This is a genomic window from Maribacter aquimarinus (assembly GCF_047345505.1).
Lineage (GTDB): Bacteria > Bacteroidota > Bacteroidia > Flavobacteriales > Flavobacteriaceae > Maribacter.
The window spans coordinates 1-105,149 of record NZ_JBLFEO010000018.1; the positions used below are offsets into that span (position 1 = coordinate 1).

Sequence of the window (105,149 nt, forward strand, 5' to 3'; positions counted from 1 at the left end):
AGCAAGGTGGTATCGATACTGCTGATGCCGGTAAGGATCAGATGGAAAATAGAAATTGCGGTGCCCGATCCGTTCCCAGGGCAACTGAATTTAAAGCTCAACTAAAAAACGGGGGATGGCTAATTTGTAGAAGATATTGCAGGTATGAAAACCATCTGGGGACTGCGAAATGATGATACGTATTATTTTCGTTGGGGGGCTCCAGACTTTGTTCGGGAATTTATATACAATATTCCACATGATGTGGCCAGTGGAATTTATTACGGTTCCGATCAGTGGATATGGGGTCGCGAATTTCTAACCAAACATCCAGCAACTAAAAATCAACTGGAGATTGAAAAACATTGGTACAATTGGATGCTTTGGGGAAGGTTGAGTTACAACCCGCAGATGTCTAACGAAAGGTTCAAAAACCTTTTGCAGCATACATTTGCCGATATTGACGCCGCAGCACTTTTTGATGCTTGGCAGCAAGCTTCAATGGTTTACCCCACAACCACAGCTTTTCATTGGGGCGAGGTAGATTTTAAGTGGTACATCGAAGGATGTCGTAGTCGGCCTGGGCCAGCCAACAATGCTACAGGTTTCCATGATGTGAATCGTTTCATCAGCTTACCTCCACACCCAAAATCAGGCTTTCAATCCATTCCAGATTTTGTGCAGACCATGAACAAGAATGAAGCTTCCCAAGAGTTGAATCCTCTTGAGGTCTCCAAAAAATTACATCAACATGCGGACAAGGCCTTGGCATTTTTGGAAGATGAGGTTGTGACACAACATAAAGAATTGCGGCACACCCTCAACGATATAAGAACAATGGCCTATTTGGGCAAATATTATGCACACAAGATTGCGGGAGCAACCTATTTGGAATTATTTCGTCAAAAAAAGAACAAAGAGGATCAACACAAAGCTGTTATGGAACTGGAAGAAGCGCTTACTTTTTGGAAACAATTTAGACATACGGCAATGGAACAGAATAAAAATCCGCTATGGACCAATAGGGTGGGATATGTAGATTGGGTAAAAACTGAGGCCTTTGTTGCAGAGGACATTGCCATTGCAAAAACTTCGATTGATGCAATGGAATAGGATGTGTCCAAAAGAAAAGTTCAAAGGCGATGCAGAAGCCAATAAAATGCGGAAAAGAAAAAAAAGGAAATACAGTTGATCGCCATAACCAAACAGAAATGACAAGATGAAACGAGCCTTAAACATTTTTAAAAATTACTTCGCCAAAGGCGATGTTCAACATTTTTAATACGAGAGCGCAAAGGTTATCCCGAACGTGCGGGACTCTCAATTTTCAATTGGCTTTTTTTTAGATAACTAAAAAGATTTAGACGCATGAAAAGACTTGCTTTTAAAATGAAACTGAACCCGGGCCAAAAGGAAACCTACATAAAAAGACACAATGAACTATGGCCAGAATTAAAAAAACTTTTGAAACAAGCAGGAATACGCGACTATTCCATCTTTTTTGATGAAGAGACCCATACCCTCTTTGCTTACCAAAGATTAACCGGCGATGGGGGGTCCCAAGACCTGGCCCACCAACCCGTTGTACAAAAATGGTGGCAGCATATGGCCGATATCATGGAGACCAATCCAGATAATTCCCCAGTGTCCAAACCCCTTGAAGAAGTGTTCTTTTTAGAATGATTATGAGAGGGTTAAAACACTCCAACGCGCCTTTCACTTTAACGGGGAATATTGTTTTCCAAGGAGATTTCCCAAAGGAAACCGGCCTACACAGGAACCAGATATCCCCAAGACTTCAACAGGTGCACGGACGTAAAGCGATCGGTCTTGGATGAGGGGGTTCTACCGGAACGCTTTAAAGGTAAACCCATCATCCTTGTCCAGGGAAATCCGGAAATCGGGCCAAAAAAGTGGTACGAAACAAGACGGTACAGGACATCATTGTTCCCAAGGCTCACTATACTTGGAACCAAGTAAACAACACTTTTACCTATGATGGAAAGACGAAGTTTTGCGCAGCTTTCGGTTTTGGGAGGACTGGGCCTCTTTATGCCCCTCCATGCCTGTGGGGGCCAGAACGGAAGTGCCAAGGAACCAAGCCCCGCGCCCTTCAAGGTGTTAACGGCCTCCCTGCTCAGGACATGGTGCGATGCCATGTTGGCCACCCAGATCAACGAGCCGGAAAATGCAGCCCTTCACGGAGCCCTGTACTGCGATGCCTGCAACAGGATCCACGGCCGTTGTATGGATGCCGTTTATCCTTTCCTGTACATGGCCGATACCACTGGAGAGCAAAAATACCTGAACGCTGCCATTGATGTAATGAAATGGTCTGAAAATGTTTCCAAAGCCGATGGCAGTTGGACGGTGGTGCCAAACCCAAAATCATGGTCCGGAATCACGGTTTTTGGCGCCATTGCCCTGGCCGAGGCCTTGCACCATCACGGCCATATCTTGGACGAAAAACTTAGAAAACAATGGGCCCAGCGCTTGGAAAAAGCTGCTGATTTTGTGCACAGGAACTTTACCATTGACTACAGCCACATCAATTACCCCATGACGGCGGTATATGGCCTTCATCTATGGGGCCAGATGTTCAGCAATGAGGCCTATCTGGAACATGCAAAGGAGCTGGCATCACAGTTTCACACGCGGCTCACCAAGCCCAACAACTTCATCTTTGGAGAGAACAATCCCTCAGACAAACCAAGTGAAAAGGGGTTGTACCCCGTGGATTTGGGGTACAACGTGGAAGAGACCCTGAACGGGGTGGTACAGTATGCCGTGACCACAAAAGAAGAGGAACTGCTGCGCCTAGTTCAAAAATCCATGGAAAGCCATCTGGAATTCATGTTGCCCGATGGCGCTTGGGACAACAGCTGGGGCACGCGGCAAAACAAATGGAGCTATTGGGGCAGCCGCACCACGGATGGCTGCCAACCTGCCTTTGCCCTTATGGCAAACAGGAACAAGGCATTTGGAACAGCGGCCTACCTGAGCACGGAACTCTTGGAGCGGTGCACCGTAAACGGGCTCCTGGCAGGAGGGCTGCACTACGGCCACCACAATGTCCTGCCCTGTCTTCACCATAGTTTTGCCCATGCCAAATCGCTGGCCTTTGTCTTGGACAATTACGAGGACCTGCCCACCGTAACCAAAGAGGAACCCCTACCCAGAACAGGGACCTACGGAATAAAGGAATTTACCGATCTTGCCGTGTGGCTGGTGTCCAAGGGCCCGTGGAGGGCCACGGTATCCGCAAATGACGTGGTGTTCAAAAAACCAGATTCACAGACCGCGACCGGAGGTTCTTTGGCCATTTTGTGGCACCAGGACATAGGACCGGTCTTCACCGCCAGCATGGCGGAATATTTGATGGTGGAGCCCTTTAACCAGCAACAGCAGCCAGATGAAGAGGACATACCGCTTACCCCAAGGGTGGAAGTGTTTAAGGACAACCAATGGTTTACCAATCTCTATGACCGCAATGCCCAGGTGGAAACAAAGGAAGAAGATGTGGCATCCGTAGTGCTCGCCAAAACCCTTCTCACCAACAAAGAACAGCAGGTGCTGGACCATGGCCAATATCTCCTTACCTACCGCTTTGAAGATGCCATGACCACCATTACCGCTCAAAATACGGGAACTGCCGGGCTAAAGACCAAAGCTTCCCTAATACTGCCCGTGATATTGTCCATGAAGGAAAAAGTGAAGCGTATCTCGCCCCAAGAACTGGAATTGCACAAGGAAGGCGGTATGCTAAAAATAGTTGCCAGTGGGCCCATCACCATTATGGAAACCAAAAGGGACAGGACGTTCAACATGGTGCCGGGCATGCAGGCCCTTCCCTTGAGAATAGACTTTGGGCCGGCCAGCCCATCCGTGCAATGCACCCTAACCGTGGCCTAATTTTACCGCTTGCCAGAAAGTGCAGGACGGTTGCAAAGGCGAATAGTCGTAAACTTGGGAATGGTTAGTGGGTACCGAGCATTGATGTATGTTCGCGTTTTACTTTGGTCTCGCTTGGATGGGTCAGCATCAGCCCAAAAAAAGATTGCCTTGCAACATTGATTTTTTAGCCATGGAACGATGGCATCCAAACGGTGCGGCCACCATCCCGACCATAACTTTGCGCACATCCTAGAAAATGGGTGGCCCGCCAAAAATTTGCCGGGCACCACAAAGAAATTTAAAAAAACATGATTTGGCCCACCGAGCCGCACATTGAAAACAGTTTGGAACAGTTGGGCACAAATGGAGCGTGAATGTAATCAGGAAGCAACAATGAGAACCTAAAACAATTTATTAAGCAATAGAACATGAGCAAAAAATACAAGATAGCCGTGGTAAACGGAGATGGCATTGGCAAGGAAATAGTGCCCACAGGGGTTTCGGTTCTGAGGGCCGTGGCCAAAAAGTTCAATTTTGATTTGGAGACCCAAGATTTTACTTGGGGCGCAGGGCACTTTGTGGAGCACGGGGAGTTTATGCCCCAAAACGGCATTGAGACCTTAAAATCATTTGATGCCATTTATTTTGGCGCAGTGGGGCTCCCAGAGGTGGATGACACCTTACCGGCAAAAGATTATACCTTTAAAGTGAGGACCCAACTGGAACAGTACGTAAACTACAGGCCGGTAAAACTGTTCCGTGGCCTACAGAGCCCACTGCGGGACAAAACCGAAAAGGACATTGATTTTGTCATTTTAAGGGAGAACAACGAAGGGGAGTTTGTACAGAACGGAAAGGTATTCTATCCGGACACCCCAAACGGTTGTGCCGTGGATACCAGTATGGTGACCCGCTTGGGGGTAGAGCGCATTGCGCACTATGCCTTTAAACTGGCACGAAAAAGAAGAAAAAAGGTGACCAACGTAACCAAGTCCAACACCCTAATTTATACGCTCGGTTTTTGGGACAAGGTGATTGCCGAAGTGGCTGCACAGTATCCCGATGTGGAATACGGCAAAATGTACATTGACAATGCCTCGGCCAGCTTTGTACTGAAACCTGAATTTTTCGATGTGATCGTGACCACGAACATGATGGGCGATATCCTATCTGACCTTGGAGGTGCCATCATGGGAAGTTTAGGCTTGGGAGGCAGTGGAAACATAAACCCCGAACACGATTTCCCGTCCATGTTCGAGCCCATTCACGGTTCCGCGCCGGATATTGCAGGGCAGAACATTGCAAACCCCATTGGCCAAATTTGGTCGGCCGCCATAATGTTGGAACATTTGGGGGAGCAGGAAGCTGCCGATGCCATAGTCGCGGGCATTGAACACGCCACCGCACAAGGCAACCTGACCAAAGACCTAAAAGGAAACGCATCTACCTCCGAGATTGCGGAACGCATTGTTGGTTTCATTGATTCATAACTAGTGTTGCCATCTAAAAACAGTAAAATAACAGACCTTACCCACTCCCTCTCCAATAGGATGGAGGGAGTGGGCATTGTACCCGCCAAAACCATGGCAAAAGACGGTTGGAACGCCACCAACCTAAGCTTGTATTCCCACGTGGGCACCCATATGGACGCACCCATACATTTTGGCGTTAACCATGGCACCATTGATCACATTCCCCTAGAGCGCCTCATAACGGAAGCCTGGGTGGTGAACCTTGCCCATGTGCCCCCCAGCGCATTGATCACCGTTGCAGATATGGAGCCCATAGCCCATAAGATAAAAAAAGGCCAGGGAGTTTTACTGCATACGGACTGGAGCAAGAAATTGTACACGGACGACTATAGGAACAAATTGCCCAGAATTAGCAGGGAACTTGCCCATTGGTTGGGCAAAAAGGGAGTGGGGCTATTGGGTGTGGAGCCACCTTCCGTGGCAGATGTGAACAACATTGGGGAGGTCACGGAAATTCATACCATATTGATGAAGAACGATATCATCATCATCGAGGGCCTCAAAAATTTGGAGCAATTGACCAAGGAAAAGGTGACCCTGATCGCCCTGCCCTTAAAAGTGGAAGGTGGGGACGGTGCTCCCGCCAGGGTGCTGGCATTGGAATGACTATGGAAAAACTGGACCAACTGATCTTAAGATCCATTGCGGATGGCAATGCCCTAAAGGGCCACCGGGACGAGGTACGGCTTCTTTTGGCCAAGAAACCCAAGTCCATTGTCATTCTGGATGACGACCCTACCGGCACCCAGACCTTGCAGCAGGTGCCCGTCCTTACCAGCTGGGCCCTTCCCGAACTTGAAAAAGAACTACAGCACAGCCCGGTGTTCTTTATACTTACCAATTCCCGAAGCCTACAGGCCAAGGAAGCACAGCAACTGGCCAAGACCCTGGGGCAACGTTTAAAGATGCTCTCCGAAAAGCACAAAAAAGAGGTGGTGGTCATAAGCCGGAGCGACTCTACCCTGCGCGGCCATTACCCCATTGAGGTCAATGCCCTGGCCCAGGGTCTGGGAAGTCCCCGAGCAAAGCACTTTTTCATTCCCGCCTTCTTTGAGGGCGGCAGGTACACCTGTGGAGACGTGCACTATGTGGCGGACAACGGAAGCTTTGTACCCGCGGCCAAGACCCCATTCGCCAAGGACAGTACCTTTGGCTATGCGTCTTCCAACCTTAAGGATTACCTGGTGGAAAAGCACGGGGCATCCCTTACCAAAGAGCAGGTGCGCAGCGTCTCCATAGGAGAGCTCAGAAATGATTCCCCGGCAGAACTTGCAAAAAAAATAGGGGCAAATGACAACAGCCACGTCATTGTAAATGCCACGGCCCTGGCAGACCTTGAAAAATTTGTTGTGGCCACGTGGGAGTTGAATGTGCCCGTGATCTACAGAACGGCAGCCTCCTTTCTAAACGCCATTACCGCCCAACGACCCGCCCCCTTGTTGCAAAAAGAGGATATTGGCGGCCCACGGAACACCAATGGAATTTTATCCGTTATAGGATCTTATGTGCCCAAGACCACCTCTCAACTTCACTATTTAAAGGCCCATTATAACGCCACTTTCTTAGAGTTCGATGTTCAAGGCCTGTTTGACAAAACGGAATGGGAAGCGGACTTACAAGAAAAGGCCAAAATGGTGGACAATATGCTTTCACAAGGCACAAATGTGGTGGTCTATACCAGCAGGGAAGTTAAAACGGGCAGCACAAAGGAAGAGAGCCTGAAGATAGTGAACAGGGTTTCCATGGCCTTGACCGCACTCATTGGCCGCCTTGTGGTGCAGCCCAGGGCCATTCTGGCCAAAGGTGGCATCACCTCCAGCGATATTGCGGTAAAGTCATTGGCCATTGGCAGGGCCACCGTACTGGGCCAAATAGCCAAGGGCGTACCGGTATGGCGCGCGGACCAACAGTCAAAATTCCCTGGATTGCCCTATGTCGTTTTCCCGGGCAACGTGGGCAATGATGCCCTTTTACATACGGTTTTAAAATCAATGGAATGAATAAAAAGCCCTTTTTCCCAAGACGCTATCTAATGGTAGTGGGCACGTTTCTTTTGGCGCTCTTGCTCTACATAGACAGGATCTGCATCTCTGTGGCAAAGGACCCCATCTCATCCAGTTTGGACCTCAACGACAAACAAATGGGCTGGGTATTGGCCGCCTTCTCCTTGGGCTATGCATTTTTCCAAACCCCATCAGGGCTTATGGCAGACCGCTATGGGCCCAGAAAGACACTGGCTGCCATAGTTACCATTTGGTCTGCTTTTACGGCCTTGACGGGGGCTGCCTGGAACTTCATTTCCCTTTTGGTAATGCGCTTTCTGTTCGGTGCGGGCGAGGCAGGTGCCTTTCCAGGCATGTCCAGGGCCATTTACAATTGGTTTCCGTTGAAGGAACGGGGCCTGGTCACGGGCATCAATTTTTCTGGATCAAGATTGGGTGCGGCATTTGCCCTGCCCTTGGTGGCCTGGATGGTCAACGATTTTGGCTGGCGGGCCACCTTCTTTGTGCTGGGTGGCATTGGAGTTGTTTGGGCCCTGGCCTGGTATTTTATGTTTACGGACAACCCAGAGGAGCACAAGGGCATTTCCGATGCGGAAAAAGAGTACATTCTTGCCACCAGACAAGATAAAAAAGTGGAGTTGACCAAAGAAAAAGTCGATTTTGGAAAGTTGCTGGGGTCCAAAAACATGTGGCTGGCCATGGGGCAGTATTTCTGCAGCAACTTCACCTTTTTCTTTGCCCTTACATGGCTGTTCCCGCACATTAAGGAAGAATATGCCCTTGAAACGGTGGAAGCCGGTATTTATACCGCCATACCGCTGGTGTTCGGTGCCTTTGGCAATTGGTTTGCAGGTTGGCTCATAGACCGTATCTTTTCCAAGGGCAACTGGGACGGTTCCAGGCTATGGCCGGCCGCCATAGGATTTGCCCTGGCAGCCTTGGGCCTTGTGGGAAGTATTTATATGGATAGTGCCGTGGGTGCCATTTTGATGCTGAGCATAGCCATTTTTGGCGCGGACATGACCCTGCCGCCCTCTTGGGCCTTTTGTGTGGACATTGGCAAAAAAAATACGGGGGCCATTTCTGGCACCATGAACATGGCCGGCAATATTGGCGCCTTTATCACCGCCCTCATGTTCCCGTATTTATTGGCCTGGACGGGAACAACCACCCTGTTCTTCATTGTGGGGGCCGTACTCAACATCCTGGCCATAGGATTATGGGTAAGGATGAAACCACAACTGCACTATACCCAATATTGATATGAAAAAACTAAAAGGTGTGGCCGTGGGCCTGGGCTATTTCAGTCAGTTTCACTTAGAGGCCTGGGGTCGCCTGCCCGGGGTGGAAATAAGTGCGGTCTGTGACCTGGATAAAGACCTTGCCCACAAAACGGCATTGGAATATGGCATTCCCCATGCCCATGACCACCCGGAAAAGATGCTACTGACGGAAAAACCAGACTTTATAGACATCATAACCCCTCCGGAAACCCATTTGAACCTCTGCCAATTGGCCGCACAAAATGGCGTACACATCATTTGCCAGAAACCCTTGGCACCCAGCCTAAAAGAGGCTACCCACATTCAAAAGATCGTTAAAGATCACGGCATTAGAATGATGGTGCATGAAAACTTCAGATTTCAACCTTGGCACAGGGAAATAAAAAGGCTTTTGGAAGAAAAGCATGTGGGAACACAACTGCACTCCATTAATTGGCAGATGCGCATGGGAGACGGGTGGCAGGAAGATGCCTATATGAACAGACAGCCCTATTTTAGGGAAATGGAAAAACTGTTCATGTACGAGACCGGCATCCATCTCATAGATACCCTCCGGTATTTTGGCGGGGACATAGATCGGGTATTTGCCAAACTGAAACGTTTTAATGCCAATATTAAAGGGGAAGACAGCGCTTTGGTGCTATGTGATTTTAATAAAGGGGGCAGCGCCATCATAGACGCCAACCGCTACAATGAAAGCACCTGCAAGAACCCCAGGCTCACCTTTGGTAAAATTCTGTTGGAGGGTGACAAGGGCAGCATACGCTTGTATGAGGACGGAAGGATCGCGATACAGCCCTTGGGCCAAAAAGAAAGAACCCATACCTACTCTTTTGAGGACAAGAACTTTTCGGGAGACTGTGTTTACGCCACCCAGCAGCATTTTGTGGATCGGCTGCGTTCCGGGGCCCCTTTTGAGACGAACCTTACAGAATACCTAAAGAACATGAGGGTACTTGAAACCATCTACGCATCCAACGAAAAAGAACTTCCCTTGCCCATTTCCGGTTGAGGGCATGGCCCAAAGCTGTTTGCCCAAGCCTGGGGATTGTTCTCCCGGACTTGCTTACTTTTATCGAACAAAAAAACATCACCCGATCCTTGGACAATGAAAAGACGCTGCTTTGTTTTAATCGTCATTTTGTACTGTTGCCCCCATATGGTGCACACGCAGTCACGGCCCACCAACCCCTGGCAAAAGACCAAGACTTCTGAAGAAGCCGTGCCCAGGCACGAAAACGGATTTGTACGGGTAGGGAAACATTTTTATTTGTTGGGCGGTAGGGGGCTAAAACCGGTTGCCATTTATAACAGCAAAACAAAAACGTGGGCCAAGGGCCAAAAACCACCCCTGGAAATCCATCACTTCCAAGCTGTGGTGCACAAGGGAAAAATATATGTCTTGGGCGGCATGACCGGTAAATATCCCCATGAAACCCCGCTTGCCAACATTTTGGTCTATGACCCCAAGAAGGATGCCTGGGAGACGGGACCGAACATACCCCGGGAAAGGCGCAGGGGAGCCGCTGGTGCCGTGGTGCACAAAGGAAAGGCGTACTTGGTCAGTGGCATTGTCAATGGCCATTACGACCAACACGTGCCCTGGGTGGACCGTTACGATTTCAAAACCAAAAAATGGGAAGTATTGGCAGATGCGCCCCGATCTAGGGACCATTTCCATGCGGTGGTGGCACAAGGAAAGATCTATGCCGTTGGTGGGCGCAACTCGTCCTACAAGACCAAACAGACCTTTGAGCTCACCATACCCCAGGTAGATGTTTACGATGTTAAGAAAAACACTTGGCAGACCCTGCACGCTGTGAGCAATTTGCCCACGGAACGTGCCGGAACCACCTCCGTGATCTACAAAAACCACCTCATTGTCCTGGGGGGCGAAAGTGGCGCCATAGAAACAGCCCATGACGAAGTGGAAGCCTTGGATCTTGCCACAATGAAATGGAGAAAAATGCCTTCACTTCACCATGGTAGGCACGGCACACAGGCCATCTTGTATAAAAACCAGCTATACATTGCCACGGGCAGCGGTAACCGTGGGGGAAGGCCAGAACTGAATTCCATGGAAATCCTGGATCTAAATGCTTCGTTGTCAAAGAAGTGAGCCTCACCTATCTGCCACGTAACGCAGCATTTGCAAGGTAGAAGGGGCTTTGATCTCCAAATCTTCGGGTAATTTAGAGAGTTTTCCCGTCTGGCCATCCCTCTTAAAAACAACCACATTGTTGCTAAACTGATTGGCCACCAACAAAAACTGGCCAGATGGATCCAAACAAAAATTTCTGGGGTGTTTGCCATGGGTGGGTTCATGGCCCACCAAAGTTAGTTTACCGCTGTTTTGATCAATGGAAAAGATGCCAATGGAATCTTCTTTGGGACCGCGATTGGAGGTATATAGAAATTTCCCATCAGGAGAAATGTGGATATCAGCCGCTCGATAGATTTCTTGATTTGTTGCATAGGAGGAATGGTCTTCCAAAAAAATCAAATTATCATCTGTGTATTGGTAAACCCTAACTTTTCCGCTCAACTCAGAAATCCCATATCCAAATTTTCCATTGGGATGAAAGGTGAAGTGTCGTGGTCCACTGCCTGGTTTTACGGCAATTGCCGCTCTGGACTCCAATTCCAATTTGTTGTCGAGAACTACTTTAAAAACCCTTATTTTATCGGCACCCAAATCCTGTGCGAACAAGGAACCGCCATCTGGGGAAAAATGGGTTGAGTGCACGTGTGCCGCATCTTGTCTGCCCCTAACAATACTGCTGTCCTTAAAGGTGAGCATCTGTTGTTTTGGGAGCAAACTTCCCGCTTCATTTATGGGAAAGACCGCGATGCCGGCATCGGTATAATTGGAGACCACCAAATGGCCTCCGGAAGGATGGATGCTCAAATGGGCGGGATTCCTTCCGCCTGTATCCTGAAAGTTTATTGGCTCCAGAATACCGGTTTTAGCATCTATGCCGTAAGCGGCCACCTTGCCGTTGGAATCCATTTGACTTTCCAGCACCGAAAATAAAAAGCGGCCATTGGGAGATACCTTCAAAAACGATGGATTAATGACATTGGGCACCTCATGCAACAACCGCAGCGCGCCCGTACGGACATCAAATTCATGCACCTGGATGCCCTTTGCCGCCTTGCCCTCCGTGAAAGAGCCTATGAACAGCAAGGTTTTGGACGTATCCTTGGCACATCCGTGCAACAAGCAAACAAGGGCAAAAACAAGCACGAATCTTAAAGGCATGGCAAACGAAGTAATATGTTTACAATATAAGCATCAAACTAGTTGAGCCAAAGCAAAGGATGGCGAATGGGCATGTTACGGACCACCTCAGGGTTGTCAAAATCTGCTTCCAAGCCACCCCATAGTTCCAAATAATCCCGGTTGCCAAGTGCCAGCCCAACAAACAACAACGAAGGGTGGCGAACAGGCCACTCCTCCCAATACAGCACATCCTTGCCATAGGGCCAGCTATCCTTGTGCTTGATGTAGGGATATAAAAATTCCATGCCCTTTTCCAAACTCCTGCCCTTTACGGAATATTTGAACAACTGCTGCCTTTCATTGGAAAGTACTTGGGCAATCCCGGCCATGACATCCAAGTTAAAGAGGGAATATCCGTACGGTTTTGTGCGGTCCAGTTCTCTGGGGAAGGATCCATTACGGGCCATTTGCAAGGGCAAAAGCTCTTCTTTGAATTTTTGTGCCGCATAGTTGAGCATGACCTCGTTCTCCGTGAACTCGGCAAACACGGCCGCCTGGAGGGTCCAACAGGCGGCATGGTTGTTCTTGGTGGACCGTTCCGCAATGCCATAGGGATGCGTGTTTATCCACTTTAAATAATCCGAAAACCATTTTTTCAGTGCCACTATCTCGGCCGCTGAGAGTACTTTGGCATCTTCAATGGCCATTATGGCCTTGACCACTTCCAACAAATGAATGGTATCAATGATGCCAATGCCCCTTCCTGTGACCCTGCCCTTTATGGCCTGGGCGTACTTTAGACTGGGATTCATCATTGTTTCCCCATCAATGAACCAAGCTCTTAAATGCGGCACCAGCTTTTGGGCAAAGGCAACATCCTTGCTTACCTTGTATGCCGATCCAAGGGCCCCGGCTATCTGACTGAGTCTCACCATGGCGTGGCGGTGGGCCGTAAAATTATCCGGGTTGGTCATGCCATCCCTTCGGATGTAGGGACCCTCCGGATTATCTGGATCGGGCCACCAATAGTCACCCTCAGAGTAAAAATCGTTCTTACCGCCCGCACTCCGCTCACTGACCCATGCGGTAACGGTAACGGGCAACGCATCCAGATACGCCGTGGCCCGTTCAAGCACCCTTGCCTTCTCCTTCTCCAAGATCGCATTGTCTGCCATCTTGATCTGCGCCGACCCCATTACGGTAAACAACACTAAGAGCTTACATGCATTTTTCATTTTCTAAAAGTACAAAATAGCGCCACGACCGAGGTTTGCGGTCATGGCACTTCACAAACAACTCAACTCTATTTCTTTTTGATGGTGAGGTAGGTTCCCTTAAAATTTTGGTTCAGCACCATTACTTTTACAGCGGCATCCGTGTCATCGGGGATCACCTCAATGGACGCCTTTCCATTGGCCATGCCAATGACCTCACTCCCGGTGGGGGTGCCTTGGTGCTTAAGGCTCTTCCCTCCTTCCAAGGTTTGGAAATAGACCTTGTCCTCATAATCCAAACAGCGAAGCCCATTGGCATCCACGGCAATTGCAGTGACCAGGTACCTTCCGTTGTCCAGTGGTTCATACTCCAGTTCCAGGGCTTTTGCCGAACCGTTTCGTTGATGGCGATAGTTCACGCGCAGGGTATCTTGCACCACTCCCCGGTCCGTGTGGCCGGTTGCAATGAGTTCGTTTTCGCCCTCCTCAAAATCAAGGTCCCAAACCAATCCCGAAGCGGGGAATTTTGTAATGTCGCGCTTTCTCTTGCCCAAATCCGTCCCATTGAGGGTTAAGTGCACCTCATCACAATTGCTAAAGACATTGATGCTCCTTTGCTTGTCTTTTGGGCCTTGCCGCTCTGTCCAGGTCTTGGACTCTATGTACACAAATGGATCTTTGGACCAGTAGCTCTTAAAGACATAGTAGGCATCCTTTGGTTTTCCGTTACGGTCCACAAGACCCTTTTGGTTCATATAAGGTATATCATTTTCTGGCCTTAACGGGGTGCCAAAATCCTTGAAGGCCCATTGGGCATTGCCCACAAATGTGCTGTCCTGTTCGGATATGCGCAAGTACCAATCGAACAGATCTACAATGTAACTTTCGCTCCAGTCCCCTATTTGGGCAATATTGGCCACCTTGGTCTGCACTATGGCCTCTTCCCAGCCCTCGGACTTTATAATGCCCTCTCCGGTAATGGGGTTTTCAGAGTGCCTGCCCACGTGGCTACTGCCCCCGTACTCGGTGTGCAAAAAATGGTTGTACTTGGGTTTGTAGGTATCAATGGCCTTTTGATAGCTCTTGTAGCTACCACTGTACCAACCGGACCATATGGAGGGTGAAAAAACATCCACAATATCCGCTCCTTCGTAATACTTTCTGATGGCTGTTTTTCTGCTGGGATCCATCTCGTGTGCCAGGGCATTGAGCTCGGTTAAAAAAGCGTTCATTTTTGTGGTATCGTCTCCCCCCTCAAAATCGGGCAACCAATACATCTCGTTGCCCAAGGACCATATAATGATGCTGGGGTGGTTGTAGTTTTGGTCTATCATCTCGCCCAGCATTCTCTTGGTATTGGCCTGCCAAACCTCACCGCCCATGCCGCCGCGGCACCACGGCAGTTCATCCCATACCAAAATGCCCAGTTCGTCACAGGCCCTGTAAACCTCTGGATCTTGGGGGTAGTGCGCCAAGCGCAAAAAATTGGCCCCTATTTCCTTGATTTGCTCTATATCCTTTCTGTGCTGATCATTGCTCATGGCCGCCCCCACGCCGGCATGCTCCTCATGCCTGTGGGTGCCGCGCAACAAAACACGCTTTCCATTGAGGTAAAAGGGACCGTTCTTCTCAAACTTGAACCAACGGAAGCCCACCCGCTCCGAAACTTGGTCCACAGGAGTCCCTGATCGCAGCAAAGTGACCTTTACATCATAAAGATTGGGGTCTGCTGTGTCCCAAAGCTGCGGGTTGGCAATGCCCTTGATATCGATCACGTTCAATGTGCCCCGAACGCGTGTCGTTTTTGTGCGCACCACCTCTCCGGCGGAATCTATGAGTTCCACGCTAAGTTGATGGTCACGTCCCACCGCTTCCGTTAAAGGGACGGTTACCTGCAAAGATGCCCGTTCTTGGGATACACTGGGCGTGGCCAACTTCAAGTGGCCAATGGCCACTTTGGGTTTAATTTGCAACCAGACGTCTCGGACAATGCCCCCATAGATAAAAAAATCGCTCTTTTGTGAAGGGATGATATCAGGGTCGTACCCATTGTCCACACGGATATGGATAAGATTGCTGCCTTTTTTTAAATGTGGGGTCATGTCTATCTCAAAACCAATGTAACCCCCAATATGTGTACCGGCCAACTCTTGGTTCACATAGACCTCAGTGGTAATGTTGGCACCTTCAAAATAGAGTTGGTAGCGTTTGTTCCCATCCACTTTGTCCAAGAACAGTTCTTTTCTGTACCAACTGCCACTTCTGCGGTATCCGGTCTCATTGTCCGTGGCATCCAGGTTGTTCCAGGTATGCGGGAGCCCAATGGCCTCCCAACCCTGGGCACCGGAAACGATCTTCACGTCTTTGACGGCATCTTCCAGGTATTGCCATTCTGCATTAAAGTTGCTCTGTGTCCTGAGCCCGGTCTTCTGCGCAGACAATTTTTGGCCCATGAGGCAAAAGACAGCAATGGACAAGAATAAATGTGGTTTCATTTCTTGATGTATGGTATTGGGTTTAAAACTGGGCGGTGCAAAAATGGGATGCCACCATCTTCCGGTAATCCTGTTCCATCCTTGACCGAGCGGCCCAAGGAACCGCAACACTGGTTTCTTGGTACTTTGGCCCAGGGCCGTGTTTTACAAAATTTGCTTTAGCCCTCTATTGCCTTTGCCGTAGCAATGCTTCCAAGAAGTAGTAGTCCGCATAAACAATGGGCTCGTCCATTTCATCGTTCTTGGGCCAATTTCCGGTACTGTGGTCCAAAATAAAGGGTGCATCCACATGGGCCTCCAAAACATACTCCGGCGTCATTAGATTGTCCAGGACCTTGTTGGCATAGGCCAGGTATTTGGGGTCGTCATCATAGGTGGACAACTCAAAAAATGCAGAGGCCACAATGGTGGCCGCAGAAACGTCCCTGACCGCATCGGGAATTTTTGGATCATCAAAATCCCAGTAGGGAATGCCGTCTTCCCGTAGGTTGGGATGCTCCAAAAAGAAGGCTGCACTTGCTTTTGCCCGTTCAAGATAGGCTGGATCGCGGGTATATCTATACGTCATGGTATAGCCGTAAATGCCCCATGCCTGGCCCCTTGCCCAAGAACTATCATCATTGATGCCCTGGTGGGTAACCTTATCCTTGACGGCGCCCGTAATGGTGTCATAGACCACTACGTGATAGGTACTGCCGTCTTCCCTGTAATGGTTGGCCAGGGTGGTGTTGGCGTGGACAACGGCCATGTTGTGATAGGTGCTGTCCCCGGATATCCTGGTGGCTTCAAACAGCAGCTCCAAGTTCATCATATTGTCTATGATCACCGGGAATTCCCAGATATCCCTGTTAAAATCCCAGGATCGCAAGCTGCCCACGTTTTCATTGAAACGGGTGGCCAAGGTCTGTGCACTCTCCACGATCACTTTTTTGTACGCCTCGTTCTCCTGCACCTTTAAGCCTTCCCCAAAGCTACAGAACACCTTAAAGCCCATATCGTGGGTGCGATCGTTAAACTTTTCCTTCTCAAGAAAGGGCGTCCATTCTGCCGCCCGCTCCTTATAGGCATCCATTCCAGTGAGTTGGTAAAGGTGCCAAAGGTTGCCGGGAAAGAAACCGCTGGTCCAATCCTTGGAGGGGACTTTATTTATTTTGTTTGTTTCGGGGGTATAGCTCCTTGGGAAACCAACAGAGTCCAAAGGGTATTCCAGTAGTTTTTGATATCGCAGCTGTAACAGGGAATCAATGGAAATTGCCGCAGTATTGTCTTTTTCCTTTGGCTCTGTCTTGCAGGATACCAGGGCAAGTATGAACACAAGGTTCAAGGCCACTAGGCTCATTCTGGTCATTCAGATGTATTTAAAGAGTTTAAAAAAAAAAGCGGTCTTTGTAAGCTGGGCAGAAAAGACCGCTCTAAACAGGCCGTGCTTAGTAACCCGGGTTGTTCGGTGCCAAGTTGGGGTTCCTGTCCAACTCATCAAAGGGCAGCGGGAACAGATAGTCCCTACTGGGATCGAAATTGGCTTGGGGCTCCAGGCCATTCGGCCCAAAGACCTCGGGCCCCAGTTGTCTTCTTTTAATGTCGTACCACCTTTTAAACTCAAAGGCGAGCTCCCATTTTCTTTCCTCCAAAACAAGATCTCTAAAATCTGCTTGGGACACTCCCGCCTGCACATCCGCGGGGAAATCTGAACCGTTGCCGCCCCTGGCCCTTGCCCTGACCCTGTTTACATAACCGGCCGCCTCGGCAGAGCCCGGGCTTACCTCGTTAAGGGCCTCGGCCGCGATCAAGAGCACTTCGGCGTACCGCATGAGCCCGTAGTTTAAACTGGACGCACGACCGTTACCGGTTCCGGTGGGGCCAATGGCCCGGGTATATTTGGCAATGTAGGCGCTGGGTATGTTTCTGGAATCGAAATCCGGAAATCTGGTAAATGGCTCTACCACCCCATCAAAAATACCCGTGGTGTCCAAACTCACTTGTTTTCTGTAATCACGGCCGTCCCAAGTGTTGTACACTTCAATGGTGGGCACGGCCACGGACCAACCGCCACCGATGTTGCCACGTTCGTTGGCCCTGATTCCGGTCAGTGCCGGCATATAGTCCCTACCGGTGTCCCCCACACTGAACCCGTTGAAATCCAACGTGAGCAAGAACTCGTTGAGGCCGGTTTGGGCACTATGGTCAAAAAGGTCTTGAAAATCTGCCGCAAGCCCCAAATTAAAGGTGCCCTCGTTGTCTATGACAAACTTGGCCTCATCATAGGCCGCTTGGAAATTGCCCAAGGTAAGGTGCACGGACGCCAAAAAGCCGGCCGCAGTGGCTTTTGTGGGCAGTGCCGTAACGGGTTGGGTATCTGGCAAGGAGGCCTTGGCAAATTCCAGATCTGCTATGATATTGTCATAGACCTCGCTCACGGAGCTCTTGGCTATCTGGCTTGCCTCTTCCACGTTCACCACGGGGGCATCCAGGTAGGGAATTTCCCCAAAGAGACGCACCAAGTGGTAGTAGGTATATGCCCTAAAAAAATGGGCCTGTGCCTTTACGGGATCTAATTGGTTGGGCGGAAAATCCGTCAAGGCCTCCGCGGCCGCTATGGCCTCGTTGGTGCCGGCAATGACCTGGTAGGCCCTGGGCCACAAAGTGATCACCATTCCATTGTCCGATCCCATGGAGAAATTATCCACTTCTTGGCGCCTTCCCGGCGTGCCCACGTCCCCTATGGAGACCATATCGCTCCGGAGCATGATGGGAAGTGATAATTTACGGCCCCAATAGCGCTCGGTGGCCATATTTCCAATGGCCCCATTGATCAAGGTCTGCACATCTGCCGGGGACTGCACCAATCCATCTGGCGAAAGTCTGCCCACCGGCACTTCTTCTAAGTCAGAACATCCCACAAAAACGGAGACTGCCAACAAAATCCCTAAAGTCTTTAAATTTTTCATCGTTGTTTTTTTTTAGAATTTTAAGTTGATGGACATGGTGTACGACCTTATGTTGGGGTAACTGCCATAATCAAAACCCCTGTTCACGTTACTGTTCTGACCTCCAGAACTTCTGTACTGGGCCTCTGGGTCCGTACCTGGAAAATTGGTGAAGGTGAGCAGGTTCTGGCCGCTTAGGCTCAGCCTTACGCCCTTCATCCCTATACGCTCCACCATATCTACGGGCAGGTTATAGCCCAAAGAAAGGTTTTTTAGACGAACGTAGCTCCCGTCATACACAAAACGATCGGTGATCCGCTTTTCCCTGACCTTTGCAGACGGTACATTGGTATTGGTGTTGGCGGGGGTCCAAGCGTTCAATACTTCTGTTGTGGCGTTGGATTCCCCGGAGGCAAGCTCCAAAAAGGTGTAGCTAAACATATCCCCTCCCACCGAAGCTTGGAAAAAGAGGTTCATATCAAAATTCTTGTACCTAAAATTATTGTTTAGACCAGCGATCCAATCGGGATTGGGGTCACCGATGATCTTACGGTCGTCTCCGGTGATCACGCCATCCCCGTTCAAATCGGTGAACAGCTCATCGCCTGCCCCGGTGCCATCATAGCCTGCGGTTCCCGGGTCTGGCGTGCCTTGGTTAACCCCCCGGTACTCATAGCCCCAAAAGACACCAACGGCCTCACCTTCCCGTAAAAGGTGGGTCTGATCCTGTAGGAAGGATCCCGGTGCGGAATTGAGGAAGATATCCAAGCCATCCACCAATTTCAAGACCTCCACTTGGTTGGTGGACCAGTTAAAGTCCGTTGTCCAGGAAAAATTGTCCGTGAACATGTTCTTGGTGGATAGGGTAACCTCAAAACCGGTGTTGTTGATCTCCCCTACGTTCTGGAAGGGATTGCTCAAGAGTCCGGCATACTCCACCAGGCCGCTGTTGCGCAGGATTAGGTCTCGGGTGTCAATGGTATAGTAATCCAGGGAAGCACTGATGCGGTTGTCCCATAGGCCCACATCAAGACCAATGTTGGTCTGGTAGGAAGACTCCCATTTTAGGTCCGGGTTTTCCAAAAGATCGGGTACCACGGCACCCACTTGCTGATCGCCCACATTGGCGTAGATGGGCTGGAAATTGGCCAAGGACTGGTAGGGTGCAAGGGAAGGGTTTCCCGTGACCCCGTAACTGGCCCTTAGTTTAAGGTTGGTCAACGTTTCGTTCTCCTTCAGGAACTCTTCATTGGATATTCTCCAGCCCACCGCTCCGGAAGGGAAAAACGCATACTTGTTGTTTTTGGCAAAATTGGAGGCCCCATCCCTCCTGGCCGTGAAGGTAAGGAGGTACCTGTCATCGTATTCATAGTTAACCCTACCAAAGAGGGAAACGATCTCCCGTTCTGACAGTGATGAGGAAGGTGCCTGTATATCGGCTCCCGCGCCCAAGTTGAAATAGGAAAGGCTATTGCTCAAAAAGCCTTGGGAAGCGGCACTGTAACGCTCTGTCCGGTCCTTTTGATAGGAATAGCCGGCCAGGGCCGTGAGGTTGCCCTTGCCCAACTCTTTGGTGTAGGTAAGGTAGTTTTCTGAGATGATGTTGGTGTTCTTTGCAGATGCCACACTGGCAATGCCCCCTTGAATACTGGCCTGGCCGATCAGCGTGGAGGGTTGGAACCTGCCCCTGGTCTGGTTGTCCGTGCTGAAACCAAAGGTGGTCTTAAAGGACAGTCCCTTCAGGATTTCATAATCGGCATAAAAGTTGGCCCTGTACTCGTCCGTCGTGGTTTCGTCCACGGATTCCCTTGCAATGGCAAAGGGGTTGTCAAACTGATCGCCCACCGGGTTGGTGGTATTTACGCCGTCTGCATCCTGCGGGGGGGTGTCCGGTGCAAATCTGTAAGCGGTGGATATCACATCCCCGCCGCCACTGCCGCCGCTGCCGGCCTGGCTCTGGATCCCGTCCCTATTGCCTCGGTTGGCATAGGCGTTAAAGCCCAACTTTAAGCGTTTCGTGGCCTGTACGTCCACGTTGCTCAAAAAGGAAAACCGTTCAAAACCGGAATTGATCACCACGCCGTTCTGGTTAAAGTAGTTACCGGAAACGTAATAGTTGATGTTTTCGGTCCCACCGGAAAAGGAAAGTTGGTGGTTGGCTATATTTCCTGTTCTATAGATAAGGTCCTGCCAGTCTGTTTGGGCCGGCCCTTGCTGGTAAGAAGGGTTAATGGCTTGCCGGTAGGCCGCAAATTGATCGGCATTCAAAAGATCGAGGCGCTCGGATACCTCTTGGGAGGAGTAGGTGGAGTTCACCTCAACGACCATCCTGCCCTTGGTGCCTTTTTTGGTGGTGACCATAATGACCCCGTTGGCGCCCCGAGAACCATAGATGGCCGTGGCCGAGGCATCTTTCAATATTTCAATGGACTCAATATCTGCCGGTTGTGGAAGGGCACCCCCCACAAAGCCATCTACAACCACCAAGGCCGCACTACTGGCCCCAATGGAGGTATTTCCCCTGATGCTGATGGATATGGGCGCACCGGGCTCCCCACCGTTGTTGGACTGTACCGCAACACCGGCCGCGCGGCCTTGCAGGGCCTGCTCCGCACTGAGCACGGGAAAGGCGGCCAGCTCTTCTGCCTTCACGGAGGAAACCGAACCTGTGATGTCTGACTTCTTTGCCGTGCCATAGCCCACTACCACCACTTCATCCAGAGCGCTCACGTCTTCTTCAAGACCTATGTTGATGCTGCTGGTGCCGGCCACGGACCGCTCTTGGGTAACATACCCCAGATAACTGAAGACGAGCACGGCATTGTCCCCGGAAACGGCAATGGTGTAATTGCCGTCAAAATCGGTACTGACCCCATTGGTGGTGCCCTTTTCCACCACGTTCACTCCTGGAATTCCTATCCCGTCCGAACGGTCCGTGACCGTACCGGAAATACTTTTTTGCTGCCCTTGGGCAAGCATTGCACAAAGGAGAAAAACACCGATGACAGGTGCCTTTACCCACTTACTCAGTTTTTTTGTTACCATAGCTGTTGTTGTTTAGTTGATATTTTAACAGTTTGCGATACCAAGATGTGCCCATCCAAGCGTCTGGGAGAATAAAGTGCGGAGCCCTTCATTTCCTGATCCCAAAAATATGTTAACAAAATCTAAGTAAAGTCCAAAAATAGGGGGTCAAAAATACGGAATTGTTAAATTTTGACCTGTAAGACGCTAATTATCAGTTTAAATTGAACACGTCATCAGTAAACTTTTTAACGTAGCCAGAGGGACTGAGGCCATACTTTTTCTGAAAGCACTTGCTAAAGTATTTAGGATTTTTGAAGCCCACTTGGTAGCTCACCTCTGCAATGTTCATTTTGCCCTGCTCCAATAGGCGCATGGCCCGTTTCATCCGTATCTCTTGGATGAACTCATTGGGGGTAGCGTTGGTCCATGCCTTTATCTTGGTGAACAATAGGGTGCGGCTCACCCCGAGCTCCATACTAAAGGCCATAATATCAAATTGATTGTTGGCAATATTGTCCTCCACAATGTTTATGGCCTTTTTCAGGAGTTTCTCGTCCAGTGATGAAATGGCCATACCTTCCGTGGCAATCCCGTGGTTCTCAGAAAATTTAACCTTTAGCCTATTGGATGAATCAATGAGGTTCTTGATTCTCAGGGTAAATTCCTTGACATTGAAGGGTTTGCTGATGTAATCGTCCGCACCGTTTTCAAGTCCTTCAAACTTGTAGAGCAGGGAAGTTCTGGAGGTAAGGAGCACCACGGGGATGTGACTTGTACTGATGTGTTCCTTTATCTTTGCGCATAGTTCGGTGCCCACCATTTCTGGCATCATCACATCAGAAACGATCAAATTGGGCAGGTATTTCAGCGCCTTTTGCAGTGCTTCCTTTCCATTTCCGGCCTCAATGACATTGTACCGCTCCCTCAGGAGCTCTTTTATAAAGGTCCTTAAGGGTTCATTGTCCTCTACCACCAGGACCGTATCCCGCTCCTTGTCCAAAAGAAGCCCTTGGGATTCCTTGCCCTGCTCCGCAGATGGGGTTTCCGGCGCCCCGTAGAGCCCAAGATCGTCACTGAACTTAAAATCTTGAATGATCTCGTCCTCAGCTAAATGTTCGCGGCCCAACGGCAAACCCACTTTAAAGACACTGCCTCCTCCGGCGTTGTCTTCCACAACAATGCTCCCCTTGTGCAGATCAACAATGTTCTTGGCTATGGCCAGGCCGATCCCGGTACCTGAAACACCGATTTTTTCGGATGGGGCATCCCTTGGGATCTCAAAGAAACGCTCAAAGACCCTGGTCTTGTACTCCTCTGAAATGCCCGGGCCGGTATCCTTGACCGCAACGTACAGAAAGGTATTGTCCTGGCAGACTTCAACGGAAATGGCGCCACCCATTGGTGTGTATTTGAATGCATTGCTCAGCAGGTTGTAAAAAACCTGTTCCAATCGTATGCGATCGTAATAGACCAAGATCTCTTCCTGTTCCGATACAAACCTGTATTTGTGGCCACTGTTTTTGGCATACTCCGAAAAGGATAGGAAAATTTCTTCAAGGAACTTGACAATGTTGCCCTCGGCCGCTTCCAATTTATGGTTGCCGTGGTCCAGTTTTCTAAAGTCCATGAGCCTGTTGATCAATTGCAACAACTGTTTTGCGTTGCTTTCCATGACCAATAACTTTTGGTACACCCCCCGGCTTCCCTTGTAATTGAGAAGCAATTGCTGCAAGGGCCCCACAATGAGGGTCAACGGGGTTCTAAACTCATGGGAGATGTTGGTGAAGAACCTGAGCTTGGCATCGTTAATGTCCTGGTTCCTTTCCATTTCCATGTGCTCCAAGGCAAGTTTGTGCTTTAACCTGGTCCGTGACCTCACGGTACTGAAAAGGGTGTAGGCAATGCCCAGCGCCATGAGGCCGTACAGAAACAAGGCCCAGGGACTCAACCAAGGTGCGGGCTTCACGGTTATGGCCAGTGTGGTTGGCTCGTTGTGCCAGAGCCCGTCGTTGTTGGCACCCTTTACCTCAAAAACATAATCTCCCGGGTTCTGGATGGTGAAGCTCGCAGAGGCCTGATCGGTCAGGTTCCAGTTGTCGTCCAGGCCGATCATACGGTATTGGTACTGGTTGCTCTTGGAACTGATAAAATTGGGAATGCTGAAGGATATGGAAAAATTGGCCTTGTCATGTTCCAAACGTATTTGTTGGGTAAACGGCATACTGCTTGTTAGCACCCCCGTCCGGTCCGTTGGGGAAACGGTTTGGTTCTTAACGGTAAGTCCCGTCAATATTACCTTGGGCAAGTACGTATTTGTGGCAATGCGATCGGCGTTAAAGGAAGAGACCCCTTCGGGCCCCCCGAAAAAGAACCGGATTCCATCTGGTGTAAAGGCGGCTCCACTGTTAAACTCGTTGCCTATGAGTCCGTCTTTTTCAGTATATAGTGCAAATTGCTCCGACTGGGCATCGTATTTTAGGATGCCCTGGTTGCTACTGAGCCACAGCCCACCTTTTTTCCCTTCCAGGATCGCTTGCACCGAAGTTATTTTCTGGGTAGTGCCAATGTGCTTCTTCTCAAAGGATTTTCCATTGAAACGGTACAGGCCCTTGGCCCTTATGCCCACCCAAATGACACCGTTGGATCCTTGAAAGGTGGTCAGGATATCGTCCCCGGAACCGGTGTCGGGATCATAAAAGAAGCGTTTTACCTGATGGGGAGCGTACCCCCTGTCCGTGCGCTGCAGAAGGTTTAGTCCGCTTTGGGTACCCACCCAAACGTTGCCGGCCCTATCCACCATTAAGCTTCGGATACGGTTGCTGGACAGGGAAACCTCTGGGGCATCTGTTGTTTGGAATACGGTATGGGTCTTTAGCCGCTGGTCATAACGGATAAGGCCGGCGCCAAAGGTGCCGATCCAGATATCGTCCCCCAAGCCCTTTTTAATGGCATAGACCCCAAGCCCAGAGAGTTTACTTCTTAAAGGCTCTGGTAAGAACTGTGCTTCAAATCTTTGTTCTTTTACATTGTAGATCCTTACCCCGCCATTAAAAGTGGCCACCCAAAGCAATTCCTTGTCCAACAGCAGTGCCTTGACGTTGTTGGTGGGCAAAATGGGATTGTTTTCGGTGTTGAGAAACTTTGGAGGGGCGGCGTTGGCACCCAATATGGTGACGCCCCCACCTTCGGTGCCAAAATAAAGGGTTCCGTTGGTGTCTCCCACAATGGAGCTCACCACCTTATAGCCCAAGGGCCTTTCTACGGAAGACTCCTCATAATTGATGAAATTGGTGTTGGAGATGTCCCAGATATCAATGCCGCCGTAATAAGAACCGATCCAAATGGATCCTTTTTTGTCCCTAAAAATGGACTTGATGTAGTTTTGGCTCAGTCCATTTTTCTGTCCCGGTCTGTAAAACAATTTTTTCACCACCTTTTTTGCGTCCAAAACCAAGACCCCCTTGGACGTGCCCACCCAATACAGGCCTTCTTCGGTAGCTGCCACCGCTCGCACATCCGGATAGTCCTTGGGGTAAAAATTTGATAGGTACCGCTCGGAGATCAGATCGAACTTTAGCAAGCCCACGTTCTTTGTGCCAATGCAGACACTGTTCTCACCACATTCTGCAATGGTCTGCACAAAAGGAGGTTCTTGGGAAGATTGGAGCTCAAAGGAATGGAAGCGCAGGGTTCCGCCCGTTTCTGGAACAGCCTTGGAAAGACCCTTGGAGGTCCCCACCCAAACGGCACCGTTCTTGGTTTTCTTTATACTGAGCACATAACTGGAGGGCAACTTGCCCGCGGCGGCGGCATCATCGGTTCCGTAATGATTGGTAAAGGAATCCCTCTCCTTGTCGTAGATGGAGAGCCCATTGGACGTCCCGACCCAAATTTCCCCGTTGGACATCTCCTCAATGCTCCATACCGTGTTATTGCTCAGGGAGTTTACATCGTTGTAGTGATAAAATCGCTCAAAAACGTCCTTTACCGGATCATACCTGTTAAGGCCATTATAGGTACCTACCCAAACAAAGCCCTCACTGTCTTCCTTAATGGTCAGGATATCGCTGTTGCTTATGGAGCTACTGTCTCCCGGTACCGTCCTGTACACCTTAAAGGCCGTGCCGTCATAGACATTGAGCCCATCCCGGGTGCCCAACCACATTCTTCCCATACGATCTTGTTCCATTGCAATGACGGCACTTTGGGACAGCCCATCATTGGTTCCCAAATGTTTGAACAGAAAGCGATCGGGCTGCTGCGCGGCACAGTGCAAGGACAGGAAAAGTAAAACTAAAAACGGCTTGGTCTTCATGGGGATAATGGCATGGTGATGACGGACTTGGCAGCCCTAAGATAAAACATCTATTTTTAAACCTCACGGCCTGCGCCTTTGGGCTAATTGGTATTCGTAAAGAGAGGGCACGAGATGGTCAAAGGGCTCGTTCACAAGGGCAATATTGGCGTTGGGGCCGTCATTGGCCACAACGCCGTGATCCGTGGCCAAGACCATGGCATCCCTTACTTCGGGAATGGGTGCTTCGCCAAAGGCATACCCAGCATAACTAAAGTTGGGCACATAGTTCCCCGTTGGCATTTCGGGAACATCCAGAATTTTGGGAAGTACCTGGGCATAACCAATTGAAATGGAGAAACAGCAAATAATAATGTTGGCCGTAAGCTTGTAAAAGAAGGTCATGGTAATTAGATTTACACAAGGGGGATGTTCAACGGAAGGTCAAGATACCACAGGACGGCCCAACTTACATCCTATTGTACTTTTAGGGTTTGATAATTGAACGTTTTTACCCCTTTTGTGAACTATTGTTTGGGACAATGCCTCGGTGGTTCGGGTTAAATGCATGAAATTTGACGACAAGGGGCTTTTCCACGGCGATAGGCCCCGCAAAAAACAATCAAGACCAATGAACAAGAAAGTAGTGGTGGTTACCGGTGCCGGAGGTGTGCTTTGCAGCACCCTGGCACAAGCATTTGCAAAAGAGGGCCATCTGGTGGCCGTACTGGACCTGAACCAAGAAGCGGCCGTGAACGTGGCCAATGCCATTGTTGGGGCCGGCGGCACGGCCATGGGGGTCATGGCCAACGTGTTGGAAAAGGACTCCTTGGAAGCGGCAAGAAAAACAATTCACTCCACATTTGGGCCCTGTGACATTTTGGTGAACGGAGCCGGGGGCAACCACCCCTTGGGCACCACCAGCAAACCCTACCTGGAACCCCAGGACCTGAACAGCACCGTGGACGGTTTCAAGAGCTTCTTTGACTTGGACTCGGCGGGAATACAGTTCACCTTTAACCTCAATTTTATCGGTACCCTCCTGCCCACCCAGGTATTTGCCCGGGACATGGTGAACAGGGAGGGCTGCAGTATTTTAAACATTTCGTCCATGAACGCCTTTACGCCCCTGACCAAGATTCCGGCCTATAGCGGTGCCAAAGCGGCGGTATCCAACTTTACCCAGTGGCTTGCCGTGCATTTTTCAAAAGTGGGCATAAGGGTCAATGCCCTGGCGCCCGGTTTTTTCCTAACGGAACAGAACAGGGCCCTGCTTACCGAGCCGGACGGTTCCCTGACCCAAAGGGGGCAAACCATCATCGATCAAACCCCGATGGGAAAATTTGGAAGCCCCGAAGACCTTGTGAGCACCACCCTATGGCTCAGCGGCGAGGGCGCTTCTTTCATTACCGGCATAGTGGTGCCGGTGGACGGAGGTTTTAGCGCTTTCAGTGGAGTATGAACAAATTAGCGGAAAACAAATGGATGTAACACTAGAACAAACTTGGCGATGGTACGGTCCGGAAGACCCCGTGTCCCTGAACGATGTAAAACAGGCCGGCGCCACGGGAATCGTATCGGCGCTGCACCATATCCCCAATGGGGAACTTTGGCCCGTTTCCGAGATCGAAAAAAGAAAGAAGGACATTGAGGCCGCCGGACTACGTTGGTCCGTGGTGGAGAGCGTGCCCATACACGAAGCCATTAAAACGCAGGCAGAGGGGTATATGGCCCACGTGGAAAACTACAAGCAAACCTTGCTCAACCTGGGGGCCTGTGGCATTGACATTGTCTGTTACAACTTTATGCCCGTTCTGGACTGGACTCGGACCGACCTGGATTACAGGCTCCAAGACGGATCCACGGCCCTACGCTTCGAAACCGCGGCATTTGCCGCATTTGAGCTGTTCATGCTGCAACGCCCCGGGGCCGAGGAGAGCTATTCCGAAGCGCAGAAAAAAGAGGCCAAAAAATATTTTGACCAACTTTCGGACAAAGGAAAACAACAGCTTAGCAACAACATCATTGCCGGCCTTCCCGGAGCCGAAGAGGGCTACACGCTGGAGGATTTCAACACCGTATTGGCCACCTACGACCAAATTGATGCCAAACGACTAAAAAAACATTTGTACCAATTTTTGGAACACATCATTCCAACCGCGGAAAAGGCCGGGGTGCTCATGTGCATTCATCCAGATGACCCACCCTACCCCATTTTGGGACTTCCCAGGGTGGTGAGCACGGAACAGGACATCGTGGAGCTCTACCAGGCCGTGGACAGCCCCAACAACGGTCTTACCTTCTGTACCGGTTCCTTTGGCGTGCGAGCCGACAACGACTTGGCGGGAATGGTGGAGCGTTTGGGGCACCGAATCCATTTTATACACCTTAGGAGCACCAAAAGGGACGCCATGGGCAATTTTCACGAGGCCAACCACTTGGAGGGCGATGTGGACATGTACAGCGTCATGAAGGCCCTGGTAATGGAGCAGCGAAGACGTAGGGCCTCCGCAAGAAAAGACTTTAGAATGCCCATGCGCCCGGACCATGGGCACAAAATGTTGGACGACCTCACCAAAAAGACCAATCCCGGATATTCCGGCATTGGCAGGCTCAGGGGGCTCGCGGAACTGCGTGGCCTGGAGATGGGAATAAGAAAATCAGTAGCGAACACATAAACAAAAAGAAAAATGGCAACAACGTACCAAACAAGATATGCTTCCAATCCGGAAGCCGTTAAAAAATATGATACCACGGAGCTCCGCAAGGAGTTCTTGATAGACAACCTGATGCAAAAGGGCAAGATCAATCTTACCTACACCCACTATGACCGCTACATAGCCGGATCTGCCGTACCCGAGGATGAACTTACCCTGGACCCCATTGATCCGCTCAAGGCCTCCTATTTCTTGGAACGGCGTGAACTTGGCATCATAAACGTGGGGGCGCCCGGAACGGTTGAAGTGGACGGAACCTCCCATGCCCTGGGCCATAAAGATGCCCTGTATGTGGGGCAAGGGAACAAAAAGGTGGTTTTTAAGAGCGATGACAAGAAAAATCCGGCCATGTTCTATTTAAATTCGGCACCGGCGCATACGGCCCACCCCACCAAGAAAGTAAGTGTGGCAGAGGCCAACAAACTGGAACTTGGCTCTTTGGAGACCGCAAACCATAGAACGGTGAACCAAATGATCATTGGAGGCATTGTCACCACTTGCCAACTGCAAATGGGCATGACCGAACTGAAAACCGGAAGTGTCTGGAACACCATGCCCGCCCACGTCCATGACCGCAGGATGGAGGTCTATTTTTATCTGGATGTACCTAAAGACCAAGCGGTTTGCCATTTTATGGGGCAACCCCAGGAAACAAGACACATCTGGATGCACAACCACCAGGCCGTGATCTCGCCCCCGTGGTCCATTCACAGCGGCTCGGGAACATCAAACTACACCTTCATTTGGGGAATGGCCGGGGAAAACCTGGATTATGGGGATATGGATGTGGCCAAAATAACAGATTTAAAATAAGGATATGGGAACAACACTGTTTGATCTTCAGGGAAAAGTGGCCCTGGTTACGGGAAGCACCCATGGCCTGGGCATGGCCATGGCCAAAGGCTTGGGCCAAGCGGGGGCCACCATTATTGTAAACGGGAACTCGTCTCAAAAAAAAATAGACGATGCGGTCCGGGCCCACGAGAAAGAAGGCATCAAGGCCAAGGGCTACAAATTCAATGTGGCAGATGAGAATGAGGTCATGTTGGCCATTGCCAAAATTGAAAAAGAAGTGGGCCCCATAGACATCTTGGTGAACAATGCCGGCATCATTAAGCGCACCCCCTTGGAGGAAATGGAAGTGGCAGATTTCAAAGAGGTCATAGACATTGACTTGGTGAGTCCCTTTATCATGTCCAAACACGTGGTAAAGAACATGATCTCCCGCAGACAGGGAAAAATCATCAACATTTGCTCCATGATGAGCGAACTGGGGAGGAACACCGTTGGGGCATATGCCGCGGCAAAGGGCGGCCTTAAGATGCTGACCCAGAACATGGCCACGGAATGGGCCAAGCACAACATCCAGATCAACGGAATCGGCCCGGGGTATTTTGCCACTTCCCAAACGGCCCCGATCAGGGTGGATGGCCACCCCTTCAATGAATTCATCGTTAACCGTACCCCTGCGGCCAAATGGGGCGACCCCGATGATCTGGCCGGGGCCGCCATATTTTTGGCGTCCAGGGCCAGTGATTTTGTAAATGGCCATATCCTTTATGTGGATGGAGGTATTTTGGCCACCATAGGAAAACCATCCAACGAAAATTAAAGTATTGGGTTATGAAGAAAATAGGTTTTGCCCTCTTTGCCACCTCGGCACTTTTGGGCTTGTCATGCGAAGAAAAAAAGGAAGACCGCCAAACCGTTGTGGTAACGAACAGCACCGATATGGACCGGTCCAATGAGACCGTTTCCATTCCCTTGGACAAGCTGAAACCAATGGCCCATGGCCAGGGCATTGGGCTGCAGGATGCGGAGACCGGCACTGGGGTGGTAACCCAATTGTGGGACGAAGATGGAGATGGACAAATGGACGTACTCCTCTTTCAACCCCAATTGAGCGCCAACGCCAAAAAAACCTACGTGGTGACCAATACGCCCCATACCGGGGAGGGTGAAGCCCTTTGCTATTCCCGGTTTGTCCCAGAGCGGACGGACGACTACGCTTGGGAAAACGACCGTGTGGCCTTCCGAACCTATGGCCCAAGGGCACAACAAATGGTAGAGGAGGGAATTAAGGGAGGTACCCTTTCCAGCGGCATGGATGCCTGGCTAAAGCGGGTGGACTACCCCATTATAAACAAATGGTACAAGAAGGAACTTGAAACGGACGGCAGTTACCATACGGACGATGGAGAGGGCCTGGACAACTTTCACGTGGGCATTAGCCGGGGCGTTGGGGGCATTGCCAAAAAGGTGGATACCACTTACCACATTTCAAAAAATTTCACATCCTGGAAAACCTTGGGAACAGGACCCCTAAGAACAGGCGTCATTCTTACCTATGCCGATTGGGATGCCAATGGCCAGACCATCTCGGAAGAGAAAAAAATAACCCTGGACCTGGGCAGCAACCTGTCTAGATTTGAAGTGGCACTGGGCGGCACGGATACCATATCCGCGGGATTGACGCTGCACGACAAACTTGGAACGGTGACCACAAATGGAGAAAATGGCTGGGTCAGTTATTGGGAGCCCCACGCGGACTCCGAGCTGGGCACGGGCATTGTGGTGCCCAACGGACAAATGGTGGGCCATGACCATTATGAAACAGACCAAAAGGATGCCAGCAATCTCTTTGCCCAGATCAACGTGGACAATGGCAAGGCCGTGTACTATGCCGGATTTGGGTGGAAAAAAAGTGGGCAATTTACCGCCCAAGAACAATGGAACCAGTATTTGGACCAATTTGCCAAACGCCTGGCATCCCCACTGGAAGTCTCCATAAAGTAGATATCGTATGAAAGCAAAACGTCTTTTAATTGTTGCCTTCACCTACCTGATGGTCAGTGGTTGTGCCCAAACCGATGGGGTAAAAACCATCCGCCTGGGCCACGGACTGGATGTGGGGCACAGTGTGCACAAGGCCATGGTAAAGATGGGCGAGGACCTTTACCAATTGTCCAACGGCAAGTTGAACCTGGAAATTTACCCCAGCCAACAACTGGGAACGGAGCGGCAGTGCTTGGAACTATTGCAGATAGGCAGCTTGGACATGACCAAGGTGTCCGTGGGCGTTTTGGAGAACTTTGCGCCAAGGATGAAGGTGCTGGGCCTTCCTTTTCTCTTTCGGGACCGCGAACACTCCTTTAAGGTGCTGGACGGCCCCATTGGCCAACAACTCCTGAACGAAGGGGAACAATATTGGCTAAAGGGCTTGGGGTACTATGATGCCGGGAGCAGGAGTTTTTATACCAAGGACAAACCCGTGCACTCCCCCGAAGACCTTTTGGGACAAAAAATACGGGTAATGGAGAGTGTTACGGCCATGGAGATGGTGCGAAGCCTTGGGGGATCGCCCACCCCCATATCCTGGGGAGAACTCTATACGGCACTGCAACAGGGGGTAGTGGACGGTGCGGAAAACAATCCGCCCAGCTTTTACCTTTCCAGACATTACGAAGTGGCCAAGTACTACACCCTGGACGAGCACACCGTTCTTCCGGACGTTCTGCTGGCGGGCACCCATTTATGGGAAGGCCTTAATGAGCAAGAACAGCAGTGGTTAATGGAGGCGGTAAAGAATTCCGTGGTGTACCAGCGGAAGCTTTGGATGGAAGCGGAGAACGAAGCCCTGGAAGCGGTGGAAAAAGCGGGAGTACAGATCATACGCCCGGACAAGACCCTGTTCTCGGACAAGCTCAAGGATTCATTTGAACAGTATAAGGAAGATGAATCTTTCTATCAATTGATCAAGGAGATACAGGCCACCCATTAAAATCAAGAATCATGCAACTTCGAAAAACCATAGACAATGTCCTGGCCAAGGCCTTGGTCATTTTAATGAGCATAATGGTGCTCAACGTGCTCTGGCAGGTTGCCAGTCGTTTTTTATTGGGCTCCCCCAGTTCCTTTACGGATGAGCTGGCCCGTTATCTCATGATATGGGTGGGCATTCTGGGCGCCGCCTATGTTTCCGGGCGCAACATGCACGTGGCCATAGATGTGCTTCCCAATAGGCTCAGCGGTGGCGCCCAGAAAAAATTGATGCTGTTGGTGAGGCTGCTGATCATTTTGTTTTGCTTGGTGGCGCTGGTCATTGGTGGTTCCAGATTGGTCTATATTACCTACGTATTGGGCCAGAACTCCCCCGCCCTCCAGGTGCCCCTGGCGGTGGTGTACTCCGTTATTCCCATTAGCGGCATATTGATCATTTACTATAAGATTTCAGATATCCTTAAAAAAGCATAACAGATGGAATATATTCCCATACTCGTTTTAGTGTTGAGTTTTATAGGTCTTTTGGCCATAGGCACCCCGGTGGCCTGGAGCATTGCCATCTCTTCCCTTTTAACCTTATTGGTGAGCATTCCACTGGTTCCCGCGGCCACGACCGTATCCCAGCGCATAGGCACCGGACTGGACAGCTTTGCCCTGCTGGCCATACCCCTATTCATACTTTCGGGGGAATTAATGAACAAAGGGGGCATAGCCCATAGGCTCATTGCCTTTGCAAAAACCCTTGTGGGCGCCCTGCCGGGCGGCCTGGCCTTGATCAACATCATATCTGCCATGCTCATGGGGGCCATTGCCGGTTCTGCCATGGCGGCCGCCTCTGCCATGGGATCCATATTGGGGCCCGAAATGGAAAAAGAGGGCTATTCCAGGGAATTTGGGGCAGCGGTGAACATCACCGCGGCAACCACCGGTTTGATCATACCCCCGAGCAATGTGCTCATTGTCTATTCCTTGGCAAGCGGCGGCGCTTCCATTGCGGCCCTGTTCTTGGCCGGCTACATTCCCGGCATCCTTACAGGGCTCTTCTTAATGACCGTGGCCTCCATTTGGGCCAAGAAAAAAGGATACAAAGTAGGAAAACGCAGCACGTTAAAGCAAGTCTTTAAAACCTTTGTGGATGCCCTTCCCAGCCTTATGATGCTGGTGGTGGTCATTGGTGGCATTGTAACGGGCATTTTTACGGCCACCGAGGCATCTGCCATTGCGGTGCTGTACAGCTTTGTCCTAGGCCTGTTGTACCGGGAGATCACCTTTCCTAAAATGCCCCAGATTTTGTTGGATTCGGCCGCAACGACCGCCATTGTCATGTTGTTGATCGGGGCTTCCATGAGCATGTCCTGGGCCTTGAGCTATGAAAACATACCCCAAGAGATAAGTACTGGACTTTTGGCGTTGAGCGATAACCCCATTGTGATCCTTTTGATCATTAACCTCCTCCTTTTGTTTGTGGGCATCTTTATGGACATGACACCCGCAGTGCTGATCTTTACCCCCATCTTTTTGCCCGTGGTCACCGCCCTGGGCCTGGACCCTGTACATTTTGGGATCATTATGGTGCTAAATCTCTGTATAGGACTGTGTACGCCACCGGTGGGGTCCGTACTGTTCGTGGGCGTTGGCATTGCCAAGACCAGTATAGAAAAAGTGGTTAAACCGCTGTTACCGCTATTTTTGGCGATGATCTTGGCCCTGTTCCTGGTCACCTACTTTCCAGAACTGAGCCTTTGGCTGCCCAGACAATTTGGGTTGTAATACCATTTCCCAATTGAAAATAAGCCGATGCATGGTTTCTTTTTAGGCCCTACTTCAAAATAAAAATAAGCCGTAGCTCGGCTATGCCTGATTTTTCTTTTTCGCAGGCCAAAAAAATAATTCAATTTCTATGGCTGCATTTCAAACGAGAACTGGTGTAAAGTTGTTGGGCACGGGCTCCTTCCCACTGCCGCAAACAACACCCTTTAAACCCAGATTAAGCAATAGAAATTCTATTACGGCTGCAAATCCCTTCAAAATCAATCGTTGCACTGACTTTTGCTCACTCACCGTAGCGATGGCTACCCGCCCGTACCGAACGATACGTTCGGGCGGGCCTGCCCGACTGAGTCATTCAGGCGGGCGCCTCAATCGCAAAAGTCTTGATTTTATTGGGTTTTATACCCTTATGACGAAAGTCTAGTGCATAATCTGGATTAAACCGGTATGGTGCAATGCCCCCGTTTCTGAATACTTTTTTCCAATTTCGGTGCTGCGTGACAGACCACCACACGGGGCTACCGCCCTTGTGAACGGGGGTCACCACAACATCCCTTAGCTGTCAGGACCAAGCCCTGGCACCATCCAGGGACGTGCCCCTTTTGTGTAACCCAGATGGATATTGGAGGTTCGTATCAAGGGCGCAGCCTACCTTAAAAACGGGACGTTTGCCGTTAAGGCTTGGCTATGGCCACGGTCATCGGGCGAAAATCAGGGTTGTTGTTGATATTCCACGGATTTCAGCCGTAACAGCATGCATAATGCACCATCCGGATTTAGATGATGCGCCTACAGGCCAAAGTAAGCTTTGGCATTGTGGTAACAGATGTCTCCCACGATCTTGCCCAGCCATTCTTCATCTGCGGGAAGCTGACCGTTCTCCACGTCCTCCCCGATCAAATTGCACAGAATTCGCCTAAAGTACTCGTGTCTTGGGAAGGACAAAAAGCTTCTGGAATCGGTTAACATCCCCACAAAACAGCTCAACAGACCCATGTTGGAAAGGGTGTTCATTTGTTTTTCCATCCCATCTTTTTGATCTAAGAACCACCAAGCGGAACCAAACTGTACCTTGCCCTTGACCGTACCATCATTGAAATTTCCGGCCATGGTGGCAAAGACCTCATTGTCTGCGGGATTTAGGTTGTACAAAATGGTCTTGGTCAGTTCATTTGTGCTATCCAAATCGTTCAAGAATCCGCTCAGGGCGCGGGCCTGGGAAAAATCGCCCATGGAATCAAATCCCGTATCGGGGCCCAATGCGGTCAGTAGGCGCTTGTTGTTGTTCCTAATGGCACCCAGATGAAATTGTTGGGTCCACCCCCTTTTATGGTACGCCCTGCACAGAAAAAGAAGGGTTTCCGCCTTAAAAAAGGCAATTTCGTCCGCTCCCAGGTCCCTTCCGTCACGGATCTTTTGAAACAATTTTTCCGCTTTGAACGGTTTCTTTTTAAAATAGTGCAAACACTCCAGCCCATGATCGGCCAAACGGCAGCCCGTTTCATGAAAAAAAGCGATCCTATCTTCCAAGGCCTGCAAAAGATCGTCATACGTTCGTATGTCCGTTTTGGCCGCCGAGGAGAGGGCATCCAGGTAATGCATATAGGCATCCGGGTCTTCCACGGCAAAGGCCTTATCTGGTCTAAAAGTGGGATACACCCCAATGGACAGGCCCTGGGCGCCAATCTTCCTGTGATGCTGCAAAGGGTCCGTGGGATCGTCCGTGGTACATAGAAATTCCACCTTTTTACCTTCCAAAAGACCCAGGGTATGGTGAGACGGCTTTTGCAATTGGGCCGTGGTACGTTCGTAGATGTCTTCGGCATTTTTGGGGGTAAGCAGCTCCTCCACCCCAAAATAACGCTGCAATTCCAAATGTGTCCAATGGTAAAGGGGATTTCGTACGGTGTGTGGCACGGTCTCCGCCCACTTCAGAAATTTCTCTTTATCCGTTGCCTTCCCGGTAATGTAGTGCTCATTGACCCCGAGGGCCCGCATGGCCCGCCATTTGTAATGGTCTCCCGCCAACCAGACCTGCGAAATATTTTCAAAGACGCGGTTCTCCGCAATCTCCTTGGGCGGCAGGTGGTTGTGGTAATCCAATATGGGCAAATGGGCGGCATATTGATGATAGAGCCGCTGTGAAAAGGAATTTTGGAGCAAAAAATTATCCGTGACAAAGGTTTTCATGCTGCAATTTATGAACGTATGTTCTTTATGAGTTCCAGGGTACTGGCCACCTTTTGCCGCAGACCGGCATAGTCCCTATTTTCCAAGATGTCCTTACTGATCAATTTTGAGCCCATGCCCACACAGGTGACCCCGGCGCCGAACCAACCCCTAAGGTTTTCCTCGTCGGTACTGACCCCTCCGGTGGGCATGATGTTGGTCCATGGCTGGGGTCCCTTAATGGCCTTCACAAAACCTGGGCCATAGGTGGAACCCGGAAAAAGCTTGATAATCTCACAGCCCAGTTCCTCTGCCCTGTTTATTTCCGTAAGAGAACCACAACCCGGAGACCAGAGCACCTTTCTCCTGTTGCAGGCAAGGGCTATGTCTTCCCGCAAGGAGGGGGTCACGATGAAGTTGGCCCCCATCTGCATGAACAGGCTTGCCGCAGCGGCATCCGTAATGGAGCCCACGCCCATGATCATCCCGGGCAGTTCGCTCACCGCATACTTGTTCAGCTCCAGGAAAACCTCAAAGGCAAAATCGCCCCTGGCGGTAAATTCCATTAACCTGGAACCTCCGTCATAACAGGCCTTGAGCACTTTTTTTCCCAAATCTGTGTCTGGGTGATAAAAGAGCGGCACCATGCCCTCGTTCTTCATCACCGTTGCTACCTCCAATCTTGAATATTGCGCCATCTATCTTTTTTTATGAAATGTATTTGGTACCATTGCGCTCCCCATACGGGTGCCACCCAAAAGGCCACAATGGAAAAATCCTGTTGCATCATCCGGTATTGCCTGCGGGCCAAAGGCTACCGTTTCCCCGTACGGTCTATCTGGCCACCCTTCCAGAGGCATCGCCCCCCATCAGTTTTTCCACTTCGGCCACCGTCACCAAATTGGCATCGCCCTTAATGGTATGTTTTAAACAAGATGCGGCCACGGCAAAGTTAAGGGCATTTTGGTCATCTTCCGGATAGCGCAGCAAGCCATAGATGAGCCCTCCCATAAAGGAGTCCCCACCGCCCACGCGGTCTACAATATCCGTGATCTGATACTGGGGCGATTCATACATCTTCTCGCCATCATACAGCACTCCTGCCCACGTGTTGTGCGAAGCCGATATGGAGCCACGAAGGGTGGTGATCACCTTCTTGGCCCGGGGAAATTTCTTCATCATTTGCTGGCAGACCGATAGGAAGGCCTCCGCTTTTACATGTTCCCCTTGGGTGGTAATGTCCAGCCCTTCCGGTTTTATGCCAAAATGTTTCTCGGCATCCTCTTCGTTGCCCAGCACCACATCGCAATAGGCCGTGAGTTCCGTCATGATCTCCTCGCGCTTGGCGTCATCACAATAGTTCCATAATTTGGCCCTATAGTTCAGGTCCGTGGAAATGGTGACCCCCATGGCACTGGCCACTTGCAGGGCTTCCAAGCAGGCATCTGCCGCACCCTGGGAAATGGCGGGGGTAATGCCGGTCCAGTGAAACCACTCCACATCCTTGAAGACAGCTTTCCAGTCTATGGTTCCCGGGCCAATTTCGGCAATGGAAGAGTGGGCGCGGTCATAGACCACCTTACTGCCCCTGCTCACGGCCCCGGTCTCCAAGAAATAAATGCCCAAGCGCTCCCCTCCCCGGGCAATGTGCTGGGTGCCCACGTTTCGTTTGCGCATTTCCATCAGGGCGCACTCCCCAATGTCATTGTTGGGCAGGCGCGTCACAAATTCAACGGGCACGCCGTAATTGGCAAGGGACACCGCCACGTTGCTCTCCCCTCCCCCATACACCACATCAAAACTGTTGGCTTGGGAGAACCTTAAAAATCCCGGTGGGGATAAACGAAGCATGATCTCCCCGAAGGTCACTACTTTTTTCATCTGTTGCTATTTATTTGTTTTTTATGGTCAGGCCTGCCCGTTGCGGTTCAGGCGGGTGCAATTCGCCAATCAACATTTCGGTTGGCATCCAGTATGGTTATGGCTCATTTCATACCTTCACATAATTTTAATTATTTGAAACTAAGTTATTTAAAAAATTGAGCGTCCCGCAGGTGCGGGATAACCGCAACGCTCTCACATTAAAAATTGTGAACATCACCTTTGGCGAAGTAATTTTTAAAATTTCTTAATGCCCGTTTCATCCGTAGAAACCAATTTATGGTCTCTGGGCCCAAGATGGCCAAACTGCCTTCCCGGGGCCTTCTAAATTTGCGCTAAAATACAAAACAGCCGCACCAAATGAATTCACAATTGGTAGTGAAATCGTTTATTTTATCTGGAAACCGACTAATCCAAAAACTTCTCCTTTAGTTCCGTGATCTGTTTTTGGTTAATGGGCCTTAACTTTCCCAAGGCGGAACCCAACACCAAGGATTTGGCACTGAACTCGGCCACCTCCAACCGATCAAAGGTCTGCAGCAGCTCGTCTCCGGTGACCCAAACGGAATCGTTCTGTACTATGACCGCTGGCCTGGCCTCTTCCAACAATTCTTGGTTCATTGCCGTCATGAACTGGTTGCCAAACGGATAGGCCACCAAGTCCTGGAGAAAGATCCAGCTCTCCGGAATGGTGCGCACGTCCATATGGGTATTGGTGACCCCAAACGCCATTAAGTAGGGCGACTGGGTCATGATGATGGAATTGACCCCGGGATTTCTTTTGTAAATTTCGTGGTGAATTCGGGTGGCGCGGCTTGGTGTTTTGCCCGCTTCCCGTTTTCCATCGGTGATCTGTATGATATCGTCCAGTTCGATCTCCCATCTGGAAAAATCCCTGGGGGTGATCAGAAAGTCATTGTCCTTCCATCTCACCGAGACGGTGCCATAGGAACTGATCATAAGACCCTGACGGCACGCCCGTTTTACAATGTCCCTTATCAGTGCCCGTTTCTCCCTTTCCAATGGCGGATGCCGGGCGGTTGCAGATTGCTCCGGCAATTCCTCCACCTGATCGTAAAATGCGGCTATTTCTGCATCGGTAAGGTATTGGGGATGCCCCAACATTTTTCCGTACAGCAAGGTGCTGGCACAAAACTCCAGGGTTTCAAACCGTTGGTAGGCATCGTCCATATCCGTTCCGCCCAGCACAATGCCATGGTTTTCCATGATCACGGCCTTAAAGCCTTTTGCAAACTCCTTGGCAATGACCGCTCCAAGCTGTTCACTCCCGGGAAGCTCGTAGGTGGCGTACCCTATGGGACCGCAAGCGTTTTTGGCCTGTGGTATAACATTGGTATTGGGAATCTTGTGCACAATGCTAAAGGACACCAGTGCGGGCGGGTGGGCGTGTATGATCGCCTTGATATCTTCCCGGATTTCATAGATGGCCTTGTGGAAAGGAAATTCTGATGACGGCTTGTGGGGGCCGATCACCTCCCCATTTTCTTTTACGCAGATAATGTCCGATGTTCGGAGGGTTCCCTTGTCCACGGCCGATGGAGTGATCCAAATATTGCCTTCCTCGTCCTTTATGGAAACGTTGCCTCCGGACGTGGTGGTCATTCCCCGCTTATAAATGCGATCTATGATTTTTATGATCTGTTCCTTTGGGTGCAACAACTTGTGTAGTTTCATACCAACTGCATCAGTTTTTTTGAAATTTTTTGCTCAACACCAGAAAGAGGGCCCCGCAGAGCAACCAGGCGGGCAATGTCACAAAAGATAAAAAGACATCGAACTGGATTGATATAAAATAGAAGAGTCCAAAACTAATGGCCCATGCCAAGAAGACCGATTTATTGAATTGAATGTTGGCCGTTTCAGCGTAGTTTTTGACAATCCCCACTTTTGAATGGAAAAAATGCTCAAAAACGATGATGGCACCGAACGGGGCCAATATAAAACCATACAGGGCCACAAAGCCCAAGAGCTTCATGGCAAAGGCCGGAAAAAGCCCGGCCACCGTGGCTATGGTCCCGGCAATGATGGTGACCCAAAAAGTGGACACTTTGGGAATAATGGCCTGGAAAGCAAGTCCGGCCCTATATATGGTGGGGTTGGCCGTGGTCCAGCCCGCCAGCACCACGGCTATGATGCCAAAGATGCCAATGGCGTTGTTGGCCAAGGGGCCTGGGGCCACCGGAGGGGCCTCGCCATTGCTCAAAAATGCCTGTGCCTCGGGAGATTTTAGATATACGGCATACAGCAGGGCCGCCGCTATCCAAGCCATATAATGCCCCACGTACATGCCCGCAGCGGTGGTCCACCCCGCACTGGGCCTTTGGGCAAACCTAAAGACAGAAAGATCGGACATGCCTATGTGCATGGCGGCATTGGCAAACCATGACCAAATGACCACGTGCCAAAAGGTGTACTTTATCTGTCCGGGAAAAGGATCGGAACCTTCGCCCCAAATGTTCCAAAAATCGGTAAAACTACCCACCCCCAATTGGCCCAAGGCCACCGCACCACAGGCAATAAAGGCCAGGACGATCACGGGAGACATCCAATTGGCAGCCTTTGAGACGGTGTCGTAGCCTTTGGAGGCAATGAGCGAAATGACCGATCCAATGACAATGACAATGATCACCCAAGTGGCGCCATTGGGCATGGTATCGGTAAGTTTTGGCATTTCCATATCAAAGGGCACGCCCACGGCGGTGGCAGAAACGGTGATCATGGCGCCGGCCAAAAAACAGAACAGGATGCCATTGGCCAGGTTGTAGCCAATGACCAATTTTTTTCCACAGATCCTCTCTAACTGGTAATACAGGGTAAGGCGGTTTTCCACAGCGATCTGCGCCGTGAGGTAGCGCCAGCTGAGCACGGCCAACAAATTTCCCAACAACAGGCCAATGATAAGGTCAAATGCACTTACCCCGGCGGTTAGAAAGAGGGGGCCGATCATAAATTCGGTGCCCGCGGCATGCTCCCCGGCATACATCCCCAGAAAACTCTTCCAACTTTTTAGTTTGGATTTTGGTACGGGCTCCCTTTCAAACTCACCGCTGGGCGCCACCTTTTGTTCTTCGTTGTTGGCCTGGTCTATCATTTAGGTTGTTTTGGTTGGTTAATGGATCAATGGTCAATGAGGTGTTTTGGCAGATCTTCCACGCGCTCACAGCAAAGTTGGTCCATGACCTGCTTAAACTGCGTCTTTAACATGGTAATGGTATGTTCCCCTCCTTGTTTTCCCAGCGCGCCGCAACCGTAGAGAAAGGAGCGCCCCATAAAGGTGAACTTGGCACCCGTGGCCATTGCCCTGGCAATATCGGGTCCGGACCGCAGTCCACTGTCCATCATGATCTCAATTTGATCTCCATATTTTCCAGAGAGGCCGGCCAAGGAATTTATGGTGGATTCTGCGGCGTCCAATTGCCTACCGCCGTGATTGGAAACAATGATTCCGTCAAAGCCCAGTCTTATGGCGTCTTGGGTATCTTGTTCCGAAGCCACCCCTTTGAGCACCAATTTGCCCTTCCACTTTTCGCGGATGGGCTTTATGCGCTCCTCATTGAGCCTTCCGGAGAAGGTTTTGTCCATGAACTGCCCCAACTGTTTCAGGTTAAGGCCGCCGGGTGTATAGGGCCGTAAGGTCTCAAAGGTGGGCTGTCCGTATTTAAGGGTGTTCAGCGCCCAGGTGGGCTTTCCCAATATTTGCAAAATGTTGGCCAAGGACATTTTTGGGGGCAGGGCCAGACCGTTTCTAATGTCCCGTGGTCTGTAACCAAAGGTGGGCACATCACAAAGGAGCACCAGTACGGGGCACTGTGCGGCGGCGGCCCTGTTGAGGATGTCGTCCCGTAAACTGTCCTCCGCGGGGTTATAGAGTTGAAACCAGGCGTTTCCTTCCGTGAGCTCGCTTGCCCTTTCAATGTTCATCGTGGTCACGGTGCTCAAGATAAAGGGGATGTTGTGGGCAAAGGCGGCTTTGGCCAAGATCTCTGGGGAATTGGGCCACATAAGCCCTTGTAGGCCCACGGGGGCAATGCCAAAGGGAGCACTGAACTCCATGCCCATGACCTTGGTAACGGTGCTGCTCACCCCTTGGTTCCTCAAGTACCTGGGCTGTAATTGCACCTCCCTTATCTCTTTGGTATTTCTGGAGATGCTCACGTCCTCATTGCAACCCCCATCCAAATATTCAAACGCAAACTTGGGAATGCGTGATTTTGCCTTCTTTCTCAAATCGTCCATGGAAGGGTACCCGGTGTGGAAACTATTCGCCATAATGTCTTACTTTATAATGAACGGCACATGCTTTTTTAAGGAGTAGTTCTTTCTCAGGAACTTGGAGTTCAACTTGGTGTCCGATATCACAAGGGCCGCCCCAAGGGCAGATCCAAGGGCAGAATCCGTTGTTTTCAGCTCCATGTTCCTAAGATAATGGGACACCAAGCTTATGTACACGTCGTTTTCGGTGAAACCGCCATCAATATACAACTTTTCAATGTTGTCATTGCCCGTGGCCATCTTTATGCAAGCGATCTGCAACAATACCAGTTCTATCATTAACTGATGGTAGGCATGCTCCACTTTATTGAGCCTGAGTTGGGTCGTTTTCGGCATCTTGTCGTGGGCCGGAAGGCTCTCCCAAGCAAAACAAGGTTGGTAGTCTTTGATCAGGGCAAAAAAGGTGTCATGATCAAAAAACACCTCTTTATGGAAGTCCTCCGGTACCCCGTAGTGGGCTGCCAAGCGCTTTACCTGCAGGGCATACTCATTGCCCAAGAACATTCTGCTGGCCTTAACGGGTTTTCCGTTTATGCGCATGTAGTTGATGCAATCTGATTGCACCTCCTCTTCCGTGAGCAGGTTTTCCGTGAAGGGGTTCAGCGCAATGCTCCACGTGCCCGTGGACACCAGGATAAATTTTTGTTTTACGCTGCGCACGTAGGGAAGTAGGGCGGCAGAACTGTCATGTATGCCAACACCCACCTTTATGCGCTTGCCATTGTAGTTCATGTTAATGCTGGTTTCCGTGGAAACAATGGGTGGCAGCTTCCCGTCAATGCCCTCTTGGTACACCCACTGGTGATAGTCCCTCTTGGCATAATCCCACAACGCGGTATGGCAGCCAATGCTGGTGTACTCGGATAGCGGTACCCCGGTGAAAACATAACTCAGGTACTGGGGAAGGTGAATGCTGTGTTTTATGGTCTTGAAAAGCTCTGGCTTGGCATGTTTTAACCAATAGAGCTGAAGTCCGGAATTTAGAAACCCCTCATTGGAAGAACCTGTGGCCTTGACAAAAGATGCTGTGGGCCCATATTTTTCATAAAAACCGTCCAAGAGGGCCTGGTCCATGGGCTTGGTGTAGTTGTACAGGGGGGCAAGCACTTTTCCGTTACCGTCCAAATGCACAAAACTGGCCCCGTAGGTAGAAAAATTGATGGCCGTGATATCATAGTCCGCGGAACCCACCATACGCTCAAAAACCTCCTTGAGCCATGATTGCAATGCGTTTAAGTCTTCCGTTGGGTGCCCATCTTCATCCTCAATTAGATCGAAGCTGGTGTATTCCCTGTAAACTTCCTGAAAATCTTGATCGAACAAGAAGAATTTTTTATTGGTCTTACCAATATCAAATATGGCGGTCACCTCCATTTTCATTTCTAAAGGGTTATAGCCCGGATGCCACGGAATGGGCCCCACGTTCCTTGATCAATTGGGTTCTTACATTGAGGTTTCTGTAGGCCTCCAAGGGCTTTATGGCACCGCCCCCGTTCAGGCGGGCCTTTTCCAAAAGAGGCCTCACATCCGTTCGGGAGGCGTTTTGGAGGATCTCTTGGCATCCCGCAACGTCGTGCGCGGCTTGGGCCTGCTCCAGCAGTTTTTGGTCCACCAATAGGGATTTGGCGTAGGCTTCCTGAATGGCCTCCAAGGACTGAATCAAATCTTCCAGGGGATCTTTGATGTTGTGGCTGGCATCTATCATCCAGGCTGGGTAGGGGTTCTGGGCGTTGTGCCGCATTCCGTACACCAAGGCGTTGAAAATCAAAAACAGGGCATAAGGTTTTACGCTGCCCACGGTGAGGTCATCGTCCCCGTATTTGCTGTCGTTGAAGTGGAACCCTCCGAGCTTGCCCTTGAGCATAAGGGTAGATACGATCTGCTCAATATTGGTATTGGGCAGATGATGCCCCAGGTCCACCAGGGTGTAGGCCCTTTCCCCACAGGCGTTGGCCAGCATGAAGGAGGTGCCCCAATCCTGTATCACGGTACTGTAAAAATTGGGTTCGTAGGGTTTGTACTCTATAAAGAGCTTCCAATCTCCCGGCATTTGGCCATAAATTGTCTTTAGGCTGTCTTCCGTGTGTTGCAATGCTGTTTGGAAATTGTGCTGTCCCGGAAAGCTGGAGCCATCTGCCAGCCACACCGTAAGGCTTTTGCTGCCCAGTTTGTCCCCTATCTTTATCACTTCCAAATTATGGGCAATGGCTTGTTCCCGAACCGCCTTGTCAAGGTGGCAAAGGGAACCAAATTTATAGCTGTGTGCGGCATCTGCCTGGTCTTGGAAGGTATTGGAGTTTACGGCATCGAACACAATGCCCTTGGCCTGGGCCCGCTCCTTAATGGCGTTGTAATCACGGGGCACGTCCCACGGGATGTGCAGTGAAATGGCGCCCGCGGTCCGGGTCAATTGATGCAAAAGGCCCACATCATCCATCTTTTGCTCCAAATTACTGGGTTCGCCTTGAAAACCAAAACGGCCAAACCGGGTGCCTCCCGCGCCCAGCGCCCAACTGGGAATGGCCACCTGGAATTCCAGTAGGCGGTCAATTATGGCATTGACATCCTTGCCCTGCTTGGCCAGATGGGCAGTTAAAAAGTCAAAGTGTGATCGGTGCCCATCCAAATGTCCCTTATTGACCTCTGCAATATGTTGTTCCTTGATTTCCATATATGTTCTCCTATTAAAAAAATAAGCTCCTGCGGGCTTGTTGCGCGCAGAAGCCCATAAGAATTTTCCCTAAAATTACCTTACGAAGGCGTTGGCCATGCCCCCGTCCACGTTTATGATGTTGCCGGTGGTCTTGTCCAGCACGCCCACACAGGCAAAAACGCCATTGGCAATGTCTTCCGGGTAAATGATCTCGTTCAAGAGGTTTCTCTTGGCGTAGTGCGCTGGCAGTTCGTCCACGGTGATGCCGTAGGCTTTTGCCCTGCCCTCTGCCCAATCGCCTTCCCAAATCTTGCTGCCAACAATGACCCCGTCGGGGTTTACCACATTGACCCTGATCTTGTCCTTGCCCAGCTCCGCGGCCAATAACCTGGCCATATGCTGTTGCGCCGCCTTTGCCGTGCCGTAGCCCACATTGTTGGGACCGGACACCAGGCCGTTCTTACTGGCTATGCTCACCAAATTGCCCCCAAGGCCCTGGCTGCGCATCACGGCAACGCCCTGTTTGGCAAGCTCGAACTGGCCCTTGACCAGAACGTTCTGCAGCAGGTTCCAATCGGCCTCCGTGGTGTCTTCCAGTGCTTTGGATATGGCCAGCCCTGCGCTGTGCACCACAATGTCCACCCCGCCAAAATCAAGGCAGGCCTTGCGGAAGGCCTCCCCGATGGACGCCATGTCCGTTACATCGCATACCGCGTGGCTGGCCGTGTCCCTGCCGTAGGTTTCAAGGGCTTCGCGCAATCGGTCCTCCGCGATATCGGTGAGCACCACATTGGCGCCCTCGGCGGCCAATTTGTCTGCAATGGCCTTGCCTATGCCACCTCCGGCCCCGGTGACCAGCGCCACTTTTCGCGAGAGGGGTTTTTCCTTTGGCATGCGCTGCAACTTGGCCTCTTCCAGCAACCAGTACTCTATGTCAAAGGCCTCTTGCCTGGGGAGTGAGGTGTACTCGGTGATGGCTTCCGCGCCGCGCATTACGTTTATGGCATTGATGTAGAACTCACTGGCCACCCGGGTGGTCTGTTTGTTCTTGGCAAAGCTGAACATCCCCACCCCGGGGTAGATGATGATCACCGGGTTGGGGTCCCGCATCGCAGGGCTGTTCGCCCGCTTACAGGTCTCATAGTAGTCCTTGTACTCTTGCCGGTACCGCTCAAATGCGGGTCTCAGTTTCTCCAGAACGCCCTGGGTGCTGGAAAGGTCCTCATCCCTGTCCAGGTCCAGTACCAGCGGTTGTATCTTGGTCCTGAGAAAATGGTCCGGGCATGAGGTGCCCATCGGGGCCAGACGCTCCAGGTCCCTGCTGTTTATGTACTCCATGACCACATCACTGTCCGTGAAGTGCCCGATCATTGGCTTTTCCGAGGAACACAGCCCTCGGAGCAGGGGCATGAGCTGCGCCGCTTTCCGGGAGCGCTCCGCTGCCGGCAGGGAGGTAACCTTGGCTCCGCCAAAGACGTTTCCCTTTTCAGCGATTTTCTTTGCAATGTGCTCCGAGGCCATTTCAATGACCTCCAAGCTGTTGAGATAGCACTCATGGGAAGTGTCGCCCCAGGTGAACAGGCCATGGCTGCCCAATACAATGCCCCGTATGCCGGGGTTGTCGTTGAGGCATTTCTCCAGCTGTAGCCCAAGGTCGAACCCGGGCCGCTGCCAGGGCACCCATCCCATGGTGTCTCCCCAGATCTCCTTGGTGACCTTTTCGCTGTCCTTTGCCGCGGCCACCGCGATCAGGGCATCCGGGTGCAGATGATCAATGTGCTTAAAGGGCAGGAGTCCGTGCAAAGGGGTGTCTATGGAAGGGGCCCGGCTGTCCAGGTCATAGATGCAATGGTTAAAAAGGCCCACCATCCTGTCCTCATCATCCAGGCCGCCGTACACGTTCTTGAGGTTTCGGAGCCTGTCCGTGTAGAGCCCGGCAATGCCGGCGCGGTCCAGGGTACCGATATCGCCCCCCGACCCTTTTATCCACATCACCTCTACCTCCTCATTGGTCAAGGGATCTTTCTCAAGGGTCTTGCAACTGGTGTTGCCGCCCCCGTAATTGGTAATGCGCAGATCCGCCCCCAATATGTTGGAGCGGTACAAAAACAATTCAACTTGATCATTGCCCAACTTCTGGGCCACTGCCTCGTCCCAGAGGTAGTCAACATATTTATAGGTTTTGACCTGCATGCTTTTTAAATTTAATATCTTGCCAACGAAAATAGAGTCCGATCATAGAGCAGGCATCCTGTACTATGCTGTGATGCATGGCTTGGCAGGCCTACCAAAAATAGTGCTTGGGCCCTTCACAGCAGCACTGGAACCTCTAAAAAAAAAAGATTTTATTTTAAATCCAAGTACATTGAAAGCACTAGACAATATTGAGATAGACAATAATTCCAGAATCCCAAAATACAAACAGGTGATGGATTCCATTTTGAAGAACATTCATGATGGCACACTGCCCTTGGGCGAAAAAATACCTTCCATAAACAAATTGAGCGAAGAACACCTTTTGTCCCGGGACACTGTTGAAAAGGCCTACAGTCTGCTCAAGAAACAGAACATCATAGAATCCGTAAAGGGAAAAGGGTACTACATTGCCAAAACAGACCTGTCCATAAAGACCAATGTCCTTTTTCTGATCAATAAACTGAGTACTTACAAGATGCGCATTTTCAACGCCTTTGTAAATACTTTGGGCGCCAATGCCCATGTGGACCTGGACATTTACCACTGTGAGCCCTTGCTTTTTAGCAGAATATTGCAAAAAAAGAGAAAACAGTACGATCAGTTTGTGATCATGCCCCATTTCAAGGATGAGAACATGCAACATATGGGGTGCACGGACGAAATTCTAAAGGCCATCTTGAACATTCCCAGTGAAAAGCTCATTGTACTGGATAGGAACCTGCGGAGCCTATCGACCAAAACAGGGCGCGTTTACCAAGATTTTACCCAAGATATTTACGATGCCCTGACGTTGGGCTTTGACAAGCTCGCCAAATACAGCAAGATTGTCCTAGTGTACCCCAATAGGGCCGTTTACCCCTATCCAAAGGGCATTGTCACGGGCTTTAAACGCTTCTGCATTCACCATGACCTGGACTATGAGATACTGGATGAGATCTATGAAGGCATGGAACTGCAATCCAAAGATCTGTACATCATCATAGAGGAATCCGATCTGGTTAACCTTTTAAAGCAGGTCAGGGACAAAGACTACCAACTGGGCAAGGATGTTGGCGTCATCTCTTACAACGACACGCCCTTGAAGGAACTATTGGGTGTCACGGTCATAAGCACCAATTTCAAGAAAATGGGTGAAGACGCCGCCAAGATGATCATTGACAACAACAGAAGGGAAATAAAGAACGAGTTTAATTTCATTGATCGTTTCTCTATGTGACAGCACGTGGCGTTCCTTTCTTCCTTCCCTTGTCCATGGCACGGACCACCTAAAAAGTCCACATGATTCTTTATGTAAGGTGATGCCGTGGCCCCTTGCTGAAAGGGTATGGCCAGGTATTGGCCCATCCGTTCCCGTCTTTTTCCACAATGGTTTCCACAATTTGGAGTTTCAAGGAACAAATGGCATGATTTCCCAAGAACAAAAACCGTGCATCCCAGCCAACAAGGATGCTAAGCCACCCCAGAGCACATTGGAAAAACTACCAGAAAAACGCCCTCACCCCTTGATTTTACGGCCTATTCTTGGCACCCCACAGAACAGTACAGGATGCCACTACTTTAACAAGTCCTTAATATTGGGGTAAAATTGAGGATAGATAAGTTCCCATAAGTGCTCTGCAGAACGTATCCATTTTTGTTTTCAATTACCGAAAATCAAATTAACTAAATTCAAACTAACAAATGAAAAAAGAAGGTAACAAGCGATTGTATATCTCCTCTTTTTGTGCATTTGCCGCAATGGCCCTTTTCTTCATGGGGACGCATACGGCTCTGGCACAGACGCAGGCGGTATCGGGAACGGTGACCGACACCAATGGTGAACCCATTCCAGGGGCCAATGTGGTCCAAAAAGGAACTAACAACGGCACCTCTACGGATTTCGATGGCAACTATGCCATAACCATGCAGCCTGGCTCCCAGGTACTGATGTTCTCCTACATTGGTTTTAACACCCAAGAGGTCACGGTAACTTCCCCGAACATAAACATTGTTCTGGAAGAGGACACCCAAAATCTCGATGAGGTGGTGGTGATCGGTTACGCCCAAGTGGCGCGTGAAAAAGTACTGGGTGCCCTATCTTCCGTAAAGGAAGAGGAAATTGCACAGGTAACGCCCACCAATGCCTTTGAAGGCGTACAGGGCCGTTTGGCGGGGGTGCAGATCGCCACCAACGGTGGCCCGGGTGCAGGCTTTGATATCCGCGTTCGCGGTACCAGTACCTTCAGTGCGGGCGGCACGGGCCCACTATATGTTGTGGATGGCCAGCAATTGGACAATATTGACAATATTGACCCCAATGACATTGCTTCCCTGGAAGTGCTCAAAGATGGAGCCACCACTGCGATCTATGGTACCCGTGGGGCCAATGGGGTGGTGCTCATCACCACAAAATCTGGCCGGGCCGGGGATGTGACCGTGGATGTAAATGTGGTCACCGGTGTAAACTCCCTTAACGGAGCCATTCCCGTGGCCAATACCAGACAGCGCCTGTTCTACGAAGATGTGCGCCGGAACGATGCCCAGCGCCAAAACCCAACCGGTAATGACAGGGACTCGCTGAACCTACTGCTAAGAAATTCCTTTGACCTGCAGGACCTGGTGACCAGGGCAGGCTTCAGAAACCAAGTGAACGTGGCCGTGAGCGCTGGCAGCGACAAGGTAAGAACCTATTGGAACACTGGCTTTCTCAATGAGGAAGGCATTGTGGTGAACAGCAACTTTAGACGTATTAACACTCGTTTTAAGCTAGATTTCAGTCCCAGTAAAAAACTGGCCATCAGCTCCAGTTTCAACGCATCGTTTGAGGAGTTCAGCGGGCTTAGCGAAAACCAGGTGTTCCAACAATTGGTGGAACGTATTGCCTACTTCCCCATCTTTGAGCCCAATGGGGATTTTACCCCGGAAATTGCGGGAAGGCAGAACCCAGTGGCCGAAGCAAGATTGCGGCAGTTGAAATTGAGGACATGGCGTGGCCAGAGTTTCAATTCCATCCAATATAAAATTACCCCTTCCTTCTCCATAAAATCCACCCTGGGCATCAATTTTAGGCTAAGGAGAAACAACGACTTCCAGCCCCTGTTGGTACTTAACCCCAGAAACACAAATCCGTTGGCCAGTTTAAGGGATCGGATAGACTATGACATACAACAGGAAAACTTTGTCAATTACAACAAGGACTTTGGCAAGCACAGCGTTGCCGGTTTTGCGGGGATGCAGATCTTGAAAAGGTACCAAGAAGAATTTGGCATCAGCAACGCCCTTTTTGTCTCCGAGGACATCAGGACGTTCAACAACGTTGATCCAGAAGGTTTGGCCATAAACAACGGGCAGACCTTTAACACCCGCAGCAATCTGTTTTCGCTCTTTGCCGGTTTTAACTACGACTATGACAACAAGTACCTCTTTAGCGCCACACTGCGGCGCGACGGTTCTTCCAGATTTGGAGAGGACCGTGAATTTGGCTACTTCCCCTCAGGTTCCATAGGTTGGCGAATTAGCAACGAGTCTTTCTTGAAGGACAGCGGTAAGATCAACAACCTGCTCCTCAGGGCCAGTTACGGTGAAACAGGAAACGATAGGATCGGTGACTACGAATTCACCTCTGCCCTTGAGCCCGGTGCGGTGTATGACGGTATCAGTGGTGTGGCCCCAACCCGATTGGGAAACCCGCAGCTTAGCTGGGAAAGTACGGTAGCCACCAACGTGGGGCTTGACCTGGGCATGTTCAGAAACAGGTTGGTCTTTAATTTCGACGTTTGGAGGAAAGACACCGAAGACCTTTTGGCCAGTGTGCCCTTACCAGAGGAATCCGGTTTTGGCGGTATCAGACAAAATGTGGGCGCTGTTAGGAACCAGGGAATTGATATCAACATTGGTGGCACCTTGATCCGATCCAAGGATTTTAGCTGGAACTCCAATTTTAACATCAGCTTCCAAGAAAACGAAGTTACCCGTTTGTTTGGCGGCACACCGTTCCTTTCCGGCAATTATCGGATTGAAGAAGGAGAGCCCATTGGGAACATCTTCGGGTTCAAAAACCTGGGCGTCTTCCAATATGACGAATCAAATGCCTTTACGGACGAAGGGGTGCAGTTGACCCCCAACTTTGACGGCAGCGGTAATTTTACCAACTACACCTTGAACGGTGCGGAATTTACCGGAAACGTGAACCAGATCAGAAATGACGGCCGTATTGCCGAGGGCGGTGATATTATCTGGGACGATGTGGATGGCGATTTTGTCATTACCAACGAAGATCGCCAAACCATAGGCAATGGTCTTCCAAAGTCCTTTGGTGGTTTCTCCAATGATTTTAAGTACAAGGACCTTAGCCTTAGTTTCTTGTTCGATTTTACTTTGGGCAACGACACTTGGAGGCGTTGGGACGAACTAAGGAACGATTTAAACTCATCCAACGAGACCCCAGGCCCAGATCGTATCGAGGGGGCATGGCTAAACCAAGGTGATGTTACCGTTTATCCCAGACTCAATAGGGTTCCGCAGAACAGGGATCGGCCCAACAGTTTCTTTGTCACCGACGGGGGCTTCATAAGACTGCGGTTTGTAAGATTGGGGTACGACCTGCCCAAATCCGCACTGGACAAAGTTGGGTTCTTAAAGCAGTGTTCCTTCTTTGTCTCAGGAAACAATTTCTTAACTTGGACCAACTACCCTGGGTACAACCCAGAGCTGGGCACAAGGGGCAATCCACTTCAACCCGGTTTGGATAATCTCAGGTTCCCCAACGACCGTGAAGTCATTTTTGGCCTTAACATGAAATTTTAAAACTAAACAACGATGAAAACAATAAAAAAATACATCTATACCCTGCTGCCCCTCTTGGCACTGGTGGGCGGGGTGACCTCTTGTGAAGAGTTGGTTGACGAGTCGCCCATAAGCGAAATAGATCCCAGCAATTTCTTTAGAAGCAACGGGGATGCACAGGCCGCCGTCATTGGAATGTACGATGCCATGCAGCCTGCCATGCGGCTTAAACACTATTATTGGGGCGAGTTCCGGGCAGACAGTTACGTAAATGGCAATCCCAGTGCCAATGCCAACAATATTGAACTCACCATCAATAACATCACTTCTGGTAACCAGAACGTGCTGCGGTGGAACGATTTCTACGACATGATCAATAGGGCCAATCTGGTCATTGCAAACGTGCCCAACATAAGCGGTTTTGACCCCAACCTCTTGGCAGAGGCACAGGCCATGAGGGCGTATGCCTACTTTCAGGCCGTACGGGTCTGGGGCAGTGTGCCACTCTTTACGGAGCCCGTTGTAGAGGCAAGTCCGGACCTGCAAAGGCCCCGAACGGATGCAAATACCATCATGAACGAGGTCATTTTGCCGGACATGCTTGCCGCGGAGGAAAACATGCAGGTAAGGGCCCGGCCCTACCGCTTTTCCCTGACCAGTATCTGGGCGCTCCAAGCAGACGTGTACGGGTTTTTGGGAGACTACGAAAAGGCGCGTGAGGCCTTGAACAAAATTGTAAGCAGCAATCAATTTAGCCTTACCACAACGGCCAGGGACTGGCAGAACCTCTTTCTGAACGACAATGCAGACCCCTTTGACCCGGACTCCCAAAGTACGGGCCCCTTGAAAATTCAGGAAGGCCCTGAACTCATTATGTCCATTGGCTTCAGCTTAAATGAAACGGCAGGTGCAGGAAGTAGGAACAGGGCAGGAATCTTTAACCTGTTTTTTGCCGGGCTCCCCTCCTACAACTTTTCTCCTTTGTTGGAAGCCAAATGGCGCGAAAAATTCCCCATTGATTCCTTGGGCTGGGTCACCAAATACCCCGATACCGATCCCGTCCTTACCCAGGTGGTAAATTTCGTGGACGAAAACGGGGACCCCCAAGATTCCTTAGCACCGGTGTACGGGGACTACAGGTACTACCTAAGCCGTGAAGGCGGCATAAACCTTGCCGGGGCGGAAATAGGACAGGCGCGTTTGGCCAAGTACAACAAGACCAACTACAACCAAAGTTTGGATGACAGTGATATGGTGCTCTACCGCTATGCCCACATTGTACTCTACTTGGCCGAAGTGGAAAACCGTTTGGGCAATGATGCCGAAGCATTGAACATACTCAATGAATTTAGGTCGGCCAGACAATTGCCCCCGGTCACGGCAGAAGAGTTCGGTGCCACGATGGACGAGCGCGAACTGTTCATTTTGGATGAACGCCAATTGGAGCTCCTTGGTGAGGCACAACGCTGGTGGGACCTTAGGAGAACCAACAGGGCATTGGAAATCATGAACCCCATTTTAGACACCTTGGATGGTGGCGTTAGACTTACGGACGAGAGATTGCTCTTCCCCATATTCGACGAGCATATCATAGAAAACCCATTATTGGAACAAACACCAGGGTACTAAAATTTTCATCCTTTAAAATGTATATAATGAAAAAAATAAATCACTTAAAGATGCTTGCCATCTGCAGTTTGGCCCTATTATTGGCAAACTGCGACATTCCTTTGCAAGAGCGCTTTGTATTTGAGCCCGATGTTGATCTTACCGATCCTTTTGAGAATCTGACCGCTTGGGAGTTTTTTAATTCCGAGGCCGCCACCCGATTGAACGAAGAGGGAGAACTTATAGGCGACAATTTCAATTATATGGCCGCGGCAGTGGAAGCGGCAGGCTTGGTGGATCTGTACAATGGAAGCAACGACGGGCGCACCTTTCTAATGTTGAACAACAATGCCTTTACGGGCAGCAATGACGTCATTGACCTCATTACCGGAAGCGAAGAAGTTGCGGAAGGGGAAACCCCGGAAGAGGTCATGGCCAGGGCAGATATGGACGTTTTGAGGTTAATTCTGCAATACCATATCATTGACACTTACATAACACAAAACGACCCTTTGGTGGAGTTTGATGTGAATTATGAGTTCCAGACCCTGATTCCTGGTGAAGCCGGCCGTATTGTTCTAAGACGGGACAACAGACTCCGGATAGAGATCAACAGAAATCCCGCGCCCACCTTGCCGAGCACGGCCACCGGGGGCGGCAACAACGAACGGGTCCGGAACTATAACTACGTATTCAGCAACGGCATAGGGCACAGTTTGAACGATCCTGTGCGAAACCAGCCCTACCCAGCCCCCAATCCCTGAGAATGATTTTTAGTTGAGTTAGTTTTTCAGTTTGTTAGATTTCCTCCGTGAACTCCCTTTCTTGTTCACGGAGGATTTTTTTGTGCCAATGGAAAAACCTCACGTTAAGATACATTGGCAGCCCCAAAAGAGGTGAAAATGGCGGGTACGCCCCTTTTCCGCTTGCTTTGGAAAAACCTCAACCTTGTTTTGACCCAAAATATGCTTAGGAAAAACTTTTACAGCTCGTGGCTCCTGCGAAAACTACCGCTGCGTTACTTTTTTACGATGTAACCATAGCGGTGCCGTACAAAAATCGATGCACCCCGGTATGCATTGTGTCCGGAAGCTTTATAACGAAGTTGCAATACATGATTTGGGTTTAAAGGACCAAATCTCCGTGAAGAACCATAGCCAATGGGGATGATAGCGTGCCACAACCTACCTTTATGGAATTCCCTTTCCATTGCACCCAAACGCTGGGTAAACACAGGGGATCCAAGCCGGGGCAAGAACGTGTGGGGCCATCCCGTGGGCCGGGGAACAAAAGGGCAACGATAAGGAACCCGCATCCCAGCCCACAGGGAGTATGCCCTAGCTGGCCTTGGGCATCCTCACCTTGCCCTGCACTCCTTCAAAAAAAGCTTCATACCGTGCAAAGTCCGCAGCTATGTCTTCCGTGGGGTTTTGTGGCTCGGACACCTTGATCTCCTTCTTTCCAAAATCAAAGGCGATCAGCACAATGGGCACTTGGGCCGTCTTGGCAATGTAGTAGAACCCGGTCTTCCATCGCTCCACTTTTTTGCGCGTGCCCTCGGGGGCTATGGTGAGCCGGAACTTCTCCCGTTGTTTAAAGACCTTGGCCGTGGCGCCCACGGTATCGCTGCTCTTGCTCCGGTCAATGGGGGCACCGCCCATCCACCTAAAAAACCACCCAAAGGGGGAATCAAAAAGGCTCTTTTTGCCCACGTAGTTGATTTCCTCGTTCCATACCTTCCGTATGAGGAGTCCCAACAAAAAATCCCACCAACTGGTGTGGGGCACCACAATGATCACAAACTTTTTTAAATGTGACGGAAACTCACCATTTACGCGCCAGCCCATAACTTTGAAATAGATGAATTTTGCCAATCTTTGCATCACGGAGCTTTTGGATAATGTACCGTTTGGGGGCGTACGCCTAAATTTTTTGGTAAATGGCCCGGATTTCCTCCGGCCCTATTTTGGAGCGCCATTTGGGACCCAGGGCGTTTTCCCACAAGGGCGTCATGCCCATGGCCACCTGGATCATCGTATCCATTTCCTGGTCATTGAGGTGGGCACAGACGTTTTGTGGAAATTGAATGCCGTGCTTTTCCACCATCTGCTCAAAAAGGGCCACCCCTTCCGGATAAAATTGGGCCAAATGCCTAAATACGAGACAATTTCCCAAACCGTGGCGCACGCCCAGCAAGAAACCCAGTCCGTAGCTCAGGGCATGGGCCACGCCCACTTGGGAATAGGCAATGCTCATACCCCCGTGCCAAGAGGCCATCATTAACTTATCCCGCTTTTGATCTGGCGAACCATCGTGCATGAACACTTCCGTGCAAAGCTCAAGGGCCTTTTCCCCATAGCTTTGGCTAAAGGCATTTAAAAAGGTACCGTTGAGCGATTCCACACAATGGATGTAGCAGTCCATTCCGGTAAAGAACCACTGGTCCTTGGGCACGCCCCGGGTAAGTTCTGGATCCAGCACCACTTGATCAAAAGGGGTAAAATCCGAGTTAATGCCCAATTTCCGTTCCGGCCCCATGAGCACGGTGGTCCTGGACACCTCGGCCCCGGTACCACTTATCGTGGGTATGCCCACGTGATACACGGCCTTTTTGTGCACCAAGTCCCATCCCTGGTACTTGGCGGCACTACCGGCATTGTTGAGCATAATGGCCACGGCCTTGGCAAGATCCAACAAGGTGCCGCCCCCAATGCCCACAATGCCGGCGGGCGCTTCGGAAAACACCTCCCCGATATGGTGCACAAGGGCATCTACCTGCTCGGTGGTGGGCTCCTCCAGGGCGGAAATAAAAATAATGCGATCGCAAAAAATGCTGGGTATGCGCTGCACCAGGGGCGTTCCCTCAAATACATCGTCCACAAGAAAGATCACGGGAGCCTCGGAATGCCTTCGCTGCGGCAGCAGAATATCTCCAAGCTGATCAAAACTGCCGTGCCCAAAGACCACCCTGGGCACCATGGGAAAATTACGATATTCTTGCGAGGTTCCGTTCATCTGCTTCACTGCCTTTTCTTTTTTCAACTCCATGACTCATAAGTATTTCAACACGTCCCGCAAGGAGTTCATTGTGGCGTACCCGTTCAGGTCCTTGGGTGGGTCTGCCATTTCATGCTGCCAAGTGGTATGGAAGGGAACGTGCACAGCCCTGGCACCGAGGTTCACAATGGGCAGCACGTCTGACTTCAAGGAATTTCCGATCATTAAAAACTCCGATACATCAATGTTCAAGTGGGCCAAGAGGGCGGCATAGTTCTTCTCCTTTTTATCGCTGAGCACCTCCACATGGTGAAAGTAATCGGACAAGCCGGACTGCTCCAACTTGCGTTCTTGATCCAACAGGTCCCCTTTGGTGAGCACAATTAGGCGGTAGCGGCCCTGCAGTTCTTGCAACACTTCCTCCACCCCGTCCAAAAGCTCCACGGGACGCCGTATCATCTCTTTTCCAAGATGCAAGATCTTGGCAAGGGTTGCCTGGGAAACACGGTTATTGGAAAGGTCAAGGGCAGATTCCATCATGGAGAGCATGAAGCCCTTTACGCCGTACCCATAGATGTCCAAATTCTTCATTTCCATTTTAAAGAGCTCTTGGTCTATTTTGTTCTTTGTCTCAAAACCTTCCAACATCCCGGCGAACTCCTCCTCGGCCTCCCTGAAATAGGTTTCGTTTACCCAGAGGGTATCATCCGCATCAAAGGCCACTACCTTAATGTTGCCAAAGTTCATTTCCATGCGGCCTGTGCTCTTTTCAAGTCTTCCGGGGTATCTATTTCTATGCCCTGCACCTGGGTCTCCACCATTTTGATCTTCTTTCCGTATTCCAGGTACCGTATGGCCTCTATTTTTTCCGTGGCCTCCAGGGACCGCATGGGCAGGCGCTGAAAATCCATCAGGGCACTTTTCCTAAAGGCGTAGATACCCTTGTGCTTGTAAAAGACCGTACCGGGCACCTTGGCCCTGGTGTAGGGAATGGGAGAACGCGAGAAATACAGGGCAAAGTTGCGGTGGTCCACAATGACCTTGACGGTGTTGGGATCCCGGATCTCGTCTTCATCGGTAATTTTCACCATTAGCGAAGCCAGATCTATTTCCCGGGCTTCATCATCTTCAAAGACCTGCAGTACGGCGGCAAGGCTGTCCCTGTCGGTAAAGGGCTCGTCTCCCTGGACGTTCACGATGATGTCCACCGCCATTGGGGCCACGGCCTCGGCAATGCGGTCACTGCCACATTCGTGTTCCTTTGTGCTCATGATCGCTTGGCCACCGGCCTGGGTCACCGCATTGTAGATGATGTCATGGTCCGTGACCACGAACACTTCCCGAAACAGACCGGTGTTCTTGGCCGCCTCATAAGTGCGCACAATGACGGGTTTGCCATGGAGGTCTTGCATGAGTTTGGCCGGAAATCTGGATGCCGCGTAACGGGCGGGTATCATGGCTATGGTATTCACTATCCTTATCTTTTTGTTTTGGGTCGCATGCGCCTGTATATGCTGAAAATGACCGCTAAAATAATGATCACCAGGACAGCTCCCAGGATGGGGGCAAAAATGGAGGCCGTGCTCACCACTAGGGCGGTGCCGGTCTCCACCGTGGCCACAACGGGGTTGGCCAATCCACCCGTGGTGGCGGTGGAAGCGAGCCTTCCCGTGGCCCCCGCACCCTTTATGGCGGTTGCCGTGCCACCGCCGGCTATGATGGCCAGGGACCACGTTACCACGGGATCCAGATCGGCCACGGTACTTACCATGACCGCGGTGCCGGCAACGGCGGCCAAGGGTACGGCAATGGAATCCAGAAGGTTGTCCAGCCAGGGAATGAAATAGGCAAAGATCTCCACAAAGGTGGCCACGCCCAAGGTGATCACCGCGGCCAGACTACCGATCCACTGCCAACTCCCATTGAGCTCCCAAACCCCCATATAGGACGCAAGGCTCAGGGCAAAGAGGGGCAGAAATACACGGAAGCCCACAGAGGCGGCCAGACCCACGCCCAAAAAAATACTGATAATGGTCTCTGATGTCATTCCCTAAGGTTTATTTTGTTCAGGTCGGTCCAAAAATAAGGGAATATGTGCCAATGTGCACTCCTTTTTTGGGCCATGTTCCAAAAAAGCCATTTTTACGGATCCGTAAAAAAAGAGTCCTTGAAACCAATAAGGTACAATTTTTTCTTGGCCCGGGTAAGGGCGGTATAGAGCCACCTAAGATATTCCCTGTCCGGGCCGTTGGGCAGGTAGGGCTGCTCCACAAAAACAGTGTCCCATTGCCCCCCTTGTGATTTATGGCAGGTAATGGCATAGGAAAACTTTACCTGTAGCGCATTAAAATACCTGTTGTTCTTTACCCCCAAAAATTTCTTGTACTTGGAGCTTTCATGGGCATAGTCCTTCATGACCTCTTGATAGAGCTTGTTCCCGTCTTCGTAGGACAGTGAGGCAGATTCCGCAGCAATGGTATCCAAGAGCAAAACGGTCTCAAAGGGCTCCATCTTGGGGTAGTCCACCATCTGTACCTTTACCTCGGCAAACGTAAAGCCGTACAGTTCCTTGAAGTTGAAGATCTCCAATACCTCAATGATGTCCCCATTGGCAATGAAGCCGGCCTCGGAACTGGGCTTTATCCAAAAGTAATTGTTCTTTACCACCATCATGAAATCCCCCACGGCCAGCTCGTTCTCCAGGAAAAGAATGCGTTCCCTGATATTAAGGTTGTAAAGATTGGCCCGTTTGTTGGAACGGACAATGAAGGCGGTCTCCTCCTTGCCGTGCTCGGAGTAGGCCGTGTCAATGGCCTCCTGTATCTCGTGGCCGTCCGTGAGCCTCACCATATCGGTGAAACCGTCCAGCTGAAATTTAAATGCTTCAAAAAAACTGCCCTGCAACTGTTCGCGGAGCAGGGTGGCGTTCACCAAGATACCTGAATCCTGCGCCTGTCTCACCACCTCGTCCATTTCAAGGCACACCACCTCCTTGTTGTACTGCAGTGCCAATTTGTTGGCATCCAGCGCAGGGCTCAAAGTCAAGTGCACGGGAGGCAGCTGGGCCGTATCTCCAATGAGCATCAATTTGCAGTTGTGGCCAGAGTACACGAACATCATCAAATCGTCCAAAAGGGAACCATTCTCGAACAGCTTGGAGTCTGTCGGGGCATCTGGGATCATGGAGGCCTCGTCCACCACAAACAGGGTGTCCCTGTGCTTGTTGGGCGCCAGCACAAACTGAATGCCTCCGCCACGCTGCTTTTTGGGGAAATAAATCTTTCGGTGTATGGTAAAGGCTTGGGTCTTGCTGTAGTTCCCCATGACCTTGGCGGCCCTCCCGGTGGGGGCCATGAGCACCGCCTTGGTGCGTATGTTCCAGAGGGAATGCACCAAGGTGCCCACCAATGTGGTCTTGCCCGTGCCGGCAAAGCCCTTCAACAAAAAAACACCTTCCTTGTCCGGGCTCAGGGCAAAGGCCGCCAACTGCTGCATCGCAGCTTCCTGTTTCAACGTGGGCGTGTGGGGAAACTTGTCCAGGAGCGTACGAAAAAATTGTTGGGGCGTGGGTGCTTTCATGTACCTCCAAAGATAAAGCCCTTTTTTTGGCCAAAAACTTTTACGATTAAAAAAAAATTGTAGATTTGTGAGCACCGCTAAATTTAAACACACTTACAAAATGAAGACCATCATACAAATTGTACTTTGGATCGCTTGCATTGTTTTGGGATATCTCATCTACGATTCCGTAACCGGGCCCATTGAGTTTAAAAAGGTAAAACAGGAGCGTTTTCAAAAAGTGGTCTCCAAATTGAAGGACATCCGAAATGCCCAAGAAGCCTATAAGACCGTGAACGGCAAGTACGCCAATGATTTTAACAGCCTGGTAAAATTTGTGGACACCGGCAAGTACGTCATCACCCAACAACGGGATTCCTCTTTTATGCAGTTCGATGAAACCTACCAGATAGACATGCTACAGGAGGTCAAGATCATTGATACCCTCGGATTTGTGTCCGTCAGGGATTCCCTCTTTAAAAACGATACCCGCTACAAGAGTTTGATGGATGTGCCCGGTGCGCCCGGCGAAACCTTTGAAATGAAGGCCGATTTCGTTGAGAAAAGTGGTTACAGGGCTCCCGTTTTCGAGGTAAAGGTGGCCAAGGAAAAAATATTGACCGACCAACCCGCCGACCTTGTGGCCAGGGAAAATGCCCAAATCAGCGTGGAAGAGGTCAATGGCAAATATATCAAGGTAGGGTCTTTGGAGAATGTGAGCACCAGTGGTAATTGGCCACCGATATATGACAAGAAAAAAGTTAACTGAACAACCCGGACTGACGGACAAGAACTTTAAGAAACTGTCCATTCAAGTGAGCTTGGATGGACTTTCTTTTTGTGTGGCCGATCGTGTGGACCATACCCTTTTGCTGGCGGACAGCACCACTTTTGGGCAGGAACACAACCCCGTGACCCTCTTGAGGGAGACCAAAAAACTCTTTGAAGCCCACGGGCTGGCCCACCAAGATTTTGAGGAAGTGGTGCTGGTGCACCAAAACACCCTTTTTGGACTGGTCCCCAAAGCACTTTTTGACCCCGACCATTTAACCGGCTATCTTGCCCTGAACACAAAGGTGCTCTCCAATGATGTTTTGGCCTTTGATGAGATAAAGAACCAGGAGATGATCAATGTCTATGTTCCCTATATGAACATAAACAACTATCTCTACGAACAGTTTGGTACCTTTACCTACATGCACTGCGGCACCGTCCTGGTGCAGGCAATTCTACAAAACCACGGAGCGCACCAACAGCCGGCATGTTATGTGCACGTGGGCAAAAGACAAATGGATGTCTTGGTGGTGAAACAGAAACGATTACTGCTCTACAACAGCTTTAAATGGAACACCCCGGAAGAATTCACCTACTACCTGCTCTTTGTCCTGGAACAGCTGGAACTGGACACGGAAACCACCGCAACCCATCTCTTTGGCGCCGTTTCCAAGGACAATGATGCATTTCTCATGTGCCACACCTACATCAGGGACGTTCAGGTATTTGAGCCCAAGGTTCCGGACCACATTGTTTTGGGGAGCACGCCGGCCAAATCATTGGACTTTGCCGTTTTAAACACACTTTAATGCGCATCATCTCTGGAAAATTCAAGGGAAGGAGGCTCACGGCCCCAAAACACCTACCGGTACGCCCCACCAAGGACATGGCAAAAGAAGGACTATTCAATATCCTGAACCACCAGGTCTATTTTCCTGACATAAGCGTATTGGACCTCTTTGCCGGTACCGGAAACATCAGTTTTGAATTTGTGTCCAGAGGGGTACGGGACGTTACGGCGGTAGATTCCCACAAAGGGTGCATACGGTTTATGGTAAAGGTGTCCACGGATTTGGAGATGGGCCTCAAGACCATGACCATGGACGTGTTCCACTTTTTGGGACAGCACCACAAAGCCCACGACATCATTTTTGCCGATCCCTTCTACGATATGGCACCCCAATTGTTTGAAAAATTGGTAGCGGAGGTGTTTGCCAATAAACTGCTGTTGCCCCAAGGCATGTTGATCGTGGAGCACCCCAAGGAACTATCCCTGAACCACCTGCATCATTTTGAACACGAGCGCAAATATGGGGGCAGTGTTTTCAGTTTTTTCAGGCAACCACAAAAAGAAGCTGGAACGCTTTAAAACCCAAGGTATGCTCACCTATAGGCCTCCGGCATTTTACGCATGGGAAACTGCTGTTCAAACCCAGCTCCAAGCCGCAAGAGTTCCGCTTCGGAAAATGGCTTTCCAATAAAGGTGAGGCTCACCGGCTCTCCCGTTTTCCTATAGCCCATGGGTACCGTCAATGCAGGATACTTGGCCACGGCGGCATAACCGGCATGGCGGTTGTTCATGGAGAGTACGGCATCCAGGTCATGGCCATCCAAGGCTTCATTGAAATACCGGCGGCCGTTCCTTTCCAAGGTTTCCTTTATTCGCCCCAAATCAGCCGCGGAAGTGGTATCGGCCAAGATGCCCTCAAAAACCGCCTGCCCGTAGGGAATGCGCACCAAGGAATCGGCCTTGTTGAAGGCAAAGGCATCTTCCACCCCAGCGATCCGCACCAGGGCAGTGTCCGTGTGTTGCCGCAGGTAGGCCGGGAGATCGGTCTTCATGTCCAAATTTAGAATGCTTATAAATCCGTCCATTGAAACCTCGGGCGGTGTAAAGGAAACGATGGTGGCTCCGGCCCCCCTTAACTTTTCCACTGTGGCCGCATAGCTACTGTCGCGCTCCATCAACCCAATGAAGACACCCAGGCGCATTTCCGAAACCGGCGTGGGTACCAAGGTGCTGGTCAAGACCTCCGAAAGCGGGGCCACGGAACTGGCATCGTCATCATCCTTGCCCATCATGGCAGAGAGCAATATGGCATTGTCCGCAACCGTCTTGGTCATGGGGCCGGGTGTGTCCAGCGTGCTGGAAATGGGAACAATACCTCCACGGCTCAACACCCCAATGGTAGGCTTTAGCCCCACCACCGAATTCTGTGAACTGGGCGATAAAATGGACCCTGAGGTTTCGGTGCCCACGGCAGCCACGGCATAATTGGCCGCTACCGCCGTACCGCTCCCTGAGCTAGACCCTCCCGTTTCAAAAATACGACGACCATAGGGATTCAAGGTCTGCCCGCCCATGGCACTGTACCCCACGGGACAACCGGAGCACATGAAATAGGCCCATTCACTAAGGTTCACCTTTCCCAAGATGAGCGCTCCGTGCTCCTTTAAACGCTTTACGATAAAGGCATCTTCCGTCTCATTGTTTCGCAGCGCAATGCTACCGGCGGTGGTGGGCATGCCCTCGGTATTGATGTTGTCCTTCAATAAAATGGGCATGCCGTAAATGGGGTGCTTTCCCTTGGGCTCCTTCCCTGCTGCCTTGACCTGGTCCAAGGCCCTGGCCTGGGCCACCACTTGGCCATTTAAGGCCATAATGGTATTCAGGGTGGCGGCATTGTCCAGCTCATAGGTATAGATGCGCTTCAAATAAAACAGCACCAACTGTTCATAAGAAAGGGCACCGGCATCAAGATGACCCCTCAGGGTCTGTATGTCCTGTTCCAGAACCAAGGGCGCAAGGGTTTTATAGTCCGCTTCCGAAAGGGACAGCACCTCTTCGTACAAGGGCAAGAACACCTTGTTTTTATCCATTACCTTGGACTGGATGAGCTTGTACCGCATCCTCTCCGTGGGGTGGTCTGCGTTCTGGGCCACCTCGGTGGCATCGTCATAGGGTTCCCAGATCCTTATGGTGTCCTGTTTCGTACTTGCCGCATCACGGCAGCTACCGGCCAGGGCCAACAAACACAGGACGAACAGCAGTCTTGTAAATGGGCCAACCCGCTCCTTACTATTTTTTAGTCTCATAACCGTGTTTTTTTTTGCGGTACTCATACCCGTAATGTACAAAAGGTTTTAAACCGGGTAAAGGATGGCAACAAAAGAAATGATCCAGATGATGCCTTAAAAATTCCATTCCCAAAGGCCCATATAATCCGGGTTTAAAAACATACCCCCTCGGGGAATGGATGGCAACCCCTTACCGCATGTGGGTCAAGACCTGTCATGGCCCTTTTTAAACCATACAAAAAATACGGCCTTAAAAGACACAGGGACCCCGCGCAGCATCAGTGCCCCAATTTAAAAAAAGAATCCACAAACTCCATTTTGTTGAACACCTGTAGGTCATTGATGCCCTCTCCCACCCCTATGTACTTCACGGGAATCTGGAACTGATCGGATATCCCAATGACCACCCCGCCCTTGGCGGTACCGTCCAATTTGGTTACCGCAAGAGCGGTTACCTCGGTGGCTTTGGTAAACTGCTTGGCCTGCTCAAAGGCATTCTGCCCCGTGGAACCGTCCAGGACCAAGAGCACCTCGTGCGGGGTACCTTCCACCACCTTTTGCATGACCCTTTTTATCTTGGTGAGCTCGTTCATCAGATTGACCTTGTTGTGCAATCTGCCGGCAGTGTCAATGATGACCACGTCTGCCTGCTGTTTCACGGCAGAGCTCAGGGTATCAAAAGCCACGGAGGCCGGATCGCTCCCCATCTTTTGCTTTACAATGGGCACGTTTACCCGATCGGCCCAGACCTGAAGTTGATCAATGGCCGCCGCACGGAAGGTGTCCGCGGCACCCAGTACCACTTTGAGGCCCTGCGATTTGAACTGCTGTGCCAGCTTTCCTATGGTGGTGGTCTTGCCCACCCCATTTACGCCCACCACCATGATCACATAAGGTCTTTTGTCCTCTGGCAACACTACCTCTGCCGTGTCATCCCCATTATGGGTCTCGGCGAGCAAGCCCGCTATTTCTTCCCTTAAAATGCCGTTGAGCTCTTCCGTGCCCATGTACTTGTCCCTGGCCACCCGAGCCTCAATGCGCTCTATGATCTTCAGGGTGGTGTCCACGCCCACATCGGAAGAGACCAGCACCTCTTCAAGATTGTCCAGGACATCATCATCTACCTTGGACTTCCCGGCCACCGCCTTGCCCAATTTGGAGAAAAAACTGGTCTTGCTCTTTTCGAGCCCTTTGTCCAGGGTCTCTTTCTTTTCCTTGGAAAATATCTTCTTAAACAAACTCATACCAAATGCTATAGCACCTCAAATATAGAAATTAAAAAGCCCCTTTCTAAAGAAAGGGGCCCATTTACTTTTGTTGTGACAACCAATTATTTCTTGGCGATCCAATCGTTCACCATTTCGGGCGGCATCACGGATTCCACAAAAACGTAGGCTCCCGATTTTGGGGATTTGACCATCTTGATGGCCTTGGTTAATCTTTTGGAACTTGATTGTAAACTTGCAACGGTCTTCTTTGCCATAACTCAATGTTTTATGCTGCCCTTTGTCCTGTACAAAAGACTATTTGATTTCTTTGTGAACGGTCATCTTTTTAAGGATGGGGTTGAACTTTTTCAACTCTATGCGCTCTGGGGTGTTCTTTTTGTTCTTGGTGGTGATGTACCTGGAGGTACCTGGCTTGCCAGACTCCTTGTGCTCGGTACACTCCAAAATGACCTGTATTCTATTTCCTTTCTTTGCCATTGTATTCTTGTATTACCGATTACTTGATGTATCCGTTGCCCTTTGCCTCCTTGAGAACGGCTGAAATCCCTTTCTTGTTGATTCGCTTCAAAGCTTTCATGGACACCTTTAGGGTGATCCAACGATCTTCCTCTGGGATGTAAAAGCGCTTTTTGGAAAGATTGACGTCGAATCTCCTTCTGGTCTTGTTAATGGAAAAGGAAACATTGTTTCCGAACATTGCCCTCTTTCCGGTAATTTCACAGACTTTTGACATGGTGTCTCTTATTTTCTTTAAACAGGATGCAAATTTATATCATTTTTATCTTACGGCCAACTATAGGCTTGAGATTTTTACCAATTCTTTCTGGAGCATCTCAAGTGCCTTGTGCACAGACTTTTGCACAATTCGCTCCCTATGGTTTCCCATGCTGAATTCTTCCGAAAAAACACCTGTTGGCGTAGCGATCGCAAGATGTACGGTGCCCACGTCCGCGTTGGAGTCTCCCTTGGTGGGGCCTGCATTTCCGGTGGTGGCAATGGCCATATCGGCCTGCATTAAGCGCTGTGCCCCCAGCGCCATGGCCTGGGCCACCTGGGCACTTACCACGGAATGTTTCTCCACCAGGTCACTTGGCACCCCCAACACCTTGATCTTGGTTTCGGTGGCATAGCTTACCACACTGCCCCTAAAGTAAGCAGAGGCCCCGGGAATCCCGGTCAGGGTCTTGGCGATGGCCCCACCCGTAAAGCTCTCCGCGGTGGCCAGGGAAAGTCCTTTTTTGGTGAGCAAGGCCGCCACCGTTTCCTCAATGTCCTCTTCGCCCTCCGTACCGTAAATGATGTCCCCGATCAGCGGGTACAACTTGTCCACAGCCTCGGAAACAGCCTTTTCCAGCAGCTCACGGTCCGGTCCCTTTGCGGTTAACCGCAGGCGCACCTTGCCCAGGTTGGGCAAATAGGCCAGTTTCACAAATTTGGGCAAATGCGTTTCCCAGTCCTCAATTTTCTGGGCTATGGCACTCTCGCCCAGGCCGTAGGTAATGATGGTTCTGTGCACAATGTGCGGACGGCGGTAATGGGCCACCAACTGTGGCACCACCTGATCGCGCAGCAAGGCCTTCATCTCAAAAGGAACGCCGGGAAGGGAGACAAAAACCGTGTTGCCATCCTCAATCCACATTCCGGGGGCCGTACCATAGGCATTGTGCAAGACCTTTGCCCTGCTGGGCACCATGGCCTGTTGGCGGTTGGTATCCGAGATGGGCGTGGAAATGTACTTTTCAAAAAGGGCTTCCACGTGGGCCAACACGGCTTCATTGCGCACCAGATGGTCCTTAAAAAATTCGCAGAAGGTATGCTTGGTAATGTCGTCTTTGGTGGGCCCCAGACCCCCTGTCACAATGACGAGGTCCACTTTTTCGCTGGCTTCCCCCAAGGCGGCCAAAATATGCTCGCGCTCATCCTGAACAGAGGTGATCTGATGGACCGAGACACCAATTTTATTGAGCTCCTTGGCTATGAAGGCAGAATTGGTGTCCACGATTTGGCCAATGAGAATCTCATCGCCAATGGTAATGATCTCTGCCAGCATCAGTGGTCAAAATCTTTCCTTAATTGGGCCACCACTTGGTCAATATCCGTTTTCAGCAGTGGAAAAAGAGCCTCAAGCTCTGCCATACTGGCCTCTTTTTTGCCCAGGGTCTCGATCTGGAGCGCCACTGCCCTTGTCTGCTCCATCCCCAACAAATCCACATTGGGCTTGATCTTATGGGCCATTTTGTACACCTGTTCGTGGTCCTTAGCCGCCAGGGCGGCTCCCAAGGCGTCCAAATCCTGGGGCACCTCATCCAAAAAGACGGTGATCACGGATTGTATGAAATCCTCGTCCCCCTCGGCCATTTCATTGATTTTGTCCAGACTGTAGATCATTATTTTATGTTTACGGTAAAGAGCGTTTCGTTTTCCAAACTACCCGAAAGGTAGTCATTTGCCACTACTCTGCCAACACCTTTGGGCGTTCCGGTAAAGAGCACATCCCCTTTTTTCAGGGTAAAGAACTGGGAGACATAGGCAATGATGTCATCTATGCCGTAGAGCATGGCCCCTGTGTTGCCCTCTTGCACGGTGACATCGTTCTTTTTTAGCGAAAAATTAAGGTTGCCCAGATCGGAAAAACGTTCCTTGGGCAACCATTTGCCAATGACGGCGGCGCCGTCAAAACCCTTGGCTTTTTCCCAGGGCAGGCCTTTTCCCTTGAGCTCGGATTGCAGGTCTCGGGCCGTGAAATCTATGCCCAGGCCAATCTCATCATAATACTTGTGGGCAAATTTAGCGGCAATGTGCTTGCCCACTTTTTTAATTTTAACCAATACCTCTACCTCGTAATGGATATCATTGGAAAAATCGGGGATGTAAAAGTCCTGCTCCTTGGGCAAGACCGCAGAATCTGGTTTAATGAAGATCACCGGGGCCTTGGGACGTTCGTTGTTGAGCTCCTCTATGTGCTCCACATAATTTCTTCCGATGCAGATAATTTTCATGGTTCTGTTATTTTTCCTTGGACAATTTAAGTGCAATGGCGGGCACCAAATGGGCTTCCGTTTGTTTTCCCTTTATTGAAAAATTGGACCATTGCCCCAATCCGTACACCATGGTCCTGTAATTGGTGTTCTTTTGGTAAACGGCACCAAAGGAAGGCGCAAAACGGTCTTCTGAAACCATTTCCTTGGTAATGGGGTGCTCCCGTTTGGCAACGTACCAATTTGCGGGCAGAAACAACCATTCCAAGCCCACGTAGATACCCTCTTTGGGCACTTTAATGCCCAGAGGGGCCAGGTCAACGCTCACAAAATCCTCATTGGAATCACTGCTCAGGACAATGCTCTTGCGAACAAGATCTTTGCCCGGATGTCCGGTTTCCGGATCAACGGCATATAGGCGCAGGCGAAACTGTGAGCTGCCGGCCTTGAACCTACCGTCTTTTTGCATGTACACCGTTACCTTGTCCACATATTTCTTGGAAGCCCCCACATTGGGAAAGTACAGTGCCAGGACCCAGGGGGTCTCGGCAGAGGAAAAACCGCTTTTTATGCCATAACTGCTTATGGGGTTCAAAACGAGCATATCTCCCAGGGCCTGGGTCACCGTTACCTCGGCCAGTTCATAGGTCTCCTCTTCCGTATATATTTTCTTATTGGCCATAATGGCCCTGGCCTCCATGATCACATCCTCATAGCCCAGGGAGGAAATGTGCACCTTCTTGTCCAGGAAATCCTTGGGCACATCCACATAAAAATAACCCTCCTCATTGCTCGAAGTGCCCTTGAGGGAGTTCATGAAACTGATGTTGGCATAAGGGATGGGGGCTTTTGTCCTGGCATCGTACACGTGCCCCTCAAAGAGCACCTCTTGGGAGCGGCCGGCCAGGGCCAACAATAAAAACAGGGGCAAAAGCAACTTCATCTAACCCAGTTTGGTGTTTAGCTTGTTCAGTTTAATTTGCGTGAGCACCTTTTTGGTGTACAGCGGAAAATCTGCGTTTAGCATCCAACCGAAGTAACCGGGCTCGCGTTCCAGGACATCCAGCACCTTTTGGCCCTTGTGCTTCCCGAAGGTAAAGATTTCCTCGCCCTCCTCATTTCTGGCTATGAAACCGGCAAAGTCCACCGCATCTTTCCGCCTGGAAAACTCGGACAGTTTTTTAACATTGTTCTCCAGTTCCGGGTAGCGGTCCAATTGGGACAAGAGCACCTCATAGGTGGCCAGGGTATCGGCCTCGGCGCTGTGGGCATTGGCAAGGTCCTTGTTGCAATAAAAGGCATAGGCCGCGGCAAGGGTCCGTTTTTCCATTTTATGGAAAATGGTCTGTACATCCACGCTATGGGACTTTTTCATGTCAAAATCCACCCCGGCACGGAGCAGTTCTTCCGCCAGCAGGGGAATATCAAACCGATCTGAGTTGAAACCGCCAAGGTCACTGTCCTTGATCATCCCGTAAATTTCCTTGGAGAGTTCCTTGAAGGTGGGCTCGTTGGCCACTTTTTCGTTGGAAATGCCGTGCACGGCCACCACCTCCTCAGGTATGTGCATTTCCGGGTTCACCAACCAGGTCTTGCTCTCCTTGTTGCCATTGGGGTACACTTTTAAAATGGCCATTTCCACAATACGGTCCTTGGCCACATTGGTACCGGTGGTCTCCAGATCAAAAAAGCAAATTGGGCGCGTTAACTTCAACTCCATTTCGAGTGGTTTTTTGCAAATATAGGTCTTAGAACGTCGATATGGAGGTTCAAAAAAAAAAGCTTTTGCCCTGGCAAGGGCATCTCAGAGCCTTTGGTTGATGATGTTGTTAAAGGCCGAACCAAAGGTATAGCTCAGGCCCACCCTGAAGCCCAGTTCAAAATCTGTGGCGATCTGTTTCTGCTGCAACAGTACATCTTCAATGGAGGCATCGCCCGCGGGAAGGTTGATCAAATCCCTGATCACCTCGTAATTGCCGGAAAAGGTAACGGCAAGCCCCTTGAAGATTCGGATGGACAAGCGGGAGAACAACTGCACGCGGTTCTTGGCAAAGTTGTCCAAAAAAGCGGATCCCCGGAGACGGGCGTAGATATTGCCCCAGGGCTGTCTGTAGCGCAGTTGCATGTCCAGGGAATGATTGAAGACCCCTTCCGAATCCCGCTCAAAAATAGTGGTGTCAATGTAGTTGTTGTAGAAATAGCCCACCCGGTAGGCAAAGACGATCTCCCGCCGCAGCACTTCCCGGTAGGGAAAAATATTGTACTCAATGGCAGGGTTCACATAATGCGAAAAATCGATATTGGTAAAGGTGTTGTGCCGGGCACCGGCAAAGATGCCGCCGGACCAATGGTCCGAGAGGCTTCTGACCACGCTGGCGTCTGCGGAATAACGAATGCGCTCACTGGTGAAGGTGGCGTTGTTCTGCTGAAACTGGCTGCGGGCCTGGTTCATTTCCAGATCGGCCCGAATGCGCCATTTTTCCGTGACCCGATCACTTTCAAAACCCAGTTCGTACTCAAATTCCTGGCGGCTGCTCTCCTTGTCCAGCTCCGCCTCGCCGTACACCTCAAAAATCCAATTGTTCCAGGGATCTTCAAAATTGATGTCCTGTTGTTCCGAAGCCCCTTCGTTGGCTATGGTGTAGGTGACCTGGTCTGCCAAATCGGACTCCACAATGTACCTCAGCAACCCGGCTTTGATCTGTTTTACCAGCCCCTCGCGGACCTCGTCCGAAGTCATGTTGGGGTTGGTCTCATAGGACAGGTCCCCGGTAATGCCCTCATATTGGCCGGACCCCTTGAAATCCAAGAGATACGTGCGGCCGCCCGATCCGTTGGCAACGTCATAGATGAACAGTTGCACATTGGCCAAGGCCTGATCCCGCACATGGTTCACAAATTTTATCTCTTGCTGTATGTAACTGCGCTCACAATTGCAGTCCACAAACATTTTCAGGGGCTCATTGTCCTTTGGCATCGGTGGTTTCTGTGCCCGCATTGGGGCCAAGACCAGGGTCGCGAGAAAAAGGAACAATGCTCGTTGCCTTAGAAGAGAAGGTGCCATATAAAAAAGTAAGCCCTAAAAGTAAGGTAGAGCTGCCAAAACAGGACATACGCCAATGCACAACAATGTTAAAGTTGTCTTAAAGGGAATAGGAATGGGAGAGCCCTTCAGAGGTGTTGATCGGCCCCACAATGACCGTCCCTGAGCGCTTGATGCCACAAATGGATCCCTTGGGAAACGCTGGCCGTGGATCAAGGCCTCTTTTCAGTGTCCTGGGGCATGGAACGGAATGGGCCTCTTGCCAAAATCCTCTGCCCGGCATCCCGGCGTTAAGCTTCCCTGTCCATCTCCCAGGCCTCCAAATAGTCTGCCACCGCCTTGGCGAACATGCTGCCCAAGGCCCCGTTAACCACCCTGTGGTCATAACTGTGGGAAAGGTACATTTTACTGCGCACCCCAATGAAATCTCCTTCGGGGGTCTCGATTACGGAAGGGATCTTTCGTATGGCGCCCAGCGCCAAAATGCCCACTTGGGGCTGGTTGATGATGGGTGTCCCGAACACACTGCCAAAGGTGCCCACATTGGTAACGGTGTACGTGCCGTCCTGTACTTCATCTGGTTTCAGGGCGTTGTTCCTGGCACGGGTGGCCAGATCGTTCACCACCTTGGCCATGCCCACCAAGTTCAATTGGTCTGCATTTTTAATGACGGGCACTATGAGATTGCCATCTGGCAGGGCGGCGGCCATACCAATGTTAATGTGCTTTTTCTTTATGACCGTATCTCCCTTAACGGAGATGTTCATCATTGGGTATTTCTTCAGTGCCTTGGCAACGGCCTCCATAAAAATGGGGGTAAAGGTAAGTTTCTCTCCCTCGCGTTCTTGAAAGGATGTTTTTACCTTGTTGCGCCAATTGACAATATTGGTCACATCCACTTCAATAAAGCTCTGTACGTGGGCAGAAGTGGCCACGCTATCTGTCATGTGCTTGGCAATGAGCTTGCCCATGCGGGTCATGGGCATGGCCTCTTCCCCATTGGACAGCCCCTTGTCAACGGATCCGGAATCTTGCCCCCGGGTGGGCACAGCGGCCGGCACCTCTTTGGGCGCCCCCGTCCCTTGGGCGGGAACAACGGGCTCGGGAACCACGGTCTTCGGCTCCAGGTCCGCGGCGGGCCGGGGCACCGTTTTATGGGATGTGCCAGCGGACTTGCGCCGTTCAACATAAGAGAGAATATCGTTCTTGGTGACCCTACCTTCCAGGCCGGTGCCCTCAATGGCCTCCAGTTCCTGGAGGGAAATGTTCTCTTCCCTGGCAATGTTCTTCACCAACGGGGAATAAAAACGATCGGTGTCCGTATGGGCCAGTGTGGGCCCTGCCACGGTTTCCTGTGCCTGCTGTACCGCGGCTTCGGCCTCCTCCGCCATGGCCACCACCTCTTTTCCATCAACGGTGGCCGGCGCTTCATCATGGACCGCAACGGCACCTTCGGACTCCGTCTCAATAATGGCCACCACATCGCCCACCTTGACCACATCATCCACTTGATGGCACTTTTCCACCAAAATGCCTTCCACCTCACTCGGGACCTCACTGTCCACTTTGTCCGTGGCAATTTCAAACACCGCCTCATCCATTTCAATGGTATCGCCAATCTCCTTGAGCCAAGTGGTCAGGGTAGCTTCCGCAACGCTCTCTCCCATTCTTGGCAATTTCAGTTCAAATTTTGACATATCAATAAATTTTGGCCCGTGACCGCTATATATTTTGCAAAAATAATAAAAAACGGTCGATTATGCTGCGTAATGAACAGCAGTTCTCATCCGTTGGATTTTAGGGAACCCTCAAAAGGAATCCGGTTCAGGATACTTCTTCCCAAGGTGACCTCATCTGCATACTCCAGTTCATCTCCCACGGCAATGCCCCTGGCAATGGTGGAGGTGCCCACACCACTTCCCTCGATCTGCCGGTATATGTAAAAATTGGTGGTGTCCCCTTCCATGGTGGAGGGCAGGGCAAAGATCAGCTCCTTCACCTGGCCGCCCTTTACCTTGGCGAGCAAACTGCCCATGTTCAGGTCTTGGGGGCCAATGCCCTCCATGGGGGAGATCTTCCCGCCGAGCACGTGATAGTGCCCCCTGAACTGTCCGGTGTTCTCAATGGCCATGACGTCCCTGATGTCTTCCACCACGCAAACCAGTTCTCCGGTGCGCTTTGGATTGGCACAAATGTCGCACAAAACCTTGTCCGATATGTTGTGGCAGTTGCTGCAATACACCAAGTTGTTCCGTAGGGCCATCAATGATTGGGAAAGCTGTTCCGTTCTCTTGGTGGGCTGCTTTAACAAGTGCAGTACCAGGCGCAGGGCAGTGCGCTTTCCTATGCCCGGCAACTGGGACATTTCATACACCGCGTTCTCCAATAATTTAGAAGAGAAATCCATTGTTGCTGTTTGGGCCAAAATTACAGGTTATTTTTTCTTTTTGTACTTTGCGCACCAAATAAATTCCCATGTCCGGACTCCATATTCTCCTCTTGATCGGCGGTTATTTTGTGCTGCTTCTGGTCATTTCCCACTTTACCGGAAAGAACGATTCCAATGAGGATTTTTTCAAGGCCGGAAAGCAGTCCCCTTGGTACCTGGTGGCCTTTGGGATGGTAGGTGCCTCCCTGTCCGGGGTTACCTTCATATCCGTACCGGGCTGGGTGGCAGATTCCCAGTTCAGCTACATGCAGGTGGTGTTCGGTTACTTCTTTGGGTACATGGTCACCGCATTTGTGCTGCTGCCCATCTATTACCGGCAGAACGTGACCAGCATCTACGAATATCTGGATGAACGTTTTGGCTTTGTGAGCTACAAAGTGGGCGCGGTCTCCTTTTTCATATCACGGGTACTTGGTGCGGCTTTCCGGTTGTTTTTGGTGGCCATTGTGCTGCAACAATTTGTTTTTGATGCTTGGCAGGTACCGTTTGAGCTCACTGTGATACTTTCCATTTTGCTCATTTGGATATACACCTTTAAGGGCGGCATCAAGACCATTGTCTGGACAGATACCCTACAGACCCTTTTCATGTTGCTCTCCGTGGGGTTTTCCATCTATTTTATCTTGGATGAACTGAACTGGACCCTGGCCGATTATTTAAGCTCCCAGGAATTCAAGGCTTACAACAAAACCTGGTTCACCGAAGATTTCTTTGCCAAAAACCACCTCGTAAAATCCTTTTTGGGCGGTATGTTCATCACCATCTGCATGACCGGTCTGGACCAGGACATGATGCAAAAGAACCTCACCTGCCGCAATTTGGGCGAAGCCCAGAAGAACATGGTCAGTTTTAGCATTGTTCTGGTGCTGGTAACGTTTGTCTTTATGATGCTGGGAGCCCTTTTGTTCATCTACGCAGACCGTTATGACATTTCCCTCCCCCTTATGGACGGCAGCCCCAAATCCGATCTGCTCTTCCCGGAGATTGCCATTAACAGTGGCTTGGGAATGACCGTGGCCATCACCTTTATGCTGGGCCTCATTGCCGCCGCTTACAGCAGTGCGGACAGTGCCCTGACCTCCCTGACCACTTCTTTCTGCGTGGACTTTTTGGGCACGGGAAAAAAGACGGAAGAAGAGGCCAAGAAAACAAGAAGGGCCACCCACGTGGGCATGAGCCTCTTGTTGATTCTTGTGGTCATTGCCTTTAAGTACATTTTGGACCGCAATGTGATAGATGGGCTCTTAACGGTGGCATCCTACACGTATGGCCCACTTTTGGGCTTGTTCTCCTTTGGCATCTTCACCACATATAAGGTAAGGGACAAATTGGTGTGGGTGGTAGCGGTGGCCTCTGTGGGCCTCATTGTGGCCTTGGCCAAGGTACCGCCAAGCTATCTGGGCGGTTATGTCTTTGGTTACGAACTGCTCCCGCTAAATGGCCTGCTCACCTTTATAGGACTCTTTCTCATTAGGAAAAGAGCGCCCTTGGCCCAGACCGAACATCACTTGCGGTTACGCAACCACCCGGACCAAAGATCATGAACGGGCCAAAACGCCAGTGGCACGCACGGCCGTACCTCAATATTGCCCCGTGGCGAGCAGCACCAAGGTACAGGCCACTTCCACTTCAATGCCCGCGGCCTTCAATAGTTCATAAAATTCAGGGTTTTCCGTTCCAGGGTTGAAAATGACCCTTTTTGGCTGTAAACCAATGATTTCCATATAGTATTGCTTCTGCCGTTCCGGACCCAAATACAAAGTTAGGGTGTGAATATTTTGGAAGTGCTCCAAATTGGCCTTAACTTGTACCTTGCCCACAGTACCGGGCACAATGCCAAACCCCTCCACGGGGATTCCATTATTGGCAAGGGCCAGGACGGCCTTGTTACTATAACGATTTCTTTTTAAGGAAGTTCCAAAGACCAGTGTGTTCTTCATGTGTTAAGAAGGTTGTTAAACTTTGATAAATCTTGCAGGGTTTAAAAAAAAGTTGTCTATTTGTTGGTGTATTGAAACTTAGCAAGCAAGTGTAAAATACAGAGTTCACAAGATATTCATAATTGTTGATATCGCTATATATTTATAGTTAATGGTTAGTGTTTAGTATAGCTTATCAGCATAGAGGCCCGGATCAGATCCGGGCCTCGCTATTTTAGAATCCTTGTTCTCGCCAGTGGCCAAAGCCATTTTGTTCAGGACTTGACGGGGGTAAGCGTTTCCCAAAAACAGCACCTACCAGCGAATGATGGCACTGCCCCAAGTGAACCCGCTGCCAAAGGCGGCCAGGACCACGAGATCGCCAGATTTTACCCTTCCGGATTCCCAAGCCTCGGTGAGGGCAATGGGTATGGAAGCCGCGGTGGTGTTCCCGTAGCGCATGATATTATTGTAAACCTGGTGGTCCTTGAGACCAAATTTTTTCTGAATGAACTGGGAGATGCGCAAATTGGCCTGGTGGGGCACCAGCAGGTCTATATCCGATGCCTTTAATCCGTTTTGCCCCAAACCTTCCATAATGACCTCACTGAAGCGAACCACGGCATTTTTAAACACGAACTGCCCGTTCATATAAGGGAAGTACGACTCATCTTCCGGGTCCGCATCCTTTAGAATGTCCGTGACCCAACGTTTGCCCATGCCCGGCGCAATGAGGGAAAGCTCTTCCGCGTGCTGGCCCTCTGAGTGCAGGTGGGTGCTCAAAATGCCCTTTCCGGGATCTTCCTCCCTGCCCACAATGGCGGCACCGGCACCATCCCCAAAAATGACGGAGACACCGCGGCCCCTAGTGGTCATGTCCAAACCGTGGGAATGCAGTTCGGAACCGATCACCAGCACATTGCTGTACATACCGCTCTTTACGTACTGATCGGCCACGGATAGGGCGTAAACAAAACCAGAACATTGGTTCCTTACATCCAGGGCGCCCACGGTCTTTAGGCCAAGGTCCCTTTGTACCAGCACCCCGGGGCCGGGAAAGTAGTAATCGGGGCTCAGGGTGGCAAAAATGACAAAGTCAACCTCATCCTTGTCAATTTTGGCCCGATCTATGGCCCTTTCCGCGGCCTTAACGCCCATGGTGGTCGTGGTTTCCCCACTGCCCTTTACCACGTGCCGGCGTTCTTGGATACCGGTGCGTTCCTGGATCCAGGCATCGTTCGTATCCATAATGGCCGCCAGGTCATCATTGGTCACCACATTTTCAGGCACATAAAAACCCAGGCCCTTTATCTTAGCATTGTACATAGAAAGTCGTGTTTCCGCTCCGGTTGCATCCAGGGCATATTTAACGGAAAAGTAAAAAATATAATTGGGAGTATAAAGGATATGGGAGCAAATGCGCCCCTTAATGCCCCAAGGGATGACTTTTCCCCGAAAGGTAGGGCAAATGCACCTGAAAAATTGTAATTTGGGACATCGATTAAAAATCCGTAAAAATGAAAATTTGCAATACAATTCCGTTGAGACAATGCCTTTCCCTAATGGTGCTATTCAGCTTTTTGGGGTCCGTGGCACAGGAAAACCTTGGCTACCAAAAACCGTCCGAAGAGATATTATCCTTGGTAGAGGCCCCGATGGCGCCCTCGGTACTGATGACAGATAATGGGGACCATATGCTGTTCCTCTACAGGAACCAGTACAAGACCATTGCGGAACTTTCCGAGACCGAACTCCGTTTGGCGGGCCTGCGCATCAACCCAAAAACCAATATTGGGAGCCGCACCAATTATTACAACAACATAAAGATAAAGGGCAAGGGAGACAGCAAGGAGGTGGCCGTGGCCAATTTGCCCGAGGCTGCCAGACTGGCCAACTTTGCCTTCTCACCGGACCAGACCAAAATAGCCGCCACCAACACCACGGACCAAGGCGTGGAGGTCTGGGTGGTGGACCTTGCCTCCGCCACCGCCAAACGGCTCACAGCGGCCACGGTGAACGCCAATATGGGAGATGTGATCAATTGGTTCAGGGACGGGCAGTCCGTTCTGGTAAAAATGTTGCCCAAGGACCGTAAGCCACTCCTGAACATCACGGCGGCCGTACCAAAGGGGCCGGTTGTCTCTGTAAATGATGGGAAAAAGGCCCAAAACAGGACCTACCAAGACCTGTTAAAGAATCCCAACGACGAATTCAACTTTGAACAATTGGCGCGCTCCGAACTGCACCAAGTGCGCTTGGATGCAAGCAGTACGCCCTGGAAAGGGACCGATCTCTACCGGAACATCAGTTTCTCCCCCAACGGGGATTACGTCATGGTGGTCACCGTAAAAAGACCCTTTTCCTACCTGGTGCCCTATACCCGTTTTCCAGCCACCACAACCGTGTATGACCGGAATGGCAAGTTGGTGAAAACCCTTCTGGAGGTGCCCCTTATAGAAGACCTGCCCAAAGGCTTTATGGCGGTCAGGGAAGGGATGCGGAGTTTGAGCTGGCGGAGCGACAAGCCCGCCTCACTGGTGTATGCCAGTGCCCTGGACGGTGGTGATCCGGCCAATGAGGTGGCCTACCGGGACGAAGTCTTTCAATGGGACGCCCCCTTTAACGGAAACCCAAGATCCTTGATTAAAACCAAGAACAGGTACCGCTACATTCAATGGGGCGATGACCATGTGGCCATAGCCCATGATCGCTGGTGGAACAACCGAAATGCCAAGAGCTATCTCTTTGATCCTTCCGATGCCACCCAAGAGGCCGTGGTGCTCTCGGACAGAAATTACCAAGACCGCTACAGTGACCCCGGAAGGTTCGTGACCAAGCGGGACAAAAATGGCATGAACGTTCTGGACCTGCACAGGGGCAAGGCCTATCTCATGGGCGAGGGGCATACCGCCCAAGGGCAGTTTCCCTTTGTGGATGAAATGGACCTGAACACCCTTGACAAAAACAGGGTGTACACCTCTTCCTTGGAAGGAAAAAAAGAGCGCTTGGTTGCCTTTGACCCCAAAAAAAACGAATTGTTGGTGAGCGTGGAATCGCCCAAGGAGTACCCCAATTACTATCTTAAAAACATCAAAAACCCAGGAAAAACGGAGCAGCTCACAAATTTTGACAATCCGTTCAAGAGCTTACAGGACGTTTACAAAGAGGTGATCACCTACCAACGGGACGACGGACTAGAGCTGAGCGGCACCCTTTATCTGCCCGTGGGCTACGACAAGGAAAAGAAAGAAAAAATGCCCATGATCCTTTGGGCCTACCCCAGGGAGTACAAGGACAAGAACAGCGCCTCACAAAACACCCAGAACCCCAATGATTTCACCTATCCGTACTGGGGGTCGCCGGTGTATTGGGTCACCAAGGGCTACGTGGTCCTGGCCAACGCCGCCTTCCCCATTATCGGGGAAGGGGAAGAGCAGCCCAATGACAGTTTTAGGAAACAGCTTGTGGCCAATGCCAAAGCGGCCATAGACGCCGTGGACGGCATGGGGTACATTGATACGGACAGGGTGGCCGTTGGCGGGCACAGCTATGGTGCCTTTATGGTGGCCAACCTCCTCTCCCACTCCGATCTGTTCGCAGCGGGCATAGCCAGGAGCGGGGCCTACAACAGAACACTTACCCCATTTGGTTTCCAGAGCGAGGAACGCAGCTATTGGGAGGCACCGGAGGTGTATTACACCATGAGCCCCTTTATGCACGCCGACAAAATGAAAACCCCGCTCTTATTGGTGCACGGCGAAGCAGACAACAATTCTGGCACCTACCCCATGCAGAGCGAACGCTATTTCAATGCCCTGAAGGGCCTGGGCGCCACGGTGAGATTGGTGATGCTGCCCAAGGAAAGCCACGGTTACCGGGCCAAGGAAAGCATTATGCACCTGTTATGGGAACAGGACCAATGGTTGGAAAAATACGTAAAGCAAGCCAACCCCATTGAACTGTCCCAGCCCATGAAAAACGATGGTTGACCATTTTTAGCCGATATATATTCCTGCCAAATGAAAACCCGAATTTCTGTCTCTTTCTTTTTCCCTTTGCCGTCGTTCAAATTATGAACCGTAGCTATGGCTATGCTTAAGAATTTGTCCTGGGCAAAGAAAAAAATAAAATTGTCATAATTTTCGGGTTTTCATTAAGCATCAATATACTTTCGGAAATTGTTCACCACAATTTTGGCCTTTAGGTCATGCAGTAGATTGTAGAGCCCAAAAAAGGTACGGTTCATGTAAAGAAAGTGCCGGGAGCCCCTGTTTCCGTTCATTTTACGGATGGTCTTGTCCGAGGCGTACTTTTCGCTCAGGGCGGCAATGCGCGCCCAAAAGACATCGTCCCCAAAATCGAACTCCGCTCCGTGAAAGGGTGAGGTAAAGAGGCTCAACATTTCGTGGAACAAAGATTTAAAAAAGGCGACCTCTTCCGGGGAATCGCTGGGCAAGAGAATTTCCAACTGGTACATTTTTTCACTGAAAATGGCATCATTGCCAATATTGTCCTTGTTGGCCATCTCAAAATAGGGCGTGTAAAAAGAATCTGGTATTTCCTTGATGCAACCAAAGTCAATGGCAATGAGCTCCCCGGCATCACTGATCAAGAAGTTACCGGGATGGGGATCGGCATGCACCTTTTTTAGCCCGTGTATCTGGTACATGTAGAAATCCCATAGGGTCTGTCCCAGGGCATGGCCCAGGTCTTCGGGAAAATCGGTCTTTACAAATTCCCCCAGGTGTTGCCCGTGCATCCAGTCCATCGTTATGATGCGCGCACTGGAGAGCTCGGGGTAATAGGAAGGGAACCTTAGATTGGGGATGGCGGCACAGGCCTGCGTGATCTCTTTGCTTTGCTTCAGCTCAAGAACATAGTCCGTTTCTTCCACCAGTTTGTCCTCTACCTCCTTGAAATATTTTTCCGAATCCTTACCCTTGAGATTGAACATCCTAATGGCAATGGGCTTCACAAGGGCCAGATCACTGCCTATGCTCTGGGCCACACCGGGATACTGGATCTTTACGGCCAATTCCTTGCCGTTTTTCGTGGCCTTGTGCACCTGCCCTATGCTCGCCGCGTTCACCGAGTCCTTGTTGAAGCTGTCATAAAGCTCCTCGGGATATTTTCCCATGTATTGTTTAAAGGTCTTGCGCACCAAGGGAGCGGACAAGGGAGGCACGGAAAACTGGGAAAGGGAAAACTTTTCCACATAGGCGTTGGGCAAGAGGTTCTTCTCCATGCTCAGCATCTGGGCCACTTTCAGCGCGCTGCCCTTTAGGCTTTTGAGTCCGTCGTAGATATCGCCCGCATTGTCTTCGTTGAGCTCGTCCCTGCCAAACTCGGGGTTCACGAGTTTTTTGCCGTAGTACTTGGCATAGTTTCCCCCAATCTTTACGCCGGTCTTGACCAATTTACTGGCCCTTTCAATCTTTCCCGTGGGTATTTTGTCCAATGTTTTCAAGCGTGCTGGGGTTTTAGATTATGTCACGGTCTCTTTGTACAAAAACTTGCCAAAGTCCAATATGTTTTCCAAGGGGGTATTGTCAAAAACATCAAAAATGGTGTTCACGGACTTTTCAATGGCCATATCGGTCTTTTCAAAACCCTTGCTGTCGTCCTTCATCCAAAAGCGCATGATGAAGAGGGTTTGGAGCCAGGCCCCTTCCGAGAAGATGCGCGGATTGTGCTGGGTGATCTTTGCGGATTTTTCCGCATTTCCGTCCAAGATAAGTTCCTTGGCAAAGTGCTTCACTTTCTTTCGGAGCCCCTTTAGTTGCTCCACGTTCTTGAGCATGTTGCCCTCCTCGTCCAGAGCAAAGAGAACATAGCTTCGGTTCAGGGTGAGCATTTCAAAAAAAGTATAGAAGAAGGTGAGCATCTTGTCCTTGTTGCTGAAACCGGCGTACTCCTTGTTATTCTGCATCAAGGAGAGCGATTTGTTGAAGAGGGCCTCCCAGATGCCTTTTTTCAGGGCATCCATGGAACCAAAGAACAGGTAAAAATCCGATTCGGCCAGTTTGTTGGCCTTACAGAATTTATAGACAGATTTCGGAAACTTTTCGTGTTCCAAAACGTAGTCCATGTACAGTTCCATAATGTGATCTTCCGTTATTTTCTTTGCCTTTGTAGCCATATCGTGAAGCATTTAATTGTAAGTGATGCACCAAAACATAAAGTTCGGGATTATTTCCGGGGTAACAAAAACGTGCTTTCTCTCGAAAGCACGTTTTCTAACAACCTAACCAATAAATAATCAAAACGTGATTATGATGTAAAGACCTTTTTCATAGCAATCTTCTTCCTAACCACACTTCAAAGATAAAGTATGTTTAACTTTTAATCTAATTTATTAAACAAAAAATATGTTAAACTTTCAAGGGCTTCCACTATGCCACTTTGTCACACCCGATGAAAATGGTATTCTATTTGAAATAGGGCTTGGCACATATGAACCTATCAACATAAGAACAACTAAAAGTATCATTATGGCTACAGGCAAGATCAATGTTTCAGTGGACAACATTTTTCCGCTCATAAAGAAGTTTTTGTACAGCGACCATGAAATTTTCCTAAGGGAACTCATATCCAACGCAACGGATGCCACATTAAAGTTAAAGCACCTGACCTCCATTGGCGAGGCCAAGGTGGAGTACGGCAGCCCCATGATCGAGGTGAAGGTGGACAAAGAGGGCAAGAAATTGCACATCACGGACCAGGGCATTGGCATGACCGAGGAAGAAGTGAAAAAATACATTAACGAGGTGGCTTTCTCCGGTGCCGAGGAATTCTTGAACAAGTATGACGATGCCGCCAAGGACACCGGTATCATAGGCCATTTTGGCCTTGGGTTCTACTCGGCCTTTATGGTGGCCCAGAAAGTGGAGATCATTACCAAGAGCTACAAGGACGAACCCGCCGTTCACTGGTCCTGTGACGGTTCCCCGGAGTTTACCATTGCCACGGCAGAAAAGGACGGCCGGGGCACCGAGATCATCCTGCACATTGCGGAAGACTCCACCGAGTTCCTGGAAGAGGCCCGGATCAGTGAACTTTTGCGCAAGTACAACAAGTTCATGCCCATACCCATAAAGTTTGGCACCAAAACGGAGACCCTGCCAAAACCCGAGGATGCCAAAGAAGATGATCCCGCTCCCACCAGGGAAGTGGACAACATTATAAACAACCCCAACCCGGCCTGGACCAAACAGCCCGCCGATCTTAAGGACGAGGACTACAGCACCTTCTACAGGGAACTGTACCCCATGCAGTTCGAGGAGCCTTTGTTTCACATTCACCTTAATGTGGACTACCCCTTTAACCTTACGGGAATCCTGTACTTTCCCAAGCTCACCAATGACCTTAACATACAGAAAGACAAAATACAGCTTTACCAAAACCAAGTATTTGTCACCGATAACGTAGAGGGCATTGTCCCCGAATTCCTCACCATGCTAAGGGGGGTCATTGATTCCCCGGACATTCCCCTGAACGTATCCCGTTCCTACCTGCAGGCAGATGGGGCCGTGAAGAAGATATCATCTTACATAACACGGAAGGTGGCAGACAAACTCAACTCCCTCTTTAAAAACAACCGGGAGGACTTTGAGAAAAAATGGAACGACATCAAGATCGTGATCGAGTACGGCATGCTGTCCGAGGACAAATTCTTTGAAAAGGCCGATAAATTTGCCCTATACCCCACCGTTGATGGCGCGTATTACACCTTTGCCGAGCTGGAAGAAAAAATAAAGCCCGCACAGACGGACAAGGACGATAAGATGGTGGTGCTCTACGCCTCGGACAAAGAGGCCCAGCACAGTTACATTGAGGCCGCCAAGGCCAAGGGCTACGAGGTATTGCTCCTGGACAGCCCCATCATTGCCCACCTGATGCAAAAATTGGAGACCTCCAAAGAAAAGATATCCTTTGCCAGAGTGGATGCCGATCACATAGACAACCTGATCAAAAAAGACGAGGAACAGATCAGCAAGCTCAGTGACGAGGAGAAAGACACGCTAAAAACCCAACTGGAAGAGGTCTTGGGCGAAAAGAGCAGCTATACCGTGCAGCTGGAGCCCATGGAAAGCAGCGCTGCCCCCTTCATCATCACCGAACCGGAGTTCATGCGCCGCATGAAAGAAATGCAACAGACGGGCGGTGGCGGCATGTTCGGGATGGGCAACATGCCGGAGATGTACAACCTGATCGTGAACACCAACCACGAACTGGTGGGAGAGATCTTGAACACCAAGACGGCCAAGAAGCGAGCACGGCTCATTAACCAATCCATAGATTTGGCGCGGCTCTCCAAAGGCCTGCTCAAGGGCGAGGAACTCACCAACTTCATAAAACGAAGTTACGATATGGTAAAGTAGTTTTCCGGTGGCACGGAGCTGCGCTGGCCGCAGCCCCGCAGTAGGGCCGCAAGGCCCATTGCACGGACTTTTAAATCCGATCTGCCGGATCAAAGATTTCTTTATGGTCATGACCGCCCCTGTTTTTTGTGGGCGGTTTTTTGTTCTTTCTAATTTTTGACACGAAAATAAACGGTGTAAGATCCCTGTATGGTCCCGAGCTTTTTTTATCTTCACCTTATGGAAATCATATCCACCAATATAGGCAGGCCCACCACCATTGCATGGAAGGGGGGCACGGAAGAAACGGGCATCTTTAAATATCCGGTTAACGCCCCCTTGTTTTTGGGCACTACGGACGTTGCGGGAGATACCGTGAGCGATCGCAAGCACCATGCCGGGACCTACAAGGCCTGCTACCTCTTTGCGGCAGACCATTACCCCTATTGGAGAGAACGCTATCCTCATTTAACGTGGGATTGGGGCATGTTCGGGGAAAATTTAACCGTCAAGGGCCTGGACGAATCCCAATTGCGCGTGGGAGATACCTACAGCCTGGGCACCGCCTTGGTACAGATCACCGAACCACGGGAACCCTGTTACAAATTGGGCATACGCTTTAACGACCAGGAGGTGGTTCCGCAATTTGTGGAGCACGGGCATCCCGGCACCTACGTTAGGGTGCTCAAGGAGGGCGAGGTAAAAAAAGGGGATGTGATGCAGTTGCAAGAACGCTCCAACGGTACCTTTACCATATCGGATTTTTACCAATTGTTGTATCAACGGCCCAAACCCCAAGACTTGCTAAAACGCTTTATGGAGAACGAGGCCATACCCCAACAGAAAAAGGATCGTTTTAAAAAATTTCTGAAATAAGGCACCGCCCCCGCCCCTGGCAGGGGACAAAAAGCGGGCGCGAGCTTATTTTTTAATAGGGGTCAGTGAATAAATACGCATTGATTGATCAAGGTAATTGTTTGATTATTGGATGATTGATTATTTTTTTCTGTTGTCAGTTCGAGCGCCCGCGTACCGTACGGGCAGGCAGTCGAGAACCATTCGCCAGACAACAGCGGCTTCGAATGCGCGACTCGACTACAATTCAGGCGGCCGCTCAGCCGGGCGTATTGGCGATGAACTCGATTTAAAATAGGTAACTATGCACTGACCTCTATTTTTTTAACCCAAACCTTTGGGCAACCGATCAAAACGATGGAAAGTTCCGTAAAGACAGTTCTCCGTGCGATCTAACCAATTTTAAGCCATGCTGTATCCCTGGCACTTATATCTTATGGCAGCGCTGTACATCGTTGCGGGCACCATGCATTTTGTGCGCCCCAACATATACCTGCGCATTATGCCCAGGTACCTTCCCGCGCACCGTGCCCTGGTGTTTTGGAGCGGGGTGGCCGAAATTGCCCTGGGCGTGGGCCTGTGCTTTCCCCAGACCAAAAATTGGGCTGTTTGGGGCATTATTTTGATGCTCTTTTTGTTCCTGAGCGTTCATTTTTACATGCTGAAGGGCAAAAAAGAAAGTGCCGGGGTGCCCAGACCCCTGCTCTTGGCCAGGATTCCCTTGCAATTTGGATTGATGTACTGGGCCCATGCCTATTTGGCACTTTAGCGACCATAACGGTAACGGGCACAAAAAAAGGGAACGTTTCCGCTCCCTTCCCCTTTGAAAATCAACTTAAACTAACTTATCTTACCGTAAAGTCCTCACCATAGACCCCGTATCCGTCCGCGATGACCACGCTGTACTCCCCAGGATAGGCCCCAGAAAAGTTAAAGGCCTTTTCTATGAGAAAGCGGTCTTTTACCGTTTCAGAGAAGACTAGGCGTTCTTGGCCATCGTACACCTTGATGTCCACACTGCCCATCTCTTTGTTCAGGAAATTGAGCATGAGCTGTTCCCTTGTTTTTCTAAAATAAGGCTTGCTGTGCTCGCCCTCTTCTTTTATGACGACGGCATCACCTTCCAGAACAATACTGTACAGCACCGTGCTCAGAGCGGTCTCGGTCTTGAGCCAGTATTGCCCATCGGGCAGGTTTTTCATATCGAATTTCTTTCCGAGACTGCCCTCGGTAAGTCGCTCAAAATGAATGGTGTTTTGCTCCGCATCCATTAAGGAGACCGCCACTTTTTCAGATAGTCCGGCCAAACTCAAAACCACTCCCTTGGCCTCTTTGGCGGGCAGAAGGTTCATTTTGGGGCCTTTGGCCATCCCTGTTCCCATGGTAAGGAAAAGGGCCAATACTGTTGTCGCTCTAAGTACTCTGTTCATTGCTTTCATACGTTTCATTTTTTTTGTTTGTATTTGATTACAAGGCAAAATTAGGGTCAAACTACATGCTGTGCTTCATCACAATTTTCCAATATATGTGCTATTTTATCAGCGAAAAAACGTTAATTGGGACAAATGGTTAATTTAGAACATATTTTGGTTAATTTTGTCCTGTTGCACCCAAGTGCGTGCACCTACCTTAGCCTTGTTCAACAGCAAAAAAGAGATGATACAGCAGAAACCCACTTTTGAGGCCATTGCCCCCAGTTTTGGGCACTCGTTCACCTACCAAAAGTTCGATGAGCACCGCCTCAACAAAAACAACATTTGGCATTACCACCCGGAGTTGGAACTGGTCTATGTGAACGGTGGCGCGGGCAAGCGGCAGATCGGGAGCCACGTGTCCTATTACACGGACGGGGACCTCATCTTGATCGGGAGCAACATACCGCACTGCGGCTTTACGGACGCCCTTACCGGAAACACCAGTGAGACCGTGGTACAAATGAAGGTCGATTTTCTGGGGAACGATTTCTTCAACATTCCGGAAATGAAAAAAATTGGGGCGCTTTTTCAATCTGCCAGTGGCGGAATTGCCTTTCACGGCAAGACCAAAAAGAAGATCGGGGAAAAAATGGAGGTCTTGGAGTACCAGACCGATTTTCAGCGCCTTCTTTCCATCCTGAACATCTTGAACGAGCTGGGCCAGTCGCAAGAGTTTAAGCTGCTCAATGCCCAGGGCTTTTCCATAACCTCTGACGTGAAGGACAACGATCGCATAAACGTGATCTTTAACCATGTAAAGAACCACTTCAGGGAAGAGCTGCCCCTGGAGGCCATGGCAGATATGGTGAGCATGACCGTACCTTCCTTTTGCAGGTATTTTAAAAAGATCACCAACAAGACCTTTACCCAATTTGTGAACGAGTACCGCTTGGTGCACGCCAGCAAGCTCTTGGCAGAACGCCCGTTGAGCATTACCGAAGTGTGCTTTGAGAGTGGTTTCAACAATTTTTCGCACTTCAACAAATCGTTCAAGGCCTTTACGGGACAAACGCCCTCTGCCTACAGGAACCAATTGAAAACCGTACTGCAGTGATGAACACCCTTTTTGACCATGAGCCCCTCTCCCTTCCGGATGCGGACATAAGCTACCATCCCAACTTTTTGGACAAGGCCCTGGCCAACACCTATTTTAAAAAGCTCAAGGAAGAAGTGCCCTGGCAGGAAGACGATATCACCGTTTTTGGAAAAACCTATGCCCAGCCCCGGCTCACCGCACTCTACGGGAACAATGGCCTGGAATACCGCTACAGCAACATTGTGATGCGGCCACATCCCTTTTCCGGCACCTTAAGGGAAATCAAGTTAAAAGTGGAAGCCTTGGCCAAGGTACCCTTTACCACCTGCCTCCTGAATTTGTACCGGGACGGGAAGGACAGCAACGGTTGGCACGCGGACAATGAAAAGGAACTGGGACAAAACCCGGTCATAGCCTCCGTGAGCTTGGGCGCGGCCCGTTATTTTCACCTAAAGCACAACCATATTAAGGAAGAACGGCACAAAATACTCCTGCAGCACGGAAGCCTTTTGCTTATGCAGGGCCCCACCCAGCACCATTGGAAGCACCAAATACCCAAAACGGCCAAGCCCATTGGCGAACGCATCAACCTTACGTTCAGGGTGATCAGGGAAGGGCAAAGCTGAGTTTTGACCAAAAACCAAAATGGTGCATCATTGCTGGGCACGTAGCCATCTCCCCGCTGTACTGCAGGCCACAACAGATGGCCGCGTCGCCGGCAGCCTCAATCGTACATTTTCAAATTGCAATGGTTCCCCGCAATGCCGTTTCCCACCATGGCAATATCAACCCATAACAGGCCAAAAGCGCCAAACGGGGTCATCTCCCAAAGTCACTTCCAATTCCCTTCGTATCTTTGCCCTGCTATGAAAAAAGAATTCACGGAGCGGGATCTGGACCGCATCATTGAAATGGCTTGGGAAGACCGCACGCCCTTTGAGGCCATTACCTTTCAATTTGGACTATCGGAACAGGACACCATAGCACTTATGCGCCGTGAAATGAAGCCCAGCAGTTTCAGAATGTGGCGCAAAAGGGTACAGGGGCGTGCCACGAAGCACGCAAAACTTAGGGACAACGAAGACCATCGCTTTAAATGCAGCCGACAGCGCCATGTGAGCGGCAACAAAATCTCCAAACGGAAATAAGACGTGTCATGGAGGGCACCAAAAGGCGCACCCACAACTTTAAAGGATTTCTTCGGTGATTTTAGGGAGGGCGCACGCCATACCTTAATGGCCCCTTGTCCCCTGCCCTACTAGGGCACCATTATTTGAACATATCATTGAGCACCGCTGCCAAACGAATGCCGCCACGCTGCAACTGCTGCTCTACCGTGGGCCACCAGTCATAACTGTAACGGTAACCCAACTTCTCCCCAACCGCCGCGGAGTCATAGACTTTGTTGGCCAATTCTTGAGACTCCTCCACCCAAGTGAGCACATTGCCCTGTTGGATCTGCTTTACCTCCTCCTTGCTCAACCTGGGAAGGTTGGATGCCAGTTCCCTATACCCCATCCCATAATCATTGATCATGTTACTGTCCCAGACCCGGTGCAGGTTGGTGCCCCTGCCAAACCACTGCAACTGTATGTCGTTTCCGCCCTTGTCCTCTTTGCGGCCCACGTGCATGGGCTGGTGCAGATCTCCCATCAGGTGCACCAAAAACTTGAGATAGAAACGCTTGTCTTCCAAGGAGCTGTTCTTGTCCTTGACCACCGCAATGCACTTTTGTATGCCCATGACCACGTCTCCCTGTTCACTGGGCTCCACGTCCGTGTATTTCTTGTCCGCCGGAAAATTCACATAATGCCAGGGGCTGAACTCCCGGTACTTGCGATCGGCCTTGATGTCGTCCCCAAAGGTGGAAACGGCGGCCAGGCTCTGTCCGTTCAACAGCTTGTCTATGGCCTTGCGGGCCTTTCGTGTAAGGTACTGATTGGCCACCTCGCCGGTGACCCTATGCCCGGTCTTGGACCAAATGGGCACTGCGCCCTGGCACAAGGTGGTGGCAACAAGAAAAAGCAATATGAACAAGCGCATGATCTTCCTTTTTTTTTCAAAAGTACCACCTTGACCCTATTCTGTTGTTACCAGATAGGGCTTTTCCCCATTTTTAACAAAAATTTGGTAGATAGCATTTAAATTGATATTTTTATGATATCATTTTAATACTAAACTGACCAATTATGACAAATGAAAAATCCGTAGCCCCCATAAACGGCTACCTTATGTTGTTCTTGTGCCTGGTAATGCTCATTGGCGGCGTGGTGGGCATTGTGAAACTCGGCACCGCCTGGTTTGCCCTACTCCTCTTTTTGGGTCTGGTACTTGCGGCCGGCCTTGTACTGGTGAACCCCAATGGATCTCGGGTACTGCTCCTTTTTGGAAAATATGTGGGCACCATTAAAAAGAACGGACTGTTTTGGGTGAACCCGCTCTATACCAAGAAGAAGATATCCTTGCGCGCCAGTAATTTTGACAGTGAGCGCTTAAAGGTGAACGATAAATTGGGGAACCCGGTCATGATCAGCACCATTCTGGTATGGCGGGTAACGGACACCTACAAAGCTGCCTTTGATGTGGACGATTACAAGAATTTTGTGCGGGTACAGACCGATGCCGCTGTGAGAAAACTGGCCAGCATGTACCCGTATGACAATTTTGCCGATGAGGGCATTGAGGAAGACATTACCTTGCGCAGCAGTGTAAACGAGGTAAGTGCGGCCCTGGAACGCGAGATACAGGACCGGCTGGAAATGGCCGGCATTGAGGTACTGGAAGCCCGCATTGGCTACTTGGCCTACGCCCAGGAAATTGCCAACGCCATGCTAAAGCGCCAACAGGCCACCGCCATTGTGGCCGCACGGCACAAAATTGTGGAAGGGGCCGTGAGCATGGTGGAAATGGCCCTCGCGGCTCTTAGCGAGAAAGACATTGTGGCGCTGGACGAGGAGCGCAAGGCCGCGATGGTGAGCAACCTTATGGTGGTGCTCTGTTCGGACAAGGATGCGGCACCCGTGCTCAACACCGGAACCCTGAACCACTAGGAGATGCGCGTCTTTGAAGAAACACAGCGTTTTACCCAATGGTGGCTCTGGCTTTTGCTGGCCGTGGTCTCCTTGGCGGTGCTGCTGCCACCGTTGAGCCAGCTTGCACAGACCGGAAACACCGATCTAAGGGATTTGGATACGGGCTATTGGATCGGTTTGGGCACCATGGCCCTTGTGGTGCTTCTCTTTGTTTTTATGAAACTGCACACCAAGATAGACGAGCATGGGCTTAGCTACCAGTTCTTTCCCATTCACCTAAGGCCAAAAACCCTGACCTGGAAGGAAGTGGATACCATTGGCGTAAGGACCTACAAGCCCCTGTTGGAGTTTGGCGGCTGGGGATATCGCATAGGCAGGTCTGGAAAGGCCCTGAACGTAAAGGGCAACAAGGGCATACAAATCAAACTTAAAAACGGGGATTCCCTGTTGATCGGCACGCAGAAAATGGAAGAAGTGAGGTTGATACTGAAAAAATACCAACAGGATGAAAGAATATAAAGTAGTGAGCTGGACCATTGGACTTACCAACAACGACCAGCGCTTGGAAGATGCCTTGAACAACCATGCCAAACAAGGCTGGCGATTGTTGCAATATTCAGAACATTCACAACGTCTGGTACTGGAACGCGACAAAAACAGATAGTATTGCAATAAGCAAAAGATGCTTCTCCCCACCTATCCATACACTGTTTGCCCAGTTTTATGTGGGCAAGTTCATGACATAAAAGATACGCGGGTAAAGGCAGTGACCAGTTCCAAAAGCCAAAAAAATCGAGCCTATTATGCTTCGTTATACCTTTTTAATGCTGATGACCCTTTTCCATGCCACCATATTGGGACAGACCGGGGTGTACACTGAAGAAATGGAACTAAAAAATGGTGCCATTGCACTGCCCGGCACCCTGAGTTTGCCAAATACGGACCTGCCCGTTCCACTGGCGATCTTGGTGCACGGCTCCGGCAATGTGGACCGCAATGGCAACCAAGGCCCAATGGTCCAGGGCAATTACCTAAAAATGCTCTCGGACGCACTGAATGCAGCGGGCATTGCCTGCTACCGGTACGACAAGCGCACCGCGCACCTGCCCAACGCCCCACAACTCAAAGGCACGCTTTTAAAGGATTTTGTCGCGGATGTGCAAGTGGCCATAAAACACTTTATGGAAGATGGGAGGTTCAATGGCATTCACTTGGTTGGGCACAGCCAGGGGTCGCTGGTGGGGATGTTGGCCGTGAATGAACAGCTGCGCAGTTTTACTTCCGTGGCAGGGTCTGCCAGGCCCATAGGAGAGATCATCACGGAACAAGTGACCAAGCAGGATTCCACCTTGGGAAGGGTAACGGCGGCGCACGTAAAGGAATTGAAGGAGACCGACACCCTCTTGAAGGTATCGCCCTACCTGATGAATCTTTTTGCCCCCCAAAACCAGCATTTTCTAAGAAATTGGATGGCATACGACCCCAAGGAAGTCATTGCAAACCTCAAGGTGCCCGTGCTGCTCGTTCACGGTGAAGAAGACCTACAGGTAACGCCCGGGGAAGCAAAAGCCCTGCAAAATGCCCTCCCAGCGGCCAAATTGGTCCTTGTGCCCAAAATGAACCACGTTTTAAAAAGCATTGAGAACATGGAGGATAATCTCAAGTCCTATAGGGATTCCAATTTTGAGCTCTCCAACGACTTGGTGAAAGCCCTATCCGCATTTATAAAAACCCATGAGTAAGAAAAAAGCATTTGCCCTGAGAATCAATGAAGAGACGTTGAAGGCCATTGAAAAATGGGCGGCAGATGAGTTTCGCAGCACCAATGGCCAAATTGAATGGATGTTGCTGAAAAGCCTAAAACAGGCCAAACGCGATGTTAAAAAAAACAGGGAAATCAATTGAGTTGTGATTTTTTTAGGATGAAAATCCCTAATTTTGAGATTTAGCCAAACAAAAAACCTCCAATGACCAAGACCTTCAGTGTCTTTGTGACCTTCTCTTTTTCACTGGCCCTTGTTTCCCAAACCACAGAAAAATCCTTTACGGTAAAGTTCACCTCGGAAACCATTGAGTTGGATGGCGCCTTGAACGAGGCGGTTTGGCAAGATGCGGACAGTGCCAGGGATTTTCAACAGTACTTTCCCACGGATTCCATAGGGGCATTGGCCCCAACGGACATAAAAATGCTCTATGACGACAAGAACCTGTACATAGGCATTAGATTGGATACCGAAGGTAGGGACTACGTGATCCCCTCCTTGGAACGCGATTTCAGGGCTGGCGGAAATGACAATATCAGTTTACTGTTCGATACTTTCAATGACGGCACCAACGCCTTTCTTTTTGGGATAAACCCTTACGGGGTACGGCGGGAGGCCTTGATCACCAACGGCGGATCGGGCCTAGGGGGGTTCACCACCTCTTGGGACATGAAGTGGCGGGGCGAGACCAAAATCTATGACAAGCATTATACCGCAGAGCTGATCATACCCTTGACCTCCCTTAAGTTCAGGGAGGGCACCACCAAATGGCGCTTTAACAGCTACCGTTTTGACATGCAGGTCAATGAGCGCAGTACGTGGGTGCGCATTCCGCAAAATCAGCTTATTTTCAACTTGGCCTTTATGGGCGATATGGTTTTTGAAAAACCCTTGGGAAAATCGCGTACGCCCCTCGCCTTGATTCCCTACATCAATGGCATCACCATCAAGGACAATGTGGGCGACGGATCCACCAACAACTTTAAGGTAGGGGCGGATGCAAAAATTTCCGTGGGCAACAGCCTTAACCTGGACCTTACGCTAAATCCCGATTTCTCTACCGTAGAAGTGGACAACTTCATTACCAACCTTACCCGTTTTGAGATTGCCCTACCCGAGCGGCGGCAGTTTTTCATAGACAACAACGACCTCTTCGGGGGCTTCGGTGGCACGCGGGATGCCAACCCATTCTTTTCCAGAAGGATCGGCATTGCCAGGGACACCGCAGACAACACCATTGAGAACAGGATCATTGGTGGGGCCAGACTCAGCGGCAAGATCAACAAAGACCTAAGGCTCGGCTTCCTAAACCTGCAGACCGAGGAAGATGCCGCCAACGGCATCCCCTCCAACAACAACATGATGTTCTCCCTACAGCAGAAAATGTTCTCCCGATCCAACTTGGGGGTATTTTTCATTAATAGACAAGCGGTGAACGCCAGCGGGTTTCTGCCCCAGGAAGAAACCTTTAACCGGGTAGTGGGCCTGGATTACAACCTGGCCACCGAAGACAACAGTTGGATCGGTAAGTTTTACGCCCATAAATCCTTCCAGCCCAATGATAACGAGGGCAATCATTCCCTTGGCTTTTTCTTGGGAAAGAACACCCGCTACTTTTCTGCCTTTGTGGACGCGGTGAAGATAGACGAGGAATTCACCTCTGACCTGGGGTTTGTGCCCCGGAAGGATATTTTTAAGCTGGTGAACATATTTGAGGGCAGGTTGTGGCCCAAAAAGGGAAAGGTGAACAATTACGAGGTACAGCTCTTCAATGAGGTCATTTGGAGGCCAGGGCTCAACTATCAGTACACCGATCATGATATTTCCCTGGAGACCAGGGCGGAGTTCAAAAGCTTGGAAGAGCTGGGCGCAGCCTTTACCAGACGCTTTATTTTCCTTACCGATGATTTTGAGCCCACGGGAAAAGAAGGCGCCGTTCCATTGCCGGGAAACCTGGGGTATACCTTCAGCAATTTTCAGATGGCATTTGAGTCCGATAGGCGAAAAGTGTTCTCCTATTTTCTGGAACCGGCCGTTGGCGGGTTTTTCAATGGAAACCGCTACTCCATGGAGGGGGGCTTCAACATAAGATTGCAACCCAAGGTATTGATCGGCTTTGAGGCACAGTATGACAGATTGGACATGCCACAACCGCATTCCAGTGCAGATATCTGGTTGATCAGTCCCAGGGTAAACATCACCTTTAGCAAGTCCATCTTCTGGTCTTCCCTTTTCCAGTACAGCAACCAACGGGACAATTTTGGCATCAATTCCAGGCTGCAGTGGCGTTTTGCCCCCCTTTCCGATCTATTCATTGTGTACAATGATAACTATTTTGTGAACACCTTTATGCCCAGGACACGTTCCATTAACCTTAAACTCACCTACTGGTTGAACATCTAGGCGGCCAAGGCGGACAACACTGATTTCCAAAGCACCAGAAAGGGAAATCCAAAAGCGAATTTTTCATCGAGAACTCAGATAGCATGAAGGTAAAAGTGATCTGTTCCGATTTGGACGGGACCTTGCTCAGCACCAAGAGCGACGTTTCCCAGACCACCATTGACGCCGTGGCCCACATCAAGGACCATGTGCGCATTATCCTGGTATCTGCCAGAATGCCCAGCGCCATGCAGTATATCCAGAAGGACCTTGGTATTTTAGATGCACCGATGATCTGCTACAATGGGGCCTTGGTCTGTAAAAACGGCAAAAAAGTGCATTCCCGGGAAATTCCCCCCGGCACCGCTGTGGAAGTAGAGGCATTGGCACGGGACAAAGAAGCGCTGTTGGGCCTGTATCACGAAAACGGGTGGTATGTCCCAAACACCTCGGAAAGGGTAACGAAAGAAATTAAGCACACCAAGGTCCAGCCCGTTTATGAGCCCACCAAAACAACCCTGCACCGTTGGGAACAAGAACAAAAGGGAGCACACAAGATCATGGTGATGGCCACCAAGGGGACGGCCGATCCCCTGGAGGACAAACTCAGGTCCAGATTTGCCCACCACCTTCAAATATACCGTTCCAATGACACCCTTTTGGAACTCTCGCCCAAGGGCACCAACAAGGCAACCGCCATTGCCCAGCTCCTTGAACCCGGTGAACATTTGGCCAATGTACTGGCCTTTGGAGACAATTACAATGATATGGAAATGTTGCGCCAGTGCGGCACCGGTGTCGCGGTGCACAATGCCAAGAAAGCGGTAAAAGAAGTGGCGGATCACATCACCAAGAGCAACACGGAACACGGGGTGGCCCATTTCATAAGGACAAAGCTGATTATTTGAGTATATTTGGCACTTTGGCAAAACAATTTCCATGGCAGACAATGGCAACCTCCCCCTCATTACAGATGATACCGTTGGCTTAGGCCTACTGGCCCTTTGTTTGGGGCTTATTTTTTATACGTCCTCCCTTAAAACTGGTTTTTGGAAAAAGTTCTACACGGTGGTCCCGGCCGTGCTCATCTGCTATCTGCTGCCGGCCGTGCTCACCAGTAGCGGCATTCTCTCGGACAAGGGATCCAATCTGTACTACATGGCCAGCCGCTACCTGTTGCCGGCGGCACTGGTGCTCATGACCCTGAGCATAGACCTAAAGGCCATTGCCAACCTGGGCTCCAAGGCCTTGATCATGTTTCTAACCGGAACGGCGGGCATTATCATTGGGGGGCCCATTGCCATCCTGGTGGTCTCCATTTTTTCGCCGGAAACGGTGGGCGGAAACGATTTTGATGCCATTTGGAGGGGACTGGCCACCATAGCCGGTAGCTGGATCGGAGGTGGTGCCAACCAAGCCGCCATGTTGGAGATCTTTCAGTACAATCCGGAAAAATACGGCGCTATGGTGCTCATAGACATTGTTGTGGCCAATGTCTGGATGGCCATAATACTGCTCGGGGTTGGCCGTACCGAAAAGATAGATCGTTGGCTAAAGGCAGACACCTCTGCCATTGAGACTTTAAAGGTCAAGGTCACCGCATTCACTGAAAAAATAACCAGGGTACCCACATTGACAGATTATATGATCATGCTGTCCCTGGCTTTCACGGCAGTGGGAACGGCGCACTTTTTGGGAGACCACATTAGCACGTGGCTCATTAACGGTGTGGAGGCCGTTAGGGACAGTAAGAGCTTCCTTTCTTTCCTGGGTTCCAAGTTTTTCTGGATGGTGGTGATCGCCACCACGGCGGGCATTGCCCTGTCTTTCACCAAGGCAAAAAACTATGAGGGCGCCGGGGCCAGTAAGGTGGGTGGGATCTTTATCTATATCCTGGTGGCCACCATAGGCATGAAGATGGACTTGGGAAAGGTTCTGGAAAACCCGGGGCTCATTGCCGTTGGCTTTATCTGGATAGGCATCCATGCCGGACTTTTGATACTTACGGCCAAACTCATCAAGGCCCCTTACTTCTTCTTGGCCGTTGGAAGCCAGGCCAACGTTGGCGGGGCCGCATCTGCTCCGGTAGTGGCGGCCGAGTTCCATGCCTCCCTTACTTCGGTGGGCGTCCTTTTGGCCGTGCTGGGATATGTGGTGGGCACCGCCGGGGCCCTTCTTTGCGCTTATTTGATGGAAGTGGCCTCTTCCCTTTAAAAAGATGGTTCCCCAGATGACAAAAACCGTGGTCAGTTCATAAAAAATATGGATATTTACGCGCCAAAAAAGTACCTTATGAAAAAAAATGTGCTCCCCCTTCTGATTCTTTTGATCTTGGGTTCCTGTGCCTCTGAAAAAGACGGGGACACCATGTACATAAACGGCAACATCAAAGGTCTCAAAAAAGGAAAGCTCTATCTCCAGCACCTTAGGGACACCCTGCTGGTAACCCTGGATTCCCTTGAATTGAAAGGAGATGGGAATTTTAGTTTTAGTACCCCTTTGGAAAGCCCGGAGGTATTCTATCTCTATTTGGACAAAAAGGACAACAACGACATCAATGACCGCTTGACCTTTTTTGGGGAACGGGGAACCATAGACATCCGTACGGATTGGAACCGCTTTGTGGCAAATGCGGAAATTTCGGGATCCAAAACCCAGGATAAGTGGGAAGAATACCAAAGAACAATGAGCAACCTGAACAAGCGGGGAATGGAGATCATGGTGCAGAGCAACCAGACCGAAGTGCCCCTGACAGAAAAAGAGATGGATTCGCTTGAAATGCTAAGTATAAGGAACATGCAGAAAGGCTATGCTTTTGCCATTAATTTTGCGTTGGCCAACAGGGACAACCACATAGCCCCCTATATTGCCCTGAAGGAAATACCGGATGCCAACCGAAAATACCTGGATTCCATTGCCACTTCCCTGAGCCCGGAAGTGGCCCGATCCAAATACGGGCAGGAACTGCAAACGTATTTGAACCAAAAAGAAGAGGACTGAGCCCCTATCCTCCCATTTTACCCAGACCGTACATTAAATATTCCCCGTGCGGCTGCAAGCCCCGGTAAAATCGGATTGCTCATCCAAGTTCCCAAGCACCACGTCAATGGGGATGCTTCCATCTTAAAAGTCCTTATTTTATGTGGCTTTATACCAGTTCGCGTTTAAAATGCAGCCATGAAAATTGAACTGTTTTTTTGGCCAGGAAAAAGAAAAAGCAGGTATGGCCCTGCTACGGCTCATTTTTATTTTGAAGTAGGGCGAAAAAAGACACCATTTATCGGCCAATTTTCAATGGGGAAATGGTATTGCACCCTTATGACGAAAATCTAGTGCATCATCTGGGTTAAAACTAAAAAAGCACCGCTTCACAGTGCTTTTTGCGATATTCCTATTTTTCTCATCCCAGGGCGTTCACCTGCTCGGCGAGACCCTTGGCCTTGGCCTCCAAATCGTTCCGTACCGCCTTTAAATGGGCTTTTCTATTATCCACTCCGCGGTCATTGACCCGGCCGATTAAATCATCAAACACGGCTATGGCATCATCTATGATCTTTGAACCTTCCTTGGAATCTTTTTGGCCGTTGGCCGCCTCCACAATATACACCGCCTCAATAATGGAACCCAGAACATTGTTAATGTCCTTTTTTAAATCTCTGATACTAGACATACTACTCTATTTTTTTGTAAAAATACAACTTTCAAAAAGCAAAGTGGGTGTTATATGGTAACTTCTAAAAAGGTGGCGCCCGAGGTTTCGATGCCGATCCTTTCGGCACAGGCCGGAACCAAAACGGTTTCTCCCCTTTGCAAGGGCACCCTGCCCTGGGCCGTGTGCACGGCTCCGCTTCCGCCAACACACATCAAGATGGTAAAACTGTCCCTCGTGGCCGTGTCCAAATTATGGTCTTGCGTCAACCTTAAAAATTGGGTTTTAAAATAAGGACAGTCCACCATAGCATTGCTGCGATTGGCATTTGTTTCAAAGGACACCTTAAAATCATTCTTCTTCTTGTAATCTATGGCATCCAAGGCCAAATCGGTGTGCAGCTCACGGAAATTGCCGTCTTTGTCCCTTCTGTTGAAATCAAATACGCGGTAGGTAACATCGGAAGTCTGTTGGATTTCCGCAAGGAGCACCCCTGCACCAATGGCGTGGATTTTACCCGTATTGATAAAAAAGGTATCGCCCTCGGTCACCTGCTCGTAGTGCAACAGGTTCAATAGTCCGTCATTCTCCAGGGCGGCCCCATATTCCTCCTTGGTCACATCTTTGTTGAAGCCCACAATGAGCTGGGCGCCGGGATCGGCATCCATGACGTACCACATTTCCGTTTTGCCAAAAGAGTTGTGCCGTTCCTTTGCCAGTTCATCATTGGGATGCAACTGTACGGAGAGGTCTTGCTTGGCATCAATGAACTTGATCAAAATGGGAAATTCCCGGCCAAAACGCCGATGAACGGAAGTGCCCACAAAATCCGGCCCATAGGCTTCCAACAGTTCTTGTATGTTCTTCCCGGCATAAGCACCGTTGCCCACCACGGAGACATCTCCGGGAACGGTTGAGATTTCCCAACTTTCGCCGGTGGTATCGGTGGGTATCTCTTTTTTTAGGACGTCTCTTAATTTTGTGCCCCCCCAAAGACGGTCTTTGAGGATGGGACGGAATTTAAGGGGATAAGCTTGCATACGGGATGGGTTTGGCCGGGTTATGTAGTGGTGCTTCAAACAACAAAATGTTCAACCGGAATAGGTCACAAAATTGCGCGGTGTTTCGTAGAGCACCACTTCCAGCTCCAGGGCAGCATCCAAGTGGGGCCTCAGTTTTTGCCAAGTGACCACGGCAATGTTTTCGGCCGTTGGGTTCAAGTTGGCGAACTCCGGCACCTCCACGTTCAGGTTTTTATGGTCAAAGGCATTTTCAACATGCTCCTTGATCAAATCCTTGAGAACCTTTACATCTACCACGTAGCCGGTTTCAGGATCAATTTTTCCGGTAACACTCACCACAAGCTCATAATTGTGCCCGTGGAAATTGGGGTTGTTGCATTTCCCGAAAACGGAATCGTTCTTTTCAAAAGACCAATCCTTTCTGTACAGACGGTGCGCCGCATTGAAATGTGCCCTTCTACTTACCTTTACCTTCATTCCTTATTATTTTCTGTTTGCAACGGGATGCCACTAGAGGTTTAAGCCCTACCCACAAGGACAGGTACACCAAATTTGACATGCCTTATGCCTCTATTGCTGTTCTGCGTTCTGAAAAACGTGCTGATAAAAACGATCAAAGATAATTTTGAACCAGGCCGTGTATTTTTTTGGATTTTGGGCCATATCCTCTTTGATGGCCATTGGTGTCATCCATTTCCAACCACCCACCTCGTCCAGATTGATGTTGGGCTCGCCATTGTAACGACCGATCATGACGTGATCCAGCTCATGCTCCGTGAGACCATTGTCAAAAGGGGCTTTGTAGATAAAGGAAAAAAGCTCCTTGAGCTCCGTGGAGAAGCCCATTTCTTCCATAAGCCTCCTTTTACCAGCCTCCACATTGGTCTCGCCAACCCTTTGGTGGCTGCAGCAGGTGTTGGTCCAGAGCAAGGGGGAGTGATACTTGTGGGAAGCCCTTTGCTGTAGCATCACTTCGCCCTTTTCGTTGAGAACAAAAACGGAAAATGCCCTGTGAAGCCTCGCCTTCTCGTGGGCCTCCATTTTGGGCATGGTGCCTATCTGCACGTCATTTTCATCAACCAAAATAACCTTTTCTTCCTTCTCCATGGGACAAAAATAAGACCTTTGCCCCAAATCTGCCCCCGAAGCACCCAAAGAAACTAGGACGTATTGCCGTTTTTTAAGATAAGTTTAAAAGAATCTTGGAGACCGCAGGTTGTTTTTGGTGAAAAGAAAATCGTACCGTAGAATGATTTCAAAGGAACCATCATTGAAAGCGGCCGCGCCCAATTCCGTGGTCTCCCGGTCATAGGCCAACCCAATGAGCATATTGTTGGATAGGTTGAAGCCCACCAAGGCACTGAAGGCGGCGTCCCATCTGTAGGCGGCTCCCAGAATGAACTTGTCATTGAACATAAAATTGGCCGACAAATCTACCTGCAATGGAGCCCCTTGGGTCATTTTGGTGAGCACGGTGGGCTTAAACTTTACATTGCGCCTCCATTCCCAAACGTACCCCGTCATCAGGTAAAAATTCATTTGTTCCCTTGCGGTGGACAATGAGGACTCCTCAAAATGGGTGGTCTGCAAGAATCTGGGCACGGACAGTCCCGCATAGAAACGATCGGTATGGTAATATACCCCGGCACCAAAATTTGGGGTTAGCCTATTGTCAATGTCCTGTTGCAGGGTCTGGTCCGGTGCAAATTGGTTAAGCTCGGAAAACCTAATGTCCAATAGATGGGCACTGGCCTTTAGGCCAAAGCTCAATTTTCCCTCACGGGAAGTGGGCACGGTATAGGAGAAATCCAAATCAAAACTGGTCTCGGACGTGGGCCCTATGTTATCGTTCACCACCGAGAGCCCCAGGCCCACCCCCTTATACCCAACGGGTGTATGGATGTTAAAGGTCTGGGTTTCCGGCGCACCATCCAGTCCCACCCATTGGGAACGGTGCAGGGCACCAATGCTCATATGCCCCCTTGAACCGGCATAGGCAGGGTTAATACTAATGGTATTGTACATGTACTGGGTGTACTGTGCGTCTTGTTGGGCTTGCCCAAAAAAGGTCATGAGCCCAAGAACAAGGAGCACACCGTATGGCAACGTTGTTCGTTTTTTATATGATGAAATGGAACTTGCCATAGTGTTTATCTGTTTATATAGATGTAACCGGTAAGACTTCTTGGATTGCCTTCAGACACTTCATAGTCCAGGATATAGAAGTAGGTGCCCACCGGCAATTTGTTGTCCGCGGCCACTGTGACCCTTCCGGTAGAGGTACCGTCAAAGACATTTCCGGCAGTGCCATAAGCGTTGGTGGAATACACCAGTACGCCCCAACGGTTATAAATCTTGAGGGAATTGGTGGGGTAGTTTTCCAGACCCTCTATTCTAAGTACGTCATGCACCCCATCCCCGTTGGGCGTGATCACGTTGAATACCTCTATGGTCTCCCCCTGCTGGCCCAGGTCTGGATCCAGGTAGTTGGGTATGCCGTTGCCATTGCTGTCATCATTGGCGTAGTTGCCGTCTCCGTTCAAATCTTCGTCAATGGTGGCGATACCGTCGTCATCGTCATCGGTGTCCCTATAATCCGACTCCATATCACTGTCCGTGTTGGGCAGTTCATTGAGGGGATCGGTGATTCCCTCGTTCACCAGATTGTCCACCAAGTTGGCTCCTTCAAAGGCGTCATCAAGGCCATCATTGTCCTGATCGGTACCCACTGCGGTAACATCGGCGATACCATCGCCATTGAAGTCATGGGCCTCAATTCTATCGGGAACATTATCGTTGTCGCTGTCCTCGTCCACAAAATCGGGCAGACCGTCCAAGTCCGTATCCTCGGGTACGAGGCCAACATTGCCATTTTCCTCATAGGCATCATCAACGCCATTGCCATTGGCATCCTCCCCACTGGGGGCAATGTAGTTGGTGGTGTCCTGGGCTTCCACATTGTCGGGAATACCATCGTTGTCACTATCAATATCCAAGAAATCGGGTATTCCGTCCCCATCGGTATCGGTGGGGTCGGTAAGGGGATCGTTGTCGCCATCCAGGTTCAAATCCTCAAAGGTGTCCACTATGCCATCGTCATCACTATCCAAATCGGCCCCTGACGGACTCACGATCACCGTTACCGAAGTGGTACTGCAATTTCCGTTGTCGTCGCAAAGCGTATAGTTAAAGGTATCCGTTCCCACAAAAGCATTGTTTGGGAAGTAAGTGGCCACATCGTCCGATGGGTCGTTTGGCGTGCCATTGTCATCTATGGTCACGGAGCCGGCCGTGGGCTGGGTAACACTGAAAGTACCCAATGTGGGCACATCATTGTCGTTCAAAAACAGACCGTTCAAGACACTGATCTCATTTTCAGCAATGGCAATATTGTCAGGCAACGCGTCCACAATGGGCAATACATCAATGGTCACGGTGGCCGTACTACAGTCTCCGGCCGTGTTGCAGACCGTATAGTCAAAACTGTCAGGACCATTGTAATCCGGGGTTGGCTCGTAGGTAAGCACATCATCCATAGGATTGTTGGGGGTGCCCCCGTTATCCAATGAAACGGTTCCGTTCAGGGGATCTGTGAAGGTCAATGTACCCTCTGTTGGTAAATCTGCATCATTCCCATAGATATCCAGAGCGAGCGGCACATCCTCATCCGTGGTCACCAGGTCATCCAGCAAATTGGCTGCCTGCTGCAAACAGACCACGGTAAAGTTGGGCAGGTCCACATTGTTTCCGGCCTTGTTCACCGTGGCCGTGTACCTTACCACGGAAGATGTGGCGGTTACCGTGGGCGACTGGGGATTCCCCGATACTGCGGGAGACCAGGTCACGGTGGCCAAAGCGGGCACATTTGCCGTAATGTCCAATGTTACCTGATTGTCCGGCGTATTGCAATCGGTCACTATGAAATACCCCGTGGCGTTGGACCCGCACAAGGTACCATCATAGGTGGCAAAATAAATCCCCGGGGCCGTTACCTCCAAGAAAAATTCCGTTCCCAAAACCGTGGCCGTGTCCGATGCCTCGTACCATTGGTAGTTGTTTTCATCGGTACTATTGGGCGCCTGCAATAAAAACTGTGCATTGGACACCAATGTACCCAGCACCGTAAAAACAATGCATAGGATCAGAACTTTATATGTAGTGATATGTTTCAAATCGATCTGAGGTGGTTGCCGTGATTAAATTATTTTACTACAAACACTACGTTAATGAGCGAATTGTAATCTGCTGGAGGCGCAATGACATCGTAGGTCATAAGCCCATTGGCATCCACACTAACATTGGCAAAAACATTGGTATCAAAAAAGGTCACGTAATAATACAGTTCCGTAGCTCCGTAAGTGGGTATGGCCGCCGGTGCCCCAGCACTGGCCACTGCCGGCGTTGCGTACTGGTTTGTATATTCTGTGTACAAGTTCAAGGTTCTGCCCGTTCCCGTTGTTGAGGCGTCCACAGCAATGGACGGCGGGTAAAATATACGGGCCGACTTTGAAACGATGGGAGCAATATCCTGTATCACATCTTCCACGGTAGCCTCTGTATTACCGTCACCATCCACATCCACGGGCGTATCGGAATTTACTTCAGATGCTGTTTGTATTTCGTTGGTAGCGTCCGCATCCGCATCACGAATATCCACTATGGCATTCGTACCACCTGAAATGGCTACTTCCACACTTTGGTTGGCAACGCCACCTGTTCCAATACTTAGGTTTTGGTTGTCACTGTTGACTACTACCGATTGTGTGGATAATACCCCTGAGGCATCAGCCACGACCATTCTAGTGCCCACTCCGGATAAATCCGAAGATGTAATCTGACCGCTATTGGTTACCGTAAAATTACCACCACTGTAGGTGCCTGCTGCATTCCCGGTTACCCCTAGGGTAATTCCACCTTCCGACCAAAAATCATTATCGGTAATATCCACACCCCATAAAGGTGCACCTTCATCTGTCTTGCGTCCAGATATCCAATATTTATTGGCCCCAGGATCAGTGCCTGTATTGGCTAATTCAATCAAACTAAAACCATTATCCACATTTGATATGGTGCCACTTTTTACTACCTTAAAAACTGAACTATGATCTTGACTGCCACCACCATTATCCAAATCTGTAATGGTAAAGACATCTTTTTCTCCAGTAGTACCATCGCTGGAAGTAAAACTAAAGGCATCTACGTTAGCTGTGTTGGTGAAAGATCGTAAGTCTACCGTATTGCCCTCCGATATGGTGAGATCTGTGTTTAACCAACTTAGTGTTTGGTCATCTGTACTCGCTCCAGCAAGTTCGGCCAGAGCCCCTTCCACATCCGTAGCCGTAAAATTACCAGCGGTATCAGTTACGGCCACCTCTCCTGCGTTCTGGTCGTCACTTCCTAGAGCTGATAACGGAACATCAAAATTGACACCGGCTTCCGTAATTCTTAAATCTGTGCCATTTACGCCAAAAGATGTAATCAGTTCATTACTAGGGTCCGCATCGCCATCTCTAATATCAACCACTGCATTCGTCCCACCTGAAATGGCTACTTCCACACTTTGGTTGGCAACGCCACCTGTTCCAATGCTTAGGTTTTGGTTGTCCGTATTGTCCAGGAACGGGGTCAGGTCAACGGTACCGCCGTCCTCCAGGGTCAGGATGTTGCCCGCGGCCAGGCTCAATGCCTGGTCGTCCGTGCCGGCCGCCGCCAGTACCGCGGTGAAGTCCACCGTCTGGGTGCCACCGTCCTCCAAGGTCAAGGTGAGCACGTCCGTTGCATTGTCAAGGCTGAAGGCCGTGATCTGTTGGTCGTCCGTGTTGTCCAGGAAGGGGTTCAAATCCAC

The 105,149-nt window shown here is 50.3% G+C and carries 90 protein-coding genes and 1 pseudogene; 42 read left to right on the top strand and 49 right to left on the bottom strand.

The window, feature by feature from the left end; all coding sequences use genetic code 11:
- Positions 1-144: 144 nt before the first annotated feature.
- The 9 genes from ACKWCC_RS12885 (at position 145) to ACKWCC_RS12925 (ending at position 10,810) form a co-directional block, all read left to right on the top strand.
- The gene (locus tag ACKWCC_RS12885; RefSeq protein ID WP_413996355.1) at positions 145-1,092 is read left to right on the top strand and encodes a hypothetical protein; all 948 of its coding nucleotides are present in this window, start codon (positions 145-147) and stop codon (positions 1,090-1,092) included.
- A gap of 255 nt (positions 1,093-1,347) precedes the next feature.
- Positions 1,348-1,662 (top strand): L-rhamnose mutarotase, encoded by a 315-nt coding sequence (rhaM, locus tag ACKWCC_RS12890; RefSeq protein ID WP_413996356.1) that lies wholly within the window; start codon positions 1,348-1,350, stop codon positions 1,660-1,662.
- Positions 1,663-1,974: 312 nt separating this feature from the next.
- Positions 1,975-3,891 (top strand): hypothetical protein, encoded by a 1,917-nt coding sequence (locus ACKWCC_RS12895; protein ID WP_413996357.1) that lies wholly within the window; start codon positions 1,975-1,977, stop codon positions 3,889-3,891.
- 410 nt (positions 3,892-4,301) lie between these two features.
- Complete coding sequence (locus ACKWCC_RS12900) at positions 4,302-5,363, top strand: isocitrate/isopropylmalate dehydrogenase family protein (RefSeq protein ID WP_413996358.1); 1,062 nt, start codon at positions 4,302-4,304, stop codon at positions 5,361-5,363.
- A gap of 3 nt (positions 5,364-5,366) precedes the next feature.
- Positions 5,367-6,011 (top strand): cyclase family protein, encoded by a 645-nt coding sequence (locus ACKWCC_RS12905; protein WP_413996359.1) that lies wholly within the window; start codon positions 5,367-5,369, stop codon positions 6,009-6,011.
- A gap of 2 nt (positions 6,012-6,013) precedes the next feature.
- Positions 6,014-7,405 (top strand): four-carbon acid sugar kinase family protein, encoded by a 1,392-nt coding sequence (locus ACKWCC_RS12910; protein WP_413996360.1) that lies wholly within the window; start codon positions 6,014-6,016, stop codon positions 7,403-7,405.
- A complete protein-coding gene (locus ACKWCC_RS12915; RefSeq protein ID WP_413996361.1) occupies positions 7,402-8,670 on the top strand; it encodes an MFS transporter in 1,269 nt (422 codons plus the stop codon). Before ACKWCC_RS12910 ends, ACKWCC_RS12915 begins: the two co-directional genes overlap by 4 nt.
- Position 8,671: 1 nt before the next feature.
- A complete protein-coding gene (locus tag ACKWCC_RS12920; RefSeq protein WP_413996362.1) occupies positions 8,672-9,703 on the top strand; it encodes a Gfo/Idh/MocA family protein in 1,032 nt (343 codons plus the stop codon).
- A gap of 96 nt (positions 9,704-9,799) precedes the next feature.
- Positions 9,800-10,810, top strand: a complete 1,011-nt coding sequence (locus tag ACKWCC_RS12925) for a Kelch repeat-containing protein (RefSeq protein WP_413996363.1) — start codon at positions 9,800-9,802, stop codon at positions 10,808-10,810.
- A gap of 3 nt (positions 10,811-10,813) precedes the next feature.
- On the opposite strand, the gene ACKWCC_RS12930 is transcribed toward ACKWCC_RS12925, so the two are convergent.
- From ACKWCC_RS12930 to ACKWCC_RS12965, 8 genes are all read right to left on the bottom strand, one after another.
- Positions 10,814-11,953 carry a lactonase family protein gene (locus tag ACKWCC_RS12930; RefSeq protein WP_413996364.1) on the bottom strand — a complete coding sequence of 380 codons (1,140 nt, stop codon included), beginning with the start codon at positions 11,951-11,953 and terminating at the stop codon, positions 10,814-10,816.
- A gap of 38 nt (positions 11,954-11,991) precedes the next feature.
- Positions 11,992-13,149 carry an alginate lyase family protein gene (locus ACKWCC_RS12935; protein WP_413996365.1) on the bottom strand — a complete coding sequence of 386 codons (1,158 nt, stop codon included), beginning with the start codon at positions 13,147-13,149 and terminating at the stop codon, positions 11,992-11,994.
- A gap of 68 nt (positions 13,150-13,217) precedes the next feature.
- The gene (locus tag ACKWCC_RS12940) at positions 13,218-15,623 is read right to left on the bottom strand and encodes a glycoside hydrolase family 2 protein (RefSeq protein WP_413996366.1); all 2,406 of its coding nucleotides are present in this window, start codon (positions 15,621-15,623) and stop codon (positions 13,218-13,220) included.
- 166 nt (positions 15,624-15,789) lie between these two features.
- Positions 15,790-16,971: a glycoside hydrolase family 88 protein gene (locus ACKWCC_RS12945; protein ID WP_413996367.1), complete on the bottom strand. Its 1,182-nt coding sequence runs from the start codon at positions 16,969-16,971 to the stop codon at positions 15,790-15,792.
- Positions 16,972-17,050: 79 nt separating this feature from the next.
- Positions 17,051-18,571: a RagB/SusD family nutrient uptake outer membrane protein gene (locus tag ACKWCC_RS12950; protein WP_413996368.1), complete on the bottom strand. Its 1,521-nt coding sequence runs from the start codon at positions 18,569-18,571 to the stop codon at positions 17,051-17,053.
- A gap of 12 nt (positions 18,572-18,583) precedes the next feature.
- Positions 18,584-21,595: a SusC/RagA family TonB-linked outer membrane protein gene (locus ACKWCC_RS12955; protein ID WP_413996369.1), complete on the bottom strand. Its 3,012-nt coding sequence runs from the start codon at positions 21,593-21,595 to the stop codon at positions 18,584-18,586.
- A gap of 193 nt (positions 21,596-21,788) precedes the next feature.
- Positions 21,789-25,892: a hybrid sensor histidine kinase/response regulator transcription factor gene (locus ACKWCC_RS12960; protein WP_413996370.1), complete on the bottom strand. Its 4,104-nt coding sequence runs from the start codon at positions 25,890-25,892 to the stop codon at positions 21,789-21,791.
- A gap of 63 nt (positions 25,893-25,955) precedes the next feature.
- On the bottom strand, positions 25,956-26,276 hold the full coding sequence (locus ACKWCC_RS12965; RefSeq protein WP_413996371.1) for a hypothetical protein: 321 nt from the start codon (positions 26,274-26,276) through the stop codon (positions 25,956-25,958).
- Positions 26,277-26,502: 226 nt separating this feature from the next.
- Between ACKWCC_RS12965 and ACKWCC_RS12970 the strand changes: the two genes are divergently transcribed.
- The 8 genes from ACKWCC_RS12970 to ACKWCC_RS13005 are packed head-to-tail and all read left to right on the top strand — an operon-like array spanning position 26,503 to position 34,141.
- The gene (locus ACKWCC_RS12970) at positions 26,503-27,333 is read left to right on the top strand and encodes an SDR family oxidoreductase (RefSeq protein WP_413996372.1); all 831 of its coding nucleotides are present in this window, start codon (positions 26,503-26,505) and stop codon (positions 27,331-27,333) included.
- Positions 27,334-27,352: 19 nt separating this feature from the next.
- Entirely contained in the window at positions 27,353-28,549 is a 1,197-nt protein-coding gene (uxuA, locus tag ACKWCC_RS12975) for a mannonate dehydratase (RefSeq protein ID WP_413996373.1), read from the top strand.
- 12 nt (positions 28,550-28,561) lie between these two features.
- The gene (gene kduI / locus ACKWCC_RS12980) at positions 28,562-29,401 is read left to right on the top strand and encodes a 5-dehydro-4-deoxy-D-glucuronate isomerase (protein ID WP_413996374.1); all 840 of its coding nucleotides are present in this window, start codon (positions 28,562-28,564) and stop codon (positions 29,399-29,401) included.
- Positions 29,402-29,405: 4 nt separating this feature from the next.
- Entirely contained in the window at positions 29,406-30,200 is a 795-nt protein-coding gene (locus ACKWCC_RS12985; protein ID WP_413996375.1) for a gluconate 5-dehydrogenase, read from the top strand.
- Positions 30,201-30,211: 11 nt separating this feature from the next.
- Positions 30,212-31,384: a DUF4861 family protein gene (locus ACKWCC_RS12990; protein WP_413996376.1), complete on the top strand. Its 1,173-nt coding sequence runs from the start codon at positions 30,212-30,214 to the stop codon at positions 31,382-31,384.
- A gap of 7 nt (positions 31,385-31,391) precedes the next feature.
- The gene (locus ACKWCC_RS12995) at positions 31,392-32,369 is read left to right on the top strand and encodes a TRAP transporter substrate-binding protein (protein WP_413996377.1); all 978 of its coding nucleotides are present in this window, start codon (positions 31,392-31,394) and stop codon (positions 32,367-32,369) included.
- Between the two features lie 11 nt (positions 32,370-32,380).
- Positions 32,381-32,842 (top strand): TRAP transporter small permease, encoded by a 462-nt coding sequence (locus tag ACKWCC_RS13000; protein WP_413996378.1) that lies wholly within the window; start codon positions 32,381-32,383, stop codon positions 32,840-32,842.
- A gap of 3 nt (positions 32,843-32,845) precedes the next feature.
- Positions 32,846-34,141, top strand: a complete 1,296-nt coding sequence (locus ACKWCC_RS13005; protein ID WP_413996379.1) for a TRAP transporter large permease — start codon at positions 32,846-32,848, stop codon at positions 34,139-34,141.
- Positions 34,142-34,930: 789 nt separating this feature from the next.
- Here the strand turns inward: ACKWCC_RS13005 and uxaC are convergent.
- The 9 genes from uxaC to ACKWCC_RS13050 form a co-directional block, all read right to left on the bottom strand.
- Positions 34,931-36,331, bottom strand: coding sequence for a glucuronate isomerase (gene uxaC, locus ACKWCC_RS13010; protein WP_413996380.1), 1,401 nt, complete (start codon positions 36,329-36,331; stop codon positions 34,931-34,933).
- A gap of 8 nt (positions 36,332-36,339) precedes the next feature.
- Positions 36,340-37,008, bottom strand: coding sequence for a bifunctional 4-hydroxy-2-oxoglutarate aldolase/2-dehydro-3-deoxy-phosphogluconate aldolase (locus ACKWCC_RS13015; protein ID WP_413996381.1), 669 nt, complete (start codon positions 37,006-37,008; stop codon positions 36,340-36,342).
- 136 nt (positions 37,009-37,144) lie between these two features.
- The gene (locus ACKWCC_RS13020) at positions 37,145-38,191 is read right to left on the bottom strand and encodes a PfkB family carbohydrate kinase (protein ID WP_413996382.1); all 1,047 of its coding nucleotides are present in this window, start codon (positions 38,189-38,191) and stop codon (positions 37,145-37,147) included.
- A 408-nt stretch (positions 38,192-38,599) separates the two neighbouring features.
- Entirely contained in the window at positions 38,600-39,886 is a 1,287-nt protein-coding gene (locus ACKWCC_RS13025; protein ID WP_413996383.1) for a class II aldolase/adducin family protein, read from the bottom strand.
- 10 nt (positions 39,887-39,896) lie between these two features.
- A complete protein-coding gene (locus ACKWCC_RS13030; RefSeq protein ID WP_413996384.1) occupies positions 39,897-41,303 on the bottom strand; it encodes a purine-cytosine permease family protein in 1,407 nt (468 codons plus the stop codon).
- Positions 41,304-41,329: 26 nt separating this feature from the next.
- Complete coding sequence (locus ACKWCC_RS13035) at positions 41,330-42,481, bottom strand: alpha-hydroxy acid oxidase (RefSeq protein ID WP_413996385.1); 1,152 nt, start codon at positions 42,479-42,481, stop codon at positions 41,330-41,332.
- A gap of 6 nt (positions 42,482-42,487) precedes the next feature.
- The gene (locus tag ACKWCC_RS13040) at positions 42,488-43,864 is read right to left on the bottom strand and encodes an FGGY-family carbohydrate kinase (RefSeq protein ID WP_413996386.1); all 1,377 of its coding nucleotides are present in this window, start codon (positions 43,862-43,864) and stop codon (positions 42,488-42,490) included.
- Positions 43,865-43,874: 10 nt separating this feature from the next.
- Entirely contained in the window at positions 43,875-45,155 is a 1,281-nt protein-coding gene (locus ACKWCC_RS13045; RefSeq protein WP_413996387.1) for a sugar isomerase, read from the bottom strand.
- Positions 45,156-45,230: 75 nt separating this feature from the next.
- The gene (locus ACKWCC_RS13050) at positions 45,231-47,330 is read right to left on the bottom strand and encodes a bifunctional aldolase/short-chain dehydrogenase (RefSeq protein ID WP_413996388.1); all 2,100 of its coding nucleotides are present in this window, start codon (positions 47,328-47,330) and stop codon (positions 45,231-45,233) included.
- 172 nt (positions 47,331-47,502) lie between these two features.
- Here ACKWCC_RS13050 and ACKWCC_RS13055 point away from each other — a divergent pair, with 172 nt between their 5' ends.
- The 4 genes from ACKWCC_RS13055 (at position 47,503) to ACKWCC_RS13070 (ending at position 54,469) form a co-directional block, all read left to right on the top strand.
- A complete protein-coding gene (locus ACKWCC_RS13055; RefSeq protein ID WP_413996389.1) occupies positions 47,503-48,549 on the top strand; it encodes a GntR family transcriptional regulator in 1,047 nt (348 codons plus the stop codon).
- A 464-nt stretch (positions 48,550-49,013) separates the two neighbouring features.
- A complete protein-coding gene (locus ACKWCC_RS13060; RefSeq protein ID WP_413996390.1) occupies positions 49,014-52,118 on the top strand; it encodes a SusC/RagA family TonB-linked outer membrane protein in 3,105 nt (1,034 codons plus the stop codon).
- A gap of 12 nt (positions 52,119-52,130) precedes the next feature.
- Positions 52,131-53,726: a RagB/SusD family nutrient uptake outer membrane protein gene (locus ACKWCC_RS13065; protein ID WP_413996391.1), complete on the top strand. Its 1,596-nt coding sequence runs from the start codon at positions 52,131-52,133 to the stop codon at positions 53,724-53,726.
- Between the two features lie 26 nt (positions 53,727-53,752).
- A complete protein-coding gene (locus ACKWCC_RS13070) occupies positions 53,753-54,469 on the top strand; it encodes a fasciclin domain-containing protein (protein WP_413996392.1) in 717 nt (238 codons plus the stop codon).
- Between the two features lie 573 nt (positions 54,470-55,042).
- On the opposite strand, the gene ACKWCC_RS13075 is transcribed toward ACKWCC_RS13070, so the two are convergent.
- From ACKWCC_RS13075 to ACKWCC_RS13100, 6 genes are all read right to left on the bottom strand, one after another.
- The gene (locus ACKWCC_RS13075) at positions 55,043-55,588 is read right to left on the bottom strand and encodes a 1-acyl-sn-glycerol-3-phosphate acyltransferase (protein WP_413996393.1); all 546 of its coding nucleotides are present in this window, start codon (positions 55,586-55,588) and stop codon (positions 55,043-55,045) included.
- Between the two features lie 40 nt (positions 55,589-55,628).
- Positions 55,629-56,753, bottom strand: a complete 1,125-nt coding sequence (locus ACKWCC_RS13080; protein WP_413996394.1) for an iron-containing alcohol dehydrogenase family protein — start codon at positions 56,751-56,753, stop codon at positions 55,629-55,631.
- Between the two features lie 3 nt (positions 56,754-56,756).
- Positions 56,757-57,455: an HAD family hydrolase gene (locus ACKWCC_RS13085; RefSeq protein WP_413996395.1), complete on the bottom strand. Its 699-nt coding sequence runs from the start codon at positions 57,453-57,455 to the stop codon at positions 56,757-56,759.
- Complete coding sequence (gene kdsB / locus ACKWCC_RS13090; RefSeq protein ID WP_413996443.1) at positions 57,446-58,159, bottom strand: 3-deoxy-manno-octulosonate cytidylyltransferase; 714 nt, start codon at positions 58,157-58,159, stop codon at positions 57,446-57,448. The genes ACKWCC_RS13085 and kdsB overlap by 10 nt, the downstream gene beginning before the upstream one ends.
- A gap of 20 nt (positions 58,160-58,179) precedes the next feature.
- Complete coding sequence (locus tag ACKWCC_RS13095) at positions 58,180-58,749, bottom strand: DUF4126 domain-containing protein (RefSeq protein WP_413996396.1); 570 nt, start codon at positions 58,747-58,749, stop codon at positions 58,180-58,182.
- Between the two features lie 95 nt (positions 58,750-58,844).
- Positions 58,845-60,281, bottom strand: coding sequence for an ATP-dependent DNA helicase (locus tag ACKWCC_RS13100; protein WP_413996397.1), 1,437 nt, complete (start codon positions 60,279-60,281; stop codon positions 58,845-58,847).
- Between the two features lie 100 nt (positions 60,282-60,381).
- Here ACKWCC_RS13100 and ACKWCC_RS13105 point away from each other — a divergent pair, with 100 nt between their 5' ends.
- From ACKWCC_RS13105 to ACKWCC_RS13115, 3 genes are read left to right on the top strand one after another with little or no spacing between them, the layout of a single operon-like run.
- Positions 60,382-61,029: a hypothetical protein gene (locus ACKWCC_RS13105; protein WP_413996398.1), complete on the top strand. Its 648-nt coding sequence runs from the start codon at positions 60,382-60,384 to the stop codon at positions 61,027-61,029.
- Positions 61,007-61,843, top strand: a complete 837-nt coding sequence (locus ACKWCC_RS13110) for a DUF3822 family protein (RefSeq protein WP_413996399.1) — start codon at positions 61,007-61,009, stop codon at positions 61,841-61,843. The genes ACKWCC_RS13105 and ACKWCC_RS13110 overlap by 23 nt, the downstream gene beginning before the upstream one ends.
- A complete protein-coding gene (locus ACKWCC_RS13115; RefSeq protein WP_413996400.1) occupies positions 61,843-62,403 on the top strand; it encodes an RsmD family RNA methyltransferase in 561 nt (186 codons plus the stop codon). Before ACKWCC_RS13110 ends, ACKWCC_RS13115 begins: the two co-directional genes overlap by 1 nt.
- A gap of 14 nt (positions 62,404-62,417) precedes the next feature.
- On the opposite strand, the gene ACKWCC_RS13120 is transcribed toward ACKWCC_RS13115, so the two are convergent.
- The 13 genes from ACKWCC_RS13120 to recR form a co-directional block, all read right to left on the bottom strand.
- A complete protein-coding gene (locus ACKWCC_RS13120) occupies positions 62,418-64,130 on the bottom strand; it encodes an amidase family protein (protein ID WP_413996401.1) in 1,713 nt (570 codons plus the stop codon).
- Between the two features lie 260 nt (positions 64,131-64,390).
- Complete coding sequence (ftsY, locus tag ACKWCC_RS13125) at positions 64,391-65,356, bottom strand: signal recognition particle-docking protein FtsY (RefSeq protein WP_413996402.1); 966 nt, start codon at positions 65,354-65,356, stop codon at positions 64,391-64,393.
- A gap of 86 nt (positions 65,357-65,442) precedes the next feature.
- A complete protein-coding gene (locus ACKWCC_RS13130) occupies positions 65,443-65,595 on the bottom strand; it encodes a DUF4295 domain-containing protein (protein ID WP_413996403.1) in 153 nt (50 codons plus the stop codon).
- A 40-nt stretch (positions 65,596-65,635) separates the two neighbouring features.
- Positions 65,636-65,818 (bottom strand): 50S ribosomal protein L33, encoded by a 183-nt coding sequence (gene rpmG / locus ACKWCC_RS13135; protein ID WP_413996404.1) that lies wholly within the window; start codon positions 65,816-65,818, stop codon positions 65,636-65,638.
- Between the two features lie 19 nt (positions 65,819-65,837).
- The gene (rpmB, locus tag ACKWCC_RS13140; RefSeq protein WP_413996405.1) at positions 65,838-66,074 is read right to left on the bottom strand and encodes a 50S ribosomal protein L28; all 237 of its coding nucleotides are present in this window, start codon (positions 66,072-66,074) and stop codon (positions 65,838-65,840) included.
- Positions 66,075-66,134: 60 nt separating this feature from the next.
- Entirely contained in the window at positions 66,135-67,391 is a 1,257-nt protein-coding gene (locus ACKWCC_RS13145) for a competence/damage-inducible protein A (RefSeq protein ID WP_413996406.1), read from the bottom strand.
- Positions 67,391-67,729: an Hpt domain-containing protein gene (locus ACKWCC_RS13150; protein WP_413996407.1), complete on the bottom strand. Its 339-nt coding sequence runs from the start codon at positions 67,727-67,729 to the stop codon at positions 67,391-67,393. The genes ACKWCC_RS13145 and ACKWCC_RS13150 overlap by 1 nt, the downstream gene beginning before the upstream one ends.
- A complete protein-coding gene (locus tag ACKWCC_RS13155; RefSeq protein WP_413996408.1) occupies positions 67,729-68,340 on the bottom strand; it encodes a fumarylacetoacetate hydrolase family protein in 612 nt (203 codons plus the stop codon). The genes ACKWCC_RS13150 and ACKWCC_RS13155 overlap by 1 nt, the downstream gene beginning before the upstream one ends.
- A gap of 7 nt (positions 68,341-68,347) precedes the next feature.
- Positions 68,348-69,262, bottom strand: a complete 915-nt coding sequence (locus ACKWCC_RS13160; protein ID WP_413996409.1) for a carboxypeptidase-like regulatory domain-containing protein — start codon at positions 69,260-69,262, stop codon at positions 68,348-68,350.
- Positions 69,263-70,039 carry an exonuclease domain-containing protein gene (locus tag ACKWCC_RS13165; RefSeq protein WP_413996410.1) on the bottom strand — a complete coding sequence of 259 codons (777 nt, stop codon included), beginning with the start codon at positions 70,037-70,039 and terminating at the stop codon, positions 69,263-69,265.
- An 84-nt stretch (positions 70,040-70,123) separates the two neighbouring features.
- On the bottom strand, positions 70,124-71,383 hold the full coding sequence (locus tag ACKWCC_RS13170; protein WP_413996411.1) for a DUF481 domain-containing protein: 1,260 nt from the start codon (positions 71,381-71,383) through the stop codon (positions 70,124-70,126).
- 269 nt (positions 71,384-71,652) lie between these two features.
- Entirely contained in the window at positions 71,653-73,059 is a 1,407-nt protein-coding gene (locus ACKWCC_RS13175; protein WP_413996412.1) for a dihydrolipoamide acetyltransferase family protein, read from the bottom strand.
- A gap of 86 nt (positions 73,060-73,145) precedes the next feature.
- Positions 73,146-73,769 (bottom strand): recombination mediator RecR, encoded by a 624-nt coding sequence (gene recR / locus ACKWCC_RS13180; protein WP_413996413.1) that lies wholly within the window; start codon positions 73,767-73,769, stop codon positions 73,146-73,148.
- Between the two features lie 68 nt (positions 73,770-73,837).
- Here recR and ACKWCC_RS13185 point away from each other — a divergent pair, with 68 nt between their 5' ends.
- Positions 73,838-75,355, top strand: a complete 1,518-nt coding sequence (locus ACKWCC_RS13185) for a sodium:solute symporter (RefSeq protein ID WP_413996414.1) — start codon at positions 73,838-73,840, stop codon at positions 75,353-75,355.
- A 36-nt stretch (positions 75,356-75,391) separates the two neighbouring features.
- On the opposite strand, the gene ACKWCC_RS13190 is transcribed toward ACKWCC_RS13185, so the two are convergent.
- Together ACKWCC_RS13190 and ACKWCC_RS13195 are read right to left on the bottom strand one after the other, a co-directional pair.
- A complete protein-coding gene (locus ACKWCC_RS13190; RefSeq protein WP_413996415.1) occupies positions 75,392-75,751 on the bottom strand; it encodes a CoA-binding protein in 360 nt (119 codons plus the stop codon).
- Between the two features lie 294 nt (positions 75,752-76,045).
- A complete protein-coding gene (locus ACKWCC_RS13195; protein WP_413996416.1) occupies positions 76,046-77,056 on the bottom strand; it encodes a 3-oxoacyl-ACP synthase III family protein in 1,011 nt (336 codons plus the stop codon).
- Between the two features lie 191 nt (positions 77,057-77,247).
- On the opposite strand from ACKWCC_RS13195, the gene ACKWCC_RS13200 reads away from it, so the two are divergent.
- Positions 77,248-79,719, top strand: coding sequence for an alpha/beta hydrolase family protein (locus ACKWCC_RS13200; RefSeq protein WP_413996417.1), 2,472 nt, complete (start codon positions 77,248-77,250; stop codon positions 79,717-79,719).
- Positions 79,720-79,883: 164 nt separating this feature from the next.
- On the opposite strand, the gene ACKWCC_RS13205 is transcribed toward ACKWCC_RS13200, so the two are convergent.
- Positions 79,884-81,197 carry an ABC1 kinase family protein gene (locus ACKWCC_RS13205; RefSeq protein ID WP_413996418.1) on the bottom strand — a complete coding sequence of 438 codons (1,314 nt, stop codon included), beginning with the start codon at positions 81,195-81,197 and terminating at the stop codon, positions 79,884-79,886.
- Between the two features lie 18 nt (positions 81,198-81,215).
- Positions 81,216-81,869 carry a TetR family transcriptional regulator C-terminal domain-containing protein gene (locus ACKWCC_RS13210; protein ID WP_413996419.1) on the bottom strand — a complete coding sequence of 218 codons (654 nt, stop codon included), beginning with the start codon at positions 81,867-81,869 and terminating at the stop codon, positions 81,216-81,218.
- 352 nt (positions 81,870-82,221) lie between these two features.
- Between ACKWCC_RS13210 and htpG the strand changes: the two genes are divergently transcribed.
- From htpG to ACKWCC_RS13225, 3 genes are all read left to right on the top strand, one after another.
- On the top strand, positions 82,222-84,111 hold the full coding sequence (gene htpG, locus ACKWCC_RS13215; RefSeq protein ID WP_413996420.1) for a molecular chaperone HtpG: 1,890 nt from the start codon (positions 82,222-82,224) through the stop codon (positions 84,109-84,111).
- A gap of 219 nt (positions 84,112-84,330) precedes the next feature.
- On the top strand, positions 84,331-84,966 hold the full coding sequence (locus tag ACKWCC_RS13220) for an MOSC domain-containing protein (protein WP_413996421.1): 636 nt from the start codon (positions 84,331-84,333) through the stop codon (positions 84,964-84,966).
- A gap of 388 nt (positions 84,967-85,354) precedes the next feature.
- A complete protein-coding gene (locus ACKWCC_RS13225) occupies positions 85,355-85,714 on the top strand; it encodes a DoxX family protein (protein ID WP_413996422.1) in 360 nt (119 codons plus the stop codon).
- A gap of 76 nt (positions 85,715-85,790) precedes the next feature.
- On the opposite strand, the gene ACKWCC_RS13230 is transcribed toward ACKWCC_RS13225, so the two are convergent.
- Entirely contained in the window at positions 85,791-86,384 is a 594-nt protein-coding gene (locus ACKWCC_RS13230) for a hypothetical protein (RefSeq protein ID WP_413996423.1), read from the bottom strand.
- Between the two features lie 217 nt (positions 86,385-86,601).
- Between ACKWCC_RS13230 and ACKWCC_RS13235 the strand changes: the two genes are divergently transcribed.
- The 3 genes from ACKWCC_RS13235 (at position 86,602) to ACKWCC_RS13245 (ending at position 88,604) form a co-directional block, all read left to right on the top strand.
- Positions 86,602-87,474 carry an AraC family transcriptional regulator gene (locus ACKWCC_RS13235; protein ID WP_413996424.1) on the top strand — a complete coding sequence of 291 codons (873 nt, stop codon included), beginning with the start codon at positions 86,602-86,604 and terminating at the stop codon, positions 87,472-87,474.
- Complete coding sequence (locus ACKWCC_RS13240) at positions 87,474-88,082, top strand: alpha-ketoglutarate-dependent dioxygenase AlkB family protein (RefSeq protein ID WP_413996444.1); 609 nt, start codon at positions 87,474-87,476, stop codon at positions 88,080-88,082. The genes ACKWCC_RS13235 and ACKWCC_RS13240 overlap by 1 nt, the downstream gene beginning before the upstream one ends.
- Positions 88,083-88,322: 240 nt before the next feature.
- Complete coding sequence (locus ACKWCC_RS13245) at positions 88,323-88,604, top strand: TIGR03643 family protein (protein WP_413996425.1); 282 nt, start codon at positions 88,323-88,325, stop codon at positions 88,602-88,604.
- A 121-nt stretch (positions 88,605-88,725) separates the two neighbouring features.
- Here the strand turns inward: ACKWCC_RS13245 and ACKWCC_RS13250 are convergent, their stop codons facing one another.
- A complete protein-coding gene (locus ACKWCC_RS13250) occupies positions 88,726-89,499 on the bottom strand; it encodes a S1/P1 nuclease (RefSeq protein ID WP_413996426.1) in 774 nt (257 codons plus the stop codon).
- Positions 89,500-89,645: 146 nt separating this feature from the next.
- On the opposite strand from ACKWCC_RS13250, the gene ACKWCC_RS13255 reads away from it, so the two are divergent.
- The 10 genes from ACKWCC_RS13255 to ACKWCC_RS13300 all read left to right on the top strand — a co-directional run bounded on the left by ACKWCC_RS13255 (position 89,646) and on the right by ACKWCC_RS13300 (position 97,966).
- Entirely contained in the window at positions 89,646-90,506 is an 861-nt protein-coding gene (locus ACKWCC_RS13255; RefSeq protein WP_413996427.1) for an SPFH domain-containing protein, read from the top strand.
- Positions 90,507-90,509: 3 nt separating this feature from the next.
- Entirely contained in the window at positions 90,510-91,007 is a 498-nt protein-coding gene (locus ACKWCC_RS13260) for a hypothetical protein (RefSeq protein ID WP_413996428.1), read from the top strand.
- Positions 90,994-91,152: a DUF4177 domain-containing protein gene (locus tag ACKWCC_RS13265; RefSeq protein WP_413996429.1), complete on the top strand. Its 159-nt coding sequence runs from the start codon at positions 90,994-90,996 to the stop codon at positions 91,150-91,152. The genes ACKWCC_RS13260 and ACKWCC_RS13265 overlap by 14 nt, the downstream gene beginning before the upstream one ends.
- A gap of 139 nt (positions 91,153-91,291) precedes the next feature.
- Complete coding sequence (locus tag ACKWCC_RS13270; RefSeq protein WP_413996430.1) at positions 91,292-92,230, top strand: alpha/beta hydrolase family protein; 939 nt, start codon at positions 91,292-91,294, stop codon at positions 92,228-92,230.
- Complete coding sequence (locus ACKWCC_RS13275; RefSeq protein ID WP_413996431.1) at positions 92,223-92,393, top strand: type II toxin-antitoxin system antitoxin; 171 nt, start codon at positions 92,223-92,225, stop codon at positions 92,391-92,393. Before ACKWCC_RS13270 ends, ACKWCC_RS13275 begins: the two co-directional genes overlap by 8 nt.
- 62 nt (positions 92,394-92,455) lie before the next feature.
- Entirely contained in the window at positions 92,456-94,654 is a 2,199-nt protein-coding gene (locus ACKWCC_RS13280) for a DUF5916 domain-containing protein (RefSeq protein ID WP_413996432.1), read from the top strand.
- Positions 94,655-94,737: 83 nt separating this feature from the next.
- Entirely contained in the window at positions 94,738-95,541 is an 804-nt protein-coding gene (locus ACKWCC_RS13285; protein WP_413996433.1) for an HAD family hydrolase, read from the top strand.
- A 31-nt stretch (positions 95,542-95,572) separates the two neighbouring features.
- Positions 95,573-96,847, top strand: a complete 1,275-nt coding sequence (locus ACKWCC_RS13290; RefSeq protein WP_413996434.1) for a DUF819 family protein — start codon at positions 95,573-95,575, stop codon at positions 96,845-96,847.
- A gap of 78 nt (positions 96,848-96,925) precedes the next feature.
- Entirely contained in the window at positions 96,926-97,633 is a 708-nt protein-coding gene (locus ACKWCC_RS13295; RefSeq protein ID WP_413996435.1) for a DUF4369 domain-containing protein, read from the top strand.
- A gap of 177 nt (positions 97,634-97,810) precedes the next feature.
- Positions 97,811-97,966: a hypothetical protein gene (locus ACKWCC_RS13300; RefSeq protein WP_413996436.1), complete on the top strand. Its 156-nt coding sequence runs from the start codon at positions 97,811-97,813 to the stop codon at positions 97,964-97,966.
- A 67-nt stretch (positions 97,967-98,033) separates the two neighbouring features.
- On the opposite strand, the gene ACKWCC_RS13305 is transcribed toward ACKWCC_RS13300, so the two are convergent.
- The 7 genes and pseudogenes from ACKWCC_RS13305 to ACKWCC_RS13335 all read right to left on the bottom strand — a co-directional run.
- On the bottom strand, positions 98,034-98,303 hold the full coding sequence (locus tag ACKWCC_RS13305; protein WP_413996437.1) for a hypothetical protein: 270 nt from the start codon (positions 98,301-98,303) through the stop codon (positions 98,034-98,036).
- A gap of 50 nt (positions 98,304-98,353) precedes the next feature.
- Positions 98,354-99,322, bottom strand: coding sequence for a type I phosphomannose isomerase catalytic subunit (locus tag ACKWCC_RS13310; RefSeq protein ID WP_413996438.1), 969 nt, complete (start codon positions 99,320-99,322; stop codon positions 98,354-98,356).
- Positions 99,323-99,373: 51 nt separating this feature from the next.
- Complete coding sequence (locus ACKWCC_RS13315; RefSeq protein WP_413996439.1) at positions 99,374-99,781, bottom strand: 6-pyruvoyl trahydropterin synthase family protein; 408 nt, start codon at positions 99,779-99,781, stop codon at positions 99,374-99,376.
- A 93-nt stretch (positions 99,782-99,874) separates the two neighbouring features.
- Positions 99,875-100,411 (bottom strand): isopentenyl-diphosphate Delta-isomerase, encoded by a 537-nt coding sequence (gene idi, locus ACKWCC_RS13320; protein ID WP_413996440.1) that lies wholly within the window; start codon positions 100,409-100,411, stop codon positions 99,875-99,877.
- Positions 100,412-100,495: 84 nt separating this feature from the next.
- On the bottom strand, positions 100,496-101,449 hold the full coding sequence (locus tag ACKWCC_RS13325) for a PorP/SprF family type IX secretion system membrane protein (protein WP_413996441.1): 954 nt from the start codon (positions 101,447-101,449) through the stop codon (positions 100,496-100,498).
- Positions 101,450-101,454: 5 nt separating this feature from the next.
- On the bottom strand, positions 101,455-103,476 hold the full coding sequence (locus ACKWCC_RS13330; RefSeq protein ID WP_413996442.1) for a T9SS type B sorting domain-containing protein: 2,022 nt from the start codon (positions 103,474-103,476) through the stop codon (positions 101,455-101,457).
- A 29-nt stretch (positions 103,477-103,505) separates the two neighbouring features.
- Positions 103,506-105,149 (bottom strand): annotated as a pseudogene (locus ACKWCC_RS13335) (hypothetical protein); the annotation flags it as partial.

Bases quoted from the DNA above. Each gene is read 5' to 3' on its own strand.
- ACKWCC_RS13240 (WP_413996444.1), top strand. From the start codon at position 87,474: ATGAACACCCTTTTTGACCATGAGCCCCTCTCCCTTCCGGATGCGGAC.
- ACKWCC_RS13255 (WP_413996427.1), top strand. From the start codon at position 89,646: ATGACAAATGAAAAATCCGTAGCCCCCATAAACGGCTACCTTATGTTG.
- ACKWCC_RS13030 (WP_413996384.1), bottom strand. From the start codon at position 41,303: ATGATAGACCAGGCCAACAACGAAGAACAAAAGGTGGCGCCCAGCGGT.
- ACKWCC_RS13285 (WP_413996433.1), top strand. From the start codon at position 94,738: ATGAAGGTAAAAGTGATCTGTTCCGATTTGGACGGGACCTTGCTCAGC.
- ACKWCC_RS13075 (WP_413996393.1), bottom strand. From the start codon at position 55,588: ATGCAAAGATTGGCAAAATTCATCTATTTCAAAGTTATGGGCTGGCGC.
- ACKWCC_RS13270 (WP_413996430.1), top strand. From the start codon at position 91,292: ATGCTTCGTTATACCTTTTTAATGCTGATGACCCTTTTCCATGCCACC.
- ACKWCC_RS13095 (WP_413996396.1), bottom strand. From the start codon at position 58,749: ATGACATCAGAGACCATTATCAGTATTTTTTTGGGCGTGGGTCTGGCC.
- ACKWCC_RS13130 (WP_413996403.1), bottom strand. From the start codon at position 65,595: ATGGCAAAGAAGACCGTTGCAAGTTTACAATCAAGTTCCAAAAGATTA.
- ACKWCC_RS13165 (WP_413996410.1), bottom strand. From the start codon at position 70,039: ATGGAGTTGAAGTTAACGCGCCCAATTTGCTTTTTTGATCTGGAGACC.
- uxuA (WP_413996373.1), top strand. From the start codon at position 27,353: ATGGATGTAACACTAGAACAAACTTGGCGATGGTACGGTCCGGAAGAC.
- ACKWCC_RS12970 (WP_413996372.1), top strand. From the start codon at position 26,503: ATGAACAAGAAAGTAGTGGTGGTTACCGGTGCCGGAGGTGTGCTTTGC.
- ACKWCC_RS13315 (WP_413996439.1), bottom strand. From the start codon at position 99,781: ATGAAGGTAAAGGTAAGTAGAAGGGCACATTTCAATGCGGCGCACCGT.
- ACKWCC_RS13120 (WP_413996401.1), bottom strand. From the start codon at position 64,130: ATGAGACTAAAAAATAGTAAGGAGCGGGTTGGCCCATTTACAAGACTG.
- ACKWCC_RS13200 (WP_413996417.1), top strand. From the start codon at position 77,248: ATGAAAATTTGCAATACAATTCCGTTGAGACAATGCCTTTCCCTAATG.
- ACKWCC_RS13110 (WP_413996399.1), top strand. From the start codon at position 61,007: ATGACAAGAAAAAAGTTAACTGAACAACCCGGACTGACGGACAAGAAC.
- ACKWCC_RS13100 (WP_413996397.1), bottom strand. From the start codon at position 60,281: ATGAAAGCACCCACGCCCCAACAATTTTTTCGTACGCTCCTGGACAAG.
- ACKWCC_RS12985 (WP_413996375.1), top strand. From the start codon at position 29,406: ATGGGAACAACACTGTTTGATCTTCAGGGAAAAGTGGCCCTGGTTACG.
- kdsB (WP_413996443.1), bottom strand. From the start codon at position 58,159: ATGATACCCGCCCGTTACGCGGCATCCAGATTTCCGGCCAAACTCATG.
- ACKWCC_RS12965 (WP_413996371.1), bottom strand. From the start codon at position 26,276: ATGACCTTCTTTTACAAGCTTACGGCCAACATTATTATTTGCTGTTTC.
- ACKWCC_RS13175 (WP_413996412.1), bottom strand. From the start codon at position 73,059: ATGTCAAAATTTGAACTGAAATTGCCAAGAATGGGAGAGAGCGTTGCG.
- ACKWCC_RS13085 (WP_413996395.1), bottom strand. From the start codon at position 57,455: ATGGAAATGAACTTTGGCAACATTAAGGTAGTGGCCTTTGATGCGGAT.
- ACKWCC_RS13005 (WP_413996379.1), top strand. From the start codon at position 32,846: ATGGAATATATTCCCATACTCGTTTTAGTGTTGAGTTTTATAGGTCTT.
- ACKWCC_RS13170 (WP_413996411.1), bottom strand. From the start codon at position 71,383: ATGGCACCTTCTCTTCTAAGGCAACGAGCATTGTTCCTTTTTCTCGCG.
- ACKWCC_RS13060 (WP_413996390.1), top strand. From the start codon at position 49,014: ATGAAAAAAGAAGGTAACAAGCGATTGTATATCTCCTCTTTTTGTGCA.
- ACKWCC_RS13020 (WP_413996382.1), bottom strand. From the start codon at position 38,191: ATGAAAAAAGTAGTGACCTTCGGGGAGATCATGCTTCGTTTATCCCCA.
- ACKWCC_RS13250 (WP_413996426.1), bottom strand. From the start codon at position 89,499: ATGCGCTTGTTCATATTGCTTTTTCTTGTTGCCACCACCTTGTGCCAG.
- ACKWCC_RS13160 (WP_413996409.1), bottom strand. From the start codon at position 69,262: ATGAAGTTGCTTTTGCCCCTGTTTTTATTGTTGGCCCTGGCCGGCCGC.
- ftsY (WP_413996402.1), bottom strand. From the start codon at position 65,356: ATGAGTTTGTTTAAGAAGATATTTTCCAAGGAAAAGAAAGAGACCCTG.
- ACKWCC_RS13080 (WP_413996394.1), bottom strand. From the start codon at position 56,753: ATGGAGTTGAAAAAAGAAAAGGCAGTGAAGCAGATGAACGGAACCTCG.
- ACKWCC_RS13275 (WP_413996431.1), top strand. From the start codon at position 92,223: ATGAGTAAGAAAAAAGCATTTGCCCTGAGAATCAATGAAGAGACGTTG.
- ACKWCC_RS13070 (WP_413996392.1), top strand. From the start codon at position 53,753: ATGAAAAAAATAAATCACTTAAAGATGCTTGCCATCTGCAGTTTGGCC.
- ACKWCC_RS13305 (WP_413996437.1), bottom strand. From the start codon at position 98,303: ATGTCTAGTATCAGAGATTTAAAAAAGGACATTAACAATGTTCTGGGT.
- idi (WP_413996440.1), bottom strand. From the start codon at position 100,411: ATGGAGAAGGAAGAAAAGGTTATTTTGGTTGATGAAAATGACGTGCAG.
- ACKWCC_RS12910 (WP_413996360.1), top strand. From the start codon at position 6,014: ATGGAAAAACTGGACCAACTGATCTTAAGATCCATTGCGGATGGCAAT.
- ACKWCC_RS13145 (WP_413996406.1), bottom strand. From the start codon at position 67,391: ATGCTGGCAGAGATCATTACCATTGGCGATGAGATTCTCATTGGCCAA.
- ACKWCC_RS13325 (WP_413996441.1), bottom strand. From the start codon at position 101,449: ATGGCAAGTTCCATTTCATCATATAAAAAACGAACAACGTTGCCATAC.
- ACKWCC_RS12940 (WP_413996366.1), bottom strand. From the start codon at position 15,623: ATGAAACCACATTTATTCTTGTCCATTGCTGTCTTTTGCCTCATGGGC.
- kduI (WP_413996374.1), top strand. From the start codon at position 28,562: ATGGCAACAACGTACCAAACAAGATATGCTTCCAATCCGGAAGCCGTT.
- ACKWCC_RS13300 (WP_413996436.1), top strand. From the start codon at position 97,811: ATGAAAATTGAACTGTTTTTTTGGCCAGGAAAAAGAAAAAGCAGGTAT.
- ACKWCC_RS13050 (WP_413996388.1), bottom strand. From the start codon at position 47,330: ATGCAGGTCAAAACCTATAAATATGTTGACTACCTCTGGGACGAGGCA.
- ACKWCC_RS13295 (WP_413996435.1), top strand. From the start codon at position 96,926: ATGAAAAAAAATGTGCTCCCCCTTCTGATTCTTTTGATCTTGGGTTCC.
- ACKWCC_RS13220 (WP_413996421.1), top strand. From the start codon at position 84,331: ATGGAAATCATATCCACCAATATAGGCAGGCCCACCACCATTGCATGG.
- ACKWCC_RS13190 (WP_413996415.1), bottom strand. From the start codon at position 75,751: ATGAAGAACACACTGGTCTTTGGAACTTCCTTAAAAAGAAATCGTTAT.
- ACKWCC_RS13150 (WP_413996407.1), bottom strand. From the start codon at position 67,729: ATGATCTACAGTCTGGACAAAATCAATGAAATGGCCGAGGGGGACGAG.
- ACKWCC_RS13260 (WP_413996428.1), top strand. From the start codon at position 90,510: ATGCGCGTCTTTGAAGAAACACAGCGTTTTACCCAATGGTGGCTCTGG.
- ACKWCC_RS12930 (WP_413996364.1), bottom strand. From the start codon at position 11,953: ATGCCTTTAAGATTCGTGCTTGTTTTTGCCCTTGTTTGCTTGTTGCAC.
- rhaM (WP_413996356.1), top strand. From the start codon at position 1,348: ATGAAAAGACTTGCTTTTAAAATGAAACTGAACCCGGGCCAAAAGGAA.
- ACKWCC_RS13000 (WP_413996378.1), top strand. From the start codon at position 32,381: ATGCAACTTCGAAAAACCATAGACAATGTCCTGGCCAAGGCCTTGGTC.
- uxaC (WP_413996380.1), bottom strand. From the start codon at position 36,331: ATGAAAACCTTTGTCACGGATAATTTTTTGCTCCAAAATTCCTTTTCA.
- ACKWCC_RS13265 (WP_413996429.1), top strand. From the start codon at position 90,994: ATGAAAGAATATAAAGTAGTGAGCTGGACCATTGGACTTACCAACAAC.
- ACKWCC_RS12990 (WP_413996376.1), top strand. From the start codon at position 30,212: ATGAAGAAAATAGGTTTTGCCCTCTTTGCCACCTCGGCACTTTTGGGC.
- ACKWCC_RS13195 (WP_413996416.1), bottom strand. From the start codon at position 77,056: ATGTACAATGCTAAGATAAAGGGCCTGGGTTTTTATGTGCCTGAAAAT.
- ACKWCC_RS12885 (WP_413996355.1), top strand. From the start codon at position 145: ATGAAAACCATCTGGGGACTGCGAAATGATGATACGTATTATTTTCGT.
- ACKWCC_RS13115 (WP_413996400.1), top strand. From the start codon at position 61,843: ATGCGCATCATCTCTGGAAAATTCAAGGGAAGGAGGCTCACGGCCCCA.
- ACKWCC_RS13230 (WP_413996423.1), bottom strand. From the start codon at position 86,384: ATGAAAGCAATGAACAGAGTACTTAGAGCGACAACAGTATTGGCCCTT.
- rpmG (WP_413996404.1), bottom strand. From the start codon at position 65,818: ATGGCAAAGAAAGGAAATAGAATACAGGTCATTTTGGAGTGTACCGAG.
- ACKWCC_RS13015 (WP_413996381.1), bottom strand. From the start codon at position 37,008: ATGGCGCAATATTCAAGATTGGAGGTAGCAACGGTGATGAAGAACGAG.
- ACKWCC_RS13310 (WP_413996438.1), bottom strand. From the start codon at position 99,322: ATGCAAGCTTATCCCCTTAAATTCCGTCCCATCCTCAAAGACCGTCTT.
- rpmB (WP_413996405.1), bottom strand. From the start codon at position 66,074: ATGTCAAAAGTCTGTGAAATTACCGGAAAGAGGGCAATGTTCGGAAAC.
- ACKWCC_RS13280 (WP_413996432.1), top strand. From the start codon at position 92,456: ATGACCAAGACCTTCAGTGTCTTTGTGACCTTCTCTTTTTCACTGGCC.
- ACKWCC_RS12925 (WP_413996363.1), top strand. From the start codon at position 9,800: ATGAAAAGACGCTGCTTTGTTTTAATCGTCATTTTGTACTGTTGCCCC.
- ACKWCC_RS13035 (WP_413996385.1), bottom strand. From the start codon at position 42,481: ATGGCGAATAGTTTCCACACCGGGTACCCTTCCATGGACGATTTGAGA.
- ACKWCC_RS12915 (WP_413996361.1), top strand. From the start codon at position 7,402: ATGAATAAAAAGCCCTTTTTCCCAAGACGCTATCTAATGGTAGTGGGC.
- ACKWCC_RS13210 (WP_413996419.1), bottom strand. From the start codon at position 81,869: ATGGCTACAAAGGCAAAGAAAATAACGGAAGATCACATTATGGAACTG.
- ACKWCC_RS13155 (WP_413996408.1), bottom strand. From the start codon at position 68,340: ATGAAAATTATCTGCATCGGAAGAAATTATGTGGAGCACATAGAGGAG.
- ACKWCC_RS12950 (WP_413996368.1), bottom strand. From the start codon at position 18,571: ATGAAAAATTTAAAGACTTTAGGGATTTTGTTGGCAGTCTCCGTTTTT.
- ACKWCC_RS12935 (WP_413996365.1), bottom strand. From the start codon at position 13,149: ATGAAAAATGCATGTAAGCTCTTAGTGTTGTTTACCGTAATGGGGTCG.
- ACKWCC_RS13105 (WP_413996398.1), top strand. From the start codon at position 60,382: ATGAAGACCATCATACAAATTGTACTTTGGATCGCTTGCATTGTTTTG.
- ACKWCC_RS12895 (WP_413996357.1), top strand. From the start codon at position 1,975: ATGATGGAAAGACGAAGTTTTGCGCAGCTTTCGGTTTTGGGAGGACTG.
- ACKWCC_RS13040 (WP_413996386.1), bottom strand. From the start codon at position 43,864: ATGAAAATGGAGGTGACCGCCATATTTGATATTGGTAAGACCAATAAA.
- ACKWCC_RS13045 (WP_413996387.1), bottom strand. From the start codon at position 45,155: ATGGAAATCAAGGAACAACATATTGCAGAGGTCAATAAGGGACATTTG.
- htpG (WP_413996420.1), top strand. From the start codon at position 82,222: ATGGCTACAGGCAAGATCAATGTTTCAGTGGACAACATTTTTCCGCTC.
- ACKWCC_RS13290 (WP_413996434.1), top strand. From the start codon at position 95,573: ATGGCAGACAATGGCAACCTCCCCCTCATTACAGATGATACCGTTGGC.
- ACKWCC_RS12995 (WP_413996377.1), top strand. From the start codon at position 31,392: ATGAAAGCAAAACGTCTTTTAATTGTTGCCTTCACCTACCTGATGGTC.
- ACKWCC_RS12960 (WP_413996370.1), bottom strand. From the start codon at position 25,892: ATGAAGACCAAGCCGTTTTTAGTTTTACTTTTCCTGTCCTTGCACTGT.
- ACKWCC_RS13065 (WP_413996391.1), top strand. From the start codon at position 52,131: ATGAAAACAATAAAAAAATACATCTATACCCTGCTGCCCCTCTTGGCA.
- ACKWCC_RS13225 (WP_413996422.1), top strand. From the start codon at position 85,355: ATGCTGTATCCCTGGCACTTATATCTTATGGCAGCGCTGTACATCGTT.
- recR (WP_413996413.1), bottom strand. From the start codon at position 73,769: ATGGATTTCTCTTCTAAATTATTGGAGAACGCGGTGTATGAAATGTCC.
- ACKWCC_RS12955 (WP_413996369.1), bottom strand. From the start codon at position 21,595: ATGGTAACAAAAAAACTGAGTAAGTGGGTAAAGGCACCTGTCATCGGT.
- ACKWCC_RS13245 (WP_413996425.1), top strand. From the start codon at position 88,323: ATGAAAAAAGAATTCACGGAGCGGGATCTGGACCGCATCATTGAAATG.
- ACKWCC_RS12900 (WP_413996358.1), top strand. From the start codon at position 4,302: ATGAGCAAAAAATACAAGATAGCCGTGGTAAACGGAGATGGCATTGGC.
- ACKWCC_RS13025 (WP_413996383.1), bottom strand. From the start codon at position 39,886: ATGAAACTACACAAGTTGTTGCACCCAAAGGAACAGATCATAAAAATC.
- ACKWCC_RS12945 (WP_413996367.1), bottom strand. From the start codon at position 16,971: ATGACCAGAATGAGCCTAGTGGCCTTGAACCTTGTGTTCATACTTGCC.
- ACKWCC_RS12920 (WP_413996362.1), top strand. From the start codon at position 8,672: ATGAAAAAACTAAAAGGTGTGGCCGTGGGCCTGGGCTATTTCAGTCAG.
- ACKWCC_RS13185 (WP_413996414.1), top strand. From the start codon at position 73,838: ATGTCCGGACTCCATATTCTCCTCTTGATCGGCGGTTATTTTGTGCTG.
- ACKWCC_RS13235 (WP_413996424.1), top strand. From the start codon at position 86,602: ATGATACAGCAGAAACCCACTTTTGAGGCCATTGCCCCCAGTTTTGGG.